This is a genomic window from Aeromonas sp. R5-3 (genome assembly GCF_040908225.1).
In the GTDB taxonomy this organism is placed as follows: domain Bacteria; phylum Pseudomonadota; class Gammaproteobacteria; order Enterobacterales; family Aeromonadaceae; genus Aeromonas; species Aeromonas dhakensis.
Genome location: NZ_JBFODH010000021.1, coordinates 1 through 113603 on the forward strand (window position 1 = coordinate 1; position 113603 = coordinate 113603).

Consider the following 113603-nt stretch of genomic DNA (forward strand, 5'->3'; position numbering starts at 1 on the left):
GCCTGGACTTACAACGTCGACAACAGCAAGGTGCAGTACCTGGGCGAGGGCGAGACCAAGGTCGAGACCTTCACCGTGGCCTCGGTCGATGGCACTACCCATACCGTCACCATCACCATCACCGGTGTCAACGATGCCGCGGTGATCACCGGCACTGACACCGGTGGTGTGACCGAAGATGAAAGCAACCCGACCCTGACCGAGACCGGTACCCTGAGCGTGTCCGACGTGGACGGGGCGGACGAAGCCAAGTTCCTGGCCGGCAATGGCACCCCGAGCGCCGGTGCACTGGGTAGCCTCTCCATCACCGAAGGCGGTGCCTGGACCTACAACGTCGACAACAGCAAGGTGCAGTACCTGGGCGAGGGCGAGACCAAGGTCGAGACCTTCACCGTGGCCTCGGTGGACGGCACTACCCACACCGTCACCATCACCATCACCGGCGTCAACGACAGCGCTGTGGTTGCGGGGGATGACCTGGGTGCGGTGACCGAAGATCTGAACGTGGTCGGCGGCAAGCTGAGCGACAGCGGCGTGCTGACCATCAGCGATGCGGACCAGGGCCAGGCCAAGTTCGTGGCCGGCAACGGCGTGGCCAGCACTGGTGCGCTGGGCAGCCTGACCATCACCGAAGGCGGTACCTGGAGCTACAACGTTGACAACAGCAAGGTGCAGTATCTGGGCCAAGGTGAGACCCGTATTGAAACCTTCACCGTCAAGAGTGTGGATGGCACCAGCCACACCGTCTCGGTCACCATCACCGGCACCAACGATGCACCGACCCTGAGTATCGACAAGGGGGCTGTGATCTCCGAAGAGGGGCTGGCCGGCGGCATTGCCGACACGGCAGGCAGCAGCGATACCACCGACAGCGTGGCCGCCAGCGGCAAGATCACGGTTGGCGACGTCGATAGTCAGGATACCCTCACCATCAGTCTGAACGGGCCGGCTGGCCTGACGGCTGGCGGTGCCGCGGTGCTGTGGAGCTGGAATGCCGCCACCAAGGTGTTGACCGGTTATACCGGCACTCCGGGCGGCGCCGATTACAAGGCGGTCATGGATGTGAAACTGACCGCGCCTGCCGGCAACGGCAAGGGCGACTGGAGCTATGACGTGACGCTCAAGGCCCCGCTGGATCATCCGGTCAAGGGCAGTGAAGACGTACTCAACTTCCAGATCGGTGTGACCGTATCGGATGGCAAGACCACCACCACCGGCAGCCTGCCCATTTCGGTCGAGGACGACTCACCGGTGGCTGGCGACATGGCGGCCGTCTCTGTCATCAAGACCAACATCCCGGATACTCTGACCGGCCTGTTTGATCTGACCAAGTACAGTGGCAGCAACCAGATGACCCTGAACGTGAGCGGTTTCAGCATCACGGCGCTGGGCTTTACCTCGTCGACCAACTCGGCCCTGACGACGGCCAATGTCAACGGTTCCAGCGCCGGCCTGGGTGTTTCCAGCGTTGGTTCACCGAACCACAACCTCGCCAACGAGGTGGACTTCCGCCACTTTGCAGATGGCACTTCGGCATCCGAGCAGCTGATCATCAAGCTGGATGCGGGCAAGGTGGCCTATGGCGCCAACATCAAGTTCAGCCAGATGTTCGGTGGCGAGCTGGAGAGCGGGGTGGTCGAGTTCTACCGCGGCGGCGTGCTGATCGGTACCCAGACCTTCAGCTCCAACGCGGCGGGTGGCGACTATGCCGGCAACTTCCAGGTGCAGCAGGGTGGCTTCGATACCATGGTCATCAAGGCCACCAACAATGGTAACGGCCTCTACGCAGACAACAGCGACTTCACCGTGAAGAGCATCGAGTTCCTCGGGGCGACCACGGCACCGGCCATCGCCTACGGTTCCGGTACGGTTACCCCGCAGTGGGGCGCCGACGGCAAGGGCTACATGCAGCTGGTCGGTTCTACCGAGACCGGGCTGACCACGGCGACCGGCAAACTGATCACCACCTCGATGGAATCGGCCAATACCCTGATCGGCACGGCCAGCGATGGCACCCTGGTGTTCCGTCTGGAATTTACCCCGGCCACCGGCAAGTGGGAGTTCTTCCAGTATCAGAACATGTCCAAGCCGCTGGGCGATGGCGACATCGACTTCCAGGTCAAGGTGGTGGATGGCGACGGCGACTACAGCCTGGGCTCTTTCGCAACCAAACCGCTGTTTACGCCCATCGTGCAGTCGGTCTCCAGCGAGAGCGCGACCGAGGGTGGCAACCTGCTGCACACGGTAACGCTGTCGGATGCGACCCAGGAAGCAACCCAGTATGACTTCAACATCAAGGGAAGCGGCGCCAATCCGGCCTCCAGCCTTGATTGGGGCACCGCCCAGTTCAGCAACGGGGTGACCTACAACAGCACTACCGGCAAGATCACGGTGCCGGCCGGGGTGTCGGGCTTTACCGTGACCATCCCGACAGTGGACGATCGTCTGGTCGAGGCGAATGAAACCCTGACCGTGACCGTTGGCGGCCAGAACGGCACCGGTACCATCATCGACAACGATCGTGCGCCGGTGACCACGGGTGGCTACAGTGCCGGCAAGGAAGATACGCCGCTGGTGCTGAAGTGGGCCCAGTTTGGTGCCAGCGATGATCAGGCCGCCTCCGACCTGAGCGTGCAGATCAATACCCTGCCGCTGAACGGCAAGCTGGAGTACCTGAACGCAGCTGGCCAGTGGATTGCGGTGAAGGTGGGGGATCTTGTCTCCTACGCCGATATCGACAGCGGTCACCTGCGCTTCGTGCCGGGCCTCAACGAGTCGAGCACCAATGCCAGCAACGGCAATGGCGTCGTGACCGGCAACCTGCAGGGCGACTACGCCAGCTTTGGTTACCAGATCAGCGACGGCGCCAACCTGAGCAACAGCGGCAAGCTGGTGATCGATATCGCGGCGGTGGCGGACAAGCCGGTGGTCGACGTCAGTCTGACCGGCAACGGTGTACCGCTCTATAGCCAGTACCCGTCGTCCGGCATCTCCACCGGGGCGTTCCAGAGCGGCAACTTCAACAAGGGCAGCTTTGGCATCACCAGCAGCTTTACCGACAGCACCACCACTCAAGACAGCGTGGTGGGTACCAGCGGCAACGACTACATCGTCAGCGTCAAGGGCGGCGGAGATTACTTCGTCGGCGGTGCAGGCAATGATGTGCTGGTTGGTGGCAACTCCACCTCAGGTGACACCCTCGACGGCGGTACCGGCAACGACATTCTGGTAGCCGGGCTGGGTGGCGACACCCTGTATGGTGGCGCCGGTACCGACCTGGCCGTGCTGATGGGCTCGCGTGCCAACTATGTCATCGAGCGCAGAAGTGACGGCGGTTTCAACTTCCTGGTCAAGGAGAACGGCGTCACCATCAGCAAGTCGCTCTACGACATCGAGCTGGTGCAGTTTGATGACGGCATCTACCAGTTCAACCAGACCGACGGCACTCTGACGGCGGTACCGCCCAGCTTGGTGGATTATCCGCTCGAGATCAGCGCCTCCCTGACCGACCGGGATGGCAGCGAGCAGTTCGACAGCCTGGTGCTGACAGGCATGCCGACGGGGTCGACGCTGTATCAGGGCTCCACCGTGCTTGGCACAGTCGGGGCCGATGGCAAGCTGACGCTGACCGGTCTGTGGAACCAGAGCGCGCTGGACGTCAAACTGACCGGTCTGACCCTGCGGGTGCCGGGCAGCAGTGCCGGCCAGTTCGACCTCAAGGTCGAAGCCATCGCCAAGGAAGTGGCGACCGATCAGACCAGCAGCGCATCGGATCAGGATTCGATTCGCATGAGCTACTTCCTCTCTACCGAAGGGGAGCCAGGCGATCAGAACCGTACCTACGGCAGCGAACACAATATCGTGGTCGGGGATCTGGATGGCAGTGTGGTGCTGCCGGGCCAGAACTACAACATCGCCTTCATGGTCGACAGCTCGGGCAGTATCGGCACCAGTGCCATGAACACCATCAAGAGCCAGCTGGCGCAGGTGTTTGCAACCCTCAAGACCAGTGCCGGTACTGAGGGGGCGGGCAAGGTCAACATCTTCCTGGTGGACTTCGACAGTCAGGCCAACAAGTCCATCAGCGTGGACTTGAAGGATCCCAATGTCCTGACCAAGTTGCAGGCCGTGCTCGACAGCATGGACGGCAGTTACTGGAATGGTGGGGCGACCAACTACGAGGATGCGCTCAAGACCACCTCCAACTGGTTCAACAGCGACACCGCCAAGAACAACGCCAATGCGAAGAACCTGGCGTACTTCATTACCGATGGGGCACCAAACACCTATTACGACTATGAAGATACCAACCCGATCGTGAATACGAAGACCAACGAGCGTCTCGATTCGTTTGTCAACGTCAACAACTATGTGCCGGGTGAAGCCTTCTACGCCAACATAGGCGGCACCAACCGGGTGTTGATCGACGCGAACGGCAATGTTCAGAAGTGGTCGCAGGGCAATAACAACAAGTGGAGCTCGACCACCATCGGGACCTTGAAGGCACAGGGGGATGGTACCTTCGAGATCTCCACCTCCTATGACAGCAACTACTGGGCATTGCAAAACGCGCTGGCTGTGCTGCCGCTTCTGCTGGCCAATAACGTGACGCTGGAAGCAATCGGCATCGGCAGCAACGTCTCCATCGATACCCTGAAGCTGTTCGACAGTGATCAGATTGTGCAGTCCAACGTGTCAGCCAACGATCTGGCCAACGCCATCCTGGGCACCTCGGTGAACAACCTGCCGGGCAGCGACCGGATCGACGGCGGTGCCGGTGACGACATCCTGTTCGGTGATGCCATCCACTTTGCCGGCATCAACGGTGAAGGCTACGCGGCCATCAAGCAGTATGTGGCCGGCAAGCTGAGCGCAGGCTCGGTGACCGATGCCCAGGTCCATGACTACATCACGGATCATGCCAGCGAGTTTGATCAGTCCTCCAGCAACGACAAGGCGGACGTGCTGATCGGCGGCGATGGTAACGACATCCTGTTTGGTCAGGGTGGCGATGACTTCCTGTTCGGCGGGGCTGGCAATGACATCTTGTTCGGTGGTGCCGGCAACGACACCCTGTATGGAGAGAGCGGCAACGATACCCTGTACGGTGGCAGCGGCAACGATACCCTGTTTGGCGGCATCGGCGACGATACCCTGAGCGGTGGTCTGGGCAATGACATTCTGGTCGGCGGGCTTGGCAATGACATCCTCAAGGGGGATGGCGGCGCCGATACCTTCACCTGGTTGCAGGGCGATACAGCTGCGGGCAGCGTGGCCAAGGATTACGTGGTCGACTTCTCCAAGGCGGAAGGTGACAAGCTGGATCTGAGCGACCTGCTGGATCACGACGGTTCTCGCAACCAGAACGATCTGAAGAGCCTGCTCTCGGTCTTCCAGGACAGTGAAGGGGTGCATCTGCAGGTCAAGGAGAGCAGCGCCGCCCCCGTGACCCAGGAGATAGTGCTGATGAACCACACGTTCGACAGCCTCACCGGCAGTGCAGCGGCCACCTCGTCTCAGGTGATCGACTACATGCTCAACAACAACATGCTGGATATCGACAAGTAATCCGGTCGACCCCAGGCAAAAAGCGGCAGAGCAATCTGCCGCTTTTTTTATGGATGGCGCTACCGGGCTGGTTCGATGCTTCCCCCCAAAGGGGGGTGAATGTGCGCCAGGAGCTGGAATTTAGGTGAATGACTACTGACAGGCTTGAAGAGAGCATGGGCGCGAGCGGGGTCTCGCTTTTTTTAATCAAGTTCAGCCATCATCTGGCCGACATAGGATAAGAATACGGGTCGTGTTGGGATTCTGACCCTTCTATACTATGGCGAGACTCGGGCAACGGACGTAAGGGCTTTATATGGCGAGCATATTGGATTCGGTGGATCAGCGTACCCAGTTGGTAGGGGAGAACCGCCTGGAGCTGTTGATGTTCCGTTTGGGATCCCAGCAGCTGTTTGCGATCAACGTGTTCAAAGTACGGGAAGTAGTCAAGCTGCCTCACCTCAACAAGATGCCCGGTGCACACCACAACATCAGCGGGGTGGCCAACATCCGTGGCACCTCCATTCCGGTGATCAACCTGCGCAGCGCCATCGGCATGCGCCCCATGCCCATCGATGCCGAGTCCAACCTCATCATCACCGAGTACAACCGCACCATTCAGGGCTTTCTGGTCGGCCAGGTGGCCAACATCGTCAACATGACCTGGAAGGACATATTGCCGCCACCGCGCTCGGCCGGGCGGGCGAACTACCTGACCGCCATCACCCGCATCCCGGAGGACGGTGTCGACCAGATCGTCGAGATCATCGACGTGGAGAAGGTGCTGGCCGAGATCATCACCTACGACATCCGCATCTCGGAAGAGGTGCTGGATCGGGATATCCTGCCGGAAATGCATGGCCGCAAGGTGCTCATCGTCGACGACTCCAGCACGGCCCGCAACCTGGTGCGCGAGACCCTGGGCCAGCTGGGGCTGGAGGTGATCGAATGCCAGGATGGTTTGCAGGCGCTCAACCTGCTCAAGGGGTGGTGCGATGCGGGCAAGAAGGTGACCGACGAGATCCTGCTGATGATCACCGATGCCGAGATGCCGGAGATGGACGGCTACCGGCTGACCCACGAAATTCGCAGCGATGCTCGCATGTCCGATCTCTTCATCACCCTCAATACCTCTTTGAGCGGCAACTTCAACGAGGCCATGGTCAAGAAGGTGGGCTGCGATCGCTTCATCTCCAAGTTCCAGCCAGACTTGCTGGTTGGCGTGGCTCAGGAGCGGCTGCGCCAGATCCTGGAGCGCTGATTCAGGAGCAATAAAAAATCCCGCCAAGGCGGGATTTTTTATTGGGCCGTTAGACCCGGATGGTGGACGAGGCGCCATGGCAGACTCATTGGGTCAGCAGCGGCTCGATGAAGCTGGCCACCCGGTCGCGGATCTGCGGCTGAGCGGCGGCGGTGGGGTGGATGCCATCGTTCATCATGAGTTCAGGGCGCAGCGCAATATCATCCATGAAGAAGGGCATCAGCGGCAGCTGATTGGCGCTGGCCAGTTCCGGGAAGATCTGCTCGAACTGGCGCAGGTAGCGGGCGCCGTAGTTGCGGGGCAGCTGGATCTGGGTCAACACGGTTTTTACCTGTTGCGCCTTGGTCAGCTCCACCATTTTGGTGAGATTGTCCCGGGTGATGGCCGGTGCGAACCCGCGTAGCCCATCGTTGCCACCCAGTTCGATCAGCACCCAGTCCGGTTGATGTTCCTTGAGCAGGGCGGGTAATCTGGCCAGCGCCCCTTGCGTAGTTTCACCACTGATGCTGGCATTGATAAGCTGATGTTTACCCCCCTGCTGCTGCCATTTCTGATTGAGCAGGGCAGGCCAGCTCTGCTCCGCCGGCATCTGATAACCCGCACTCAGGCTGTCGCCCAGCACCAGCAGGGTCTGGGCCTGCACCGATGACACCAGGCAGCACAAGGCAAACAGGAAACGCGTCATGAATTCAACTCCCATTATCAACGTCAAGGGCCTGGGCAAGACTGTGCGCCTGGGCCAGGAAAGCCTCACCATCCTTGAAGGGATCGACCTGCAAGTCAATAGCGGCGAAACGGTGGCGCTGGTCGGTGCCTCCGGCTCCGGCAAGTCTACCCTGCTGGGGCTGCTGGCCGGGCTCGATCTGCCGAGCCAGGGGGATATCGAGATCCTCGGCCAGTCGCTGCTGCAGCTGGACGAGGAGGGGCGTGCCCGGCTGCGGGCCGAGCAGGTGGGGTTCATCTTCCAGTCTTTCCTGCTGCTGCCCACCCTGAGCGCGCTGGAGAACGTCATGCTGCCCGCCGAGCTGCGCGGCGAGACCCGCTGCGAGCCGCGGGCCCGCGAGTTGCTGGCGGCGGTCGGCCTCAGTGAACGGCTGCACCATCTGCCACCGCGTCTCTCCGGCGGCGAGCAGCAGCGGGTGGCCATCGCCCGTGCCTTCATGACGAGGCCCAGCCTGCTGCTGGCCGATGAACCCACAGGCAACCTCGACAGCAAGACCGGGGAGCGGGTGATCGAACTGCTGTTCGAGCTCAACCGCGAACACGGCACCACGCTCGTGGTGGTGACCCATGATCACGACCTGGCCAGGCGCTGCCAGCGGCAGCTGGTGATGGCGGCAGGGCGACTGGAGGCGGCTGCGCCAGCATCCGAAGACGCCTCTGCAGCAAGAGTCGGGGAGCTGTGATGAGTCAGTGGCGACTGGGATTGCGCCTGTTGCGGCGCGAAGGATTCAACGGCGAACTGCGCTGGTTCGTGCTGGCGCTGGCGCTGAGCGTAGCTTGCGTACTGAGCGTGGCCCTGGTGGCGGATCGGCTGGATGCCGGGCTCAAAGCCTCGGGGCGAGACTTTATCGGTGCCGACCGGGCGCTGCGCTCGGCCACGCCGGCGCCGGCCGGCTGGCTCGAACAGGCGGTCAAAACGGGTCTGGCGGTGCAGACCACGGTCAGCTTCAACAGCATGCTGTTTCATGGGGATGCCCTGCAGCTGGCCTCCATCCGCGCCGTGCCTGAGGATTTCCCCTTCTACGGCAAGCTGGAGCTGAGCCCGCAACGGGCACCGGCGCCTGGCGAGATCTGGCTCTCCGCCCGGGTGATGCAGCTGCTGGCGGCCAAGCCGGGGGATGAGCTGGAAGTAGGCAATACGGTGCTCAAGGTGGCGGGAGTGCTGGGTCAGGAGCCGGATCAGGGCTTCAGCCCCTTCCTGCTGGCGCCGAGGGCGTTGATCCACAGCGCCGATGTGGAGGCGACCGGCGCCCTGCTGCCGGGCAGCCGCCAGCAGTGGCGCTACCTGTTCAAGGGCACTCGCGAGCAGGTGGCCGACTATGAACGCTGGCTCAAGCCCAGGCTCAAGGCGGGACAGAAGCTGATCAAGCCGGATGACCAGGGCTCCCAGGTGGGCCGCTCGCTGGCCAATGCCGAGCGCTTCTTCCGGCTCGCCTCCCTGGCAGGGGTGCTGCTGGGGGCGCTGGCCATGGGCATCGCGGTCCGTCACTTCGCCGAGCGCCAGACCAACATGGTGGCGCTGCTCAAGACGCTCGGCGCGTCGCGGCGCACGCTTTGGCAACTGATGGGCATCCTGCTGCTGTCGCTGACCTTGGCGGGTGCCCTGCTCGGTCTGGTGGCGGGCAGCGCCATGCAGTGGCTGACCTTGCATCTGCTGGGCAACCTGCTGCCGGCCGATCTGCCGCCGCCGTCGTGGCGCCCCTTTGCGCTGGGGCTGGCGGTGGCCTTCTTCATCACCCTGCTGCTGGCCTTCGTGCCCTTCCTGCGCCTGCTCAAGGTGCCGCCGCTGCGGGTGCTGCGCCGCGAGCTGGAGGCGGGGATCCCGCCCTGGCTGGCGTTGCCGGTGGCGCTGCTCGGCCTGTTTGGGCTGGTGTGGGGCTTCACCGCCGATGCGACCCTGGCGTTGGGGCTGATTGGCGGCATGGGTCTGCTGATGGGGCTGCTGGCAGTGATCGCCTCCCTGCTGCTGCGACTGGGGCGGCGGGTACAGGGCCCCCATGCGCTGCGGCTGGCCATCAGCCACCTCTCCCGCGAGCGGGGCAGTGGTCTGTTCCAGCTGGCGGGCTTTGCGCTGGCACTCATGCTGTTCGGTCTGCTGTGGGCGGCGCGGGTCGACCTGCTCGGCGAGTTTTCGGCCCGGCTGCCGGCGGATGCCCCCAACCGCTTCCTGGTCAACGTGGCAGACGGAGAGCGGGAGGGGATCCTGGCCGATCTGCGCCAGGCGGGGGCCGTGACTTCGGACTTCTACCCCATGGTCCGTGGCCGGCTGGTCAGCATCGCCAGCGAGGCGGTGCGCGACACGGATGAAGATGGCCGCGATGGGGTCAATCGCGAGCTCAACTTCACTACCACCGCCACCCTGCCACCGGACAATACCCTGACCGCAGGGCGTTGGCTGGACGGCCCCGGCCAGGTATCGGTAGACAAGGATCTGGCCAAGCGACTCGACATCGCGCTCGGCGACACCCTGGGCTTTACCATCGAGGGGCGCAGCTTCAAGGCGAAGGTGACCAGCCTGCGGGCCATCAAGTGGGACAACATGCGCCCCAACTTCTACATGATCTTCTCGCCGGACGTGCTGGCCCCCTTCTCCCAGACCTGGCTCGGCAGCTATCGTCTGCCGGAGCAGGGCCGGGTGGCCGAAGTGGAGCTGATCCGCCGGCACCCCACGGTGAGCCTGATCGATGTGGACGATTTGATCGTGCGGCTGACGGCGGTGTCGGATCAGGTGAGCCGGGCGCTGGGGCTGATGCTGGGGCTGGTGACGGTGGCGGCGCTGCTGGTGCTGCTGACCCAGACCCAGGCCAGCATGGCCCACCGGCGCCGGGAGCTGCTGCTGATGCGCACCCTGGGGGCCGGCAGCGAGCTGCTCAGGAAGATGCTGCGCTGGGAGCTGGTTGCCAGCGGCCTGCTGGCGGGGCTGTGCGCCGCCATGGTGGTCGAGCTCTGCTCCCTCGGCCTGCAGTGGTGGTGGTTCGAGGGGCAGTGGCAGTTCCACTGGGCCATCTGGGCCGGTCTGCCGCTGCTGGGGGCCGTGCTGGTGACGCTGGCGGGGCAGGGCATGCAGCGCCAGCTGCTGGCGGGCACCCTGAGCGATCGGCTGCGGGGGCTGGGGCAGGGCCTGCTCTGAGCACCAGATCCTGCGCGGATGCCGCGAGGCACAACAACAATCAGCCCGGCCAATGGCCGGGCTGATTGTTATCCGGTTGGCTGAAGAGCCCGGTCAGCGGGGAGTGCTCAGCAGATTGGCAAGGGCCTGGGGCAGCTCCGGGTAGGTGAAGTGGAAGCCGGCCTGCTGCAGACGGGTCGGCAGCACCCTCTGGCCGGTGAGCAGCAGATCGGCCGCCTCGCCCATCAGCAGCTGCAACAGTGGGGCCGGCACGAAGAAGAGGTGCGGCCGGTGCAGGGTGCCGGCCAGAGTCTGGCTGAACTCGCGGTTGCTGACCGGCTGCGGTGCCGTGCCGTTGAAGAGGCCGTCGCACTCCTCGTGATCCAGCAGGAACAGGATGGCGCGCACCAGATCCTGAATGTGGATCCAGCTCATGATCTGGTTTCCCGTGCCCATGGGGCCGCCGAGGCCGAGGCGATAGGGAGGCAGCATCCTGGGCAGGGCGCCGCCGTCGGTGCCGAGCACCAGCCCGATGCGCACGATGCAGACCCGGGTATGCTTGCTGCGGGCCTCGCGGGCCAGGGTTTCCCACTGCTGACAGAGCTGATGGGTGAATTCATCGTGAGGGGTCTGGCACTGCTCGTCCAGCGGCGCATCGCCCTGGCGGCCATACCAGCCGATGGCGGAGGCGTTGATCAGCACCCTGGGCGGGGTGTCGGAGAGCTTGATGAGATCGACCAGCTGCTCGGTCAGCAGCCAGCGGCTGTCGCAGAGTTGCTGCTTGCGCCGCTCGCTCCAGCGGCCGGCGGCGATGGGTTCTCCCGCCAGGTTGATGACCGCATCCACGTCGTTGAGGTTGTCGAGCCGGTCCAGGGTATCGATCAGCTTGACGTCGTGGCCGAGCAGATCGTAGGCGCGGCTGCCCTGGCGGGTCAGCACCAGCACCTCGTGCGCTACCTTGAGGTGGGCCACCAGGCGGCGACCGATAAAGCCCGTCCCGCCCGTGATCAATATTTTCATATCCAGACTCCCTGACGCTGTTGGCTCTACTCTAGTGGGCCTGCGCAAGATGAACAAGCAACTGTTTTTGCAAAGATTATAATCGTCACTGCAGACGTGGGCGGCACTCACCCAGGGTGTGAGCCGTCATGCCGCCTGCCCTGACGGGGCGCCTTGCCCTGTTGTCCAATGCATCAGAAGATGCTTGTCAGGAAAGGGGATAGGAGTAGACTCGTCCGCCTTTTCACCGTTGCAGCGAGGGGGAGTATGCCGTTTCGTCGTTTGAGGTTGCGCCAGTTTTATACCCGGCTGGGGGCGGCACTGCTGGCCGGCCTGCTGCCCCTGCTGCTCGGCGTGCTGATCGTCTCCTGGCAGACCTTTGCCGGCATGAAACAGGATGCCGAAGAGCGCCTGCTCCATGCTCGCAACATGCTGGAGCGCACCCTGGATCACGCTCACCAGGCGGCCGCCATGGTAGAGGGCAGCGTCGGGCGCCCCTGCGCGGAGGTGGTGCAGGGGCTGCGGGATCAGGTGGCCACCATACCGGACGTGCGCACCGTCAACCTGGCCAGGGGGGAAGTGGTCTACTGCACCTCGCTCTATGGCTCCTATCATGGTCCCTTCAAGCTGGCCGACTACGCCAACGGCCAGCTGGATCTGATGCGGGGCAACCCGGTGACCCCGGATCGGCCTCTGGTGGTCTATCGCCAGCCGGTGGGGGAGTACAGCGTGCTGGTCGGGGTCGACGGTTACTATCTGCACAACATCCTCGACATGCTCAGCCGCAACTCGCCGCTGACCCTGGTGATCGGGGCGCAGAGCATGCTGGCCAACGGCCAGATCCATGACGAAGTGCCGCCCGTGGTGCTGGGCTCGCTGGAGCAGGTCTCCGGCAAGTACCCGTTTCGGGTCGTCACCGAGCTCTCCTATGACGAGTACGGCAGTCACATCTGGACCTACTCCCGCGCCAGCCTCATCATCTATCCCCTGCTGGGGTTGGTGGTGGGCTGTCTGGTCTACTGGCTGACCGGCCGCTCGACTTCTCCCTCCCAGGAGCTGCGACGAGCGCTGGATCAGCGGGAGTTCATCCCCTACCTGCAGCCGGTAGTGACCGGTGACGACGCTCACTGGAGCGGCTGCGAGGTGCTGATGCGTTGGCAGCATCCGCGCCAGGGCCTCATCTCGCCGGATCGCTTCATCCCGCTGGCCGAAGACAGCGGCCTCATCGTGCCCATGACCCGCCTGCTGATGGAGCAGGTGCGCGAACAGTTCGCAGGCCAAGTGCACAGCCTGCCCAGAGGGTTCCACTTCGGCTTCAACATCAGCGCCAGTCACTGCAAGGATCTGAGCCTGGTGGAGGATTGTCGCCAGTTCATCAACGCGTTTCGGGAGAACCCCGTCAAGCTGGTGCTGGAGCTGACCGAGCGGGAGCTGATCGTGGCGGACGAGACGACCGACCGGCTGTTTGCCGAGCTGCATCAGCTGGGCGTCTTTATCGCCATCGACGACTTCGGCACCGGCCACTCCAGCCTCACCTACCTGCAGCAGTTCCAGGTGGACTTTCTCAAGATCGATCAGAGCTTCGTCGGCATGATCGGTTCGGACGCGCTCTCCAGCCACATCGTCGAGAACGTCATCGATCTGGCGACCCGGCTCGGCCTGCAACTGGTGGCCGAAGGGGTGGAGAACGAGGTACAGGCCGCCTATCTGCGGGCGCGTCAGGTGACCTTCCTGCAGGGTTATCTCTTTGGCCGGCCGATGCCGATGAAGGAGTTTGCCGCCCTGCTGGCGAAGGCCTGAGCCAGCCCGCCACCCATAAAAAAACCAGCGACCTTGGTCGCTGGTTTTTTTTCATCCCAAGGCCTGTCAGAGCATGCGGGCGAGGGCGCGGCACAGGCGCTTGACCCCCTCCTCTATGGTGGCTTCATCCACGCAGGAGAAGCTCAGGCGCAGGGTGTTCTGGATCTCGGGGCGCACGTAGAAAGGGGCGCCCGGTACAAAGGCCACCTTCTCCTTGATCGCCTCGTCAAACAGCGCCATGGCGCTGACGCTGGCGGGCAGGGTCAGCCAGAGGAACATGCCCCCTTCCGGCCGGGTATAGCTGACGCCGGGCGGGCAGTGACGGGCCAGTGCGGCCTCCATGGCGGCGCGCTGGCGGCCATAGACCTCCTTGATCTTCTCGAGGTGGGCGTCCAGCGAGTTGTCGATCAGGAAGCGGTGCAGCACTTGCTGGCTGAAGGCGTTGCTGTGCAGGTCGGTGGCCTGCTTGGCGATGGTAACCTTCTTGCGCAGCCAGTCCGGCACCAGCATCCAGCCGAGGCGGAAGGCCGGGACGACGGTCTTGGAGAAGGAGCCGAGCAGCACGGTATTGTTCGGCGCCAGCTTGGCGATGGGGGGCAGGTGCTCGCCCTCGAAACGCAGCTCGCCGTAGGGGTCGTCTTCCACCATCAGCAGCTCGTGGCGTACCAGCCGCTCGGCCAGCGCCTCGCGGTTGGCGCGGCTGTAGGAGACGCCGCTCGGGTTCTGGAAGTTGGGCACGCCGTAGAGCAGCTTGGCGTTGGAGCCGCTCGCCAGCAGCGCATCCAGCGCCGCCAGATCCAGCCCCTCTTCACCCAGGGTGATGGGCTTGAAGGCAGGTTGATAGACGGAGAAGGCCTGGATGGCGCCAAGATAGCCCGGCTCCTCAATGATGAGGTCTTGCCCCTCGTCGATCAGCACCTTGCCCAGCAGATCCAGCGCCTGCTGGGAGCCGCTGGTGATGAGGATGTTGTCCGGATTGACCTGCATGCCGTGGCGGGCCAGATAGCGGTCGGCGATGTACTGGCGCAGCGGGGCGAAGCCCTCGGTGGCCGCATACTGCAGGGCCGCGGCGCCCTGCTCGCGCAGCACGTCCTGGCAGGCCTGCTCGATGGCCTTGACCGGGAACAGGTGCGGATTGGGCAGGCCGCCGGCGAAGGAGATGATCTCCGGATTGGCGGCAACTTTGAGGATCTCGCGGATGAAGGAAGGCTCTACCTTCTCGAAGCGCTGGGCAAAAAACGGCTGCATAGGATTCTCTCTGGCGTGGTGAGCGGTCGCTCCATTCGACCGCCAAGTTATCCGTTTGTATCAGATTTAAAAAATGAGGCAATGGCTGTAACAAAAATCGATAAAAAAGGGCAGGTTTGGCACCTGCCCGAATTTTATCGGCCGGGGAAGGCCGCGAGGCGTAAAAGCCCCGGTTCAGCGGCGAGATGGCAGGGTTACAGACCAGGCTCCCTGAGGAAGCGGAGCATCAGCTCGGTGTTGGCACCGAGTTGCTGCTGCACCCGGCCCGGGAACAGCTCGGCCATCTTGTCGAGGCGGTCATACTGGGTATGCCAGATCTTGCCCCACTGGGTTTCGCTGCCCCGATCGCAGGCGCTCTTGGTGGCCTCGTCGTAGCAGTCCCACAGCGCCGGATTGGTGGTCTGGGAGTAGCCGTCATAGCCATCTTCCCCGTTGATGGTGAAGTTGGTGGCCTCCACGTAGGCGACGGGCACTCCCAGGCAGGCGAACGGCGCATGATCGGACCAGCCGCCGGTCTCCCCCTCAGGGTAGCCATCATAGCTGGGATGAATGGCAAACGGGGTGGCGGTCTGTTTGGAGATGGTCAGCAGGCGATCCCGCACCTTGGGATCGAAGCTGTAGCGGCTCGGGTCGGCACACTTGTACTTGGCCACGTTGGAGTGGGCCGAATGAACGTAGACGAGGTCGCCCCCGGCGATGGTGTCGTAGTTCACCATGGCCAGCAGCTTGGCAACGGCGGCGCTGTCGAGGCTGGCGGCATAGGCCTTGGAGCCGTTGAGGCCGTTCTCCTCGGCGCCAAAGAAGGCGAAGCGTACCGTGTAGGGCAGGGTCTGCCCCTTGAGTGCTTCGGCGACCGCCAAGAGGGCTGCGACCCCGGCACCGTTGTCGGTGGCTCCCTCGGAGCCCTGCTTGTCGCCTGTGCTGTCATAGTGGGCACCGATCAGGATCACCTTGTCGTTCTTGCCCTTGAGCTCGGCGACGAGGTTCTGGGAGGCCTTGCTGGTTCCGCTCTGGGTGTAGGTGAAGGGCTGGCGTTGCACCTCGTAGCCCCAGCCGGCCAGATGGTCCTGGATCCAGGCGGCGGCACGGGTCTCGGCCTCGCTGCCGGTGGGTCTGGCGCCGATCCCCTCGGCGGTGGAGCTCAGCTGCACCAGGTATTCATAGGCCTGCTCGGCGGCGGAGGGGGCCTGTGAATCGTTGCTGGAGGTGTTGCACCCGGCCAGCAGGGCTGTGATGGCAAACGCCAATGCTGTGTGTTTCATACTGCAATCCTTTGTTGTGTATGGTTTTATTTGCGCAGGTCAGGATGCGCCCGAGCCCCGGCAGATTCTGTGAACGGGGTGGCATTTGTCAATCGCGGTGGCGGAATTGGTCTGTGTCGGGGGATTTGTTGCGTGAAACACTTGCGCCTTGTGCCTATCTTGGGATAATTCGCTACCCTGTTTCGCCAAGCGATGAAATGACGAACAATTTCGCGTTCATCGGCGAGGTGGAGCGATGAAACAACGAGCAATTCATCTCGGTCGTCTGTGACCAGCACGACGAGATAGCTAGCAATCCATTTATGTCGTCTGTGACCCAGACCGATGCAATAAACGAGCAATTTGATTATGCCTGTGACCCAAGATGTATTTAACGAAGACGGCAAGTTCATGCGCAAGATCCGCAGCTTTGTCCGTCGCGAAGGCCGCCTGACCAAAGGGCAGGAGAAGGCTCTGGAGGAGCTGTGGCCGGTCATGGGCATCGATTTCGCACCGGAGCCGCTCGATCTGGTTGCCCTGTTTGGCCGCGAGGCCCCGGTGGTGCTGGAGATCGGCTTTGGCATGGGCGCCTCCCTGGTGGAGATGGCCAAGAATGCCCCCGAGAAGAACTTCATCGGTATCGAGGTGCACTCACCGGGTGTCGGTGCTTGCCTGGGCACAGCCCAGGAAGCGGGGGTCACCAATCTGCGTGTCATCTGCCACGACGCGGTCGAGGTGCTGGAGCACATGATCCCGAACGGCTCGCTCGCCTGCCTGCAGCTGTTCTTCCCGGACCCCTGGCACAAGAGCCGCCACCACAAGCGCCGCATCGTCCAGCCAGCTTTTGCCCAGGACATTCGCCAGAAACTGGCCATCGGTGGCGTGTTCCACATGGCCACCGACTGGGAAAACTACGCTGAGCACATGCTGGAAGTGATGAGCGCCGCCGAGGGGTACGAAAACACCTCCGCCACCGGCAACTGGGTGGCGCGTCCGGACTGGCGTCCGCTGACCAAATTCGAACAACGTGGCCACCGTCTCGGTCACGGGGTGTGGGATCTGATTTTCAAACGTGTCAACTAACTGAAGGAGCTATCATGGCCAATCGTAGCCGCCGCCTGCGCAAGAAACTGCGCGTCGATGAATTCCAGGAAATGGGCTTCGACATCAGTTTCAACTTCCCGGTCGGCACTGCCGAAGAGACCATCGATGCCGTAGTCGATGCGATGATCGATGAAGTGATCGAACCCCGCAAACTGGCCTTCGCCGGCTCTGGTCACCTGGCCTGGGAAGGGATGATCTGCACCCAGCAGCTGGGCAAATGCAGCGAAGAAGACCGCGCCGCCGTCAAAACCTGGCTGGAAGGCAAGGGGATGGAAGCCGTGGTGGTTTCCGAGCTGTTCGACCTCTGGTACGGCGAACCCGCCTGATATCAGGCCGGCTGTGGCAGGCGCCCCGGTTCGACAGCCTGCGACAGCAGATAGACAAGTCCCGCCGCTGGCGGGATTTTTGTCGGTGGTGATGGGATCTCCACGTTAGTTATGGAATCGCTTATGGTGTTGTCATCCGAATTACTGGCCAGCATCCTGGATGAGGTGCGCCCGCTGCTCGGACAGGGCAAGGTGGCCGACTATATTCCCGCACTGGCCCAGGTGCCGGCCGATCGGCTCGGGATCGCCGTCTGTACCGTCGAAGGGGAGCTGTTCACCGCAGGTGACGCCTTCGAGCCCTTCTCCATCCAGAGTATCTCCAAGGCCTTGAGCCTGACCCTGGCGCTCACCCTCTATCAGGAGGAGGAGATCTGGGCCCGGGTTGGCAAGGAACCCTCTGGCCAGCCCTTCAACTCCCTGGTGCAGCTTGAGTTCGAGCAGGGCATTCCCCGCAACCCCTTTATCAACGCCGGTGCCCTGGTGGTGAGCGATCTGCTGGAGACCCGCCTCACCGCCCCGCGTCAGCGCACCCTGGAGCTGGTCCGCCGCCTCTCGGGCAACCCGGCCATCATGGCGGATCAGGTAGTGGCGCGCTCCGAATATCAGCACTCTGCCCGCAACGCTGCCATCGCCTATCTGATGAAGGCCTATGGCAACTTCGAGAACGAAGTGGACAAGGTGCTGCAGAGCTACTTCAATGCCTGTGCCATCCGCATGAGTTGCGTCGATCTGGCGCGGGCCTTCATCTATCTGGCCAACCGCGGCGTGCCGCTTGGAGAAAGCTCCCCGCTGCTGCCGGCCCGCACCACCAAGCAGGTCAATGCCCTGCTCGCCACTTGCGGCCTCTATGACGAGGCGGGGGATTTCGCCTATCGGGTCGGCATGCCGGGCAAGTCGGGGGTCGGTGGCGGCATCATCGCCCTCATCCCGGGGGAGTTGTGCGTCTGTGTCTGGTCGCCCGAGCTCAACAAGGCGGGCAACTCGCTGGCGGGCACGGCCGCGCTGGAACTGCTGGCCGAGCGTCTGGGCCGCTCCATTTTTTAACCTTGTCACTCTGAATCGAGAGATCACCATGAAACGAATAATGAGCTTGTTACGGGCCACCCTGGCGACCTTGTTGCTCTGGCATGCCCTGCCGACCCTGGCAGCCGAGCTGCCACCGCTCTCGCTGGCTGACGCCAAGGCCAAGGCGGCGGTCATTCTGGATACCCGCGCCAGCTACTTCTACCAGGGCTGGCCCATGGAGGGCGAGCAGCAGGGCGGCCACGTGGCCGGTGCCGAGAACCTCTCCGCCGACTGGAAGTACAGCGATGCCGAGTGGCCGGCCGCGCTGGCGACCAAGGGGCTGCAGGCCGATCGGCCGGTGGCGCTCTACGGTGCGCCGCGCGAGGTGGCCGAAGTGGCCCGCCTGCTGCGCCAGCAGGGCATCAAGCAGCTGTTCGAGCTACAGGGCTGGAAAAGTGCGCCGCGCGAGCATCTGGCCCGCTGGCAGCAGCTGGTCCATCCGCGCTGGCTGGCGGACCTGCAGGAGGGCAAGCCGGTGGTGGCTGCGCCCAAGGGCGACTGGAAGCTGTTCGAGGTGGCGTGGGGTTCACCCAAGGCCTATCTGCTGAGTCACATACCGGGGGCCGGCTACATCGACACCAACCGGCTGGAAGAGGAGCCGCTGTGGAACAAGGTCTCTGACGAGGCGCTCAAGAAGCTGCTGCTGGAGAACGGCATCCGCCACGACACCACCGTCATCCTCTACGGTCGCAACACCATGGCGGCGGCCCGCGCGGCCCACCTGATGATGTATGCGGGCGTCGAGGACGTGCGGCTGCTGGACGGCGGCCTGGATGCCTGGTTCGTGCAGCATCTGCGCACCGAGACCGGGCTGGCCAACACCTTCAAGCCAGCCAAGGAGTTTGGCGTCGCCATCCCGGCTCATCCCGAGTACTACACCACCCTGAGTCAGGCCAAGGAGCTGCTCAAGCAGCCCGACGGCGCCCTGGTCAGCGTGCGCACCTGGGACGAGTTCGTCGGCAACACCTCCGGCTACAGCTACATCAAGCCGAAGGGCGACATTCCGGGCGCCAAGTGGGGTCGTGGTGGGGTGGATGCCAACAGCATGAGCGACTTCCACAACCCGGACGGCACCATGAAGCCGGCTCGCGAGATCCTCGCCATGTGGGATGAGTGGAACATAGAGCCGACCCAGCAGGCCGCCTTCTACTGCGGTACCGGCTGGCGCGCCTCCGAGGCGTTCTTCTACGCCTGGCTGATGGACTGGAAACGGATCAGCGTCTATGACGGCGGCTGGTACGAGTGGAGTGCCGATCCCAAGAACCCCACGGTTACCGGCGAGCGCAAGCCAGCCAAGTAATTGATAATCCAGAGCAGGCCGGACTCATGTCCGGCCTTTTTGTTGCCGCATTCGTAGCACGGGCGAGGGGACACTACACTTTTTGCGAAGGGATATCAGATCGACGTGAGGAGTGACTGATGAAACGGATATGGATAGGCCTGCTGGTCGCGGGCGTGCTGGGACAGGGGGCGATGGCCGCCGAGCGGGCGCGTTATCTGGTGCAGCTCAAGCCGGGGGCGGAGGCGGCCGTACTGGCCCAGAGCCAGGGGATGGGTGGCGAGCTGGCCCTGGTGCTGAAGGAGCAAAATGCCCTGGCGCTCTGGTTGCCGTCGGCGGCAGCCACGGCGCTGGCGCACAATCCCAACGTGCTCTGGGTTGAGCCGGATGCCAAGCGCTATGTCAGCGCCGAGACCCTGCCCTACGGCATTCCCATGGTGCAGGCGCCGCAACTGAGCGATGCCGCTGCCGGCGAAGTGCTGGTGTGCATCATCGACTCGGGCTACAGCGGCGGCCACCCGGACTTGCCCCACGGACCCCAGGTGCAGGGCTATGACGATGCCGGTACCGGCAACTGGGACAGCGACGAGAACAGCCATGGCACCCATGTGGCGGGCACCATAGCCGCCGTGGGGGGTAACGATCAGGGAGTGCTCGGGGTGTTGCCAAACCAGAGCGTGCCGCTGCAGATCGTCAAGGTGTTCGGGGCCAACGGCTGGGCCTACTCCTCCAACCTGGTGGGGGCGCTCAATGCCTGCAAGCAGGGGATGAGCAGCCGCGGCTTCACCCGCATGGTCATCAACATGAGCCTGGGGGGCAGCGTGCCCAGCAAGACCGAAGAGAGAGCCTTCAACCAGGCCTACAGCCAGAACGTGTTGAGCGTGGCGGCGGCGGGCAATGCGGGCAACACCAGCAAGTCCTATCCGGCCTCCTACAGCAGCGTGGTGAGCGTGGCCGCCATCGATGCCAACAAGCAGCTGGCCTATTTCTCCCAGCGCAACGATCAGGTGGAGCTGGCCGCCCCCGGTGTCTCTGTGCTCTCCACAGTGCCGACCGGGTACGCCTACTACAGCGGCACCTCGATGGCGACGCCGCACGTGGTCGGGGTCGCCGCCCTGGTCTGGTCGCAGCGACTGGAGTGCAGCAACGATCAGCTGCGCCAGACCCTGCGCAGCAGCGCCCAGGATCTGGGTGCCCTGGGGCGCGACAATAGCTTCGGCTACGGTCTGGTGCAGGCGAAGGCGGCCGCTGACAAGCTGGCACTTGGCTGCGGGTCCGGTACCGGAGGCGGTGGCAGTAGCAAACCGGGTGGGCGCAAGTAGCTGATTCTTGATGTTGATCCCGTTGCGGCAAGGGTGGCAAACGGGCTCATCTGGTTGAGCTAGGCTTCAGTCACCACCCTCGTGGTGAGGGTGAAGCGGGAGGCGAAACAGGCGATGAAGCAACTGATGATGATCCTGGTGTGTGCCCTGGCGTTGGCGGGGTGCAGCTCGCAATACATCATGAGCACCAAGGATGGCAAGATGATCACCACCGACAGCAAACCCAAGCTGGATGAGAGTACCGGCATGTACCGTTACTACGACACCGAGGGGCGGGAGGTGATGATCAAGAAGGATGACGTCACCCAGATCATGGAGCGTTGAGGCTCTCCTCAAGCAACAAGGGCTGCCTGCGGGCAGCCCTTGTCATTTTTGGTGCTCACGCCGTCTGGGGCACCTGGCGGTTCACCTGACCCACGAACAGCTGGTGGAAACGGGAGTGGGAGTTGGCCAGCAGACTCACCGGCGAGCCCTGCTCCACTACTGTGCCGGCCTCCATCACCACCACCTTGTCCACCGACAGCAGCGGCTCCAGATGGTGAGCGATCACCAGGTAGCTGGCCTCCGGCCGGTAGCGATAGAGCAGCTCCGCCATCTTGCGCATGCCGCCGTGGTCGAGATCCGAGGTGGCCTCGTCCAGCACGATGAGCGGGCGGCGCGACAGCAGGATGCGGGCGATCACCAGCAGCTGGGTCTCGCCGGCGGAGAGCTGCAGTTTGTCGAGCTCCTCGTCCAGCCGGCCGGCGCAGCGCTCGGCCAGCCCCACCCGGGCCAGTGCCTGCTCCAGTGCCGCGTCGTCATGCTCGGTCAGGGGCGCCAGGTTGGCCCGCAGGGTTCCGAAGAAGGTGAGCGGGATCTGGGAGACGGTGTCGTAGAGATCGCGCACCGCTTCCGGTGCCAGCCGGGACAGCGGCTGCTCGCCGTAGTAGATCTCCCCCTGGGTGGCGGGATACATGGCCTGCAGCACCCCCAGCAGCGAGCTCTTGCCGGCGCCGGTACGGCCGCACACGCCCACCTTCTCGCCGGGGGCCAGCTCGAAGTTGACCTTGTGCAGCGCCCACTGGCTGGCCTGGGGGTAGCGCAGCCCCAGGTTGTCGAAGCGCACCTTGGGGTGAGCGGTGGCGAGGGCCTCCCCCTCCTGGCGCTCGCTCTCTATTTCGCTGTATTCACGCACCCGTTCCACCGCGTTCATCACCTGCTCCACCTCGGCGAAGGTGCGGATGAGGGAGTTGAGCATGGCGGAAGCGGTAAAGGCATAGGTGATGGCCACGGCCCCCAGCAGCGAGCTGTTGCCAAAGGCCACCATCAGCGCCACGGCGCCCACCAGGGCGGCGGAGAGCAGGGTCTGGTGCATGCCGAGCCAGCGGTTGATGGAGGTGGTGGTGTACCAGCTGCGCAGGTTGTTGTCATAGTGCAGCAGCACCTGATCCAGCGCGAAGCGCTCGGCCCCGGCCAGGCGCAGGGCGGGGGCGCCACGGATGGTCTCGCTGATGCTGATGTAGAGCGGCGAACGCAGCACCGACGCCTGCCGCCGCAGCTTGAGCTGCACCGCCCGGTAGCGGCGCTGCAGCACGTAGAGGGCCCAGCCCACCAGGGGGGCGATGAGCAGCAACAGCGGCATGTTGACGCCGATCACCACCACCTGCAGCGCCACCGACACCAGCATGCCGAACAACCCCATCAGCATCGACAGCAGGATCTCCTGAGCTTCCCCCAGATCTCGATCGAAGCGGTTGAGGATACGCCCCTGCGGCACCTTGTCGAAGAAGGCCATGGGGGCGCGGCTGATGCGCCCCAGCATGCCGTCAAACAGGGTCCAGGCCAGCTTGAGGCCGAGTTTATAGTTGATGACCCGCACCACCATGATGCAGGTGAGGGAGCCCGCTCCCAGCAGCACATAGATGCCGAGCAGCTCGCTCACCTCGGTCACCCCGGCTTTGCCGCCGAGCCAGAGATCCGAGGCGATGCGCAGCCCCTCCTGACCCAGGGTGAGCAGCAGGGCGAGCAGGATGGCGCCGGGGGCGGCCAAGCGCTGCCACATGAAACCGAACAGCCCCCAGTCCACCTTGCCTTCCACCACCTTCTCTTCATTGAACTGCTCCGCCTCCTGGGGCGGCACCGGCGGGACGGGCTGGGGATGCTGGATGAGATCCGCCAGCTGGTGGGCATCGAGCTCCACCAGTTCGCCCTGCTCGATGCGGATCACCCGATCGCAGTGGGCCAGCACGTCCGGGTCGTGGCTGACCAGGAGCCGGGTCGGCCCCGGCTTGAAGGCGAGCCCCCGCTCCAGCACCTGGGCCGAGACGATGGGGTCGAGCGCCGAGAGGGGGTTGTCCAGCAGCAGGATGTCGGCCCGGGCGTAGAGGGCGCGGGCCAGGGCGACCCGCTGCTGCTGGCCGCCGGAGAGGCGGGTGCCGAGCTCGCCCACCAGGGTCTGATCGCCGTGGCTGAGCAGATCGAGGTCGGCGCCCAGCGCACTGGCTCCCAGCACCCATCGATAGCGCTCGGCGTGCCAGGGCTGGCCGAACAGGATGTTGTTGCGGATGGTGTCGTTCATCAGCCAGGGTTTGTGGCCCAGATGGGCGACCCGGCCGTGGCGGCGGATGCTGCCCTCGAAGCTGTCGTCAAAGCCGGCGACCAGGTGCAGCAGGCAGCTCTTGCCCGCCCCGGTGGCGCCGGTGATCCCCACCAGTTCCCCCGGCTGGATAAACAGGTTGGCTCCCTGCAGCACGGTTTTTTGCTGGTGCAAGGCGGTGACGTTGTCGAGCCGCAGGCCGCCCACCGGCAAGCTTGAGTCGGTGAGATCCCGATGCTGCTCGGGGCTGTTGAGGAACTCGCACAGCCGGTTGAAGCCGGTGTTGAAGTTGATCAAGGTGCGGATGAGATAGGGCAGCCGCATCATGGGGATGCGCAGCACGGTGAACAGGGCGATGGTGGTGAACACTTGGGGCAGGGTGAGCTCCCTGCCCGACACCAGATAGGTGGTGAAGGTGGCCAGGGTCACCAGCAGCGGGGTGCTCAGCATCAGGCTCTCGTTGATGGCATCGAGCTTGAGCACTCGGCCGAGCACCCCCAGCTCCTGCTGGCGCTTGTGGCCGGCCGCCCGGGTGAAGAAGGCGCCGAGCCCGTTCTGGCGCACCAGCCGCAGCTTCTTGATGTACTCCGCCAGGATGCCGTTGCGCTCGTCCTGCTGGCGCTTGAGTTGCTGCTCCTGCTGGTTCATGCGGCGCACCACCCGGGTGGAGATGAGCAACAGCAGGGTGAGCACGGCGAAGCCGACCAGGCCGGCGCTGCCCACCTGCCACACCAGCAGGGCTATGGTGCCGAGCAGTTGTAACAGCATGGTGAGCGGCATGGCGGGGTCCGCAAGAATCCAGGTAATGTCCCACACGTCCCGGTTGATCAGGTTCTGCACTCGGCCACCGGCCCGGTCGTCGAAGCTCTTGCCACCCAGCTTCATCACCTTGGCGAGCAGGGACTCGGCCAGCAGGCGGCGGATGGGCACGTGCATCTTGAGCGCCAGCTGCAGCGAGTGCTCCGCCAGCATGCCGGAGGCGAGCACCGAGGCAAACAGGGCGAACGCCAGCAGCAATTTCTGCTCGGTGGGGGCGCCGGCACCGAGTTGGGTCATGCTGTGGTTGAGCAGCCAGGGGCTGGCCAGGGTGGCCAGCATGCCGAGCAGCTGCAGCAGGGTAAGCAGGCCGATGCGGCCGCGATACTGGCGCCAGATAAAGGCGGTGATGGGCCAGGGGCGCACCGGCTGGGCGGCGGTGAGCGCGAGGAAGGCGTCGGCGCGGCCATCGCGCCTGTCTTCCGGCAACAGGGGATAGAGATCGTCGAGGTTGACCTGGGGCTCGGTCAGCCCCTTGCGCTGCAACGGGCCGGTCCAGTGATAGAAGAGGCGGCTCAGCCAGCCGGCCGATATTTCTGGATGATCCAATGGGTGTCCTTATTATTTTGTGCTGCTTCCAGGGGGCGGGGCGGCTCATGGGCCGCCCTCGATATTGTCGTCTTGCTGCGGGCGCGAGCCCGGCGGGATCAGCGATCCCGATTCATGCGGATGAGCCGGTCCAGGATCTGCTCGCCATCGACCCGCAGGCCGTTGTGCTCGTACTCGTTGGTGATCCAGGCGCGGCTGTTGCCAAGCCCCTTGAGGGTGTCGCGGCTGTAGTCGAACTCCACGTACATGTCCTCGGCATAGACGGCGCAGGCCACCGGCACTCGGTTGCGGGCCAGCTGCGCCGGGTCGTAGAGGGGGCCCCAGTCCGCCTTCTGGGCCAGCAGGTGAGCGGCCTCCTTCAGCGGGATGAGCTCGCGGAACTGCTCGAACATCCAGGGGAAGATCATCTCGCCGGTGAAGGCGAAATCCTTGCCCGGCGTCCAGGCCAGGGCCGGGAACTCGCCCCTGACCCGCTCGGCCGCCCAGTTGCTGGCGCTCCCTTCGCAATAGATGGACTCGTGCAGGATGGCGAACACCGGGTTGGTGTTGAACGGCTGCATCGCCTGCAGCTGATAGAGGAAGGCGGGGTTGAGCCGCTCGCCGATGAAGGCGTCCTCCAGCAGGTAGTAGAGCTCCTCGAAGGCGCCGCTGGCACCCAGATCCAGCCCCTGCTGCTGCAACTGCTCCACCGTCAGGCGCTGGCCGTTGGGCAGGCGCACCTCGTGACTGTGCAGGTGGTTGGCCAGCCGGTTGGCGATGGCCTGGGCATGGGGGAAGCGGGCGAAGAAGGCGCGGTTCTTGTCTGCCACCCGCTGGTAGGTGGCGCGGTAGACCTCGTCTGCGCTGCGACCGATGGGGGCCACCCCGCCGGTGAGGTAGACCTCGTGCAGGCTGTCGGGGAACAGGGAGAGGTAGGTGAGGCTGCAAAAGCCGCCGAAGCTCTGGCCGAGCAGGCTCCAGGGGCGACCCGGGCTCAGCACTTCGCGAACGTACTCGGCGTCGCGCACTATGCTGTCGGCGCGAAAATGGCCGAGATACTCCGCCTGTTGCCGGCCAGTGAGCTGGGCCAGCGCCTTGGCGCTGATGGGGCTGGAGTGACCGGTGCCGCGCTGATCGAGCAGCAGCACCCGAAACTCCTGCAGGGCCCGCTTTATCCAGCCGCTGGCGGCGGTCGGGCGCGGGGCACCAAAGCCGGGTCCACCCTGCAGGAACAGCAGCCAGGGCAGATCGTCGTGCAGCTTGTCTTTGCGGCAGAGGGTGCGGCCGAACAGGGTGAGGGTCTCCTCCTCATCCGGTCGCTGGTGGTCGAGGGGCACGGTGAAGAAGCGGGGCTCGCAATGGATGCCGTCCAGCACGTAACGCAACGGGCTGCTCATCTGGGGTCTCCCTGAGGGTAGGAAAATCGTCGGCCTCATCATAGCCCTGGCGCAGGAGCGGGTCACGCCGGTTTTCCAAATTGTTAACATTGTTGCCAAGTGAAAACGGGGGGCCGCAGGGTGATGAATTTATTGTCGGCAAGGGAGTTGACGGTGGCGTGCCGGCTGCACAAAGATGGCTCGCCTGCCGACGGGGCAGGGGTCGTAACAGGATGAGGTGGGCGCGATGAAGCCTGGGTGGAGACGATTGCGCAAAAAAGAGAAACGGGTGAACCCGGAGGGTGTGCTGCAGACCGGCTTGTTGCTGTTCAGTGCCACCTGCGGCGCGACCCTGCTGCTGGCAACCTGCAACGGCAGCTGACCGGAATGAAAAAAGCCCGCTCGATGAGCGGGCTTTTCAAATTTGGCTCCTCCTACTGGACTTGAACCAGTGACATACGGATTAACAGTCCGCCGTTCTACCGACTGAACTAAGGAGGAATTGTGGTGCCCAGAGACGGAATCGAACCGCCGACACGGGGATTTTCAATCCCCTGCTCTACCGACTGAGCTATCTGGGCAACGGCGCGCATTAAACCCTTTCTGAACGGATGTGTCAACCGCAGGGTGCAGATAGTCGTATCGTTCGCTCGACAAGTGAGCAATCAGGGTGTTTGTTGTGCGGTTTGGCCTGTTCTCATCCTGGGCGGCAGGTCGGCAGATGAAAAAAGGGGCCCTGGGGCCCCTTGTCATGGCTGTCGTGCTCAGTGGCGGCTGACGATGATCCGTCCGGTACTCATGTCACGGGCCTGACCGGTGACGCTGATCTTGAGCCCGTACTCGGGCAGCAGGCGACCGGCATCCGGGATCTCCTTGCTCTGGTAGCTGCGGGAATCCTTGAACACCCGGTTCGGGGTGATCCAGAAGTCGCGCAGCAGGGAGCCGCTCGGGTGCTTGAGGTTGAGCGGCTGCTGGAAGCCCAGGCTGAAGGTGGCGTCGTGGATCTGGTAGCGGGTACCGGCCACGGCGCCGTCGCTCCACTTGAGGGTGCGCTGATCCGCATCCACCACCCCGAGGAAGCCCTCACCCGGGTGGACTCCCACCCAGTTGTTGACCTGGCTGTTGTCCACGTACCAGAGCAGCATGCCCGGCTCGTAGCGCATCAGCTGGTCGGCCACGTTGATGTGGGCCAGTCCCTTGTCCACTCCCGCATGGTTGCGCCACTCGGCCAGGTAGTAGTGATCCTTGGCCTCGTTGCCGTCGCTCTTCACGAAGCCGGCGAGGGTGAAGGGGGAGTTGCCCTCGGCACCGTCGCTCAGCAGGGTGTCGCCATCGGCGAGGATCTGCAGCTCGTCCACGAACAGCCCGTTCTCGGCCACGCCGCCGTCGCTCAGGTATTGCAGGGTCAGAGTGACCTGCTGACCGGCCCAGGGGGTGAGGTCGAACTCGGCATCGGTCCAGCCATTGGAGTTGCCGGTGATGCCAACCCCGAAGCCGACCCCGTTGGGATCGTCACTGGTGGTCAGGTTGCCCGCGATGGGCTGGCCGTTGACCAGCACCCTGGCGTAGTCGTACCCCTCTTCAATTTGATACCAGGCCTTGAAGTTGAGGCTGGCGCTCTGTTTGCCGCTCAGATCCAGCTTGAGGCTCATGCGGTTGTCGAGGTTGTTGCCCTTGCCGCCGTGATACTCGTACTGGCCGGCGTAGGGCGGGTTGAGCGGGATCTGCTTGGCCGGCAGGTTGATGCGCACCACGTCGTCGTTGCGCCCCTTGTCGTTGGCCTGATCCAGCATGTAGACGTTGCCGCGCGGGCTGAGATCGGCGAGCTGCACATTGCTGCCGTGCAGCCAGTTGCCGCCGAGGGAGGCCTGCAGGAACTCCTTGGCCCAGGCGGAGAACCCGGTCGGCTCGGTGCCGCCGATGACCCCGGCCCAGGAGCCTGAGGACATGATGGACCAGGTCGCCACCGGTTCGCCCTTGCCGGTGTACTTGGTGTCGTACTCGTCCGGCAGCCCCAGATCGTGGCCATATTCGTGGGCACAGACCCCGGCCGCCGCATCGATGGGCTGGATGGTGTAGTCGTAGGCGGCAAACTTGCCACCGAAGTTCTGGCTCGGGCTGCTGGTGCCCGGGATGGGGTAGGGGGCACCCAGGTTCCAGCGGTGCGCCCAGATGGCGTCTTCGCCGAGATCGCCGCCACCGGCCTCCTCGCCGACGCTGGAGTGGAAGATCATCAGGTGGTCGATGAGGCCGTCCGGCTCGTCCCGGTTGCCGTTGCCGTTGAGATCGTAGCGATCCTCCTGGTCAAACTCGGACAGATCGATGGAGGGGTCGCCCGCCACCTGGATCAGCGCCTCCTTCACCAGCTCCCGGATGGTGTTAGGGGTAGCGTTGGCGCCGTAGTAGGCGGCGTTCTTGCTGGCGGTATACCAGCCCGCCACCTGGCCGCGCACGCTGTAGCTCTTGCCTGACTGCTGCTCGTAGAACTGGCGCATGGAGATGAACTGCTCGCCGTTCGGGCCGGCATAGCCCTTGGACGAGAACAGCAGGTCGTTGTAGTGCTCCGGGGTGTAATCCGGGTAGTACATCTTGGTGAGCTCGGGGCGGATGCTGTTCTTCGGGTAGTCGGGGAAGTCCACCAGGATGGCGAGGATCTTGTCCTTGCGCATCTTGCCCTGGTAGTGCTCCCGCTCGATGGACTTGAGCAGCAGAGTGGGCACCCGATCGCCAGGACGGGCGGTGCCGTTGAGGCGGATCTTCTTGAGGATGGTCTCGCGCACCTTGCCCTCTTTCACCGCCAGGGTACCGCTGTTGCCCTGATAGGCCCGCGACTTCTCGCGATAGTAGCTGGTGAGGGCCGCCTGCTCCTGCTCGGGGGAGGCCAGGGTCGGGATGCGGCCGCTCTTCTTGAGCATCTCCAGCACCTTCACCTCATCGGCCAGGGGGGCATCGAACGGACCGTGGACCGGGGCGGCCATGGCGTGGTTTCCAATCATAAGGGTTGAGCCGACAAGCAGGCTCATTATTGTTTTTTTAGGCATTATCTATGTGCTCCTTCACATGATAAAAAGGGAGCCTCACTGGCTCCTCTTTCCGTACGGGCGATGGATTGCCCGCGTCCCTTGATACACTCCGTGGATGGCCTTGTCACCGTCGCGCTGCTGGTGGATCCTGCTGATTTCAAACGGCTTGCTGGCGCTGTCGCGTGGTTTTTACACATTCGAGCAAAGCTCCATATGGAGCAATCCTGTTTTGGCGGCAGATTACCCTTTATTAACCTTTTGTGATGGCACCCCATTTGGGGTGGCTGCCGACGACGGCTTATCTTGGTCTGCCGCATTGAGCCGGATGGGCTGTGCGAGTATGCTTTGCCGCAACCGGGCCTGCGGGGCGGCAGATGGCCGAGATGGCACCGTCCGCGCTGGCATTTGATAACAACACAGTCGCATCTGGGGTTAATATGAGTCTTGATATGCAAGAGTGGCGCGAAGAGACCACCGCCATCGTCAACGAGTTGCTGGCCGATGGCAGCAACCCGGATCTGGAGTACGAGATTGAGCACCACTTTGCCTGCCAGGATTTCGATCTGCTGGAGAAGGCGGCGGTCGACCTGTTCAAGGCCGGTTTCGAAGTGACCGATGCCGAAGAGATGGAGCTGGATGATGGCGCCACCATCTTCTGCTTCGACGCCACCGTCGAGTGCAAGCTGGACATCGAGACCATAGTGGCGGACATCGCCACCATGCTGCCCATCCTCGAAAAATACGGCGTGGACTACGACGGCTGGGGCACCTACTTCCAGGAGTAAGTGCGACAGGTCAAGTGTGCCGGTGCGCACCGTCTGCAGAAACAACAAGCCACCCTCGGGTGGCCTTGTTGTTGTGAGCATCACTCCTGCGGCAGCTGGTAGCAACGGGCAAACTCGGCGGGGGGCAGCGGGCGGCTGAACAGGTAGCCCTGCAACCGGTCGCAGCCGGCCTGCACCAGCCACGCCTGCTGCTCTTGCGTCTCCACCCCTTCGGCGGTGATCTTGATGCCGAGCTCGTGGCCCAGCCCGATGACGGAGCGCACGATGGCGGTGGTGGCCTGGTTGGTGACCAGCTCCTGCGTGAAGCTCTTGTCTAGCTTGAGGGTCGCTACCTGCAGCCGTGGCAGATAGGCCAGACTGCAGTAGCCGGTGCCGAAGTCGTCGATGGCGAGCTGAAAGCCCGCCTCGATCAGGCAGGCCAGGTTGCTCTCTATCTCGTCGGCGTTCTCCATCAGCACCCCTTCGGTGATCTCCAGCTCCAGCTGCCAGGGGGCGAGGCCGTGACGTTCGATGCAGGCGAAGATCTGCGGGCAGAGCTCGGGATCGCGAAATTGCAGCGGCGACAGGTTGATGGAGAGCACCAGCTCCGGCGCATCGGCCTGCCAGCGGGCCAGCTGGGCGCAGCCCTGCTCCAGCATGTGGCAGCCGAGCAGGCCGATGAGTCCCAGCTCCTCCGCCAGCGGGATGAACTCGTCCGGCGAGATCATGCCGAGCTCGGGATGGGGCCAGCGGCAGAGCAGCTCGGCCCCGTGCAGCTGACTGGTGCGGGTGCTGATGATGGGCTGGTAGACGGCGGTCAGCTGGCCGGACTTGATGGCGAGCGGCAACTGGGCCGCGATGAGCTGACGACGCTTGAGCTTGGCATCGAGTTCGGGGTCGAACAGGGTGCAGTGCTGCTGCTGGCGTTTGCCCTGGGCCAGGGCGGCCTCGGCGTGGCTCAGCAGCCGTTCGGCGTCGTTGGCCTTGCCGTGGGCGATGCCGAGGAACACCGGTATCTGGATCCTGTGCTCTTCAACCTGGTAGGGGACCATCAGCGCTCCCTGCAGACGAGCGCTCCAGTTGGCCAGCGGCTCGTTCAGTTCAGGCAGCAACATGGCGAAATCGTCGGCGGCCACCCGGCACACCAGCGACTGGGGCGGGGCCAGCTGCTGCAGGCGACGGGCCACCTGGCTGAGCAGGCGGTCGGCGACCCGGATGCCGAAGCGGTCGTTGATCTCGCGAAAGTGTTGCAGGTCGACCAGCACCAGGCTCGCCTTGCGAGCGCCGAGGTGACGGCTGGTCTGCAGAAAGTGGGAGAGCTTGAGCAGGCCGGTCAGGCTGTCGTAGTGCTGCTCCTGCTGCAACTGGGCCTGGGTGGTGCGCAGCCCGGTGATGTCGCGGCTCAGGGTGAGGATGCCGAGGGAGTTGCCCTCGTCGTCCGGTACCTCGACCCGGGTCACCTCCAGATGGCGGCCCTGGCCGTTGGCATCCACCAGGCAGTATTCACCCCGTCCCATCGGCAGCTCGGTGGAGAGGCGGTGAGCCACCCGCTGGCCGAGCGCCTCGCTGGCCGCCATCCCCATGAAGTCGAGAAAGGCCTGGTTGCAGTCGATCAGCAGCCCCTGATGGTCTTCCAGCCGGATCGGATCCGGGATGGCGTCCAGCAGGCGGCGTTGCAGCAGCTGCTGCTGGCGAAAGGTCTGCTCCAGCTCCTTGCGCTGATCTATCTCGTTGACCATGCCAAACAGGGCCACCGGCTTGCCCTGCTCGTCGTAGAGCGGGATCTTGTGGATCTCCATCCAGCTGGTGGCGTCGCCGTTGTTGCAGTGCAACTGCTGATAGAGCAGGGGTTTACCCTCCGCCAGCAGGCGCAGATCCTCTTCCCGAAAGATGTCGCCCCAGGGCATGTCGGCATCCGTCTTGCCGACGAGATCCGCCGGCAGCGGCAGACCCGCCTGCTCCGTGAAGGCACGGTTGGCAAACAGGTAGCGCCCATCCGTATCCCGGCAGAAGATATTCATGGGTAGCTGGTCGATGATCTGCTGCAGCAGGGGCAGGGTGAGCAAGGAGTTCACACAGACACTCACGGGGGAAATTTCGAGCAAATCTATGATAGCAGGCTGGTTTTGTAAAGCTTGGGTTAAGGCTGACTCATTTCTGCCGATCCCTGCTGACAGTCTGTGTCGCTGCCGCCATAATAGCCGCCGGTCGGCCTAGGGCCGGATTATATGGATGAGAGAAGCAGCATGAAAAAGATAGTGGGAGTAGCACTGGCCCTGTTGATGGCCGGTTGTGCCAGCGACAACAATGGCGGCGAGCAGTACCGCTATACCCCGCCGGTAGCCAAGGCGACCAACAACACCCAGGAGATGCAGATCCCGGTGGATCTGGTGTGGGCCCGCGCCGAGAAGTGGTTTGGCGATCACGGCCTTAACATCGAAAACAGCCAGCGTGGCTCCGGCCTGATGACCGCCAACGTCGAGAATTCGGCCGACGGTCTGGAGTGGCTGGATTGCGGTACCATGGGCTCCAAGGTCGCACTGGGCAACCCCAACCTGCAGATCAACCTGATCATCACCCAGAGCGGCAACAACAGCGTGGCCACCGTCAACGTCAAGGGCAACACCCAGCTCTACTTCGTCGAGTCCTCCGGCGAGCGGGTACCGGCCCCCTCCATCACCCCGGTGTGCGTCTCTCGCGGCAGCCTGGAACAGAGCCTGTTCTCCACCCTCGCCAACTAAGGTTGCGCCGAGTGCCAGCAAAAACCCCGTTGCCTGCAACGGGGTTTTTTGTTTCCGGCCTGGTGGAAGGGGACATGTGGGCCGCTGTTGATAGCCGCAAAAAACAACCCCCGGCAGGGCCGGGGGCTGGATAGAGTCGGGTGACTCAGCGGGCGACGTCGCCGTGAAACAGCGTCTGCTCGCCGGCTTTGAGCACATACCCCTTCCACGGGAAGAGGGTGTAGCCGCTGCCTTGCCACGACCAGTTGCCCTCTGCGCCTTGGCGGGTGAGCAGGTGTTGCTCGCCGCTCGGCAGGGTCAGCTCGGCCTGGCTCTGATCGGCGTTGAACAGCACGAAGGCGCTGCTGGTCTGGCCGGCATCGGTCGGATTGAGCCGGATGCCCTGCTCGAACAGCCGTACGCACTGCCTGGTCAGGGCTGACCACTGATAACCGGCGCTGGCACGGCAGCCGTGGACATCCTGATCATTGCCGACCAGGTGTTGTTCCGGGGTACTGCAGGCCGCCAGCAGCAGGGAGGCGGCCATCAGGGTCAAGGTACGCATGGTTACTCCTTGGCATCCCGCTCGATGACGATGTTGGAGAAGCCCAGCTCCTTGAAGTAGTTCTCCCGGTAATCCTTCACGCTCTTCTTGTCGCGCCGGCATACCTGGGCCAGCTGCTCCTCCATGGCGTGGAAGCTGGTCAGGTTGATCCCTTCGGCAGCGGCAATGGCATCGTAGATGCTGTTGAACTTGTCGTTGGCGTAGCCGATCTCTTTGGTTTTCTTGCCGTAGGTGTAGGTAATCTTGAACGCCATGGCGTTATTCCTTTGCTTTGGCCTGCTTGCGCTGGACGTACAGATAGAGGCTCTCGACCTTTTCCCGTGCCCAGGGAGTTTTTCGCAAGAATTTCAGGCTGGATTTGATGCTGGGATCCTGGGTAAAGCAGCGGATATTGATCTCCTGCCCCAGTTTTTCCCAGCCGTAGTGTTCGACCAGGGCGGTGACGATGGCCTCCAGCGTCAGCCCGTGCAGCGGGTTGTTCTTCTGGGAAGCGGGTTGATCGCTCATGCCTGCTCCGCCAGCTTGGCAAAGGGCTGGCCCATGCGGGTGGTAACCCCGTTGGCCAGATGGGGTTCGAAACCGGCCAGCATGCCCGGACCAAACAGGCAGACCACGGTACTGCCCAGCTTGAACAGCCCCATCTCGGCGCCTTTTTGCAGGGTGATGGCCTCATCGCCTGTGTAGTCCCAGCGCACCACCTTCTTCTCTTTGGTCGGCGCTATGTTGCCGGCCCAGATGGTCTCGATGCTGGCCACGATAGTGGCACCGACCAGCACCAGCGCCATGGGGCCGTGCGGGGTGCGGAAGGTGGCCACCACCCGCTCGTTGCGGGCAAACAGGTTGGGCACGTTCTCGGCGGTGAGCGGGTTGACGGAGAAGAGATCCCCCGGCACGAACACCATGCTCTCCAGCACGCCGTCCAGCGGCATGTGAATGCGGTGATAATCCTTGGGCGCCAAGTAGATGGTGGCAAAGTCGCCATCCTTGAACGGCGCCACCAGATCCTCATAACCGCCCAGCAGCTCGCGGGCGCTGTAGTCGTGGCCCTTGGCCTGAATGATGCGACCCTGCCGGATCGGACCGAGCTGGCTGACGGTGCCATCCACCGGCAGGGCCAGGGTCATGGCGTCTTCCACCAGGGGGCGAATACCGGGCTTGAGCTCGCGGGTGAAGAACTCGTTGAAGCTCTTGTAGTGGGCCGGGCTTTCGTGCAGCGCCTCGCTCATGTCGACCTGGTACTGCTTGATAAAGGCCTCGATCACCTTGGTGGTGAGGTTGCCCGCTTCGGCGGCGGCAAGCTTGCCCACCAGGCGGGAGAGGGCGTGTTTGGGCAGACAGTATTGACCGGCAATTTTCAGGTTGTCAGTAATGCTCATGTTCATCATCAACGTAGGTTAAACAGGGTCACAGGCGTGCCTGTTGGCGACCGTGACGGGCTTCCTGCATGGTTTCCAGGATGCGGTGATAGTTGTGGAAGCGATCGGCGCTGATGGCGCCTGCTTCGACCGCGGCGCGCAGGGCGCAGCCGGGATCGTCCTTGTGGGTACAGTCGCGGAACTTGCAACCGCCCAGATAATCGCGGAACTCGACGAAGCACCAGGTGATGCGGTCGGCCTCCAGATGCCAGAGGGCGAACTCGCGGATCCCGGGGGAGTCGATGAGATCGCCGCCGCTCGGGAAGTGGTAGAGCCGCGCCGTGGTGGTGGTGTGCTGGCCGAGCCCCGAGTTCTCGGAGATCTCGCCGGTGAGCACATCCAGCCCCGGCATCAGGGCATTGGTGAGGGACGACTTGCCGACCCCGGACTGGCCGACGAAGATGCTGATCTTGTCGGTCAGGGCGGCTTTCAGCTCATCGAGCCCTTCGCCGCTCTCGCAGCTCACCAGCAGTACCTCGTAATTGAGCTTGCGGTAGGTTTCGAGCTGGCGCTCGATGCGGGCGCGGGCGGCATCATCGAGCATGTCGACCTTGTTCAGCACGATGAGGGGGCGGATCTCCACATCCTCGGCGGCCACCAGATAGCGGTCGACGATGTTGGTGGAGAACTCGGGCATCACCGCCGAGACGATGATGATCTGGTCGATGTTGGCGGCGATGGGTTTGACCCCGTCGTAGAAGTCCGGCCGGGTCAGCACCGAGTGACGCGGGTGCACCGCCTCGATGACGCCGGCGGTCGCGGCATTGAGGCCGGGACGCCACACCACCTTGTCGCCGCACACCAGGCTGCTGATGCTGCTGCGCCGCAGGTTGCTGCGGTGGATGGTGCCATCGCTCGCCTCGACGTCTGCATGCTGACCAAAACGGCTGATCACCACCCCTTCGATGGCCGGCCCGAACAGGGTGTCATCCACCTCTGTGGTGTGCTCTTTTTGCAGCCGACGCTCGCGGTTGGCCTGGACGCGCCTTTGTTGACCCAGATTGAGTTTTGCTTTCTTTGCCACTCGATTCGCCAGTTTATGAACAGATCCAAAGCCAGTATGATACATGCAAATTGGCAAAATTCCGCCATTCCTCCCAATAGAGAGAGCAATCATGACAGTCAGCGCGCAGAACCTGGTATGGATCGACATGGAGATGACGGGCCTTGACCCTGAAGAAAACGTGGTACTGGAGATTGCCACCATCGTCACCGACAAGGACCTGAACGTGCTGGCCGAAGGGCCGGTCATCGCCATTCACCAGAGCGACGAAGAGCTGGCCAAGATGGACGACTGGAACGTCAACACCCACACCAAGAGCGGTCTGGTGGCCCGGGTCAAGGCGAGCCAGCACGACGAGGCGAAAGCCGTCGCCGAGACCCTCGACTTCATTCGCCAGTGGGTGCCGGAGCGCACCAGCCCGCTGTGCGGCAACAGCATCGGCCAGGATCGCCGCTTCATGGTCAAGCACATGAGCGATCTGGAAGCCTTCTTCCACTATCGCAACGTCGATGTCAGTACCATCAAGGAGCTGGTACGCCGCTGGCAGCCGGAGCTGCTGGATCAGTTCAAGAAGAGCGGTACCCACCAGGCGCTGGACGACATCCGCGAATCCATTGCCGAGCTGCAGTTTTACCGCAGCCACGTCTTCAAGATCTGACGCCCAGGCAAGGGATTGCCCCGCTCTGGTTGCTAAAATCGACAGTTCGACCAGCTTTTGAGCGAACGCGCGCAACCAGACAAAAAAGCCCTTGCAATTGGAATGACTGCTCTTATAATTCGGCTCCCGTACAGTAGCGCAAGCAACCAAATGCTGTACGGCCTGTTTTAAGGCAGTTGCGGGAATAGCTCAGTTGGTAGAGCACGACCTTGCCAAGGTCGGGGTCGCGAGTTCGAGTCTCGTTTCCCGCTCCAAAATCTGATGATGACACTGGTGCAAACCAGCCCGATGCGGGAATAGCTCAGTTGGTAGAGCACGACCTTGCCAAGGTCGGGGTCGCGAGTTCGAGTCTCGTTTCCCGCTCCAATCATCAGCCAGCCTCAAGACAACCTAATGTTGCGGGAATAGCTCAGTTGGTAGAGCACGACCTTGCCAAGGTCGGGGTCGCGAGTTCGAGTCTCGTTTCCCGCTCCAAAAATTTGTAAGTGATATTCCGATGCGGGAATAGCTCAGTTGGTAGAGCACGACCTTGCCAAGGTCGGGGTCGCGAGTTCGAGTCTCGTTTCCCGCTCCAATCACTTGCAGATGACATCCTGTTGCGGGAATAGCTCAGTTGGTAGAGCACGACCTTGCCAAGGTCGGGGTCGCGAGTTCGAGTCTCGTTTCCCGCTCCAAACAGTTTCTAGTAGATATGTGTAAGTGACATTCCGTTGCGGGAATAGCTCAGTTGGTAGAGCACGACCTTGCCAAGGTCGGGGTCGCGAGTTCGAGTCTCGTTTCCCGCTCCAATCACTTGCAAATGACATCCTGTTGCGGGAATAGCTCAGTTGGTAGAGCACGACCTTGCCAAGGTCGGGGTCGCGAGTTCGAGTCTCGTTTCCCGCTCCAATCTCTCTTTAAATTCAATCTCTCTTTAAATTCAATCTCTTTCCCCCTAAGCTCACAAATCCAGTTTCTCAACACAATAGCTGCCACATCCTGTTGGTGGTAGAGCATGATCCACGCTTGCCAAGGCTGGGGTTGCGAGTTCGAGTCTTGTTTCCCGCTCCAATCTCTCTTCAAATTCAATCTCTCTTCAAATTCAATCTCTCTCCCCCAAGTTCACGAATCCAGTTGCTCAACACAATCTCTGCCACATTCAGTTGGTAGAGCATGATCCGCGCTTGCCGAGGCTGAGGTCGCGAGTTCGAGTCTCGTTTCCCGCTCCAATCTCTCTTAGAAGTCCTCACCATCCATTTGAATTGTCCATTACATCGCGCTGCGATGATTTGTCGTATCCGGCGTTCAGCCAGATCAAAGCCATATTTGCTGTACTCGTGTCGTACGCAAGGGCGGGAAGGGCTGTTGCTGCTGCGGGCAGGTTGATGATCGTGGCGGGGAAGGGGAAATGGCAGGCAAAAAAATAGGAGGGGCGATGGCTCCTCCTACCGGCTCACTGGCGCTGGCTTAGATAACGGTAACGTTCTCAGCCTGAGGACCTTTTTTGCCCTGGGTCACAGTGAACTGTACTTTTTGACCTTCAGCCAGGGTCTTGAAACCGGCGCTCTGGATGGAGGAGAAGTGAACGAAAACGTCCGGTCCCTGGGATTGCTCGATAAAGCCAAAACCCTTGGTCTCATTGAACCATTTTACTTGGCCGGTGCGAATGTCAGACATGTGGTAAGTCCTATCTATAACAAAATGAAACTAAGCCTGGTTGGGCCGCATTTGCCTAGAAAGCAGGGGTTGAAGCATGACTGACCACGTCAATTTGTCCCAGTAGCATGTAGCACAATCCCTGTCTAAAGCACAAACGATTGTACGTGAGCACGATCCCTTGTCAATTTGGCACTTTTCATTTTTTGAGCAAGCTAAAAATATTGTGAAGTCAGTAGCTTGTTTCACGGGAACCGGTCAAAAAAACGGGAGGCGCCAGGCCTCCCGTTTCATCACTCCTTGAGGGCGAACCCTTCGCCCTGTCGGTCATAGCGATAGATGGCCTGACCGTAGGAGCGGATCTCGACCCGCTGGATGCGGCGGGTGTCGTCCACCAGGATAAAGATGGCTCGACCAGACTGCAGGCGGGTCAGCGGGCGATCAGGCCCTTCAATGGCAATGAGGCGGCTCAACTCGGCGCCCGGCAGCTCGAACTTGCGGAAGATGGAGTAGAGGGTCTCGCCGGCCTGCACATCGTGTTGCAGCCAGGTGCCGTTGACCTTCTCTTCCACCGGTTTGGCCGCGGCAGGGGCATTGCCGCTGGCGCCGTTGCCCACGGTGAGGGCCTGGGCCGGTACGGCGATGGGCACCGTCAGCGAACCGGACGGCGCCGCCTTGGGTTCGGTCGGGGCGGGTTCCCAGGCCAGTACCAGCAGCCAGAGCGGGATCAGGATCAGCAGCCCTATGGTGTGCTTGCGGGGCAGCGGGCTGGCCAGTTTGAACTTGCCAGTCCTGGGTTCCTGGCCGCGCTGGCCAAGTCCGCTCATGCCCTGACCGATGCGTTGGCGCAGGGGCAGGGTAGCGGCATTGATACGATGGAGCAGGGATCCTTGTGATTCGTCTTGGCGACGCTGCTGGGCTCGTCTGTTGTGGCCACGGGGGCGACGGTCCGGGGTGGGCACGGCATTTACCTCTCACTACATTGCCTGCCATCAGGCAAATTCGTGCCTATGGTAAACGGACTCGCCCCCGAGGGGGAGAGTCATGACCGTGAAAATTATCAGCTGAGACGAAATTGTCCCAACAATTGCTGTAAACGCTCGGCCGCCTGACGCAATGCCTGGCTGGCTTTGGCCGTCTCGGTGGCATCCTGGGCGATGTCGTTGGCCAGTGCGTTGGTTTTTGACAGATTGCCGGAGACGGTCTCGGAGACCGAGCTCTGCTCCTCGGCGGCGGAGGCGATCTGGTAGGTCATGTCGTTGATGGTGGAGATGGCCTGATAGATGCTGCCGAGCGCCTCTTCCGCCAGATCCGCTTCCCCCACCGCCTGGTGGGTCAGCTGCTGGCTCTGGTTGATGGCGTTGACCGCGTTGGCCGAGCTGTGGCGGATCTTCTCGATCAGCTCCTGGGTATTCTGTACCGCCTGCTGGGTGTTGCCCGCCAGCTTGCGCACCTCGTCGGCCACCACCGCAAAGCCGCGCCCCTGCTCGCCGGCCCGGGCCGCCTCGATGGCCGCGTTGAGCGCCAGCAGGTTGGTCTGATCGGCGATCCCCTGAATGACGGTGAGGATGCTGGTGATCTGCTCGCTGTCGTGAGCCAGCCCTTCCACCACTTCGGCGCCCTTGCCGGCTTCGGCGGCCACCTTGTGCATCGACTGGATCACCTGCTGGAAGCGTACCTTGCCCTGATCCGCCGCACCCTGAGCCTGTTTGGCGGAGTCGGCGGTGTTGTTGGCGTGGGTCGCCACCTCCTGGCTGACGTAGGACATCTCCTGCACCGCGGTCAGCATCTGTTCCATCTCCGCCTGGTGGTGCTGCAGGTTGTTGTCGGTCTGGCCGGCGATGCGGTCGGTGTCGCCGGCGTGACGGTTCACCTCGCTGGCGGTCTTGAGCACATCCCCCAGCAGCACCTGCAGCTTGTCGATGAAGCGGTTGATGCCCTTGGCCAAATCCCCCAATTCATCCTGGGACTGGGTATTGAGCCGCTTGGTGAGATCCCCCTCGCCATCGGCGATGTCATCCACCAGGCTCACCATCTGGCGGATGGGGCCTGTGATGCTGCGGGCAATGACCAGCATGGTGGCCAGCGCCAGCACCAGCACGACGACGGCGCCCACCAGTTGCTGGGTCATGGCGGCCCGGTTCATGTCGCCCAGCTGGGCTTCCAGCTGGTCGGCTCCGGCCAACACCACCTTGTAGGGCAGGGTGACGATGATGGCCCAGTTGCGGCTCATGCCCGGCACCGCGATGGGCACCGAGATCCGGAACGCATCGTCGAGCTCCTGGCGCTGTACCTCGGGTTTGAGGTACTGCTGCCAGCCGTTGCCGAGCAGCTTGTCGGCGCGGCTGCCGAGCAGGCTGGCATCGCCGCTGGTGCCGGTGATGACGCCGGCGGCGCTGACGATCAGGGTCTCGCCCTTGCCGTCATAGATGTTGCTGTTGAGGGACTGGGCCTGACGGCTGATGGAGTCCACCGCCAGATCGAGCGCGGCGATCCCCTTGAACTGGCCGCCCACCATGATGGGGGTAGTGATGGTGCTCACCAGCACCTGCTGGCCGTTGATGTCCACCTTGAAGGGGTCGATGAGGCAGGAGCGCCCCTCCCGTTTCGGGCAGGCGTAGTAGTCGTTGGCCGGATTGCCGAATTCATCCGGATCGCTCTTCTCGATGGAGAGCAGCAAATCGGTGCCGACCTGGTCTTTGTCACGATAGAAGTAGGGGACGAAGCGCCCCTTGCTGTCGCTGCCCAGCGCCGTCTGGCCGGCAAAGCTGGTGTCCTGGCCGTCGAAGCCGTTGGGCTCGAAGCCGGCGAAGGCGCCGTAGAGCTGGGGTTCGAGGGCGAGCTGGGCCTTGAGCAGGTCGGTGGCCTGCTGTCGATCCAGCGGCAGCTTGCCCTCCTGCTGCAGGGCGAGGGCGCTGGCCATCTGCTGGGTATAGGAGAGCCCCTTTTGCAGCAGTTGGGTGATGGTGGCGGCCTCGGCACGGGCGTTGGCGCTGACCTTCTGCCAGGCCTCCTGCTGCAGGGCGGCGCGGCTGGAGCTGATGGTCAGCTTCTGGGTCTGTTGACCCGAGTACTGGTTGAGCAGGATCAAGATGACCAGGGCGGTGGTCATGGCGATCCCGGCCATCACCAGAATGCGATTCTGGATAGAACGGAACTGCATCGTCTCTTCCTTGTTGGTGAGCGTTATTTGAATATCGGCCGGAGGAGGCAGCTCTCCAACACTTTGCATAGCAAATAGGAAACGGGGATTTTGTTTTGCGATCCCCTTCAAACATCAGGTGGCAAGGGGGCGGACCGGTGCTTTGTTCCCCCTACTTTGGCTCGTGGCAGCGCCATGGTTTTCCCATCCGTCACTGTCGGTGCTAAAATGCGACGGTTTTTTTAACGAATTGGCCCAAGGCCCTCTACACAAGGCTTAAAGATGAAAGTCAAAACCCGTTTTGCTCCCAGCCCGACCGGCTTTTTGCATGTCGGCGGTGCCCGTACCGCACTCTATTCCTGGTTGTTTGCAAAGAACCAGGGCGGTGAGTTCGTGCTGCGTATCGAGGATACCGACCTGGAACGTTCCACTCAGGAGGCCATCGACGCCATCATTGAGGGCATGGAATGGCTGGAGCTGAACTGGGATGAGGGCCCCTACTACCAGACCAAGCGTTTCGATCGCTACAACGGTCTGATCGACGAGATGCTGGCAGACGGCCGCGCCTACAAGTGCTACTGCTCCAAGGAGCGGCTGGAAGCGTTGCGCGAAGGCCAGATGGCCAACGGCGAGAAGCCCCGCTATGACGGCAAGTGCCGTGATCACGCCCACGATCATCCGGCCGATGCGCCCCACGTCATCCGTTTCCGCAACCCCACCGAAGGTTCCGTGGTGTTCGATGACCACGTCCGTGGCCGCATCGAGTTCGCCAACACCGAGCTGGACGATCTGATCATCCGCCGTACCGACGGCGCGCCGACCTACAACTTCTGCGTGGTGGTCGATGACTGGGATATGGAGATCACCCACGTGGTGCGTGGCGAAGACCACATCAACAACACCCCGCGCCAGATCAACATCTACAAGGCGCTGAACGCGCCGGTGCCGGAGTTTGCCCACGTCTCCATGATCCTGGGTGACGACGGCGCCAAGCTCTCCAAGCGCCACGGTGCTGTCTCCGTGATGCAGTACCGCGACGACGGCTACCTGCCGGAAGCGCTGCTGAACTATCTGGTGCGTCTGGGCTGGTCCCACGGCGATCAGGAGATCTTCAGCCTGGAGGAGATGATCAAGCTGTTCAGCCTGGACGCCATCTCCAAGTCTGCCTCCGCCTTCAACACCGACAAGCTGCTGTGGCTGAACAACCACTACATGCGCAGCCTGGATCCGGCCTATGTGGCCAAGCATCTGGCCTGGCACATGGAAAACCAGAAGATTGACACCAGCAAGGGCCCATCACTGCCAGAAGTTGTCACTCTGCTGGCCGAGCGCTGCAATACCCTGGTGGAGATGGCCGCCCAGAGCCGCTATCTGTTTGAAGAGTACGAAGCGATCGACGAAGCGGCTGCCAAGAAGCACCTGCGCGGCGTCGCCGCCGAGCCGCTGACCCTGGCCAAGGCCAAGCTGGCTGCCCTGGAAACCTGGACCACCGAAGCGCTGCACGAGCTGATTGAAGCCACTGCTGCCGAGCTGGGTCAGGGCATGGGCAAGGTCGGCATGCCGCTGCGCGTAGCCGTCACCGGGCTGGGTCAGTCCCCTGGCATTGACGCCGTGATGGCGCTGGTGGGCAAGGAGCGAGTGCTGGCCCGTATCGACCGCGCTTTGGCGTATATCGAAGCGCGCATGGCCGCCGAATAAGCGCCAATCATTGCTTGAAAAAGGGCTCCCGTGCGGGGGCCCTTTGTTTTTGGTCAAGGGCAGGTTTTGTGACATAAAACAGCGAGATAGCTGTGCCATTGCCGGTTAAATCGGCTAACTGCTTGAATTTTGACTAAACGCGCGAATCGCCGTTATTTTTGGGTTGACAGCAAAGCGGCCGGTGCCTATCATGCGCCTCCGTTGCCAGAGATAACTTTGGTAGCGCCGAGGTGAGTTGGGGTTATAGCTCAGCTGGGAGAGCGCTTGCATGGCATGCAAGAGGTCCGCGGTTCGATCCCGCGTAGCTCCACCAAATTCTCCTCGAACAATCTGGAATCCAAGGGGTTATAGCTCAGCTGGGAGAGCGCTTGCATGGCATGCAAGAGGTCCGCGGTTCGATCCCGCGTAGCTCCACCAGGTTCCTGATTGAAATGAAGTGCCCAGGGCAGTGCGGTGTGTATCACCCAAGCCGACCTTTGTGGGGTTATAGCTCAGCTGGGAGAGCGCTTGCATGGCATGCAAGAGGTCCGCGGTTCGATCCCGCGTAGCTCCACCATTATTTAGGATGATTGGCCGCCAGAACCATTCATTCAGTACCGAATTTGGGGTTATAGCTCAGCTGGGAGAGCGCTTGCATGGCATGCAAGAGGTCCGCGGTTCGATCCCGCGTAGCTCCACCAAATTCAGAGTGACTCAACGTCACTCACACACATCGGGGTTATAGCTCAGCTGGGAGAGCGCTTGCATGGCATGCAAGAGGTCCGCGGTTCGATCCCGCGTAGCTCCACCATCTTTCGTAACGAAAGTAGAAAAGGCCACCGCACTGCGGTGGCCTTTTTGTTTTGCGCTCCGTTCACCGGTCGTGCCGACGATCCATAAAAAAGCCCGCATCGCTGCGGGCTTTTGGCGTGATGGCAAGGGTCATCAGCCGTGGCGGCGACGCCAGGCCAGCGGCAGCAGGGCCAGCAGCAGGGCGCCCATGGCACCGCCACCGCCGTTGCTCTCCTCTTTCAGCTTGAGGTCGACGATGATGGGGTCGTGGTCGGAGGCGCTGAACGGATTGTCCGACTTGATCATGTCGCCGGTGAAGTCCCGGCCGTACTCGAACAGGTTGCTCTCGAACGAGTTGATGTGCCAGTCGGCCACGGCGATCACCTTGCCGGCCAGCGCCGGGTTGGCGAGGGCATAGTCCAGGGTGCCGAGCTCGGCCTCGTAGCTGTAGGAGATGGCCTTCTCCTTGTTGAACTTGACGTTCATGTCCACTAGGCCGTAACTCTTGGCCACTTCGCTGCCGGTCTGCTCAAAGACCTGGTCGCCAAGGAAGGTCTGGGAGGCTGAGACTATCTTGCGCTGGCCGTCGGTCGGCACATAGTCGGTCAGCACCCGGATCGCATCTTCCCGGGCGTAGGAGTTGAAGTCGCCCACCAGCAGCACCTGGCCGGGCAGCTTGCTCACCGCCTCGCCCAGCACCTTGGCGGCACTGACCCGGAACTCGGTGCACTTGCCCTGCAGATCTGCCGGCTCCTTGCCATCCAGGTTCTCCAGGCAGCCTGAGCCCTTGGATTTCAGGTGGTTGACCACCAGGGTCAGCGGATCCTTGCTGCCCTCGACGGTGAAGGTCTGCACCAGGGAGTCACGCTGGGAGGCCTGTTTCTCGACCCCTTTGGCATCCAGGTATTTCTGTACCGGCAGGATGATGACGTTGGCGTCCCCTTGCGGTACCAGCTTGGCCGGCCGGTAGATCATGGCCACCATGATGGCGTCGCCACCGAAGTAGTGTTCGCCCTGCAGCAGCGCCTTGGGCAGGGTGACGAAGGCGTACTGCTTGCCCGCCTCTTTCTGCTGGGCGTTGAGGGCCTGTACCAGGTCGCTGATAGCGGAGTGGCTGTCAAAGCCGTTGTTCTCCATCTCCATCAGGCCGAGCAGGTCGGCATCCATCTCGGTGATGGCGTTGACTATCTTGGCGCGCTGCTTCTGGAAGTCCTCCAGGTTCTTGGCGCCGCGGTTGCAGCCCTTGGCGCTGTCCGCATCCGCCTGATCCTTGCACAGTACGTTGAGGGCACCGCCCACGCTGGAGTGGCTGGTGAAGTAGTTGAGCACGTTGAAGCTGCCGACGCGCAGATCGGTGCCGTCGGCACGGGCCGGAGCGCTCTGGCGGTCGTTGTCGCTGGTGCGCAGCAGATCGCCGGCAGTGATCACCTGATCCTGCGGCACGATCAGCCGGTACTCGTTGTAGCTGTAGCCCACCATGGCGTCCAGATTGACCGGGGCATCGCCGATGCGCAGGTAACCCTGCTCCGGCTCCCAGGCCGGCAGCCAGGGCAGTTTGCCGTCGGCGGCCTTGAAGTCCGATTCGAGGAATACCCGGTTGCCGGCGTTGGCCTTGGCCAGCGCCTTGGCGGCCTTGCTGTCGGCGTCGTGCAGCTGGGTCGGCTTCATCAGCGGCGCCTGGTGGGAGAGCACCAGGTTGTTGCGTCGGGCGGCGTAGTCATAGCTGAAGTTGCGGCTGATTTTGAGCGCGCTGTCGGCATCGAGCCGTACCCGCATCCCTTCGTGGCGCTCCAGCGCCCGGGCCAGGGTCTCGTTTTCCAGAACCCGCAGCGGGATGGCGGCCGGGGCTGTGCCTTGGGCGATCACCTGCAGGCGCGCGGTGCCGTTGTCAGTCATTGGCTTGAGCTGGGTGTGGCCGTAATACTCCTCGACCTTGGCCTCCAGGCAGACTTCGGCGCCCGGCTTGATGTCCGGGTACTTGCTGGCGAAGTTTTTGTCGTTGAGATAGACGAAGATGCCGTCCGAGGTCTGGGGGTTGCCATCGCCCTGCACATCCAGCAGGTAGAACCCCTTGTTGAGGCTTTCGCCAAGGCCAGAGACCACCGCCTTGACCATGACGCTCTGGGGGCTTTCGAACTTGTCGGCGGGAATAAGCGGGCTCTTGTCACCGCTGCCCTGAATGACTGGGATCGGGGTGAGGTCGCTGTCGGCCGGGCAGCTGAAGCCGGCGGCATAGACGGACGGGGAGGCGAGCGCAATCCCCACGGCCAGCGACAGCAGGGTACGTGTTCCTTTCATATCTGTTCCTTTTTTATTTTTTGCCAGTGTTTCCATAGCCTTGGCGCATCGGCCAAGGGCGCGCATTGTCACATTTCTGGCATGTCGTACCAGTGAGCCAACGCACATTACGGGGATACAAATGAGGGCAATGCCGGTTTTTTTGACTTGGCTAACAGCATGAAACTAATGACAAATTTGTTATTTCATCCGGTTGGCGAAAATGTGATCCCGCTGGCATCCACATATTTTTCCTCGAGAATGAAGATTGAGACTCGGCTGGTTGATTCCTATACTCGGCTTGTTCCTCACGGAACCCAGGTAAAGGGCAAACCGGCCGAGGCGCCGGGACGCAATGCCTCCGGTCTTCAGATCGAGCGATCCAGATAGCGGGGCTTCCCAGGGTGAGGGTGACGTTTGTGGCAGGTCCATTGCCAGTTGTCTGCGCCCATCACGCAGGTTGCGCTTGTGCTTTGCCTTGGAGACCAATGCCAAGACAAAACAAGGAAGATAACAATATGCAACAGACCCTAAGGCCCAGCAGGCTTGCCATGCTGGTGGCTTTGGCTGCCATGCCCGCCTGGGCACAGGCCGCTTATCCCGCCTATCAGGCCGGTACCGCCTACAAGGCCGGCGACATCGTCAGCAACGTCGGCAATCTCTATGAGTGCAAAGAATTTCCCTACTCCGGCTGGTGCGGGGCCTCGCCCTATCACTATGAGCCAGGTGTCGGGGTCGTCTGGGCGGATGCCTGGAAACTCTATGGCGGGGAGGTACCGCCTCCGGCGCTCGGCGTAGCCGTCAGCTCGCCGGCTGCCGGCGCCAGTGTCAACGAGGGGGCCAGCGTCGCGCTGGCGGTGACCCTGAGCGGCCCGGTGACGGCGCTGGTCAAGGTCGAGTACCTTATCGACGGCACCCTGGTCGCCACGGCAAGTGCCTCGCCCTGGAACGGCAGCTGGCGTGCCGCCGGTGTCGGCGCTCACGCCCTCAAGGCGCGGGCGCTGGATAAAGACGGCAAGGTGCTGAGCGAAGCGGATTCCAGCTTCAAGGTCGCCGCCGTGGTGGCGCCAGAGGCGCCCAAGGTGAGCATCGCGAGCCCGGCCGCTGGCGCCAAGGTGACCCTGGGTCGCAGCGTGGCGGTGAGCGGCAATGTCACAGATGCCAACGACGATGTCGCCAAGGTCGAGCTGTTCGTCGATGGCAAGAAGGTGGGGGAGGACACCAGTGCCCCCTGGCAGGTGAACTGGACGCCCCAGAGCAAGGGGCTGGCCGGCCTCAAGCTGGTGGCAACCGACAAGGAGAACCTGAGCGGCGAGTCGAGCCAGGTCGACGTGCAGGTGGAAGAGTCCGCCCTGCCGCCCTCCGGTGGCAACCTCTCCTGCGACATTCGTCAGATCTACCGCCCGGACGGTTACGAGTGCATGGGGGATGATCACGCCCGCCGGGTCATCGGTTACTTCACCTCCTGGCGTACCGGCAAGAACGGCTTGCCCTCCTATCTGGTGAGCGACATTCCCTGGGACAAGATCACCCACATCAACTACGCCTTCGCGGCGGTGGACGAGCAGAGCCACACCATCAAGGTGGACGACTCGGCCACCAAGATGACCTGGGACGGCGTGCCGGGTGCCGAGATGGATCCGGAGTTCGCCTATCAGGGCCACTTCAACCTGCTGTCGAAGTACAAGAAGCAGTATCCGGACGTGAAGACCCTGATCTCGGTGGGGGGCTGGGCCGATACCCGCGGCTTCTATACCGCCACCACCAAGGGTGACTGCTCGGTCAACACCGACGGCATCAACGCCTTTGCCAACTCGGCGGTGAGCTTCATCCGTCAGTACGGCTTTGACGGGGTCGACGTCGACTACGAGTATCCCACCTCCATGAAGGATGCGGGCAACCCCAACGACTTCCCGCTCTCCAACCAGTGTCGCGGCAAGCTGTTTGCCAACTACAAGGTGTTGATGCAGACCCTGCGCAGCAAGCTCGACAGCGCCGGCAGCGAGGATGGTCGCAAGTACATGCTGACCATCGCCTCGCCGGCCTCGGCCTACCTGCTGCGCGGCATGGAGAACTTCCAGGTCACCCAGTACCTCGACTACGTCAACCTGATGACCTACGACTTCCACGGCGCCTGGAACAACTTCGTCGGTCACAACGCCGCCCTGTTCGACAACAAGGCGGATGCCGAACTCGCTCACTGGGGCGTCTATACCCAGAGCCAGTTTGGCGGCATCGGCTACCTCAACGCGGCCTGGTCTGCCCACTACTTCCGTGGCGCCCTGGCGGCCGGCAAGATCAACGTGGGCGTGCCTTACTACACCCGCGGCTGGCAGGGGGTCAGCGGTGGCACCCACGGTCTGGGTGGCAAGGCAGCCCTGCCGAGCCAGAGCGATTGTCAGCCGGGCACCGGTGGCAGCACCATTCCGTGCGGCAACGGGGCGGTCGGCATCGACAACATCTGGCACGATCTCGACAAGAACGGCAAGGAGATCGGCGGTGGTGCCGTGCCCATGTGGCATGCCAAGAACCTGGAGAACGCCGCGAGCCTGGGTATCACCACCATGCCGAGCTACGGTCAGGCCTGGGGTCTGGATCCCAACAACCCGGCTCACGTGATGCAGGGCAAGTACGTGCGTTACTACGATGACAAGGCGCAGGCGCCTTGGCTGTGGAACGAAGAGAAGAAGGTGTTCCTCTCCACCGAAGATGAAGAGTCCATGGGCCACAAGCTCGACTACATCATCAAGCGGGGCCTGGGCGGGGTCATGTTCTGGGAGATGGCGGGTGACTACGCCTTCGATCCGGCCAAGAACGAGTACGGCATGGGGGATACCCTGACCACGCTCGCCTACGACAAGTTTGCCAAGGCGACCAAGTACGACACCAGGCAGAACGATCTGGCGGCGCCAACTGCCCAGCTCGACATCGCGGTGGGCCTCTCCGGCTTCAAGGAGGGGGATTCCAACTACCCGATCAACCCGACCCTGAAACTCACCAACAACTCGACCCAGACCATTCCGGGCGGTACCCGCATCGAGTTTCTGGTGCCCACCTCCACCTCCGACACCATCACCGACCAAAGCGGGATGGGGCTGAAAGTGGTAGAGAGCGGCGGCAACCAGAACTCCGACGGCATCGCCAACGAGAAGGACTTCCACAAGGCGGCCTTCACGTTGCCGACCTGGAAGGCGTGGGCGCCGGGCAGCGACGTGGAAGTGGCGATGACCTACTATCTGCCGGCCGCCGGTGTGCCGAGCGGTATCCGCATCATCAGCGGTACCCAGACTGCGGGTCTCAAGGCCGAGTTCCCGACCCTGCCGGAGGCCGTGCTGGGCAGCAGTGGTGGCGGTGAGAACCCGGGCGGAACCACCTGCAGCAGCCAGAACGTCAACCCGGCCGCCTACAAGGCCTATCCGACCTGGCCGCAGGGGGATCACGCCAACGGCGGTGATCGTATGACCAACAACAAGGCGGTCTGGCAGGCCAACTGGTGGACCAGCAGCGAGCCCAAGGCGGGCGACGGCAGCTGGAAACTGGTATGCAGCTACTGAGTTGTCCAAGCTGCCGCACCAGCAGCGAGCTCAGAGCGGGCGATAGCAGCTGGAAACTGGTATGCAGCTACTGAGTTGTCCAGGCTGCTGTACCAGCAGCGAGCTCAGAGCGGGCGACGGCAGCTGGAAGCTGGTGTGCAGTTACTGATGACCGTTTGAGGGACAGGCCGGCACTCAGCCTGGCCTGTTCTCTCGCAAGGCAATGACCCAATCCGGAGCCCAGGCTCCGGATTTTTTTATGGCGGGGTAATAAAGGCAGGGGCATAAAAAAGACCGCTCCGGGGAGCGGCCAATTGCCACCAAGGCAATCTGCGGGGTAATCCCCTTGTTGTTGATCGGCAGGGCGGGAGCCCGTCCTGCCGGGTGTTGTTGCGTGCCTTGTCGAGGAATGGCCCCGGCCGGCACGCGGTTTGGTTACTGGGTGACGGCGCCGCCCTGCTGCTCTTTCAAGAAGCTGATCCAGGGCGAGGCGCGACCGCTGACGTTGCCGTTCTGGGCAGCCTGGGTGAAGGCGGAGAGTGCCTCCTTCGGCTTTTGCTGCTCAAAATAGGCAACCCCGGTCAGGAACTTCAGATCCGCCCGCTGCTCGCCGCTGGCGTTGGCGGCGGGCTTGGCGGCGAAGGCCACCAGATCCTGGTAGCGCTTGCTCTGGATCATCATGCGCGCCATCTTCAACTGCAGATCGGCACTGGGGGCCAGCTTGTAGGACTTGGCCAGGGTGTCGATGGCCGGGTCCAGCTCCTTGGCCTGGTGCCAGTAGTTGGCGAGCGTCTTGTAGTTGGCCGCGTTGCTCTCGATGGTCCCTTCCTTCATTGCCTTCTCCATCACGCGCGCGGCGCGGTGGGGAATGCCGGCGAAGGCCAGGTAGTTGGCGAGGCGCTGCAGCTCGCTGGCTTCGGTCAGCATGCCGAGGTTGTAGGCGCCTTCCAGCGCCGCCAGGGCCTTGGCATCGTTGCCCGCCTGCATGTGCATGGCCGACAGCTGGGTCCAGTACTTCTTCTTCTCCGGGTAGCGGTCGACCAGTGCGGTCAGCACCTCGGTAGCTGGCTTGTACTGTTTCAGCTCGTAGTGGGCCGCCATCTTCAGCAGGTACCAGGACTCCGGCGCCTTGCCTGCGGAGAGCTTGATCGCGTTGTCCACCGCCGGAATGGCTTCCCGATACTGCTTGAGCTGCACATGGGCGTTGGCCAGCGTGATGTAGGCGTGCGGGGTCGGTTTCTCGTCCTTGCCGAGGTTCGCGAACCACTGGTTCATGGTGCTGATGGAGGCCTTGAAGTTCCCCTCCGCCATGTAGAGCTGGGCCAGGTTGTAGCGCACCTGCTGGGCTACCGGCTGGGGTAGCCCGCCGGTGGCGATGGCATCGGCGAAGTACTTGGTCGCCTGACCGTACTTCTCCTGTTGCGCGGCCACGAAGCCCAGGGTCTGCAGAATAACCCCCTTGTCGTAGACCCGCTCGCCGGCGCCGGACAGCGCCTCCTGCAGCTTGGCATTGGCCTCGCCGTATTTCTTCTCGGTGATCAGTGCCTGCGCCTTGTTGACCGCGCGGTAGGCGCGGTCAGAGAGGGCGGGCTGCTCGGCGGCCCAACCGGCGGTGCTGAGCAGCACCGCCATGGCGACCGGGGCGAGGATCAGGGTGTGTAACTTTTTCATCGCCACCTTCCTTAGTTAGTCGCAAACTCGATCTCTTGCTGCATGCGACTGGCCTGCGGCTTGCCATCCACCATGGCCGGTTTGAACGTCCATTTTGCGATGGTCTGGCGCGCTGCCTTGCCGAGGTCGTAGCTGCGTGGCTCTTCCTTGACGATCCGCACGTTGCTGACGGTGCCGCGCTCGGTGACGGTGAATTCCACCAGCACCTTGCCGGAGGCGAGGCCGGCCAGTGCCGCCTTGCGGGGCATCATGGGCTCGAAGGTCGCCAGCGGAATGGCGCCATTGTTGCCACCCATGCCGCCGCCACCGCCGCCGGTGCTGTAGGCACCCAGGGCGTTGCCGCCGCCGATGTTGACCGGGATGTCGAGTTTGGGCATGTCCATTGGCGAGCTCTCCATCTGCGGCCGATCCGTGCTCGCCACTTCCATCTCGGGAGGGGGGGGCGGGCGTTTCGGGGGCGGCGGTTTGGGCAGCTCACGTTGTCTCTCTTGCAGGGTCTCCTGAGGCTTGAGGCGAATGAAGTCGGTCATGGTGACGTCCTCCTTCTCCGTCAGCTCCCGGTGATCCGGCGTGATGAGCTTGTTCATTCCCAGGAACAGGAAGAACACCACCACGCAGGAGACCGCTAACGATATCAGGTATCTCATGGCATTCGCTCCGGCATCAGCTGCTCTTGTCGGCGGCGATGGAGATGTTCTGGACACCGGCCATGCGGATCTGATCCATGACCTGGACCACCAGACCGGAACGGGATTCGCTGTCGGCCTGGATCACCACGGCGCTCTCCGGGTTCTCTGCCCGCAGCCGCTCGATGTTGGCACGCACGGCACCCACTTCGACGATGCGCTTGTCGACCCAGACCTGGCCGTTCTCGCGGACCGCGACCATGATGTTCCCCTTCTTCACCGTTTCGGCCGTGCTGGCGCTCGGGCGGTTGATCTCCACGCCGGACTCCTTGACGAACGAGGTGGTGACGATGAAGAAGATCAGCATGATGAACACTATGTCCAGCATGGGGGTCAAATCGATGGCCGCCTCATCAGCACTGCTGTCGCTGTGACGTTTTCTCATGGCAAAAACTCCTTGCTTGTTCTGTGCCCCCGCCAGAACCGGGCCCGGCGGGGGAGTGCATCCTGCATCAGCCGTGTTTCAGGTTGTCTTCCAGCTTCTGCACGGCCAGCTTGGCCTTGTGATCGAGCCGGCTGACAAAAAACAGACCGGAAAGGGCGGCAATCATGCCCGCCATGGTCGGTACCGTCGCCTTGGAGATCCCCGAGGCCATTGCCCGCGGTGAGCCGGTGCCGGTGATGGCCAGGGTGTCGAACACCTGCACCATGCCGACCACAGTCCCGAGCAGTCCCATCAGCGGGCAGAGGGCGATCAGCACCTTGATGACCGGCATCCCCTTGTCCACCGCCATGGCCACCCGGGAGACCAGCTCGCGGCGGATCTGCCTGGCAGACCAGGAGAGGTGATCGCTGCGGGCCAGCCAGGCGGCCTTGGTCTGCTTCACCTGTTGGGGGTAGACCGCCATGAAGTAGAACCAGCGCTCCAGCAGCAGGGCCCACATCATCAGGGTCAGGAAGAACAGGGCGACCAGCACGTCGCCCCCCAATCCCAGAAACCGGCGGACCGACTCGACTTCTTCAATCAACCAGAACCACATGGGTGACTCCTTACGCTGCGGCTTTGGAGGCGTGCAGACGTTCCTGATAACGGGCGACGAAGCCGGCGCTCTGCTCTTCCAGCACCTGGATCAGACGGCGGCTCTGGGTTTGCACGATGGTGTAGAGGAACAGCATGGGCACCGCGACCACCAGACCCTGCATGGTGGTGACCAGGGCTTCGGAGATACCGCCCGCCATCAGCTTGGGATCGCCGGTACCGAACAGGGTGATGGCCTGGAAGGTGGCGATCATGCCGACCACGGTACCCAGCAGACCCAGCAGAGGTGCCACCGAGGCGATCAGCTTGATGATGCTGATGCCCTTCTCGAACTTGGGCACGTTGCGCAGGATGATCTCGTCGAGCTTGGACTCCAGATCCTCGATGTTGTCGCCACGGTGCGCCTGGTAGGCGCCCAGCATCTCGCCGATGGGGTTGCCCTTGATGATCTGATCGGATTTGAGCTGCTTGCGCATGGATCCGCCGATGAGGGAGAGGCGGGCACCGCAGAACAGCGCCAGCAGGGTGCCGATGACCCCCAGTGCCAGGATCACGTAACCCACGGAGCCGCCCTGATCGATGCGCTCTTTGAGGGTTGGCGACTGCACCAGCAGGGAGAGGATCACGCCGCGGGACGGGTCGATGAAAATGGGTTCGACGCTGCCACCGCCCTGTTCAAACTTGGCGACCGGTTCCAGCACATTGCTTTCAGGCTGACGGGAGAGCTGTTCGAACTTGCCGGTCTCCGGCACGAAGGTCAGGTACTTGCCTTCGGAGACGGTGTTGAACTCGCCGATCTGGGTGACGGTCTTCTCGGCCTGGTTGCCTTCGCCATAGACCACGGTGGCCGGGATCTGGCTCACCTTGCCACCGTCGACCATGCGGCTGAGGGTGGTGGTCCAGAAGGCGGTCAGGTCATCGCTGGAGGGGAGCTCCTTGCTCTCGGCCAGGCGGGTCAGCAGGGCGGTCTGCTCCGGATGCTCGACCCGACGGGCGGAGGCGTTGAAGATCCCCTTGAACTCGCCGGCGAACTGGCGCAGTACGCCGAACATCTCGCCCATGTTGCCGGAACGCTGGCGCAGGGTCTCGGTCAGCTCGGTCAGCTGCTTGTCATTGGCATCAAAAGTGGCCTTGAGCTGCTCGCCTCTGGCGGTCTCGGCAGCCAGGTCGGCCTTGGCCTTGGCCAGCAGGGCGGTCTGCTCGTTCTTGTCGGCCAGGAAGCGGGCTTCCCGCTCCTTGTTGAGCTGGGATTCAGTGGTGCTGGCAGCCTTGACCTGATTGAGCAGGGCGTTCAGATCCACCGGTTTCTCGGCGGCGGTCACCGGCAGGGTGACCAGGGTAGCGCCCGCGATCAGCGAGGCGATGGCAAGTTTGATTCCTTTCATGATGCTTTCTCCGCAGTTTGAACCGGCAGCTTGATGAGGGCGGGAGGCGCCTGCTTCTTGGCGATGCGAAGGCCCTGTTCCACTGCACTGCGATACTCCTGGGGCAACTCTTCCCACTGGCGGGTCTGCTTGTTCCACATGCCGGTTTCCTGGCCGTCAGGGGACTGGTAGAGCAGGGCAATGCGGCCGACGCGCAGGAACTCGTAAGTCTTCTCGCTGCCATCCTTGTCCAGGCTGGCCTTGTAGGACTCGATGGTGCGGCTGAAGCCCTCCTCGATCTGATAGGCCTCCAGGATCTTGCGGTACTTCTCGGAGATGGTGACATCGGCCCGGTTCATCAGGTCGGTCAGGGCCGCCACGCGGTCCTCCCGCTCAACCTTCTGGAACGGCAGATCCAGCGAGACGAACTGATCGAGGGAGTCGATCATCTTGAGCATCAAGGGCACCACTTCGGTGCTGGTCTGATCGATCTGGGCGATCTGGCGCTGCATGGAGGCCAGTTCGCTGCTCTGGGATTCGACCATCTTGCCCACCTGCTCGTTGTAGGTGCGCAGGCTGTCGACCTGGCGCAGAGCGGCCTTGTACTGGGCGAGGGCGGATTCGGCAGAGTCGGCGTAGTTGTCGATCTTCTGCTGGGAAACTTTGGATGCATTGTCGGTGGCGGCTTGAGCGTCCACTGCCTGGCTGGCAGAGGCGGCACTCAGATTGAAGCTGGTCAGCAAGGCAGCAGAAACCAGGCTGCCGAGGAGCGCTTTCTTCATTGTAATTGTCCTTGTTTTCATAGGATTACCCTATCTCCGTAACTTCCTTGGACGTTGGGCAAAGCCGGCCCGACCGGGCCGGCTTAGGTTGGTATATCAACGGCAGTTGATTAGAACTTCTGGGTGTAGTCGAGGTAGACGATGCGTCCGTCGATGCTGTAGAGATCTTCGTCGTAGGTGAAGCCGTCGCTGGAGAGCGAGGGGCCTACGTTGAACATGTTCTTCACACCGGCTTGCAGCTTGCCGTTCCAGGGGGTGTTAACACCGACGTTCAGGTTCCAGGTGGTCTGGGAGGCGATATGGCCCTCGGTCCGACCGTCAACATAGTCTTGGCTCTGGGAGTCGATGTAGTTGGCACTCAGGTAGGCATCCATGTTCCACCACTGCGGCACATTGACCCCGACACCGGAGTTGAAGCGCAGTTCAGGCTTGGCGTTCCAGCCCTTCTTGTCGACCATGGGACCACCGGCGAACAGACCCTCTTCGTATTTCAGAATGTAGGTGCTGCCGAAGTCGTAGCGCACGGTCGCGACGTTGAAGTCGTACTTGTAGTCAGCCTTGAAGTCCAGACCGCTGGTCTTGAGCTGGCCCAGGTTGACCATGCCGGCATAAACCTGCTCCACATCGCCGTTGGCATCGCGGATGACGTTCGGGTTGCTGCCAGTGTTCAGCTCCTGATAGAACTGGGTCTGGGTAGTGGCCAGCTGGATCACGTCATCAATCTTGATGTAGTAGTAGTCCAGCGAGAGGTTGAGGTCGTCGATCGGGCTGTAGGCGGCACCGATGCCGAAGGTGTCAGCCGTCTCTTCCTTCAGGTTCTTGTTGGATTGGCGAACCGTGGTGTACTGCTCTTCCGGGCAGTTGGCCACACCGTTCTTCTGGCAGGAGACATAGTCCTTGGCGAAGTCGGCGGAGTCGGCATCGGCCGCGTACAGGTCATCCAGACCCGGGGCGCGGAAGGACTGCGACCAGGAGGTGCGGAACAACAGGTTGTCCAGCGGCTGATAGCGCAGGCTCGCCTTGGGCGAGAAGGCGCTGCCAAAGTCGCTGTACTTGTCGAAACGACCGGCCAGGTTCAGCTCGATCTGCTCGGTGATGGGGATCAGGCTCTCGATATAGGCAGCGAAGACGTCGCGTACACCACCGCCCGAATTGCCGGAAGAGCCGATGACGTTGCCGGCCGCAGACTGGCTGTCATAGGTGTCGGAGTAAACCCAGTCGTTGTACTCGGCCCCCAGGTACCAGCCGATGGGGCCGGCCGGCAGTTCGCCCATGCTCCAGCCCAGGCCACCGTACCACTGGAAGAAGTCCATCTTGGAGGTGCGGCTGGTGTCGTAGGAGAGGCTGTTGGTGGCGGCACTGGAGAACTCGCCGTTCTTGAAGTTGCCGCTGTCGACCTCCTGCTGGACCGCCGGATTCAGCACGTAGCCGGTGCCGCGGTTCTTGTTGTCGGTCTTGGAGTACATGTAGCCCGCATTCCACTCCACATCGCCCACCGCTTCGGTCGGCAGTGTGCCTTCGAAGCCCAGGTTCATGCTGCCGGTCAGGTCGGTGACGTCGTTGTCACGGGGGCCGACGTTGCTGAAGCGATAGTAGACGGTAGCCTTGTCGCCGATGAAGCCGTTGTCGGCCAGCAGCTCGGCGCCGCCCGGAGTGGTCCCGTCGATGCTGAAGGGACCGGCGGCCGGGGCGAAGCGGCCGAAGCTGGTGACCCGCGAGCCGATCAGCTGGGGTACGAAGTCGACGTTGTCATTGATGTGATAGCGGCCGTTGACATAGACGGTGTCCCGGGTACGGGAAGCGGTCTTGGCGGCGACCTGGGCAAAGTCGAAGCGGCAGGCGGTACCGACCGGCACGAAGCCGGGGCCGGTATTGGCGCAGTCGATGCCGTCCAGGGTACGGGTGACCGTCTTGCCGGTGGCGGCATCGATCCCCTTGATGTTGCGGCCATACAGGCTGGGAGCAGAAGAGCCCTGCAACGCCAGGTAGTCGCGATCCTTGTAGTAGATCTCCTCCTTGACGTCGTGCTCGTACACCATCATCAGGGCGCCCTTCTCCCCGGTGATGCCGCTGACGATGGAGCCGCTCTTCTCGTCACCACCCTCTTCGGTGGGAGAGCCGATACGGCCCTGGAATTCCAGCCCTTCATAGTCCTGTTTCAGGATGACGTTGATGACACCGCCGATGGCATCGGAACCGTACAGGGCCGAGCCGCCGTCCAGGTTCACTTCCACCCGCTCCACCGCCGCCATGGGGATGGAGTTGAGGTTGATGGCGCTGCCACCCATGGAAGGAGAACCGGCGACCCGCTTGCCGTTGAGCAGCACCAGGGTGCGCTCTGAGCCAAGCCCGCGCAGGCTGACGGTGGCCTGGGATTGGGCTGAGCTGCCGGAGGAGGGGGAGATACTACCGAAGGAGTTGTAGGAAGCCTGCTTCAGGTAGTCGGCCACGGTCTGCTGACCGGATTGTTCGATCTTGGCCTTGCTGATGGCGACGACCGGGGTGGCGCCTTCCACGTCGACACGGGAGATGCGCGAACCGGTAACCTTGATCTTCTGGAGTTTTTCGACGTTTTGGCCTTCTTCGGCCAAGACAGGGGTGGCCACTACTGCCGCGCTCGCCAAGGCAAACGCAACGGCAGCAGAGAGTCTGCTTTTCCTAAGCATCGCTTATATCCTTCCTGGTTGTTTTTTTGTTTGCTTCCATACCGCCCTCGTTGGGGCGATGCGTAAGGCTTATCAAGGTTTGGCGGTTGACGTCAATTGAGGCGGTACGGATGGGGGCGTGGCGGGTAATAAGATGACTATGTTTTATTTGTTCGCATTTGGCAGAGATTTATTCTGATTTGGTAACGTTTTCCCATGTAAAGGTTTTGTTAAAGCAAATTGATTCCAGTTTATCGATTAATTTTGAACTTATCGATAAGGGTGGTGTCTTTCTGGTTTTTATATTGTTGAGTTAGGTATTTTTAGCATTATTGTCTGTTTTGGTAGTGTGTTCGGCTGAGGTTCAGGCTGGGCGCCGGCCACCTATTTATGTGCAGCCATATAGAGAAGGTGTTCTTTTGTGGGGGGGTGTTTTAAGTGGCTGTTTTTAATGGTTTATTTAATTTATCTTCTGGTTTTTATCTGTTTTGTTGAATTACTAAACGTTATTTAAGTTGTTCATCTTGTAGTTTTTTATCTTGAAGTTGCGAATTTCAGAAAAAACTCACGATAAATTCCACTGCACAAGCCGGGACCAGAATGCACCCCTAGTTCTACTTGATTTTTGTTGCAGAGCTTTTACAGTGACCGAGCGGATAGTCTGTCAATCATCGGCTATTCAGTGAGTAATGCCAGGAAGGACGGGCCCGTCACCGGATGTGACTGGCCATAAAAGAACAACAAGGACGAGGTTCCACCATGCTGTCGTATTTCCTACGTCGGATGCTTTTGATCATCCCGACGTTTCTCGGTATCACCCTGCTCGTCTTCACCATCACCCGTTTCGTGCCGGGCGGTCCGGTCGAACGCATGTTGCTGCAGGCCCAGGTTTCCCAGAATGAGTCCGGTCGCTCCAGCGGCAGCAAGGGGGCGCAGGCGCTCTCCGACGAGCAGATCGAGGAGCTCAAGGCGTTCTATGGCCTCGACAAGCCCATGCTGGTCGCCTATTGGGAGTGGCTGCAGAAGCTGGCGGTGCTGGATCTCGGCGAGTCGACCCGCTATTACGAGCCGGTGTGGGATCTTATCAAGGACAGGTTGCCGGTGACCGCCTTCTTCGGGCTGGCCACCTTTCTGTTGAGCTACGCCGTTTCCATCCCGCTCGGGGTGGCCAAGGCGCTCAGACACAACACCCGCTTCGATTCAGTCAGCTCCATGCTCATCTACATGGCCTATGCGTTGCCCGCCTATGTGGTGGGCATCTTCCTCATCACAGTGTTCGCGTTTCATCTGGAGTGGCTGCCCATGGGGGGCTTCCCGGGGGACGAGTTTGACGGGATGGAGAACAGCTGGGATCAGATCCGTACCCTCTTCGCCCACGCGCTGCTGCCGCTCATCGCTTATGCCATCGGGGATTTCGCCATCCTCACCATGACCATGAAAAACAGCCTGATGGAGAACCTGTCGGCGGATTACGTGCGCACCGCCGTGGCCAAGGGACTGCCGTTTCGCAAGGCGGTGACCGATCACGCCATGCGTAACAGCCTGATCCCCATCGCCAGTCACTTAGGGTCGGTCCTCACCGTCTTCTTCGGCGGATCCTTCCTCATCGAAACCATCTTCAACATCGACGGCATCGGCCTGCTTGGCTACGAGGCCATCGTGGAACGGGACTACCCCACCGTAATGGGCATTTTGGCCATCACCTCCATGCTGATGCTGGTGGGCAACATTGTCTCCGACATCTGCGTCGCCCTTGTCGATCCACGCGTGCGGTTTGGAGAGTGAACATGAACCTGAATCCGGTTACCTTGAAAAAACTCAAGCGTTTCAAATCGATAAAACGCGGCTACTACTCCTTTATCATCTTCACCACCCTGGTGCTGCTCTCCCTGCTGGCGGAGCTCCTGGTCAACAGCCGGGCACTGATGGTGAGCTATCAGGGGGAGCTCTATTTTCCCACCTATGGCGACGTGATCCCGGGTCAGCAGTTCGGGCTCGATTACGAGTACGAGACCAATTACCGCCAGCTCCAAGACAAATTCACCGCAGAGGGCAAGGGGGACTGGGTGCTGCTGCCACCTGTGCCCTGGAACCCCTATGAGCAGGACTTCAAGCAGGACGCCTACCCACCCTATGCACCGAGCCTGGCCGAGCGCCACCTGCTCGGCACCGACACCAGCGGCCGCGACGTGCTGGCACGGCTGGTCTACGGCTTTCGCATCGCCATCGGCTTTGCCTTCATCGCGCTGGTGGCCAGCTACGCCATCGGCGTCACCATCGGCTGCATGATGGGCTTTCTCGGCGGACGCTTTGACCTGGTGCTGCAGCGCTTTATCGAGATCTGGTCCCAGGTGCCGTTTCTCTACGTCATCATGATCCTGGTGTCGCTGGCCAAGCCCAATTTCGGCCTGTTCGTGGCCATCAACGTATTGTTCGGCTGGATGGGCATCACCTGGTACATGCGCACCCTCACCTACAAGGAGCGGGCGCGGGACTACGTGATGGCGGCGCGGGCCCAGGGGGCCGGTACCGGGCGGATCATCTTCAACCACATTCTGCCCAACACCCTGATGATGATCGTCACCCTGGCGCCGTTTGCCGTGGTGGGCAACATCTCCACCCTGACGGCGCTGGACTACCTGGGCTTTGGTCTGGCCCCGCCCACCCCGAGCTGGGGGGAGCTGCTCTCCCAAGGCATCAACAACCTGGATGCCATCTGGATCGTGAGCTCGGTGGTGGCGGCGGTGAGTCTGGTGCTGATCATGGTCTCCTTCATCGGCGAGGCGATCCGAGAGGCGTTCGACCCGCGCAAATTTACCCGTTATCAGTGACCTGTGGCGCACTCAAGGCGCCGGGTTGCTCACCCTTAAATTGCTAAACCCCCAGTGCAGGGGTATGACCAGGAAGTCAAACATGAACAATAAAATCAAATGGATAGGTGCTCTATTCTTGTTGGTGAACGGGACCTGGGTGTGGGCGGCCAGCCTGCCTGCGGATCTCAAGTGGGAAACCAACGACACCGACCCCGTGTTCGCCTCGCCCAAGGCGCTGCCCGGCGGCAGCATCACCATGTTTGTAGACAGCTTTCCGCTGACGTTTCGCACCGTGGGGCCGGATTCCAACGGCGCGTTCCGCTCCTTTATCCAGGACAACCAGCTGAGGCTCATCAGCTTCCATCCCAACACCGGCAACCCCATTCCGTCGCTGGCGACCCACTGGGCCATCGCGCCGGACAACCAGACCGTCTACTTCAAGCTGGATCCGCAGGCCAAGTGGTCCGACGGCAAGCCGGTAGTCGCCGATGACTACACCTTTGGCTACGAGATGATGCGCTCCAAGGATATCCGCGCCCCTTGGTACAACAACTACTACACCACCGAGGTGGTGGCGGTGGAGAAGATTGACGACCACACCATCCTGGTCAAGGCGGGTACTCGCAAGGCCAAGCTGGATCTGCTCAACACCACCGAGCTGTACCCCCAGCCCAAGCACTACTACAAGCTGACCCCCAACTGGGTGAAGCAGTACAACTGGGCCGTGGTGCCTACCACTGGCCCTTACGTGATGACCGACGTGAAGAAGGGCAAGTCCATCACCTTCAGCAAGCAGAAGGGGTGGTGGGCCCAGAACTATCGCTACAACCAGCACAGGTTCAACCTCGACACCATCAAGGTGCAGGTGATCCGCGATCACAACATCGCCTTCCGTCACTTCCTGAAAGGGGAGCTCGATACCTTCGAGATGATCCTGCCCAACTGGTGGCATGAAAAAGCGGTCACTCCCGAGTACAAGCAGGGATACGTGCAGAAGGTGATGGCCATGACCGACACCAAGCAGGGCGGGCAAGGGCTGCATCTCAATATCGCCACTCCCAAGCTGGCGGACATCAACGTGCGGCTCGGCATTCAGCATGCCCTCAACATCGACAAGATGATCAAGACGGTGCTGCGTGGCGACTACGACAGAGCCACCACCTTCGGCTCGGGTTTTGGCGAGTTCACCGACATGCAGCTGCCGGAGCGAGCTTATGACATCAGCAAGGCGCGCGACTACTTTGCCAAGGCGGGTTACAGCAAACCGGGGCCGGATGGCATCCTGCAGAACGACAAGGGAGAGCGGCTGACCCTGGCGCTCACCTACACCAGCCAAGAGCACTCCAAGCGACTGACCGTGCTCAAGGAAGAGGCCAAGAAGGCGGGGCTGGATCTGGAGCTCAACCTTGTGGACGGCGCCACCGGCTTCAAGGCAATGCTGGAGAAGAAACACGAGGCGGCCTGGATGGGCTGGGCCGGCGGCGGTCTCTATCCGCAGTATTGGGAGTCGTTCCACTCCGCCAACGCCAACAAGCCGCAGACCAACAATCTGTTCAACGTGGCTGACAAGGAGCTCGACGCGCTGATCGACGCCTACAACGTCGAGTTCGACATGGCCAAGCGGGCCGAGCTCTCTCGCCAGATCCAGCAGCGCATCTATGACTTGGCCATCTTCGTGCCCGGAGTCCAGCTCAACTACGTGCGGGCCAGCAGCTGGCGTTACGTGATGCTGCCCGAGGTGCCCGCCACCAAGAACACGCCGGATCTGCTCTACTGGCCCATGGACGGCTATCCCCACAGCAGTGGCGGCCTGCTCTGGCTCGATCCCAAGGTGAAGGAAGAGACCCTGAAAGCCAAGGAGGCAGGGGAGGCGCTGGCGCCCATCAACCTGCTCGACAAGACCTATGCACGTCACTGATATGGCGCAGAAGGGAGCAGCAGTCATGCCCAACACACAGGCTCCCCACCCGGGTGCCAGGGATCATGGGAGGCAGCTCGGCGTGGATGATGGCCAGAGCAAGGCCCCGATTCTTGAGGTACGCGATCTCGAGGTGGAATTTGCCGTCGACGACGGCAAGATCAAGGTACTCGACGGGGTCAGCTTCCAGGTTGCCCCCGGCCAGACCCTGGGGGTGGTCGGCGAGTCCGGCTGCGGCAAGAGCGTCACCTCGCTCGCCATCATGGGGCTGCTGCCCAAGCCCCATGGTCAGGTGGTGGCGGGTTCCATCCGGTTTCAGGGGGAGGATCTGCTCGCGCTGTCACCGGATCAGATGTACAAGGTGCGTGGCAACCGCATCTCGATGATCTTTCAGGAGCCGATGACGGCACTCAACCCGGTGCAGACGGTCGGCGATCAGCTGATGGAGGTGTTCCGCCTCCACCGTCCCGACTACAACAAGGCCCAGCGCAGGGAGGCGGCCATCGCCATGCTGCAGAAGGTGGGGATCCCCGAGCCCGCCCAGCGCTTTGCCGTCTATCCCCATAACCTCTCCGGCGGCATGCGCCAGCGGGTGATGATCGCCATGGCGCTCGCCTGCGAGCCGGCGCTGCTTATCTGCGACGAGCCGACCACGGCGCTGGATGTGACCATCCAGGCCCAGATCCTGGAACTGATGAAGGAGCTGCAGGCCCAGACCGGCATGGCCATCATCTTCATCACCCACGATCTCGGGGTGGTGGCGGAGCTGTGCGACGAGGTGGTGGTGATGTATGCCGGCCGGGCGGTGGAGCAGGCCGACGTGTTCGAGCTGTTTGACCACCCGCGCCATCCCTATACTCATGGTCTGATGAGCTCGATCCCGCGGCTCGAGGATGAGCCCAAGAGCCTGCTCAAGACCATCAAGGGCCAGGTGCCCGCCCTGCACGAGATGCCCGCCGGGTGCCGTTTCTCCAACCGTTGTCCCCATGCCACCGAGATCTGCGTGAGGGCCATTCCGGCCACCGAGCAGCTCGCCGAGCGGCACGGGGTGGCCTGCCACCACTGGAGGGAGCTAGCCGTATGAAGACGCTTTTATCGGTGCGCGACGTGAAGCAGCACTTCCAGCTGGGCGGCGGCTTGTTGCGCAAGAAGTACCACGTCTACGCGGTGGACGGCATCAGCTTCGATCTTAAGCAGGGGGAGACGCTGGGGCTGGTGGGCGAGTCCGGCTGCGGCAAGTCGACCCTGGGGCGCACCCTGCTCAAGCTGTTCGAACCGACCGCCGGCACCATCACCTTCGAGGGGCGCGACATCACCCACCTCTCGCCCAAGGAGATGCGCTCCCTGCGCCAGGAGATGCAGATCGTGTTTCAGGATCCTGCAGAATCCCTCAACAGCCGCCACACGGTGGGGCAGATCCTGGAGGAGCCCTTCGTCATCCACGGCAAGGGCAACGCCGAACAGCGGCGGGTCTGGGTACAGGAGCTGCTGGAGAAGGTGGGGCTGCCCAGCAGCGCGGTGGATCGCTATCCCCACGAGTTTTCGGGCGGCCAGCGCCAGCGCATCGGCATCGCCCGGGCCATAGCCCTCAAGCCCAAGCTGCTGGTCTGTGACGAGGCGGTGTCGGCGCTGGATGTGTCGGTGCAGTCCCAGATCGTCAACCTGCTGCTCACCCTGCAGCGGGAGATGAACCTCGCCATCATCTTCATCGCCCACGACCTGTCGGTGGTCAAGCACATCTCGGATCGGATTGCGGTGATGTATTTGGGCAGGATCGTCGAACTGGCTGAGGCCCAGTCGCTCTATCTGGCGCCGCGTCACCCCTATACCCAGGCGCTCATCTCGGCCATTCCGGTGCCGGATCCGCGTCGGCGCAGCCAGCGCATCCTGCTGACCGGTGATGTGCCATCCCCCATCTCGCCGCCGAGCGGCTGCCACTTTCACCAGCGCTGCCCCTATGCCGGCGAGCTGTGCCGCACCCAGTCGCCGAGTCTGCAGTCGTGCGACGGGGCCGGTCACCAGGTGGCCTGCCACACGCCGTTGCCGCTGGCCGAGGCGATCCCCCTGGGAAAGGCGGTATGATGCCGGTGCCCGCATCGCAGCAAGATGGCACGGGAAACAACGAATAAAAAATGGGGCCTGTGGGCCCCATCTTCATGGTTGGAGTTCAGGTTTGGCCGTGGAACATCTGGCCAGGGCAGGACAGCGCCCCCGAGAGGGGATGGCTGCTGTGTGGATTGCTGTTGTTTGTAATTTTACTACTTAAATGCCCGGTAACTCTTTCACGAAATTGGCCGCCAGCGGTATCAGGCTCCATAGCGGAAGTAGTAGTTGCGGGTTGACGGTGCATAGGTATCTTTCTCTGCCACGCCTTTCTTGCTGGTTACACCCTTCAGGTGGAACAGTACTGCCAGATTCTCAAACATATTTTCACCTCATCGCTCTGTCGTTGACTTGTTATCTGTGACCTGGGTCACGCTTTGATCCTATGGCCTTATGTGAGCTGGATCAACTTTTTGTGTTGTAAATTTACATAAATCATGGAAAGGGTTTTCAAATCCAGCGCTGCTTATGGAGACGGTTTCAGCAGGCACTCAGGTTGCGGTACTGATGGCCAGGCTGACAGGCCTGGGTGAGTGGGAGATGGGGCATGTCAGAGCAGCAGAGCAGTCTGGCTGTTTCGAGGGGAAGCACGCCAAGGGCTGGCGGGAGCAGGCAAAAAAATACCCCGCACCTGGCGGGGTATGTGGTGTGGCCGGTCGGCCTTGACCTGCGGGCTTATTTGGCCGGGATCTGTTCCAGCACGTGAACCAGCAGCTGCCAGAAGCGCTCGACCGCCGGGATGTGCACCTTCTCGCCCGGCGCATGGGCGCCGCGGATGGTCGGGCCGAAGGAGACCATGTCCCACTCCGGGTAGGCGCTCTTGAACAGACCACACTCGAGGCCGGCGTGGATCACCATGACGTTCGGCATCTCGCCGAACAGGGTCTGGTAGCTGCTCCGTACCAAGGCCATCACCGGGGAGTCCACGTTCGGTGCCCAGCCCGGGTAGGCGCCGGTAAACTCGCAGCTGGCGCCAGCCAGATTGAACAGGGAGCGGGTCATCTGCTCGACGCTCTCGCGACCGGAGTCGATCAGAGAGCGGATCAGGCACTGTACGTACACTTCGCCATCCTGGGTCTTGATGACGCCCAGGTTGGTGGAGGTCTCGGTCACGCCCGGGATGGCATCGCTCATGCGGATCACCCCGTTCGGGCAGGCCATCAGGGAGTCCAGCAGGCGGGCCTGCAGGGACTCGCTCATCAGCTGGGCCGGTTTCTCCTGGGCGGTGAGCAGCACGGTCAGGTTGGCTTCGGTAGCAGCCAGCTCGCTCTGGTAGATGCCGGTGTAACGGTCGACCAGGGCCTTGAATTCGTTGACGCTGGCGGCGGGTACCAGCAGCTTGGCACGGGCCTCGCGCGGGATGGCGTTGCGCAGGGTGCCGCCGTGGATCTCGGCCAGACGCAGGCCCAGCGGCTCGGCGGCCTTGAGCAGACGCACCAGCAGCTTGTTGGCGTTGCCGCGGCCGCGATGGATGTCGACCCCGGAGTGACCGCCACGCAGGCCCTTGACCTGAAGCTCGAAACCTTCACCTTCAGTGGCGGCAACCTGCTCCAGCGGGAAGCGAATATTGGCATCCACCCCGCCGGCGCAGCCCATGTAGACCTCGCCATCCTCTTCGGAGTCGGTGTTGAGCAGGATCTCGCCCTCCAGCCAGCCCGCTTCCAGACCGAAGGCGCCGGTCATGCCGGTCTCTTCGTCGGTGGTCAGCAGCACTTCCAGCGGGCCGTGCTTGATGCTCTTGTCGGCCAGCACTGCCAGGCAGCCAGCCATGCCCATGCCGTTGTCGGCACCCAGGGTGGTGCCGCGGGCGGTGACCCATTCACCGTCGATGTAGGCATCGATGGGATCCTTGGTGAAGTCGTGCTGGGTGTCGGCGTTGGCCTGGGGCACCATGTCGATGTGGGCCTGCAGCACTACCGCCTTGCGGTTTTCCATCCCCGGCGTGGCCGGTTTCTTGATGATGATGTTGCCGACGGCATCTTGCTTGACCGCCAGCCCTTCCCCTTCGGCCCACTGCATGATCCAGGCGCTCAGCTGGGCTTCGTGCTTGGAGGGGTGGGGGATGGAGCAGATCTGTTCGAAGAAGTGCCAAATCAGTTTGGGAGAGAGAGAGCTAAGCTGTGCCACGTCGGGACTCCTTACCAGCACGGAAAATGACAGAGCCCCGGCAGCGGGGCGAGGAAGAGGATAACGATAATACAGTCAATCACACAAAAATGTGAGCGATCAGCGCAAATTGCGGGCAGCTTGTGCTGGCAAGCGGGGGATTGGCAGCGAACTGCTCCGGTGGGGGCAAAATGAGCCAGCACAAAAGATTTTTGTGATTCACATCACAAAAATATTGAGTTTATGGCGCCGACTGTTAAATTAACGACCGTGGTTCGCCACCCGTCAGGATGACGATGAATGCCTCCAGGGAACCGAAGCAAAGCAAGTGCGCCTCCATGGAACCGAGTGTCCGTTCAAGGATCTGAACCCGCATAAAGGTACGTAACTTGTTAAGCAATCAGGAGTTTATTATGTCAGGCAGCAATTCAACCTATTGGTTCGCCCAGTCTCTTTATACCCAGGGCTTCAGCTACCCGAACCCCTACGCCAACCGCCGTTGATGCGGGCCGTCAGCCAGGCTGACGACAGGCGTATCGAAAAAAGCAGGTGAGTGAGGAATCCATCCTCCCCCTGCTATTTTTTTATCTGCCGAGCGGCAAACCCCGTCGGGGAGAGGAAAAAGAGGGAGTCAGCCGGACTTGATTCGATTTTTTTCCTGCATTTCGCATACGTTTGCCAGTCAATTTATCCGCAAACGATGGTATCATGCCCGCCCAACAGCCTGTCTGCGGTCCTGCCCCCTCTGTGACATGACCGCCAGCTCTGCCCATCCTGCTTCCATTGCATCTGTTTTCGCTGCCGAGGGTCTTCTCCCGAGGCGGCCGCGGTGCAAGCTGAATTTGGTAGACAGGCGGCCGACATTATCTGCTGCCGATTCACTACGGAGTCGGCATGTGATTTTAAGTAATTGTTTTGTATAACCATTTGAGATCGATAGCATGCCAAAAAAATTCTACGTGTCGTGGGACAACCTGCAACGTGAAGCGCGCCGTCTGGCCCGTCGTCAACTGCCTGTCAGCCAGTGGAAAGGGATCATCGCGGTCAGCCGTGGTGGCCTGGTTCCGGCGGCGCTGATGGCCCGTGAACTTGGCATCCGCAACGTCGAAACCCTCTGCATCTCCAGCTACGACCACAACAACCAGCGCGATCTGGTGGTGGTGAAAGCCGCCAGCACCGCGGGTGACGGCGAAGGCTGGCTGGTGGTGGAAGATCTGGTGGACACGGGCACCACTGCCAAGGTGATCCGCGAGCTCTACCCCAAGGCCAAATTCATCGCCATCTTCGCCAAGCCCATGGGCGAGCCGCTGCTGGATGATTTCGAAGTGGCCATCCCGCAGGACACCTGGATCGAACAGCCGTGGGACATGGCGCTGGAGTTCGCCACCCCCATCTGCGACGAAGAGTAAGCTGCAACGCTGCTGCAAAGGGCCCCTGTATGGGGCCCTGTTTTTTTGTGGTGCAACTGGCTGCCCGGCGGCAAAAGTGGTTAAGATGGAGCCATTGCATGACAGAAATGAGTAACAGCTTTGGACTTGAACGACGACCTCAACCTGACCGAGCAGCTCTTTACCCGGGTCAAGAAGGTGCTGGAGACCTCCGAAGTCTCCAACTCCAGCCCGGTAGAGGAGCAGGATCACAATGTGGACGAGAGCTTCATCGACGGTTCCATGTCAACGCGCTGGTATCGTCTGCTGCGCCGGCCGACCTGGGCCTGGCAGGGGGCGGATCCGGTCGAGGTGGAGCAGACTCTGGCCCGCATCGCCATGGGCGAGGGCGAGCGTACCCACGAGCGCTTCCTCGACACCATCAAGGGTTATGTGCCCGGCAACTGGGTCTATGAGTGGAGCCAGCTGGCCGGGCGCTACTTCAACCGGGGTCGCGAGCTGGTGGCGCAGGGCGAGCGGGGCGCAGCCCTGAAAAGCTTGCTCAAGGCGGTGCGTTACTACTCCATTGCCAGTTATCCCCACCTGAAGAATGACGAGCTGGCGGATCAGGCCCAGTTGCTCGGCAACATGGCCTACCGCGAGGCGGGCCGCCTGTTCAAGGTGCCGCTCAAGGAGCTCCAGGTGCCGTTTCGCGGCAAGCACATTCAGGGCTACCTGCACCTGCCGACCACCGACAAGCCGGTGCCCTTGGTCATCGTCAGCGGCGGCATCGACTCGCTGCAGGTCGACTTCCTCAATCTCTATCTCAGGTGTCTGGAGCCCAACGGCATCGGCATGCTGTCGCTGGACATGCCGGGCATCGGTTATGCCGAGCACTGGCCGCTGGTGCAGGACACCAGCCGGCTCCATCAGGCGGTCTTGAACCATCTCTCCGAGGTGGCCTGGGTCGATCACCAGCGCATCGCCATGGTGGGATTCCGTCTGGCGGGCAATGTGGCGGCGCGCCTCGCCTTCATCGAGCCGTTCAAGCTGCGGACCGTGGTCTGCATCGGCGCCGGCGTCAACCAGGTGTTTACCAATCATGAGATGTTCGCCCGCTGCCCGCGCATGATGCGGGACGGGCTGGCCAACCGCCTCGGCGCCGATGCGGCCGAGTGGGAGTCGCTGCGCACCAAGTGCCAGGTATTTTCACTCAAGACGCAAGGATTGCTGGGGACTCGCACATCTGTGCCGATATTGAGTATTGGACACAAGCGAGATTTCATTTGTCCCGAGCAGGATGTACGGGCATTGGCCTCCGCCAGCCGCAACGGCAAGGCGGTGGTGTTCGACAAACAACCCTTGCTGGAGGTGTACGACGAGGCGTTGAAAGAGATGGTCGACTGGCTCAAGAAGCACTTATGTACATGATATAGCGCTAAAATTTATCGTCATCCCAGGGTGACGTGGCTTGTTCAACAGGGAGGTTAACATGTCAGAAAGAGTGACCTACAAGCGACTGCTGAGGCAGTTTGCCGCGATTGGCCCCTATTTACGTGAGGACCTGTGTGAAGAGGGGCGTTACCGTTTCGACTGCCTTTCCGTCTGTGTCAGTGCCAAGCCGGCACCGGACAAACGGGAGTTCTGGGGCTGGTGGCTGGTGCTGGAGCAAGACGATCACAGCTTCAGCTACCACTATCAGGTCGGCTTCTACAATGCGGACGGGGAGTGGCTCGACAAGCCGTTGCCCAAGAAGCATCAGGTGGAAGTCGAACGTACCCTCAACCACTTCTACAAGCTCATCAGCGACAAGCTGCACCAGCTTGGTTGCCAGCTCGCTCCCGCCGAGCAGGTCACCAACGAGCTGACCGTCACCGCCGCCTGATGACCCGCCGCCCCGCCAGCCACCCATCGGCTGGCGGGGCATTTCTTTGCCGCGCTGCCGGTCCCGCCTGCCGGGCGGCGTTAATTGCCTTGCAGGGCAACAGGGCCGTGGGTATAAAGGGATTCCTTACATTTCAGCCTTTTTGCTCCCATGGAAAACAGAACCATAGTCGTCAAACTGGGCACCAGCGTGCTCACCGGGGGATCTTCCCAGCTCAATCGTGCCCACATGGTCGAGCTGGTCAGACAGTGTGCAGCCTTGCACCGTCACGGCCACAGGGTCGTGATGGTCACTTCGGGGGCCATCGCCGCCGGCCGTGAGCATCTGGGCCACCCTCCGTTGGCGCCAACCCTGCCCAACAAACAGATGCTGGCGGCGGTGGGCCAGACCCAGCTGATCCGGGTCTGGCAGGATCTGTTCAACCTCTATGGGCTGCACATCGGCCAGATGCTGCTGACCCGTGCCGATCTGGAGGACAGGGAGCGCTACCTCAATGCCCGCGACACCCTGCGCACCCTGCTGGATCACCGCATCATCCCGGTCATCAACGAAAACGACGCTGTGGCCACCGCCGAGATCAAGGTGGGGGACAACGACAACCTCTCCGCTCGCGCCGCCATCCTGGCCGATGCGGACCTGCTGATCCTGCTCACCGACCAGAAGGGGCTCTTCACCGCCGATCCGCGTACCAATCCGGATGCCCAGCTCATCGAAGAGGTACAGACCATAGACGACACCCTGCGCAAGCTGGCGGGTGACAGCGTCAGCGGGCTCGGTACCGGCGGCATGGCCACCAAGCTGCAGGCGGCCGACGTGGCGCGCCGCGCCGGGGTCAACGTGGTGATCGCTACCGGTCAGATGCCGGAGGTGGTGGGGCGTCTCGCCAGGGGCGAGCGTATCGGCACCCTGTTCCCGGCGCTGGCCTCTCCGCTGGAAGGGCGCAAGAGCTGGATCCTGGCAGGGCCCCCCCCTCACGGCGAGGTGCAGGTGGACCAGGGGGCTGTCGCCGCCATGCAGGAGAAGGGCTCCAGCCTGCTGCCCAAGGGCATAGTGGCGGTGAAGGGGGATTTCGTGCGCGGCGACGTGGTGCGCATTCTCGATCCCAAGGGGGCCGAGCTGGCGCGCGGCATCTGCCGTTACAATCATCTGGAGCTGGATAAACTGCGCGGCGTCCATTCGGACAACATCGAACAGGTGCTGGGCTACGGCTACGGCGCCGTTGCGATCCACCGCGACGACATGGTGCTGCTGTGAGGCGTTAGCCGCGGCAGAGCATGGGCAGCGGCACACCAGGATAAGAGAGGCGCCGCCATCAGGCGGCCCCGCAAGAACCAAAGGGAAGAGAGATGAGTCTGGAGAAAATGGGGCAGGCAGCCCGCGAAGCCGCCTATCAGCTGGCCACCGTCAGCACGGCGCAGAAGAACCGGGCGCTGGCCGCCATCGCCGACGAGCTGGAGGCACGCAGCCACCAGATCCTGGCCGCCAACGAGAAAGACATCGCCGCCGGGCGCGAGGCGGGCCTCTCCGAGGCCATGCTGGATCGGCTGCTGCTCAATCCGGCCCGACTGGCCGGTATCGTGGCGGACGTGCGCAAGGTGATCACTCTGGATGATCCGGTCGGCGCCGAAATGGATAGCCGGGTGCTGGAGAACGGCCTGCGTCTCTCCCGCCGCCGGGTGCCCATCGGGGTCATCGGCGTCATCTACGAGGCGCGCCCCAACGTTACCATCGACATCGCCAGCCTCTGCCTCAAGACCGGCAACGCCAGCATACTGCGCGGCGGCCGCGAGACCTTCCACTCCAACCTGGAGCTGGTGCGGGTGATCCAGCGCGCGCTGGCGGCCTCCGGCCTGCCCGAGGCGGCGGTGCAGTACATCGACAACCCGGACCGGGCCCTGGTGGGCGAGCTGCTGCGCCTCGACCGCTACGTGGACATGATCATCCCCCGCGGTGGCGCGGGTCTTCACAAGATGTGCAAGGAGAACAGTTCCATTCCCGTCATCATCGGCGGATTCGGCATCAGCCACATCTTCGTCGACGAGAGCGCCGATCTGGCCCGGGCCTTGCCCCTTATCGACAATGCCAAGGTGCAGCGCCCCTCCGCCTGCAACGCCCTCGACACCCTGCTGGTGCACGAGAAGGTGGCGCCGACCCTGTTGTCGCAACTGGTTGGCTTAATGAACGAGCGCAAGGTGGCCCTGGTGGCCACGCCGGAGGCCATGCCGCTGCTGGCGGGCGCCGACCGCCTGCGTGCAGCCGGCCCGGAAGACTTCGATACCGAGTGGCTCTCGCTGACCCTGGGGATCAAGCTGGTGGCGGACGTGAACGAGGCGCTGGCCCATATGCGCGAGCACAATGCCGGTCACTCCGATGCCATCCTCACCAACGATCTGGCCAATGCCGAGCGTTTCGTCAACGGCGCCGGTTCGGCGGCGGTTTACGTCAACGCCTCCACCCGTTTCACCGATGGCGGCCAGTTTGGTCTCGGCGCCGAGGTGGCGGTATCGACCCAGATGCTACACGCTCGTGGCCCCATGGGGCTGACCGAGCTCACCAGCTACAAATGGGTGGGATTGGCGGATTATCTGAGCCGCGCCTGAGCCCCCGTTTTGCCCTGTGTGAAGATGCCGACCCTGGTCGGCATTTTTTTGCTTTTTTCTTGCGGGCTATCAGGGGCTTGCATATAACTATCCAGCAGGGTGTGGCGATATTTTGCACACTTTGCTAGCAACAAAAACGGGAGCAGATTCAAGGATGAAGCAGACAGATTGGATAAAGCGCTGGGGAGCGCTGTGGCTGAGCGTACCACTGTTGCTGGGGGCGCTCTGTTTCAGCAGCAGCAGCCACGCCAGCTGGGATCAGGATCTCTATCGCCAGCTGGGGCTGGCCGGCAAGCTCGACAAACAGGTGTTTCGCAAGGCCCTCAACAGTTACCAGAGCGTGCGCCACAAGCGCAAACCCATTCTCACCATCATCGACTACAGCAAACCCTCAACCCAGCGCCGTTTGTTCGTCATCGACGTGAAACGCCACAAGCTGCTCTATCACACCTGGGTCAGCCATGGCCGCAATTCGGGTGAGCGGGACGCTCGCCAGTTTTCCAACCAGTTCAACTCCATGAAGAGTTCGCTCGGGGTCTATCGCACCGCCGAAACCTATCAGGGCAAGCACGGCTATTCGCTGCGCCTCGACGGCCTGAGCCCGGGCCAGAACAGCAATGCCCGCAAGCGGGCCATCGTCGTGCACGGCGCCGACTATGCGAGCCCCCGTCATCTGCTCAAATATGACAAGCTGGGGCGTAGCTGGGGTTGCCCGGCGCTGCCCAAGGAGCAGTCCAGGGCCATCATCGACATCATCAAGGGGGGCAGTGTCATCTACGCCCACGGCTGAGGTCTGCCTTAGAGCCAAAAAAGAAGGCCAGCATATGCTGGCCTTTTTGTTTCGGGTGATGGATTACTTGCGCACCACCAGCACGGGGCAGGGGGCGTGACGGACCACGGATTCGGCGACGCTGCCCACCAGCAGGTGGCTGATGCCGGAGCGGCCGTGGCTGCCCATCACCACCAGATCGGCCTTCTCTTCCTTGGCCTGCACGACGATCTCGTCGGCGGCGCGGCCGAAGCGTACCTCGAAGGTGGCCGGAATGGGCAGACTGGCGATCAGCTCCTTCATCTGGCTCTTGGCCTGACGCTCCATCTCGTGGGTGATCTCGATGGCGGTCATGTGCAGGATCTTGTAGCTGTCGAAGCCGTGCAGCTGGTCCACCACGTGAACCAGTTTGAGTTCGGCCTGATGGCTCTGGGCCATGAATACGGCATAGTCGAGCACGGCTTGCGACATCTGGGAAAAATCGACCGGGCAGAGCAGGGTTTTGATGGATGGCATATGAAGGCTCCCCTATGGTTGGGTTACTAATGAATCTCATTGTCAATAATACCCATTCGGTCGGCAATAACCCTCGACTCGCTCGCAAAACCGGTAAAAAGTGGTGCTTTGCCGACGGATCTTCATATCATGGGATATGGCCTGTGCACCCTTGCCAGATAGGCCGGCTCGATGGGTGACAGCGTTCGCCTCCGGAGAAATAGTCAAGACATGGTTCGTTTGCTGCTTTCATGGGTATTGCTGCTGCTCTGCTGGCCCGGTCGGGCCGATCCCCTCAATGTCTATTGCGATGACTGGCCGGGTTTTTGCCAGCGGGATGGGCGTGGCATCTATCTGGACATAGTGCGCGCCATCTACCAGCCCAATGGCTACGAGGTCATCCCCCGCATCGTGCCCTACAAGCGGGCGCTGGCGGTGATCGCCCAGCAGGGGGGCGACATGGCGATGGGAGTCTACCGGGATGAGGTGAGTGGCGTGCTGCAGCCCCGTTATCCCGCCTCGGCCGATGACCTGACGGTGCTGATGCTCAAGAAGTGGCAGCCCCAGTGGCTGGGCGAGTCGAGCCTCAAGGGGCAGGGGGTGGTGTGGCTGCGGGGCTGGGCCTTTGACAAGTACATCCCGGTCTCCATGCGCTGGCACGAGATAGACAGCCACGACATGGCGCTGCAACTGCTGGCCAAGGAGCGCTACCGTTACTATCTGACTGCCGGGGTGCTCTACTCGGAGGACTCCATTCCTGCCAACATGCATCGTACCTTCCTGCGCTGGATCCCGACCTACCCCATCTTTGCCGACACCGAGAAGGGTCGCACCCTGCAGCAGCTATGGGATCAGGGCATGGTCAACCTGGTCCGGCACGGCACCCTGGCCGAAATCTACCGACGCTATCGGTTGCACGACTACTACCGCGGTTTTATCGAAGAGCAGGAGCAGCGGCTAAAGCCTGGCGACTAAAACGCCCTGCGTCGGGGGGGCTGGTTACCTGTTCAGGCTCTCGTCGGTCAGCTTGCCGCGCAGCTGCTTGGCCAGTCGATCGTAGAGGATCACATTGACCGAGGCGGCCAGATTGATGCAGCCCTTGGATATGGCCACGCAGATCACCTCCTGTTGCTCGTCTTTATCATCAGCGCCTCAACTGCTTGGCCAGCCGGTCGTAGAGGATCACGTTGACCGAGGCCGCCAGATTCATGCATCCCCGGGTCGGTACGTAGATCACCTCTTTCACCGCCTTGAAGCGGGCCGGCTCCAGGGTGCCGTCTTCGGGGCCGAAGATGTAGAAGGCGCGCTCGGGGTGTACATAGTCCGGCAGCGAGGTGGCCCCCTCGATCAGATCCACCAGCACAGGCGTGCAGCCGTCCGGCACCATGGCCATCAGATCGTCGACCCCGAGCAGGGGGATCTTTTCCACCATCTGCTTGGTGTCGGTGGCGAAGCGGCGTGCCAGCTCGAAGCGGTTGCCGGTGTAGTAGACCTCGTCCGCCCCGTAGCAGCCGGCGGCCCGCATCACGGCCCCCACGTTCTCCGGTGACTTGGGGTTGACCAGCCCGATGCAGCAGTACGCCGTCTCATCGCTTCGTTTTACCTGCACTTCGTGGTGGTGGTCTGACTCTTTCATCCTGCTCTCCTCTGGTGGCGGCGCATTATAAGCCGCACTCGCCGTCAGGCGCAGGAAAAGTGACGCACGATGGCCGAGCGTCGCTTGCAGCCATCCGCCGAATTTTTGTGCGCAAACCGACAATTTTCATACGCCGCGATAGCAGGAAAACGTTTCCCGACAATAATGGACAAACGTTTATAACTGGATGTTTGTCTATGACGGAACGTGAGCAAGAGATCCTCGCCCTGCTGCGCCAGGATCCCATGATTGCCCAGCAGGAGCTGGCGGACAGGCTCGGCATCAGCCGTTCGGCGCTGGCGAGTCACATCTCCAGCCTGATGCGCCAGGGCTATGTGCAGGGGCGCGGCTACGTGCTGCGGGAGGGCCCCTACACCGTGGTGATCGGCGGTGCCAACATGGATATCTGCGGCTGCAGCCACGACAATCTGCGCATCGGGGATTCCAACCCGGGCCGGGTGCGCACCTCCGCCGGCGGGGTGGGGCGCAACATTGCCGAAAACCTGGCGCGCCTTGGCACCGACACCCGGCTGCTGACCGCGGTGGGCAACGATCAGTACGGCCACCACCTGCTGGAGGTGAGCCAGCGCGCTGGCGTCGACGTGCGTCAGGTGCTGGTGCTGGACGGCCAGGCCACCTCCTGTTACCTCAGCCTGCACGATGGCAGCGGCGAAATGAGCTGCGCCGTCAACGACATGGGGATCATCGACCAGCTCACACCGGCCCGGCTCGCTTCCTTGAGCGGATTTCTCGGGGCGGCCCGACTCTGGCTGCTCGACACCAACCTTGCCACCCACACCCTCGACTGGTTGTTCGAGCGTCAGGGGGAGCACACCATCTTCGTCGACACCGTCTCGGTGGCCAAGGTGGAGAAGATCCGCCCCTGGCTGCACCGCATCCACACCCTCAAACCGAACCGCAGCGAGGCGGAGCAGCTGTGCGGCTTGCGCATCGCCGGGCCAGACACCTGGCCCATGGCGGCGGCCTGGTTCCACCGCGCCGGGGTGCAGCGGCTGTTCCTGAGCCTCGGCGATCAGGGGATTTTTTATAGCGACGGGGAGTGCCAGGGCCATCTGCCCGTGCTCGGCAGCCCGGTCGTCAACGTGACCGGTGGCGGCGATGCCTTCATGGCAGGGCTGGCCCACGCCTGGTTGCAGGAGCAGGACATCGTCGAGACCACCCGTTTCGCCCTCGGCTGCGCCGCCCTCACCGTCAATTGTCCCGATACCGTCTTTTCCGGCCTATCCAAGGCCGCCGTTGAACGCATGCTGGAGGAGTACCCATGTTGAACGCTTACCTCGATATCCAACCGGTCGTCGCCGAGGCCCTTGCTGCCGGCAAGCCGGTGGTGGCTCTGGAGTCCACCATCATCTCCCACGGCATGCCCTATCCGCAGAACGTGGAGACGGCGCGCCAGGTGGAGCAGGTGGTGCGCGACAACGGCGCCGTGCCGGCCACCATCGCCATCATCGATGGCCGCCTCAAGGTGGGTCTGGATGAGGGGGCGCTGGAGGCGCTGGGCCGGGCCGGTCATGCCGCCACCAAGTGCAGCCGCCGCGACATTCCCTTCGTGCTGGCCAACAAGGGGCTGGGGGCGACCACGGTGGCTTCTACCATGATCATCGCCGCCATGGCCGGGATCCGGGTGTTCGCCACCGGCGGTATTGGCGGCGTGCACCGCGGCGCCCAGGAGACCTTCGACATCTCCGCCGACCTGCAGGAATTTGCCCAGACCCCGGTGGCCGTGGTCTGCGCCGGCGCCAAGTCGATCCTCGACATCGGCCTGACCCTGGAGTACCTGGAGACTCAGGGGGTGCCGGTGATCGGCTACCAGACCGAGGAGCTGCCCGCCTTCTACACCCGCGAGAGCGGCTTCAAGGTGGATTACCGCCTCGAGAGCCCGGCGGCCATCGCCGAGGCGTTGCGCCTCAAGTGGGAGCTGGGGCTGGCCGGCGGCGCCGTGGTGGCCAACCCCATCCCGGCCCAGTTTGCCATGCCCAAGGCCGACATCGATGCCGCTATCGCCCAGGCACTGCGAGAGGCGGACGAGCAGGGAGTGAAGGGCAAGGCGTCCACCCCCTTCCTGCTGGCCCGGGTGTGCGAGCTGACCGGCGGCAACTCGCTGGCCGCCAACATCCAGCTGGTGCTGAACAACGCCGCGCTGGGGGCGCGCATCGCCGCCAGTCTGTAATCAGTTGCTGCAAACGAAAAAGAGGGCCTCTTGGCCCTCTTTTTTCATTTTGGCTCTGTGAGTTGCCGGGGGCGTTATTGCAGTACTAGCCGACCGTGCAGCGGCTGCACGGGTCTGTTGTTGGGGTGGTGCATCACCGTCTTGAAGGCATCGATCTGGGCCTGACTTATCTGCACCGGCTGTTTCATCACCAGCCAGCGCACCCCTTCCGAGCAGGGCGGGGTGGTCAGCGAGCCGCTGAAGCGGTAGTAGTCCCGTTTGGCGGGCAGCAACTGCTCCGCCGAGACCGCCTCCTTGAGCTGGTGCTGCTCACCTGCCTTGGCCGGCAACGACGTCCAGGCCCGGCCGAGGGCCGAATTCGCGCTGCCCGGCTCGAACATCACCGCGACAACCGCCAGCTCCCCCTGGTCATTGGCATGGACCAGGTGCCCCTCCAGGGGGTAGGATTTGCCCTCGATGAGGTTTTCGCTGGGAGCGTGGAAGTGGAACTGCTTGAGCTCGAAGTGCATGCCGTCGAGCTCCAGCGTGCTGCCCGGGGCATAGTCGACCTGCACCGTGTGGCCGTTGTTGGTGACGCTGCGGCCCCCCGCCAGGTAGTGAAACTGCAGCGGGGCCAGCTCGGCCTTGACCAGACCCGAGAGATTGACCGGCGACTGGTTGCTGCCCGCGCACTGGCCATATTCCGGGGTCAGGCTGGCCCATTTTGCCGGGCCGGCCTCGCCGCTGTATTCCCAGTGCACTGTAGCGGCAAAGGCGGCGGGGCAGAGCAACAGGGTGGCGGCCAACAGGGACTCTTTCATCATGCATCCTTATCTTGATTGAAAAGCACGGCGATCCGTTTCCTGCATTGACGAGGAAATAACGGAAGGCATCATCTGAATTGCGGGATACAGAAGGTCAGACGCTATTTTTATTATTGGCTGGGTGAACGCCGGCGATATTTATGATGCATTCAAGATGAATCTAAATAACGGGGCGGTCACGCCTGCATATTGAATAATCGCTTTATTCAATGACAGCAATCTAATTAATTGGCTGTCATTGTGGATGAATTTGCTCATAATTTATTCATCAGAATTCAGCTCTTTTTTGCCGCGCAAGTCCCCGCCATTATTCCGTCAGTAATAAACTAATTCATTGTTTTAAATGTGGTTTTTGTTGGTCTCATTTGATCTTGAGCAAATAATACACAGGCTTTCCCGGGCAGGCTGAGGCTGCTGTTATGCACAGCCACAAGGGAGAGAGAAACAATGAATAAATATTGTCTGTTGCTGGCGCTGGGCCTGCCAGGGATGGGGTGGGCGAACGAGCCTATCCAGGCAGTGGAAGCAGCCAAGGTGAGTGCACCGGAAAAAGTCGAGTTGGGCAAGATGCTGTTTTTCGAGCCGCGGCTCTCGAAATCCAACGCCATCTCCTGCAACTCCTGCCACAACCTGGCGACCGGCGGAGTGGACAACCAGGTCAGTTCCCTCGGCCACAAGTGGAAGGAGGGGCCGATCAACTCGCCCACCGTGCTCAACTCCAGCCTCAACTTCGTGCAGTTCTGGGATGGGCGCGCCAAGGATCTGCAGGCGCAGGCAGCGGGCCCCATCGAGAACCCGCTGGAGATGGCCTTCAGCCACAAGCTGGCGGTGGAGACCCTGCACACCCTGCCCGAGTACCGGGCCCGCTTCAGCGCCGTGTACGGCAAGGGGGACTTCGGCATCGACGAGGTGACCGATGCCATCGCCGCCTTCGAGGAGACCCTGGTCACCCCCAACGCGCCGTTCGATCGCTGGCTGAAGGGGGATGCCAAGGCGCTGACTGCTCAGCAGCTGAAGGGCTATCAGCTGTTCAAGGAGAAGGGCTGCACCGCCTGCCACAACGGGGTGGCCATCGGCGGCAACTCCTACCAGAAGATGGGGCTGGTCAAGCCGTTCAAGACCGACAACCCGGCCCAGGGACGCGGTGGAGTGACCGGCGAGAAGCAGTTCATCGGCTGGTTCAAGGTGCCGACCCTGCGCAACATCGAGCTGACCTACCCCTACTTCCACGACGGCTCCGTGTGGGATCTGAAGGAGGCGGTGCAGATCATGGCGGACATCCAGCTCGGCCAGACCCTGAGCGAGCAGGAGGCGGACGACATGACCGCCTACCTCAAGAGCCTGACCGGCGAGCAGCCGCAGATCGTGCTGCCGATCCTGCCGCCCTCCCAGCCCGATACCCCCAGGCCTCAGGTCAAGAGCTGAGCGGGCGTGATGATTGCAGCGGAGCCGCCGGCTCCGCTTTTTTGTTCCTATCTATCTGATAAGCCTCTCGAAGTTACTGCACTACACAATGACAAAGGGATGACAATCCCCCAGCTGGCGACGGCGATTTTATCGATTTGCAGCCCTCTTCACATTTCCGACACGCTCACAATTCGTTCGATTGCCTTACTCATCCGACCTGGTGTCAAATCACTCCGCCTAACACAAGGAGTGGCATAATAATGAATAATATCAATAAATTAGTTCTGGCTATCGGATTCACTCTCACCACCTTCCCGAGCCTGGCGGCGGGCTTCCAATGCAAGGATCACGTCAAGCTCGGGGTACCCAGTCAATCCAGTCAACTGCTGTGCCGGGACGGCTATGCCGCCGGTTACAACTACGACACCAAGGTCTCTGACTGGGTCTCCTATCGGATGACGGCCGCCAGCGCCCAGGGTCAGGTGCCGCGCAAGGATGCCTTTGCCGAGGACAAGGAGGTGCCGGTGCAGTTCCGCGCTACCCTGGCCGACTACAAGGGCTCCGGCTATGACCGCGGTCACCAGGCGCCCGCGGCGGACATGCGCTCCACCGCCACCACCATGAAGCAGAGCTTCCTGCTGACCAACATGACCCCGCAGCTGCCGGCGCTCAACCAGGGGGCCTGGCGCATCCTGGAGGAGAAGACCCGGCAGTGGGCCATCGCCTATCAGGATGTCTATGTGATCACCGGCCCCATCTTCACCAACTCCGATGCTTCCATCGGCAACGGTGTGACCGTGCCCCACGCCTACTACCGGGTGGTGATGGATGTGGCCAACCAGGAGGCGATCGCCTTCATCCTGCCGCAGGAGAACGTGTCGGCCAGCCGGCTGGCGGATTACATAGTGACGGTGGATGAGGTGGAGCAGCAGACCGGGCTCGATTTCTTCGCCGAGCTGCCGGATGAGCAGGAAGAGGCCATGGAGTCCCAGCTGATGGCCATGTGGAGCAACTGAGTTCACCCATGACGCTGATGAAAACAGGGGCCTGTCGGCCCCTGTTTCTATTTGCTCAGCTCATCACCGACCTTCTTGACGGTGTCCCGGGTGCCGTGACCTATCTCGCGGGTCACGTCCCGGGTGGTGTGGCCAATCTCGCGGGTCACATTGCGGGTGGTGTGCCCCACGGTTCTGCCCGCCTCCTTGATGTCGGCGCAGCCGCCGAGCAGGTTGCCCAGAACCAGGCCGAGGGCCATCAGGGCCATGCAGTCACGCCTCATGCCGTGCTCCTTCTCGTTTCATCATCGTTATGCCGATGGCGGCATTATGGCCTCGTGTGCAAGGGGCGGGCAACCAGCAGGGTGTGGCCCGGGCCCGGGATCTCGTGCTCGGCTTCCACGTGGAAGTGGGCCTCGCGCAGGCACTGGTACAGCTCCTTGGAGTGGTAGAAGCGGCTGTTGCCGTTGGCCAGACAGGTGAAGTAGAGGGAGGTGGCGTTGAGACTGAAACTGGCGGCTTCGAAGGATTGGCGGTCCCAGAACAGCTCCAGGATGCAGACCCGGGCGTCCGGCTTCATGGCCAGCCGGATCCGGTTCAGGATGGCGACGATCTGCTCGTGACTGAAGCAGTCGAGGAACTGGCTCATCCACCAGATGTCCGCTTCGCCGGGCAGGGTGCCCGCTTGCAGCAGATCCACCGGGTGACCCTGTACCCGCTCCGTCAGCCCCGCCTCCTCGATGTTGCGGCGAGCCAGTGCCAGCTGCTCGGGCAAATCCAGGATGGTGACTCGCAGGGCCGGATCCCGTTTGGCGCAGGCGATGGCCCATTTGCCGGTGTTGCCACCCAGGTCGTAGAGATGGCGCGGCTCGTAGCCGAACACCTTGTCCTGGGCCTGCTGGAAGGCCCAGTCGGAGTAGAAGTGATCGAACGCGAACCAGCTGCGGCGGGCCGGCTCGGGCAGCTCGCTCAGGTGCGGATAGAGGGTCTGCCAGGGGCCGAACTCCTGCAGGCCGGCCGGCGTGCCGTTGCGGATGGCGTCGAGCAGGTGGGCGAGGGGCTGGTAGCAGACGTGCTGGGTGAAGTCGAGATTGACCCGGCTCATGGTGTCGTTCAGCAGGTACTTGCCGACCCGCCCCAGCACATAATGCTCCTCGGCCAGGTAGCAGAGCCCGCCGCCGAGCCCCATGTCCAGCAGCACGCCGGCGCCGTATTCACTCAGCTCGCACGCCTGGGCGATGTCGGCCAGTGGTGCCCCCCGCTGGCCACGGGTCTCGAGATAGGCCAGCACCCCGGTTTCGCGCAGGCACCAGCTGGCCTGAAACAGCATGGGCCCGAAGGCTATTTTCTGGGCCTCGCTGATGGCTTCCAGCGCGTTGTAGGGGTCTGTCTGATAGTGATTCACGGGGGGCTCCTGCCGGATCAGTGGCTCTGCGCGCGGGCGAGTTCCAGCTGAATGGCCTGGTTCAGACCCAGTACCCAGCGGTTATAACTGCGGTGGATGCTGCCCTTGCCCTTGTCGTCCAGATTGACGCTGCTCACATAATTGATGGAATAATCGCGAGCGCTGTAGGGAATATTGATCACCGCCTGATGCTGACGCACATTGACCTGGCCCCGAATTAGTCCCGGCTGCTCCTGGCGCATTACCCAGCTCTTGCTGATACCGGCCGTAATAATGGCGTTGGCGACCTGCTCCTCGGTGAGGTTAGATGGCACCGGATTGGCCGCCATATTGCGGATGGGCTGGCTGGTGGAGCAGGCGGCCAGCAGGGCACAGGCCAGCAGCAGGGATATTTTATTAATGAGTTTCATAATATTTTCCTTGAGAAGGATATTCATCAATTGAGCGTGGCAATGAGACAACACAAATTGTTTATTTTCAATCACCAAGGCGGTGGATAATCCGGGCTGGCTATTATTTTTGATGAATAATGGTATTATCCGCCCGGTATTCACCTGATGACGTCATTCAATACCATGGCGCAGGCACTGCCCGTCGGGTGAGTGCCATTTATGCTCTTCGCTCCCACCACGGTTTTAAGGACAGGTCGCCTGCAACATGCTCTCTTTCTCGCTGCTGGATAGTCAGGCGCTGTCACCCGGTCTGGCCGATGAGGCCGCCTGGCAGGCGTGGGCGCAGCAGGGGCGCTGGCCCGTCGACCCGCCGTTTCCCGCCACTCCCTTGCTGCCCATGATGATGGCGCGCCGCCTGAGCCAGGGCTCACGGCTGGCGGTGCAGGTGGGGCTGAGCCTGCTGGCCCGCCACCAGGTAGACAGTGCCATCTTCGTCAGCCGCCACGGCGAGCTGGCCCGCTCCATGACGCTGCTGCAGGCGCTGGCGGACGGGCAGGCGCTCTCCCCCACCGATTTCTCCATGTCGGTCCACAACACTGCCGCCGGGCTCTGCTCCATCCAGGGCAAGGCCGCCATCCCCATGAGCTCGCTGGCCGCGGGTGAGAACAGCTTGATGGCAGGTCTCATCGAAGCGGTCGGCGCCCTGCAGGCCGGCGCTCGCCGGGTGCTGCTGGTGGCCTTCGAGGGGCCTGTGCCCGAATTTCATCGCCCCTGGCTGGCGGAGGAGGCGCCGCCCCACGCGCTGGGACTGGTGCTGGAGGCCGGTGAGCAGTGGCACTGCGAGGGAGTTAGCCCCGCAGTTGACGCTGCCCGTTCGCTGCCCCAGAGCCTCGCCTTGTGGCGCGCCCTGCTGCGAGGCGAGCCGACCCTGATCCTCGGCGATGACCGTCAGGTGTGGAGATGGCAGCGTTGCTGAACCGGGCCTGGCGGTTGATCGGCACGGCGCTTGGCTTCACCCTGTTCGGGGTGGGCGGCCTGCTGCTCTCTCTCTTCTGGTTCCCCTTGCTGGCGCTCTGCCTGCGCGGTGAGCGGCGGCGCACCTTGGCCCAGCTCACCATCCGCCACAGTTTCCGGCTGTTTCTCGCCATGCTGCGCGGCTGGGGGGTGCTCGACTATCGCGTCAGCGGCATGCCCGCCGATTTGCGTGGCGCCCTGGTGGTGGCCAATCACCCCAGCCTGCTCGACTATGTCATGCTGGCGGCCGAGATGCCGGTGTGCGACTGCATCGTCAAACAGTCACTCTGGCGCAACCCCTTCATCGGCGGCGTGGTGCGGGCGGCCGACTACCTGCCCAACGTGGCGGGGGAGGATCTGCTGGCCCTGTGCATGGCGCGGATCCGGGCCGGCGGCCTGCTGCTGATCTTCCCGGAAGGGACCCGCACCACGCCGGGCGAACCCATCAAGCTGCAGCGCGGCGCAGCCCAGTTGGCGGTGCGCAGCCAGGTGCCGCTGCAGCTGGTGCGGATCCACTGCAGCACCCGATTTCTCACCAAGCAGGACAAATGGTTCAAGATCCCGGAAAATAAGCCGACTTTCACCATAGAATTCCTGCAGCAAGTGGCGGCGGACGAGGTGGTCGCCACCGGCCAGAGCAGTGCGCTGGCCGCTCGCCAGTTGACCCGGTTTCTCACCCGGGCCCTGCAACCCGGGCCCCAATGACAGCATATGGAACAGTTATGCAAGACCTGCATCTAGAGATAAAACAACTCATCATCGACAGCCTCAACCTCGAGGGGCTCACCCCTGACGACATCGACAGCCAGGCGCCGCTGTTTGGGGACGGCCTGGGGCTGGACTCCATCGATGCGCTGGAGCTGGGCCTTGCCATCAAGGGTCGCTACGGCATCGTCCTCTCCGCCGAGGATGAGAACACCCGTCGCCACTTTGCCTCCGTTGCGGCCCTGGTGGCCCTGGTGCAGGCCCAGTCGAAAGGGGAGGCCTGAGCCATGACCCGCGACGACATCTTTGCCCAGATCAAGGCCGCCCTCGTCGAGCTGTTCGAAGTCGACGAAGAGGCCGTCACCCCCGAGGCCCGCCTCTATCAGGATCTCGAGCTCGACAGCATAGACGCCATCGATCTGGTGGTGCATCTGCAGAAGCTGACCGGCAAGAAGATCAAGCCGGAGGAGTTCAAGTCGGTGCGCAGCGTCAACGACGTGGTGGATGCGGTCGAGCGTCTGCTGGCCGACGCCTGATGCCGGTGTCTGCCCTGCCATGATGCGCTGGCTCTCCTGGCTGGCCGGTGGTGCCCTGCTGCTCTACCCGCTGGCGGTTTACTGGGGGCTGACCCATGCCGGTCAGACCCCGCTGTTGCTCGGCTTGCTGCTCATCTTCTCGCTGCGACTCTTGCCCGGTCTGCTCAAGGGGCGAGTCCGGTTCGGCCCGCTGCCGGAGTGGCTCTGGCTGGGGCGCCTGCTGGCCTGCATCGGGCTGGGGCTGACCCTGCTCTGCGCTCTGTTCAGCGCCCGGCACTGGCTGCTCTACTACCCGCTGGCGGTGAGCCTCTGCCTGCTGTGCCTGTTTGGCTGGAGCCTGACCCGCCCCATGAGCCTGGTGGAGCGGCTGGCCCGCTTGCAGGATCCCGCTTTGCCGGCGGCGGCCATCGGCTACACCCGGCGGGTGACCCAGGTCTGGTGCGGCTTCTTCGTCATCAACGGCGCCCTGGCGGCCTTCACCATCTGGCACGGGGATCTGGCGCTCTGGAGCCTCTACAACGGCCTCGTCAGCTACCTCCTGATGGGCGGCCTGATGGGGGCTGAGTATCTGGTGCGTCGCCGCCTGCTCAAGAGGCTGACCCCATGAGCCTGCTGCAAACCCTCTGGCAGCGCGATGGTGCCCAGCCGGTGGCCTTCGGCCCGCAGGGGGAGGTGACCCTGGCCGAGCTGCGCCGCGCCAGCCTGCAACTGGCCAGGGCCATGGCCCGTCATGACGGCGCCGGCCGGCCAGGCGCGCGCTGGGCGCTCTGCTTCGACGACAGCCTGCTGTTCACGCAAGCGTTGCTTGCCTGCGCCCTCGGCGGCTATCAGGCTATTCTGCCGGGTCATCAGCGGCTGGCCGGCCTGCAGGAACTGCAGAGCCAGTTTGACGGCCTGCTCACCGACGCCGAGCTGCCGGGTGCAGCACTTGCCGTGCCTCAGCTCAGGCTGCCGCTGGCCGATGCCCACGAGGGGCTGGATGCCGCACACGGTGATCTTGCGCCTGTGCGCCTGGATATCACCCTGTTCAGCTCCGGCTCCACCGGCGAGCCCAAGGCGATCCCCAAGGCCTGGCCCCAGCTGGAGGCCGAGCTGCGGGTGCAGATGGCACTGTGGGGCGAGCGGCTGGCCGATGCCCGGGTGCTGGCCAGCGTCAGCCACCAGCACATCTACGGCCTGCTGTTTCGCATCCTGCTGCCGCTGGCCCTCGGTCGCCCGTTCGATCGCCGCACCATCGACTACCCGGAGCAGCTGGCGGCGCAAGGCGCCCCCTGGTGTTTGATCGCGTCGCCGGCGTTTCTGAGTCGGCTCGATCCGGCCATGCCGGCCACCGGCTGCCGGTTGATCGTCTCCTCCGGCGGCCCCCTGCAGCTGGAAGATGCCCAGCAAACCCGGGCGCTCTTCGGTCAGTTGCCGGTGGAGATCTTCGGCAGCAGCGAGACCGGCGGCATTGGCTGGCGTCAGCGCCACCGGGAGCAGACCCCTTGGACGGCGCTGCCCGGGGTCGAGGTGCGGGTCGGCCCGGAGCAGGGGCTGCTGCTGCGCTCCCCCTTCCTGGCAGAGGACGACTGGCTGGCCTGCGCCGATCGCATCGCCCTGCACGAGGAGGGTTTCGAGCTGCTGGGACGCCAGGACAGGATCGTCAAGCTGGAGGAGAAGCGCATCTCCCTCGACGAGGTGGAGGCGCGCCTGCAGGCCCTGGCGGAGGTGGAGGCAGCCGCCGTGCTGCCCCTGCAGCAGGGTCAGCGCCAGATCCTCGGTGCCGTGCTGGTGCTAAGCGAATTGGGGGCCGCCCGCTGGGACGAACTCGGTCAGGGGCGTTTCCTGCTGGCCCTGCGCCAGCAGCTGCGCCCATGGCTCGAGCCGGTCGCCCTGCCGCGCAGCGTGCGCCGGGTCGTGCTGATGCCCGTCAACGCCCAGGGCAAGCGCCCCTGGTCACAACTCAAGGAGCTGTTCGATGAGCCTGTCCGCTGACACGCTGCCAACCGAGCTGGGTTGCGAGGTGCTGGCCGATGGCGTGCGCCTGCGACTGCGACTCGATCCCGCACTGCCCTGGTTTGCGGGGCACTTTCCCGGCGCGCCCCTGCTGCCCGGGGTGACCCAGATCCACTGGGTGATGCACTACGCCGCCAGCAGGCTCAAGCTGACACTGCCGTTTCACGGGGTGGATCAGCTCAAGTTCCAGCGCCCGCTGCGCCCCGGGGCCGAGTGCAGCCTGCACCTGCAGTGGCAGGTGGACAAGGGTCAGCTCCTCTTCAGCTACCAGCTCGGGGATGAGCCGGCGAGCAGCGGACGGGTGCGGTTGACCCTATGAACCCTTGCCTTCTTATTCCCTGTTACAACCACGCCGGGCCGCTGGCCGCCGTACTGGCGCGGCTGGCCGAATTCAAGCTGCCCTGCCTGCTGGTCGACGATGGCAGCGAGCCCGTCGCCGCCGCCGCGCTCGATGCGCTGGCCGCCCAGCACCCCTGGGTTACCCTGCTGCGTCACTCCCACAACCAAGGCAAGGGAGGCGCCGTGATGACGGGGCTGCGCCGCGCCCATGAGCTGGGGTTCAGCCACGCCCTGCAGGTGGATGCCGACGGCCAGCACGATATGACGGATCTGCCGGCCCTGCTGGCGGAGGCGCGCCAACACCCGGCGGCGCTCGTCTCCGGCCGCCCGCTCTACGACGACTCCGTGCCCAAGGGACGCCTCTACGGCCGCTACATCACCCATGTCTGGGTCTGGATCGAGACGCTGTCGTTCGCCATCAAGGACAGCATGTGCGGCTTTCGGGTCTATCCGCTGGCGCCCACCTGCGCCCTGCTGGAGCGGGTGGCCCTCGGCCGGCGGATGGATTTTGACACCGAGGTGATGGTGCGCCTGCACTGGGCCGGGGTGCCGATGCGCTTCGTGCCGACCCGGGTCATCTATCCCGTCGACGGTCGCTCCCACTTCCGGCTTTTTCGCGACAACCTCGACATCTCCTGGATGCACACCCGGCTGGTGTGCCGCCTGCTGTGGGATCTGCTGCTGCGCCTCTGCCGCTGGCCGGCCCGTCTCGGTGCCCGGTTGACCCGGCTGTGGCGCGAGCGGCGTACCCACTGGTCGCGCACCCCGGAGCGGGGTTCATTGCTCGGGATGCAGATCATGCTGGCCAGCTACCGCCTGCTGGGGCGGCGCGGGTTTTCCCTGCTGCTCTATCCGGTCATCGGCTACTTCTGGCTGACTGGCCGCGCTCAGCGGGAGGCATCCCAAGCCTATCTGGCCCGGCTCGAGGCCTTCGCCAGCGCGCAAGGCGTTGCGCTGCCCGCCGAGCCGAGATCGAGCTTTCGCCACTTCCTGCGTTTTGGCGAGGCGGCCCTCGACAAGCTGGCGGGCTGGCGCGGAGATATCACCGAGCAGCAGGTTGAACTGGTGGGGGCTGAGCACTACCAGGCCGCCATCAACAGCGGCAAGGGAGTGTTGCTGCTGGGCTCCCACCTGGGCGATCTCGAGCTGTGCCGGGCCCTTGGCAGTCGCAAGCAGGGGCTGCGCATCAATGCGCTGGTGTTCACCCGCCACGCGGCCCGCTTCAACGCCCTGCTCAAGCAGATAAACCCTGATTCGCACCTCAACCTCATCCAGGTGCAGGAGCTGGGGGCCGATACCGCCATCCTGCTCAAGGAGAAGCTGGAGCAGGGAGAGTGGGTGGTGATCGTCGGCGATCGCACCTCGGTGACCCGGGAGAAGCGGGTGATCTGGGCCGATTTCCTCGGCGCGCCTGCGCCGTTTCCCCTCGGCCCTTTCGTGCTCAGCAGCGTGCTGGGCTGCCCCGTCTACCTGATGTTCGGCCTCAAGGAGCAGGGGCGCTTTCGGGTGCATTTCGAGCCCTTTGCCGATGGCCAGCCACTGCCGCGGCAGGGGCGCCAACAGATTCTCGCGTCCCGGGTACAGGCCTATGCCGATCGCCTGCAGCACCACTGCCTGCGCGCCCCGCTGGACTGGTTCAACTTTTTTGATTTCTGGCAGCTGACCGATGAACAAGAGTGAGATGAGCAGGGTTGTCTTCGGCGCGAAGCCGCTGACCATCGAAGACGTGGTGGCCCTGGCCGAACGCCGTGCCACCCCCGCATTGAACCCGGATCCCGCCTTCATGGCCCGCATCCAGCGGGGCGCCGACTTCCTCGACCGGCTGTTGGCCGAAGAGGGGGTCATCTACGGGGTGACCACAGGCTACGGCGATTCGGTGACCCGGCCGGTGCCAACCGAGCTGGTGCCCGAGCTGCCGCTGCACCTGACCCGCTTTCACGGCTGCGGGCTGGGGGCGGATCTCGAGCTCGATGCCGCGCGCGCCGTGCTCGCCACCCGGCTCTGCTCGCTGGCACAGGGGGTCTCCGGGGTCAGCCCGGCCCTGCTCGAGCGCCTCTGCTGGCTGCTGGAGCAGGATCTGGTGCCGCGCATTCCCGAAGAGGGATCGGTGGGCGCCAGCGGCGATCTCACCCCGCTCTCCTACGTCGCCGCTGTGCTGGTGGGGGAGCGCGAGCTTCATCATGATGGTGTGCTGCGCCCCGCCGCCGAGGTCTATCGGGAGCTGGGGGTGACCCCCCTGACCCTGCGGCCGAAAGAGGGGCTGGCGCTGATGAACGGCACCTCGGTGATGACGGCGCTGGCCTGCCTCGCCTACGCCCGCACCGAGTACCTGATGCGGCTGGCGACCCGGATCACCGCCCTGGTGAGCGTCGCCATGGGGGGCAACGCCTTCCACTTCGACGAGCGGCTGTTTGCCGCCAAGCCGCACCCCGGCATGCAGGGGGTAGCGGCCTGGTTGAGAGAGGATCTGGTGGCCGGCGAGCTGCCGCGCCACAGCGATAGGCTGCAGGACAGATACTCGTTGCGCTGCGCCCCCCACGTCATCGGGGTGGTGGCCGACAGCCTGCCCTGGTGGCGCCAGCTCATCGAAAACGAGCTCAACAGCGCCAACGACAACCCGCTGATCGATGGCGAAGAGGAGCACGTGATGCACGGCGGCCACTTCTACGGCGGTCACATCGCCATGGCCATGGACAGCATGAAGGCGGCCGTCGCCAACCTGGCCGACCTGCTGGATCGCCAGCTGGCCCAGCTGGTGGACAGCAAGTTCAACGGCGGCCTGCCGAGCAACCTCTCCGGCGCGCCGGATGGGCGGCAGATGATCAACCACGGTTTCAAGGCGGTGCAGATCGGCGTCTCGGCCTGGACCGCGGAGGCGCTCAAGCAGACCATGCCAGCCAGCGTCTTCTCCCGCTCCACCGAGTGTCACAACCAGGACAAGGTGAGCATGGGCACTATAGCGGCGCGGGATACGCTGCGGGTGCTGACCCTGACCGAGCAGGTGGCGGCCGCCTGCCTGCTGGCGGCGGTGCAGGGGGTGGAGCTGCGCCTCGCCCGGCCCACCCCCTTCACCCGCCCGCTTGGCTCGGCGCTGGCCGCCATGGTCGCGGAGGTGCGGGCCGAGTTTGCCCCGCTGCTGGAAGACCGGGGGCTCGAGCCCGAGCTGAGGGCGCTGATCGCTCGCATTCGCCAGCGCCACTATCCCCTCTATCAGGACTCTTCACTATGAGCCGTATCCAGACTACGCCTGAACCCTGGCAGATCAGTACCGAGATAGAAGTGACCATCCCGTTCCACGACGTGGACTGGGTGGCTGTGTCGCTCTGGTGGGGGCACTACTTGTGAGAACAACCATGCAGCAAGAACCCTGGCAGATCAGCGCCGAAGTCGAGGTGACCATCCCGTTCCACGATGTGGATATGATGGCGGTCGCCTGGCATGGTCACTACTTTCGCTACATCGAGCTGGCCCGCTGTGCCCTGCTCGATCTCATCGATTACAACTATCCGCAGATGGAGGCCTCCGGCTACCTCTGGCCCATCATCGACACCCGGATGAAGTACCTGGCACCGCTGCGCTTCGGCCAGCGGGTGCGGGTGCGTGCCACCCTGACCGAGTACCAGAACCGCTTGAAGATCGACTACCTGCTGAGCGACGCCGTGAGCGGCACCCGCACCAGCAAGGGTTACAGCATCCAGGTGGCGGTGAGCAAGACGAGCGGCGAGATGTGCCTGGCCTCGCCCCAGGTGTTGCTGGACAAGCTGGGGGTGAGCCAGTGAGCCGGCTGATGGGGCCGCTGCTGGCCGGTCTGATCCTGTTGCTGACATGGCCGCTGCAGGCGGCGCCCCTGAGCCGGGCCGAGGTGCAGCAGCTGCTCGCCCTGAGCCAGGCCAAGGAGGCCCGCTTCGAGCAGGAGAAGCAGGTGGCGGGGCTGAGCCAGCCGCTCAAGGCCTCCGGCGAGCTGCTGCTGGTGCGCGATCTGGGGCTCTGGTGGCAGCAGCAGAAGCCCTTCCCGCTGACCCTTGTCCTGACGCCGACGCGCATGGTGCAGCAGATGGCGGGACAGCCCGCCACCGTCATCGACAATCCCCAGCTGCTGGAGTTCAGCCAGATGCTGCTGGCGCTGTTCGGCTCGGACGAGGCGACCCTGGGCCGCTACTTCAGCATCGACTTTCACAGCACAGAGGCGGGCTGGCAGCTGGTGCTGGTGCCGACCCTGGCGCCGCTCGACAAGGTGTTTGCCAGCCTCACCCTGAGCGGGGAGGGGCAGCTGGATCAGCTGCTCATCGCCGACAAGCAGGGTGACAGCACCCGCATCCGCTTCAGCGACTGGCGCGAGCGCCCCCTGCCATTGACCCCTGAGGAGCAGGCCCGCTTTGCTGTCCACTAGTATCCCGCTGCGCCAGCGAACCGCTCCCGCCGGGACGAGGAGAGCCCACCTTGCTGCACGCTGAAACCACCTGGCGCCGGCTCGGGACCCTCTGGATCGGGCTCTGTCTGCTGCTGGCGGCTGTGCTTGCCTGGCAGCTGCCCCACAGCCGCATCAACACCAGCCTGATGGATCTGCTGCCCCACGAGTCCCGCAGCGATCTGGACCCTGCCCTGCAGCAGGGTCTGTTGCAGCAGCTCGATCGCCAGCTGGTCTGGCTGCTGAGCCTGCCCGCCGGCCAGGACGGGCGCGCGGCCGCCACCTTCTGGGCGCAGCAGCTCGGCGAGCTGCCTGCCCTGTCCCGCATCAAGGGGTATCAGCCCGAGCTGGCCCCCGCCTGGCAGCGCTATCTGCACGAGCTGGCCTGGCAGCGGCTGGATCCGGCAAGCAGGGCCCGGCTTGCCGGGGGGGCCGAGGGGTGGAGCCAGTGGGTGCTCGGCCAGATCTACTCCCCCTTCGGCGGTGTCTCCCACGCCGAGTGGCAGAGCGACCCTCTGTTGCTGACCAGGGCCGGGGTGCTGGCCGAGGCCCGCGGCCCCATGCAGCTCAAGGAGGGCTGGCTGGTGAGCCGGGACAAAGCGGGGCGCGACTGGTACATGGTGCGCGCCGAGCTGGATCTCTCCGCCTTCGACATCCAGCGCAACCAGGCGCTGCTGAGCGAACTGGCCGGGGCCGAGCAGCGCCTCGCCGAGGCCTATCCAGGCGCCGAGTTGCTGCGCCGCGGCACCCTCTTCTACAGCCAGCACGCCAGCCAGCTGGCCCAGCAGGACATCTCCACCATAGGGCTGGGCTCCATGGTCGGGGTCATCCTGCTCATCTGGGGCGTGTTTCGCTCCACCCGGGCGCTGCTGCTCTCCCTGCTGCCCATCGGCGTAGGGCTGATGTGGGGGCTCGGCACAGTGCTCATCCTGTTCGGCGAGATCCACGTCTTCACCCTGGTGATCAGCAGCAGCCTCATCGGTATCGCCATCGACTACGCCATCCACTTCTTGTGCGAGCGGCGGCTGCACGGCGACGACGAGACGCCGCACCAGACCCGACTCAAGTTGCTGCCGAGCCTGTCGCTGGCGGTGCTGACCACCCTGATCGGCTATGGCCTGCTCTGGTTCGCCCCCTTCCCCGGGCTGCAGCAGCTGGCGGTGTGCGCGCTGGCTGGGTTGTTCAGTGCCTTCATCACCGTGCTTTGCCTATTTCCGCGCTGGGCCGGCCCGCTGCCGACAAGGCCGCTTTGGGGCCAGCGCTGGTTGCAGGGCTGGCTGCTGGCCTGGCAGCAGCGCCCGCTGCTGCGCATCGGTCTGCCGCTCTGCTGCCTGCTGCTGGCGGCCCTCGGCATCAGCCGGTTGCAGGTGGATGACGACATCCGCCGGCTGCAGCCTTTGCCAGTGGCACTGCAGGAGCAGGAGCAGCGGATCCAGGCCCTCACCGGTCAGCAGGGGGGCATGCAGGGCTTGCTGGTGACGGGGGCGGACGGCGAGCAGGCACTGCAACGGCTGGAGCGGCTCGATGGCCGGCTGGCCGCGTTGAAGGCGCGCGGTGTGCTGCAGGAGTTTGTCTCGCTTGCCCGCTGGCTACCTTCGCTGGCACGCCAGCAGGAGGATGCCGCCGCCATCCGGGCCCTGTTGCCCGAGGTGGTGAGCCGGCTCAAGGCGGCCGGCCTGCCGCTGCAGCCGCCCGTGCGCGAGCCCCACTGGCTGACCCCGGCCGCCTGGCTGGCCAGCCCGGTCAGCGAGGGGAGTCGCCTGTTGTGGCACGCCCTGGCGGATGGCCGTGTCGCCATCTGGGTGCCGCTGGTGGGGGTGGAAGACGAGAGTGCCCTGACGGCGCTGGCGGCGGCCGAGCCTGGGGTCTACTGGCAGGATCAGCGCAGCCAGTGGAGCCAGCTGTTCGCCCACTACCGCATCAAGCTGGCGGAGCTGCTGTCGGTGGCCATCGCGCTGGTGGCCCTGCTGCTATGGCGGCGGATGGGGGCAGCGCGAGCTGCCCGGGTGCTGCTGGTCAACCTGATTGCGCTGGCCATGGGGCTGGCGCTGCTCGCCGCCTGCGGCCAGCCGCTCACCCTGTTCGGGGTGCTGGCGCTCAGCCTCATCTTCGGCATCGGCATCGACTACGGCCTCTTCTTCGCCCATAGCGGGAGCGGGGTGGCGCGCCAGAGTTCCACCCTGCTCGCCATCCTGCTGGCCAACCTCACCACCCAGCTGGCCTTCGGTCTGCTGGCGCTGAGTCACACCCCCGCCATCGCGGGCTTTGGTCTGGTGCTGAGCGGCGGTATCTTTACCGCCTTCCTGCTCTCGCCCCTGGTACTGGACCGGGTGCGACCGCAGTTGCCGGGGCCACATGGCCGGGAGCCAACCTCATCATGAAAGCCTTGTTCGTGTTCGTCGTCCTGCTGCTGACCGGTTGCAGCAGCCAGCCGACCCCCACCGCCTATCTCGACAAGGGGACCGTCATGACGCTGCCGGCCCCCGTGCTGGCCGCCCCCTTCTATCGCCAGCAACTGCTGACCGCCAGCGTGGGGGAGAGCAACCACCAGCTGATGACGGTGCTGGAGGCCGACGGCCACCAGCTGACCCTGGTGGGGCTGACCCCGAGCGGGGTACGGCTGTTCCTGGTGCGCTATGACCAGCAGGGGATCTCCACCCGCCAGCTCAGCCCGCTGCTCACCAGCGGCATGCCACCGGTGAGCCAGGTGCTGGCGGATGTGATGCTCTGCTACTGGCCGCTGGCCAGCTGGCAATCGCAACTGCCGCCAGGCTGGACGCTGCGTGACGAGGGGCTGCTGCGCCGGCTGCGCGCCCCCGATGGTACCCTGGTCACCGAGATCCGCTATCGCAACGCCGACGGCGTGCGCGAGCCGGTCGGCCTGCAGCAACACGTGTTCAACTACCGCCTGCAACTGGAGACCCTGAGCCAATGAGCTGTTATATCGCCGCCTATGGCCTCGTCTCGGCGCTGGGGACGGGGCGTGATGCCAGCGCCGAGGCGCTGCTGGCCTGGCAGAGAGAGGGCATCAGCCCGCTGGATCGCCACCGGGCGCCGCTGCTGGATGGCCGCCTGACTCCGGTGGGGCGGGTGGAAGGGGAGTTGCCAACCATCCCGGCGGCGCTGGCCCCCTATGCCTCGCGCAACAACCAGTTGCTGCTGGCGGCGCTGGCCCAGATCCGGCCCGCCCTCGACCTGGCGCTGGCGACCTTTGGCTGCGACCGTGTCGGCCTGGTGCTAGGCACCAGTACCGCCGGGATCGGCGAGGCCGAGCTGGCGGTGGCCGCCGCCCGGCGCGGGGAGGCCGTGCCCCCCGAGTTTGACTATCGTCAGCAGGAGCTGGGCTCACCGTCGGAATTTCTGGCCCGCCACCTTGGCCTGACCGGGCCGGCCTGGACGATTTCCACCGCCTGCTCCTCCAGCGCGCGCGCCTTCATCAGCGGCCAGCGGCTGCTGGCGGCCGGACTGGCAGACGCCGTGCTGGTGGGCGGTGCCGACAGCCTGTGCGGGCTCACCCTCAACGGCTTTGACAGCCTGGAGTCCCTCAGCTGTGCTCGCTGCCAGCCGTTCGATGAGGCGCGCCAGGGGATCAACATCGGCGAGGGGGCGGCGCTGTTTCTGTTGAGCCGCACGCCTGCGCCGCTGGCCCTGCTGGGAGCGGGGGAGTCCTCCGATGCCTGGCATATCTCGGCGCCTCATCCCGACGGGGTGGGCGCCGAGGCGGCCATGCGCATGGCGCTGGCCCAGGCGGGCCTGACGCCGGCGCAGGTGGGCTACGTCAACCTGCACGGCACCGCTACCCGCCTCAACGACGCCATGGAGAGCCAGGCGGTGCACCGGCTGTTTGGTGCCGAGGTGCCCTGCAGCTCCACCAAGCCGCTCACCGGCCACACCCTGGGGGCGGCGGGAGCCATCGAGGCCGCGCTCGCCTGCCTGTTGCTGGAGCGCGCTCTGCCACTGCCGCCCCAGCGGGTGACCACGGCGGATCCGGTCTTGGCCCCCATCCGGCTGGTGAGCGGCGAGGTGCCGCTCGCGGCGCCCCGGGTGCTCTCCAACTCCTTTGCCTTCGGTGGCAACAATGTCAGCCTGCTGTTTGGGAGCGTTCACCATGAATGAGCCAGGTTCACTGCCCGCCATCGCGACCCTGCTGCCCCACCAGGCCCCCATGCTGCTGCTGGACCGGCTCTGCGCGGCGGATGCCCAGCAGGCGCGCTGCGAGACCCGTATCGGCGCCCGCCATGCCCTGCTGCTGGATGGCGAGGGCAACCTGCCGGGTTGGGTTGGCATCGAGCTGATGGCCCAGACCATCGCCGCCTGGGCCGGCATGCAGGGGCGGCTGCGCGGCGAGCCGGTGCGCATCGGCATGCTGCTCGGCAGTCGCAAGTATCGCTGCCTGCGCCCCGCCTTCGCGGCCGGCAGCCTGCTCACCATAGAGGCGTGCTGCCTGTTGCAAGACGGCGGCATGGCCAGTTTTGATTGCCGGATCCTGCTGGAGGGGGAGGAGTGCGCCCAGGCGCGACTCTCCACCTATCAGCCGAGCCCCGGCGAATTGTCCGATTTGTTAGCCTGAGGAAGCTTCATGATCTCTAGCGTATTGGTCACGGGCGCCAGCAAGGGGATAGGCCGCGCCATCGCCCTCAAGCTGGCGGCCGACGGTTTTTCCATCGTGGTGCACTACCACAGCGATCGGGCCGGCGCCGAAGCCACCCTGGCCAGCCTGCAGGCGGCCGGCGGGCTGGGGCGTCTGCTCCAGTTCGACATCGCCGATCGCGAGGGGTGCCGCGCGCGACTGGAGGCCGACATGGCCGAGCATGGCGCCTATTACGGCGTGGTCTGCAACGCCGGCATCATCCGTGACGGCGCCTTTCCCGCCCTCACCGACGAGGAGTGGGACGGGGTGCTGCACACCAACCTGGACGGCTTCTACAACCTGCTCAAGCCCTGCATCATGCCGATGATCGGCCTGCGCCGGGGCGGGCGCATCGTGACCATCTCCTCGGTGTCCGGGCTGATGGGCAACCGGGGCCAGGTCAACTACAGCGCCGCCAAGGCGGGCATCATGGGGGCCACCAAGGCACTGGCCCTCGAGCTTGCCAAGCGCAAGATCACCGTCAACTGCGTGGCCCCCGGCCTCATCGACACTGGCATGGTGGACGAGGAGGTGAAGGCGGAGGCGATGAAGATCATTCCGCTCAAGCGGATGGGGCAGGCTGACGAGGTGGCCGGTCTGGTCTCCTATCTGATGTCCGACATCGCCGGCTATGTCACGCGCCAGGTCATCTCCATCAACGGAGGCATGGTATGAAGCGAGTCGTAGTCACCGGCATGGCCGGGGTGACCGCCTTCGGGCAGGATTGGCCGAGCGTGCGGGCCCGCCTGCAGGCGGGGCGCAATGCGGTGGTGAACATGCCGGAGTGGGCCATCTACGACGGTCTCAACACCCGGCTGGCGGCCCCCATTCCGGACTTCACGCTGCCGGCCCACTATCCGCGCAAGAAGACCCGCGCCATGGGACGGGTCTCGGCACTGGCCACCGTCGCCACCGAGCTGGCGCTGGCGCAGGCGGGATTGCTGGACAACCCGGTGCTCACCGACGGGCGCACCGGCATCGCCTACGGCTCCTCCACCGGCAGCACGGATCCCATCCGCGCCTTCGGGGTCATGCTCAACGACAAGAGCACCGCCAGCATCACGGCCACCACCTATGTGCAGATGATGCCGCACACGGCGGCGGTCAACACAGGGCTGTTCTTCGGCCTGCGCGGGCGGGTCATTCCCACCTCCAGTGCCTGTACCTCCGGCAGCCAGGGGATCGGCTACGCCTTTGAGGCGATCAAGCACGGCTACCAGACCCTGATGGTGGCTGGCGGGGCGGAGGAGCTCTGCCCGTCGGAGGCCGTGGTATTCGATACCCTGTTTGCCACCAGCCAGATGAACGACAACCCGGAGCTGGCGCCGCGTCCGTTTGACCGACAGCGGGACGGACTGGTGATAGGCGAGGGGGCCGGCACCCTGGTGCTGGAGGAGCTGGAGCATGCGCAGGCGCGCGGTGCCACCATCCTCGCCGAGCTGGTGGGCTTTGCCACCAACTGCGATGCCGCCCACGTGACCCAGCCCCAGCAGGAGACCATGCAGCTCTGCATGGAGATGGCGCTGGCCCAGGCCGGGCTCCAGCCTGAGGATATCGGCTATATCAGCGCCCACGGCACCGCCACCGAGCGCGGCGACATCGCCGAGAGTCACGCCACCGCCGCCATCTTCGGCGACCGCACCCCCATCTCGTCCCTCAAGAGCTACTTCGGCCATACCCTGGGGGCTTGCGGTGCCATCGAGGCCTGGCTGGCGCTGGAGATGATGCAGGAGGGGTGGTTTGCCCCCACCATCAACCTGACCGAGCCGGACCCAGCCTGCGCTCCGCTCGATCACGTGGTGGGCAGCGGTCGCACGCTGGCGGTGGAGTACCTGATGTCCAACAACTTTGCCTTTGGCGGCATCAACACCTCCCTCATCTTCAAACGCTGGTCCTGAGTGTCGGTGCCCTGCCTGGCAGGGCACCGGTACAGGCTGGGTTTAGCCTTGATGAATTAATATGCCCCCCGTTTTTTTCGGGAGGCATCATGTCTGTGTTATCTGCTTTTTCTTTTTCCGCCAAGCGTCTGCGCGTCATTCAGGGCGTTCTGTTATCCACCTTGTTGTGGGCGCTGGCCGCCCCGGCCATGGCCGATGATGAATTTCGGCTGGGCAAGACCATTCTGCTCGGGGTCGGCGATCATCCCGCCATCATTCCCATGCTCGCCTGCCGGCCGACCAAATCCATCATGGTCAAGGCTGGGCGGGAATTAACTCTGGAGCGGGTCAAGGTGTTTTATGGCAATGATCGCAGCAAGACCCTCTATTTCGGCAAGGATCTGAGAGAGGATCAGGAGTCGGGGTGGAAATCCCTCGGCAGCCGGCTCTGCATCAAGCGGATCGAGGTATACGGCAATTCGGAAGGGAGTCGGGCCGGGGTCAAGGTGTACGGCCGCAAATAAACGCTGGACGGGGGTTCAAATCCCCCGTCCAGTCAGCCCTTATTTCTTCGGACGGAACGGCTTGATGACGGTCTCGTCGCACTCGAGATAGGGGCCTTCCATCAGATCGATGCAGTAGGGGATGGCGGGGAAGACCGCATCCAGACATTCGCGGATGGACTTGGGCTTGCCCGGCAGGTTGACGATGAGCGAGCTGCCGCGCAGACCGGCGGTCTGGCGCGACAGGATGGCGGTCGGCACGAACTTGAGGGATTCGGCCCGCATCAGCTCGCCAAAGCCCGGCATCATGCGATCGCACACCGCCTCGGTCGCCTCCGGGGTGACGTCCCGTTTGGCCGGCCCGGTGCCACCCGTGGTGACGATGAGGCTGCACTGCTCCTGGTCCGCCAGCCGGATCAGGGTTGCCTCGATCTGCTCCTGCTCGTCGGGGATCACCTCATAAAGGGGTTCCCATTCCGAGGTCAGATAGGCGTTCAGGGTGTCGATGATGGCCTTGCCGGAGAGATCTTCGTAGATGCCCGCACTGGCGCGATCGCTGACGGTGACGATACCGATTCTTGCCTTGCTCATGGTCTGCTCTTGGTTGCCGCTATAAGTGGCAAATAAAATAACATAATCAGCAAGATATGTTAAACCAGCCAGATCGCGGCGCGAAGGCGAGCGTCAAATGGCAAACTATATTGGCCGCTTCCTTTCAATAAGACATAACATCGGCATATTGCCGTGCCAAAAATGTATAAACGAACCCGCCGCCGATATTCAGGAATAATCGCTTGATCCATAACGAATAACCGGGTCGTGGTTTTCCTGCGCCGTCATCTTTTGGCGCAGCGGGAGGGGAAAGCCGGCCTCATGGATTGAACCGCGGCGGGGTTCGGCTTATATAACACCTGAAGCGATTGGTGAAAATATGAACCGATTGTTGTTGTTTGAGCATCACCATGCAGCGGCTGGCCGCGGGAGGGCATATGGAGTTGCCTGATTTTGATACCTTGAAACGGCTGGCGGTGGCGGAGCCCGAGCGGCTCGACGAGTTGCTTCAGCAAGAGATAGAAGGGCTGATAGACAGGGTCAGTCCGCAGCAGCAAATGCGCCTGCGCGGCCTGCAATTTCGCATCGACTGTCAGCGCCAGCTGGCCAAGAACAACATGGACAGCTGCATCCGGATTGCCGCCATGATGCACGACTCCTTTTATTCCATGCGCTGTGAAATGGTTCAGCTCAATAATCCTGATTATGTTGAACCGCTACCGGAATATAAAGAGAACAACATCCTCTATTTCAGTGATTATTATCGCAAGAAAAAATAATATTATTTCGGGTGAGTCATTTTAATATATTCCCATTATTGTTGGTGGTTTCCGGGTGAGGCTATCTGACTGGCGTTGAACAGTTTGGGGTGATTTGTAATCTATTTGATGTATTTTTGTGTCGCTTTTTATTTTATTTGAGTTTGTTTATTGGCGTGATATGTGTAGATGAACGGCGCCGATAGTTAGGCTAACATGGCGACACTTTTTTAATTTGCTACGACTCGAAGGGATTATGAGAAGTATCACACCAAGGCGGGTGCTGTCGCGGGAACAGCAGACGGAGATCACCCGGATCATCGTCAAGGTGGGCCAGATGCTGGCCCAGTTCGGCGCCGAGAGTCGCATCATAGAGCAGACCACGGTCCGGCTCGGCATGGCGCTCGGGCTGGAGAGCGTCGAGATGGCCATCTCCTCTAGCGCCATCGTACTCACCAGCCTCTATCAGGGCAGTTGCGTCACCACCACCCGGCGGGTGCGCGAGCACGGCATCAACATGCAGGTGGTGTGCGAGATCCAGCGCATCTGCATCATGGCGGAGAAGGATCTGATCGGCGCGCGGGAAGTGCGTCAGCGCCTGGAGGCCATAGTACCGTTTCACTATCACCCCTGGCTGGTGGTGCCCATGGTGGGGCTCTCCTGCGGTGCCTTCAGCCTGCTGTTTGGCGGTGACTGGCCCATCTTCCTGGTGACCTGCTTCTCGGCCTCGGTCGCCATGCGGGCACGCCAGCTGATGGCGCGTCATCACCACAGCCCCCTCATCAATTTTGCCACCACCGGCTTTATCGCCACCCTGCTCGCCTCCAGCGCTACCTTCTTCAACTGGGGGGCCCAACCCTATCTCGCCATGGCGGCCAGCGTACTGCTGCTGGTGCCGGGCTTTCCGCTCATCAATGCTGTCTCCGACATGGTGAAGGGCTACTTCAACATGGGGCTGGCCCGCTGGGGCACGGCGACCCTGCTCACCATCAGCGCGGCGATAGGCATCATCCTCGCCATGTCGGTGACCGGTATCTGGGGGTGGAAGGTATGAAGAGCTTTGACGCTGTATCGACCCTGCTGCTCGGGGCAAACCGGCTATCCATCAGCGCACGGAACCATATCGGCATCATCCTTGCCATCTCGGTGACAGGAAGCTGGGGGAGGGAGCGATGATGGATCTACTCTGGCTGCTGGCCAAGGACGCCTTCTGGTCGGCCATTCCGGCGGTGGGCTTTGCCATGCTGTTCAACGTGCCGCCACGGATGTTGAAGTACTGCGCCATGGGCGGCGCCCTGGCTCACAGCCTGCGCACCCTGCTCATTCACCATGGCATGCCCATCGAGTGGGCCACTCTGGCGGCGGCGACCACGGTCGGTTTTGTCTGCGTCTACTGGTCGCGCCGGCTGCTGGCGCCGCGCCCTGTGTTCAGTGTCGCCTCCATCATCCCCATGATCCCGGGCAGCTACGCCTTCAAGGCGATGATCGCCGTGGTGGAGCTCAATATCTCCGGGGTGACCATGGAGCTTATCCAGAGCGCGGTGGAAAACGGCCTCAAGGCGTTGTTTATCGTGGGGGCCCTGAGTTTCGGTTTGGCGATCCCCTCTCTGGTCGTGTACCGTAATCGCCCCATTATCTGACAGACGGTGCGAGAGGTTGACCCCATGATGATTTCCATGATTGCCGCCATGGCCCACGATCGGGTGATCGGCCTGGACAACCAGATGCCCTGGCACCTGCCGGCGGATCTGGCCCACTTCAAGCGGGTGACCCTGGGCAAGCCGGTGCTGATGGGGCGCAAGACCTTTGAATCCATCGGGCGGCCGCTGCCTGGCCGCCGCAATCTGGTGATCAGCCGCAACCCCGACTACCGGGCTGACGGCGTGGAGGTCATCGACTCGGTGGACGCGGCGCTGGCGCTGCTGGCCGGCAGCGATGTTACCGAGCTGATGGTGATCGGGGGCGGTCATCTCTACGGCCAGCTGCTGCCACGGGCCGACAGACTCTATCTGACCCGCATCGATCTGGCGGTGGAGGGGGATACCCGTTTCCCGGCCTTCGACGAGGGCGACTGGTCGTGCATCGAGCGCGAGTCACATCAGCCCGACGAGAAGAACCCCCACCCCTACCATTTCGAGACCTGGCAGCGGCGCTGACGGCTGGCGGATTTCCCCGGTTGATGAAAGGCCCCTTGTGTTGCACAAGGGGCCTTTTTGCTGTCCGGGACAGGGATTGAATACCCAGGTATTGCGATGTGCCATAGCGTGGACACGCCACACCTCAGGCCTCTATTTCACAGTGGAAGTGTGGCAGCGAATGACAACATTATAGTTAGTGTTGTAACTAAATGTGTTGGCCCTCTAATGAGAGACATGTTCCCTCCTTTTCCCTCCCATTATTGCTCTGTTTTTCTCGCGTTACATGCCTATCTGTCGTTGATTTTGATGGGGTTGTATTGATTTATTCGGTTGGGATGACAGGGTTTCATTACACCTGAGTGCATTTTTATGCCTAAAAATAGTCTTTAAAAATCAATAAATTAAAAATTAATCCTTTTACTGAGACTCTTATGGTTCTTTTGTTTTTGTTGTTAATTGCTTAGGGTTAAAAGTAATTGGCTCACGTTCGACGGTTTGCCAGGCAGCCCGTCGGCCAAGAAAAAAGGACAATATGACAGTCAAACTCGAGGTCAAATCACTCTACAAAATCTTCGGCGATCAGCCGGAAAAAGCGTTCAAATTGCTGGCCAAAGGCCATGACCGCGCCAGCATACTGCAAAAAACCGGGCAGACCCTGGGGGTCCAGGATGTCAATCTGGCCATCGACGAAGGGGAGATCTTCGTGGTGATGGGCCTCTCCGGCTCGGGCAAATCCACCCTGGTGCGTCTCTTCAACCGGCTGATCGAGCCGACCCGCGGCCAGGTACTGATCGATGGCGAGGACATCGCCGCCATCTCCGACAGTGAACTGCGTCAGGTGCGCCGCAAGAAGATCAGCATGGTATTCCAGTCTTTCGCCCTGATGCCGCACCTGAGCGTGCTGGAAAACACCGCCTTCGGGCTGGAGCTGGCCGGTGTGCCGCTGGCGGAGCGCCAGCAGAGCGCCCGTCAGGCGCTGCAGCAGGTGGGGTTGGAGCAGTGGATCGATGCCTTCCCCGATGCCCTCTCCGGCGGCATGAAGCAGCGGGTCGGGCTGGCCCGGGCCCTTGCCAACGACCCCGACATCCTGCTGATGGACGAGGCTTTTTCGGCGCTGGATCCACTGATCCGCACCGAGATGCAGGATGAGCTGCTCAAGCTGCAGGCCAGCCAGCAGCGCACCATCGTCTTCATCTCTCACGATCTGGACGAGGCGATGCGCATCGGCGATCGCATCGCCATCATGCAGGACGGCCAGCTGGTGCAGGTCGGCACCCCGGACGAGATCCTCAACCAGCCCGCCAACGACTATGTGCGCGCCTTCTTTCGCGGGGTGGATCTGGCCCATGTATTCAGCGCCCGCGATGTGGCCAGCCGCAAGCAAATGCCGCTTATCAAGAAGCACACCACCGATGGACCCGGTAACGCCCTGCGCCAGCTCAAGGAGCAGGAGCGGGAGTTCGGTTACGTGGTGGATCGCCGGCGCCGCTTCATCGGGGTCGTCTCGGTGGAGTCGCTCGGTCAGGCGGTCAGGGCCAAAGGCAGCCTGGAGCAGGCGCTGCTGGCGGACATCCAGCCCATCCTGGCGGACACCGCCCTCAACGAACTGATCAGCCAGGTGGCGACCGCCCCCTGTCAGGTGCCCGTGGTCGAGGAGGATGGCACTTATCTCGGCCTCATCTCCAAGGCCAACCTGCTGAACACCCTGGACAGGAGTACCCCGGCATGAAGCGGATGAATCCCCATTTTTTACTGAGCGGGCTGTTGGCCCTGGTGCTGCTAGCGAGTCCCTCCCTGCGGGCCGATGAGGTGGCGGCAGACCCCTGGGGCGCCACGGCTTCCAGTGCCACCAAGGTGGCCGATCCCTGGAGCGATACCGCCACCGCCGCCACCGACTGGCAGAACCAGATCGAAGCGGTGGATACCACAGCCGCAGTCGACTGGCTGGATCCCTTCCAGCAGGCGTTGGTGCCACTGGACAGCTGGGTCGAGGGGGGCATCGGCTGGCTGGTGGAGAACCTGCGACCGCTGTTCCAGCTGATCCGCGCGCCGGTGGAGCTGACCCTGAACGGCATGACCCATCTGCTGCAGACGGTGCCCTCCACCCTGATGATCGGCCTGCTGACCCTGATCGCCTGGCAGCTGGTGAACGGCCGCATGGCGCTGGGGACCCTGGTCTCGCTGGTGATGGTGGGGCTTATCGGCGCCTGGTCCGATGCCATGGTGACCCTGTCGCTGGTGCTGACCTCGCTCTTTTTCTGCGTCTTGCTCGGGTTGCCGGCCGGTATCCTGCTGGCGCGGAGCGAGCGACTGTCGCGCTGGACCCGGCCGTTGCTGGATGCCATGCAGACCACCCCGGCGTTCGTCTACCTCATCCCCATCGTGATGCTGTTCGGCATTGGTAACGTGCCCGGGGTGGTGGTGACCGTCATCTTTGCGCTGCCGCCGATGATCCGGCTCACCATGCTGGGCATTCGCCAGGTGCCCGCCGATCTGGTGGAGGCGGCCCACTCGTTCGGTGCCAGCCCCTCCCAACTGCTGTTCAAGGTGCAGTTGCCGCTTGCCATGCCCACCATCATGGCCGGGGTCAACCAGACCCTGATGCTGGCGCTCTCCATGGTGGTGATCGCCTCCATGATCGCGGTAGGGGGCCTCGGCCAGATGGTGCTGCGAGGTATCGGCCGGCTTGACATGGGGCTCGCCTCCATCGGCGGCCTCGGCATAGTGCTGCTGGCCATCGTGCTTGACCGCCTGACCCAGGCGATGGGACAGCCGGATCGCAGCCGTACCGGACGCTGGTATCAGCGCGGCCCCGCCGCCCTGCTGCTGCGCCTGCTTGGCCGCAACAAGTCAATCGATTACAAAGGAGTAAACGCATGAGACTGATCACCAAGACGCTGACCCTGGGCTCCCTGCTGTTGAGTGCCCAGCTGTTCGGTCCGCTCGCCATGGCCAGTACCGAGCTGCCGGGGGAGGGGGTGCGCGTTCAGCCCTTGCAGAGCTCCTTGCCGGAGGAGAGCTTTCAGACCCTGCTGGTCAGCAAGCTGATGGCGCGCCTCGGCTATGACGTCCAGCCGGCCCAGGAGGTGGACTACAACGTGGCCTACGCCTCGGTGGCGCAGGGGGATGGCACTTTTCTGGCCTTCAACTGGATACCGCTGCAGAACAACAAATATGAGCAGGCGGGGGGTGACAAGGTGTTCTTCCGTGAGGGGACCTATGTGGCCGGGGCCGCCCAGGGTTATCTCATCGACAAGCAGACCGCGACCCGCTATGGCATCACCAACCTGGGACAGCTCAAGGATCCCAAGCTGGCGGCGCTGTTTGACAGCGATGGCGACGGCAAGGCCGATCTCATCGGTTGCAACCCGGGCTGGGGCTGCGAAGAGGCGATCAACCGCCATCTGGCCGAGTTCGGGCTGACCCCCACCGTCACCCACAAGCAGGGCAACTATGCGGCGCTGATCGCCGATACCCAGGCCCGCTTCAAGAGCGGCAAGCCGGTGCTCTACTACACCTGGACCCCCTACTGGCTCAGCAGCGAGCTGGTGCCCGGCCGGGATGTGATGTGGCTGCAGGTGCCCGCCGATGGCCCTGATGCGGCCAAGACCCGGCTGCCGAACGGCAAGAACTACGGCTTCCCGGTCAACACCATGCACATCGTCGCCAACAAGCGGTTCGCCGAGGCCAACCCGGCGGCCGCCAAGCTCTTTTCCATCGTCAAGCTGCCACTCAATGACATCAACGTGCAGAACGGTCTGATGAACAAGGGGCAGAACAAGCCGGCGGATGTGGAGCGTCACGCCGATGCCTGGCTCAAGGGCCACGAGGCGCTGGTGAACGACTGGCTGACCCAGGCGCGTGCCGCCGCCAGGTAATGAGGGGCGGTAGCTCGCTTTTTTGCGCAAAGAAAAACGCCCGGCAGTTGCCGGGCGTTTTTTATGGGAGCCGTGCGGGTGGAACGTCTGGCTCAGATGCCGGAGCCGTCGCTCTCGCCACCTTCCTCATGCAGGCCGCACTCGCGCTTGAGGCCGAAGAAGCGGGTCTGCTCCTCGCTCATGCCGGGCTCCCACTTGGCGGTGGTGTGCACGTCGCCGACCGAGAGGTAACCCTGCTCCCACAAGGGGTGGTAGGGGAGGTCGAACTCCTTGAAGTAGTAGAAGACGTCCTTGTTGCTCCAGTCGATCACCGGCAGGAACTTGAAGCGACCGCGCTGGATGGCCAGCACAGGCAGCTTGCCCCGGCTGCCGGATTGCTCCCGGCGCAGACCCGAGAACCAGGTGCGGGCGCCGAGCTCGTTCAGGGCGCGGTCCATCGGCTCCACCTTGTTGAGCTGGTTATAGCGGGTGATCCCCTCCACCCCCTGTTCCCACAGGAGGCCGAAGCGGGCCTCCTGCCAGGCTGGGGTGAGCGCGGCCCGGTAGATCTTGAGGTTGAGGGCGAGCCGCTCGGTCAGCTCGTCGATGAAACGGTAGGTTTCGGGGAAGAGATAACCGGTATCGGTCAGCACCACGGGCACGTCGGCCCGCTCGCGGCTCACCAGGTGCAGCATGAGCGCCGCCTGGATGCCGAAGCTCGACGACAGCACATGCTCTCCCGGCAGGTTGGCTAGGGCCCAGCGCACCCGCTCGGGGGCGCTCATGGCGTCCAGCTCTCGGTTGAGGGGGGCCAGCGCCTCGACCTGCTCCTCCCGGCCCAGGGCCAGCAGGGCGTCAAGGTCGAGCCGGCCGTCGGCGGTGCGCGCCAGCCGCTCTGTATCTGTCTGTTCAGACTGCATAGAAGTCCCTCGCGGAGTCGATGACCGGGGCTATGATGCCGGCGCGAATGACGAAATCGCCGAAGCACTCGCCCGGGTTGCGATCCTTGGCCCAGCGGCCGATTAGGCTATCTAGCTCGGCCAGGATCTGCGGCTCGGTGATGTTCTCCAGGTGCAGGCGCGGGATGCGGGTCCCCTCCAGGTTGCCACCCAGGTGCAGGTTGTAGCGACCCGGCGCCTTGCCCACCAGTCCCACCTCCGCCAGCATGGCGCGGCCGCAGCCGTTGGGGCAGCCGGTGACCCGGAAGATGATGGCGTCATCCGCCAGACCGTGTTTGGCCAGCAAGCCTTCGATGTCGGTGACAAACGCCGGCAGCATACGCTCGGCCTCGGCCATCGCCAGCGGGCAGGTGGGCAGGGCCACGCAGGCCATGGACTGCTTGCGCTGCTCGCTCACGCCGTCATCCAGCAGGCCGTACTGGCGCGCCAGCGCCTCGATGCGGGCCTTCTCGCCGGCCGGGACGCCGGCGATGATGAGGTTCTGGTTGGCGGTCAGGCGAAAATCCCCCTGATGCACCTTGGCGATCTCCAGCATGCCGCTCTTGAGGGGCTTGCCCGGGAAGTCCAGCAGGCGGCCGTTCTCGATGAACAGGGTCAGGTGATGCTTGCCGTCGATCCCCTCGACCCAACCGAAGCGATCGCCACGGCTGGTGAACTCATAGGGACGTACCGGCCCGAACTGGATACCGGCACGGCTCTCCACCTCGGCTTTGAAGGCCTCGACGCCGACGCGCTCGAGGGTGTACTTGGTCTTGGCGTTTTTGCGGTTGACCCGGTTGCCCCAGTCGCGCTGGGTGCTGACCACGGCGGCCGCCACCTCCAGCACGTGGGAGAGGGGCACGAAACCGAAGTCGCTCGCCTTGCGCGGGTAGGTGCTGGTATCGCCGTGGGTCATGGCCAGACCCCCGCCCACCAGCACGTTGAAGCCCACCAGCTTGCCGTGATCACTGATGGCCACGAAGTTGAGATCGTTGGCGTGGATGTCCACGTCGTTGTGGGGCGGGATCACCACGGTCGTCTTGAATTTGCGCGGCAGGTAGTTGGACCCCAGGATAGGCTCCTCGTCCTCCCCCAGCTTCTCACCGTCCAGCCAGATCTCCACGTAGGCGCGGGTCTTGGGCAGCAAGTGTTCGGAGATCTTCTTGGCCCACTCGTAGGCCTCCTGGTGCAGCTCGGACTCCACCGGGTTGCTGGTGCAGAGCACGTTGCGGTTCACGTCCCCCGCGGTGGCGATGGAATCGATGCCGGTGCTGTTGAGGGTCTGGTGCATCAGCTTGATGTCGCGCTTGAGCACCCCGTGGAACTGGAAGGTCTGGCGGGTGGTCAGGCGGATGCTGCCGTACAGGCTGTGTTCCTCGGCAAACTGGTCGATCACCAGCCACTGGGCAGGGGTGATGATGCCGCCCGGCAGGCGGGCGCGCAGCATGACGTTGTGCAGGGGTTCCAGCTTCTGGGCGGCGCGTTCCGGGCGAATGTCGCGGTCATCCTGCTGATACATGCCGTGAAAGCGGATCAGCTGGAAGTTGTCGCCGTTGAAGCCGCCGGTGAGCGGGTCCTTGATATCCTGCTCTATGGTGCCGCGCAGAAAGTTGCTCTCGCGTTTCAGACGTTCGTTGTCGGCCAGCGGTCCTTCCACTGGTCCTGCTTTTTGGTGAGAGAGAGGTTGTTTGCTCATCAATAGACATCCCTTTGATAACGTTTGGCACGACGCAATTCGCTCAGATACTCTTCTGCTTCCTCACGGCTCTTCTGGCCATGTTCGGCAATCACATCCAGCAGGGCTTCCTGCACATCTTTGGCCATATGATTGGCGTCGCCGCACACATAGAAGTGAGCGCCTGCTTCCAGCCACTGGTAGAGCTCGAGCCCCGCCTCGCGCAGGCGATCCTGCACATAAATCTTGTTGGCCTGATCCCGGCTGAAGGCCAGGGAGATCTTCGACAGCAGGCCCGACTTCACATAACGCTGCCACTCCACCTGATAGAGGAAATCCTGGGTAAAGTGGGGGTTGCCGAAGAAGAGCCAGTTCTTGCCGTCGGCCCCTTGAGCTTCCCGCTCCTGCAAGAAGGCTCGGAAGGGGGCGATGCCGGTGCCAGGGCCCACCATGATGACGGGGGTATCGGGGTTATCAGGCAGGCGGAAGTTGTCGTTGTGCTCCACGAATACCCGCACCTCGGCATCTTCCGGCAGACGGTCCGCCAGATAGGAGGAGGCGGCGCCGCTGCGCACAGTGCCATCTTCCTGCGGGTAGCGCACCACGCCGACGGTCAGGTGCACCTCCTCTTCCACCTCGCTCTGGCTGGAGGCGATGGAGTAGAGGCGTGGAGTGAGCGGGCGCAGCAGGCCGATCAGTTGTTCGGCGGTGAGCGCGGTCGGGAAGCGTTTGAGCACATCCACTACCTGGGCGCTGGCCACCAGGGTGTTGACCTGGGCCTTGTCACCGGCCAGATCTTTGAGTGCCGCGTTGTCCGAGATCTCTGCCAAGCCGGTGATAAAGCCGCCGTGCAAGCGAGTCAGCTCCAGCTCGCGGCTGAGCACCTCGCGCAGGCTGCCGCGGGCGGTGGCCTCGTCGCCGGAAAGATGAGCCAGCGCCAAGACCTCACCGACCAGATCGGCATCGTTGTCAAACCAGATGCCCAGCGCATCCCCCGGCTGGTAGCGGATGCCGGACTCTTCGAGGCTGATCTCGATGTGGCGGATATCCTTGGTCGAGTCGCGACCGGTGATCTTCTGGTTGACCGAAAGCCTGGCCGGGAAGGGGTTCTCCTTGCTGTACTGGCTGTGGCCGACAGCCTGCTGTACCGCGCTGGCCACGCTGCTGCCGGCAGGGCCGGCAGAGAGAGTGGCGGCGATGGCGTTGAGCGCCTGTTCGCCCCATGCCTTGGCGGCATCCTGATAATCCACGTCCAGGCTGGCGAGTTCATGCACCCGGTCGGCGCCGGCCTTGGTCAGCAGGCTGTCAAAGTCCTTGCCGGTCTGGCAGAAAAATTCATAGGAGCTGTCACCCAGCCCCAGTACGGCGAACTTGAGCCCTTCCAGCTTGCCGACCTTGCCCTTCTTGAGCTGCTCGTACAGATCGACCGCGCTCTCCGGCGGTTCACCCTCCCCGTAAGTGCTCACTACCACCAGCAGGTGGGTCTCTTTCTTGAGCTGCTTGGGTTTGTAGTCCGCCATGGAGGTGAGGGTCACCGGCAGGCCACGGGCTTCGGCCTGCGCCTTGATGGCGCTGGCCACGCCCTTGGCGTTGCCGGTCTGGGAGCCGTAGAGAATGGTCAGATTGCCGCTAGGGGCAGTGGCGGCTGCGCCGGTCACGGCCGGCTGGCTGCCCGCCTGGGAGAGACCGTAGAGATAACCGCTCACCCAGGCAAGTTGCTGGGTGTTGAGGGTCGATAGCGCCTGGCTCAGCAGTCGTTGCTGCTCGTCAGAGAGGGGAGTCAGGTTGGTCAGGGAGTCCTTCAATTGCATCACACATGTCTTCCATGGTCTGATTTTTGGTCAGGTTAAGGGGTGTGATGGATAACAACAAAGAATAAAAATGTCTTTTTTATTCTATTACTGCATTAAAAAGGCGATGGAGAGGGTCGCAAGGCGACTCAGGTCGACAGGGTTCTCATGGTATAAAGGGCGATGAATGAGCCCGTATTACCCACACAGGAAGCGTGAATGTCGACCATCAGCTTGTTTCATGTCAATGCCTTCAGCCAGCACCCCTTTAGCGGCAACCCGGCAGTGGTAGCGCTGGGGCCGAGCCAGCCGGATGCCACCCTGCTGGCCATGGCGGCCGAGTTCAACCAGTCAGAGACCGCCTTTCTGGTGCCTTTGGGCCGGGCCCGCTACCAGCTGCGCTGGTTCACTCCCGAACTGGAAGTGGATCTCTGCGGTCACGGCACCCTGGCTGCGGCCCACGTGTTGTGGCAGACGGGAGCGGTGGCTGGGGATGAGGTCATTTACTTCGAGACCCGCAGCGGCGAGCTGCTGGCCCGGCGCGAAGGGGAGTGGATCTGGCTCGATTTCCCGCGCATTGCCCCGGTGCCGCTCGTTCTGGATCCCGCCTATACGGCGGCGGTCGGTTGCCAGCCGCTGCACACCCTGGCGGCTGGCGCCAAGTTCTTGCTGGAGCTCGCCAGCGAGGAGGAAGTCCGCGCGCTCAGCCCAGATTTTCAGGCCTTGCGCGCGCTGCCCGGTCGAGGCCTGATGGTGACGGCGCCCTCGCGCGGCTCGGACCATGACTTTGTCTCTCGCTACTTCGCCCCCTGGGTCGGGGTGGATGAGGATCCGGTGACTGGCTCCAACCACTGCGCCCTGGTGCCCTTCTGGGCCGAGCGGCTCGGCAAACGGCAGCTGCGGGCCCGCCAGATCTCGGCCCGGGGTGGTGAGCTGCGGCTAGAACTGCAGGAGAATCGGGTGCTGATGGCCGGTCAGGCCGTCACCCTGTGGCAGGGGGAGTGGCTGCTGCCACCGGCCTCATAAGCGGCAAGCTGGCGGCATTGAAGGTTCGTCAGCGGTTTGTGTCCGCCATAAAAAACGCCCCGCAGTTGCGGGGCGTTTTGATTGTCATGGACGGCAGCTGCGCTGCTGCGGCCCTGTTTCTTCGGCTCTTACTTTTGTGGACGCAGAGCCGGGAACAGGATGACGTCACGGATGGTGTGGCTGTTGGTGAACAGCATCACCAGACGGTCGATACCGATACCCTGACCGGCAGTCGGCGGCAGACCGTGTTCCAGCGCGGTGACGAAGTCGGCGTCGTAGAACATGGCTTCGTCGTCACCTGCGGCTTTCTGGTCAACCTGAGCCTGGAAGCGCTCGGCCTGATCTTCCGCATCGTTCAGCTCGGAGAAGCCGTTGGCCAGCTCACGGCCACCGATGAAGAATTCGAAGCGGTCGGTGACGTCCGGGTTCTGGTCGTTGCGACGGGCCAGCGGAGAGACGGCGGCCGGGTACTCGGTGATGAAGGTCGGTTGCAGCAGCATGTGCTCCACGGTCTCTTCGAAGATCGCGGTGATCACGTGGCCCAGCTCCCAGCTCTTCATCAGCTCGATGTGCAGGCGCTTGGCGACGGCGGTGGCCTTCTCCAGGGTCGCCAGATCGTCACGGGTCACATCCGGGTTGTACTTCAGGATGGAGTCCACCATGGAGAGGCGCTGGAACGGCTGACCGAAATCGATGGTCAGGCCCTCTTCGCCCTCTTTGGCGTAACGGATCTTGGTGTCGCCCAGGATGTCTTGCGCCAGGGTGCGCAGCATCTCTTCGGTGAGGTCCATCAGATCGATGTAGTCGGCGTAGGCCATATAGAACTCGAGCATGGTGAACTCGGGGTTATGGCGAACGGAGATACCTTCGTTACGGAAGTTGCGGTTGATCTCGTAGACACGCTCGAAGCCACCGACCACCAGACGCTTCAGATAGAGTTCCGGAGCGATACGCAGGTACATGTCGATGTCCAGCGCATTGTGGTGGGTGATGAACGGACGGGCAGAGGCGCCACCCGGGATGACCTGCATCATGGGGGTTTCCACTTCCATGAAGCGCTTGTCGTTCAGGAACTTGCGGATACCGGCCACGACCTTGGTACGGGTCACGAAGGTCTTGCGGGACTCTTCGTTGGCGATCAGGTCCAGGTAACGCTGACGGCAGCGGGCTTCCTGGTCGGTCAGACCTTTGTGCTTCTCGGGCAGCGGGCGCAGGGCCTTGGTCAGCAGGCGAATGTCGGAGACGTGAACGGAGAGTTCGCCTGTGTTGGTGCGGAACAGGGTACCTTCGACACCCACGATGTCGCCCAGATCCCACTTCTTGAACTGCTCGTTGTAGAAGCCTTCCGGCAGGTCGTCACGGGTGACGTAGACCTGGATCTTGCCTGCCATGTCCTGCAGGGTGGCGAAAGACGCCTTGCCCATGATCCGGCGGGTCATGATGCGACCGGCAATCTTCACCCGTTTACCCAGTGCGGCCAGCTCGTCGGCGCTCTTGTCGCCAAACTCGGCGTGCAGATCGCCGGAGAGGTGGTCACGACGGAAGTCGTTGGGGAAGGGGTTGCCCTGGGCGCGCAAGGCGGCCAGCTTGGAACGACGCTCCTGCATCTCGTTGTTCAGTTCGAGAGTTTGGTCGACTTCCGGAGTGGTGGTTTGTTCAGACATGGTGATTCCTGCTGTTCTGTTTTTTTACAGGCCTGACTTCAGGCTAGCTTCGATAAACTTGTCCAGATCGCCGTCGAGTACCGCCTGGGTATTGCGGGTTTCGACGCCGGTACGTAGATCCTTGATGCGCGCATCATCCAGCACATAGGAACGGATCTGGCTGCCCCAGCCGATGTCGGACTTGGTCTCTTCGAGGGCTTGCTTCTCGGCATTCTGCTTCTGAATTTCCAGCTCGTAGAGCTTGGCTTTCAGCTGCTTCATACACTGATCTTTGTTTTTGTGCTGGGAACGATCGTTCTGGCACTGTACCACGACCCCAGTGGGAATGTGGGTAATACGTACCGCGGATTCGGTCCGGTTGACGTGCTGACCACCGGCGCCGGAGGCTCGGTAGACGTCGATGCGCAGGTCGGCCGGGTTGATCTCGATGTCGATGTCATCGTCGATCTCTGGGTAGACGAACACGGAGCAGAACGAGGTGTGGCGACGACCGCCGGAATCGAACGGCGATTTGCGCACCAGGCGGTGCACGCCGGTCTCGGTGCGCAGCCAGCCGAAGGCGTACTCACCGGTGAACTTGATGGTGGCGGACTTGATGCCGGCCACGTCGCCTTCGGAGCATTCAATCAGCTCGGGCTTGTAGCCGTGGGCATCGCCCCAGCG

The 113603-nt window shown here is 62.9% G+C and carries 95 protein-coding genes, 14 tRNA genes, 2 pseudogenes and 1 riboswitch (1 of these 112 running past the window's edge); of the genes and pseudogenes, 71 read left to right on the forward strand and 40 right to left on the reverse strand.

Translation table 11 applies throughout. From position 1 onward, the window contains the following. Together AB5Y95_RS11860 and AB5Y95_RS11865 are read left to right on the forward strand one after the other, a co-directional pair. The coding region (locus AB5Y95_RS11860; RefSeq protein ID WP_368161158.1) for a VCBS domain-containing protein at positions 1-5568 on the forward strand (5568 nt) is incomplete at its 5' end. 295 nt (positions 5569-5863) lie between these two features. Further along, complete coding sequence (locus AB5Y95_RS11865) at positions 5864-6808, forward strand: chemotaxis protein CheV (RefSeq protein WP_005297781.1); 945 nt, start codon at positions 5864-5866, stop codon at positions 6806-6808. 85 nt (positions 6809-6893) lie between these two features. Here the strand turns inward: AB5Y95_RS11865 and AB5Y95_RS11870 are convergent, their stop codons facing one another. Next, positions 6894-7493: an arylesterase gene (locus AB5Y95_RS11870; RefSeq protein ID WP_094697761.1), complete on the reverse strand. Its 600-nt coding sequence runs from the start codon at positions 7491-7493 to the stop codon at positions 6894-6896. Between AB5Y95_RS11870 and AB5Y95_RS11875 the strand changes: the two genes are divergently transcribed. Beyond that, a complete protein-coding gene (locus tag AB5Y95_RS11875; RefSeq protein ID WP_139399189.1) occupies positions 7492-8214 on the forward strand; it encodes an ABC transporter ATP-binding protein in 723 nt (240 codons plus the stop codon). The two genes, AB5Y95_RS11870 and AB5Y95_RS11875, sit on opposite strands and share 2 nt — an antisense overlap. Beyond that, positions 8214-10661: an ABC transporter permease gene (locus AB5Y95_RS11880; protein ID WP_368161160.1), complete on the forward strand. Its 2448-nt coding sequence runs from the start codon at positions 8214-8216 to the stop codon at positions 10659-10661. The genes AB5Y95_RS11875 and AB5Y95_RS11880 overlap by 1 nt, the downstream gene beginning before the upstream one ends. Before the next feature lie 93 nt (positions 10662-10754). Here AB5Y95_RS11880 and AB5Y95_RS11885 read toward each other — a convergent pair whose 3' ends face one another. Beyond that, positions 10755-11660, reverse strand: a complete 906-nt coding sequence (locus AB5Y95_RS11885) for a TIGR01777 family oxidoreductase (protein ID WP_005297785.1) — start codon at positions 11658-11660, stop codon at positions 10755-10757. Between the two features lie 246 nt (positions 11661-11906). Between AB5Y95_RS11885 and AB5Y95_RS11890 the strand changes: the two genes are divergently transcribed. Further along, positions 11907-13439 (forward strand): EAL domain-containing protein, encoded by a 1533-nt coding sequence (locus AB5Y95_RS11890; protein WP_368161163.1) that lies wholly within the window; start codon positions 11907-11909, stop codon positions 13437-13439. A 66-nt stretch (positions 13440-13505) separates the two neighbouring features. Here AB5Y95_RS11890 and AB5Y95_RS11895 read toward each other — a convergent pair whose 3' ends face one another. Both AB5Y95_RS11895 and AB5Y95_RS11900 read right to left on the reverse strand, forming a co-directional pair. Next, the gene (locus AB5Y95_RS11895) at positions 13506-14687 is read right to left on the reverse strand and encodes a PLP-dependent aminotransferase family protein (protein ID WP_005297787.1); all 1182 of its coding nucleotides are present in this window, start codon (positions 14685-14687) and stop codon (positions 13506-13508) included. Between the two features lie 194 nt (positions 14688-14881). Next, on the reverse strand, positions 14882-15949 hold the full coding sequence (locus AB5Y95_RS11900; RefSeq protein WP_206221199.1) for a M28 family metallopeptidase: 1068 nt from the start codon (positions 15947-15949) through the stop codon (positions 14882-14884). A 348-nt stretch (positions 15950-16297) separates the two neighbouring features. On the opposite strand from AB5Y95_RS11900, the gene trmB reads away from it, so the two are divergent. The 6 genes from trmB to AB5Y95_RS11930 all read left to right on the forward strand — a co-directional run bounded on the left by trmB (position 16298) and on the right by AB5Y95_RS11930 (position 21348). Further along, positions 16298-17011: a tRNA (guanosine(46)-N7)-methyltransferase TrmB gene (gene trmB, locus AB5Y95_RS11905; protein ID WP_010632994.1), complete on the forward strand. Its 714-nt coding sequence runs from the start codon at positions 16298-16300 to the stop codon at positions 17009-17011. 14 nt (positions 17012-17025) lie between these two features. Next, positions 17026-17358 carry a YggL family protein gene (locus AB5Y95_RS11910; RefSeq protein WP_005297793.1) on the forward strand — a complete coding sequence of 111 codons (333 nt, stop codon included), beginning with the start codon at positions 17026-17028 and terminating at the stop codon, positions 17356-17358. 123 nt (positions 17359-17481) lie between these two features. After that, positions 17482-18402, forward strand: coding sequence for a glutaminase B (glsB, locus tag AB5Y95_RS11915; protein WP_026142053.1), 921 nt, complete (start codon positions 17482-17484; stop codon positions 18400-18402). A gap of 28 nt (positions 18403-18430) precedes the next feature. Next, positions 18431-19723: a sulfurtransferase gene (locus AB5Y95_RS11920; RefSeq protein WP_124250913.1), complete on the forward strand. Its 1293-nt coding sequence runs from the start codon at positions 18431-18433 to the stop codon at positions 19721-19723. Positions 19724-19842: 119 nt separating this feature from the next. Further along, positions 19843-21024 (forward strand): S8 family peptidase, encoded by a 1182-nt coding sequence (locus tag AB5Y95_RS11925; protein ID WP_368161166.1) that lies wholly within the window; start codon positions 19843-19845, stop codon positions 21022-21024. A gap of 114 nt (positions 21025-21138) precedes the next feature. After that, on the forward strand, positions 21139-21348 hold the full coding sequence (locus AB5Y95_RS11930) for a YgdI/YgdR family lipoprotein (RefSeq protein ID WP_010632998.1): 210 nt from the start codon (positions 21139-21141) through the stop codon (positions 21346-21348). 55 nt (positions 21349-21403) lie between these two features. On the opposite strand, the gene AB5Y95_RS11935 is transcribed toward AB5Y95_RS11930, so the two are convergent. From AB5Y95_RS11935 to AB5Y95_RS11955, 5 genes are all read right to left on the reverse strand, one after another. Then, positions 21404-24964 (reverse strand): ATP-binding cassette domain-containing protein, encoded by a 3561-nt coding sequence (locus AB5Y95_RS11935; protein ID WP_368161168.1) that lies wholly within the window; start codon positions 24962-24964, stop codon positions 21404-21406. A 98-nt stretch (positions 24965-25062) separates the two neighbouring features. Further along, positions 25063-26340: an alpha/beta hydrolase gene (locus AB5Y95_RS11940; protein WP_368161170.1), complete on the reverse strand. Its 1278-nt coding sequence runs from the start codon at positions 26338-26340 to the stop codon at positions 25063-25065. A 404-nt stretch (positions 26341-26744) separates the two neighbouring features. Beyond that, positions 26745-26820: transfer RNA gene (locus AB5Y95_RS11945), tRNA-Asn, on the reverse strand. A 4-nt stretch (positions 26821-26824) separates the two neighbouring features. Further along, positions 26825-26900 (reverse strand) — tRNA-Phe (locus tag AB5Y95_RS11950). Positions 26901-27083: 183 nt separating this feature from the next. Beyond that, complete coding sequence (locus AB5Y95_RS11955) at positions 27084-29360, reverse strand: immune inhibitor A domain-containing protein (protein WP_216973341.1); 2277 nt, start codon at positions 29358-29360, stop codon at positions 27084-27086. Between the two features lie 419 nt (positions 29361-29779). On the opposite strand from AB5Y95_RS11955, the gene rraB reads away from it, so the two are divergent. Next, a complete protein-coding gene (gene rraB / locus AB5Y95_RS11960; protein ID WP_080628938.1) occupies positions 29780-30127 on the forward strand; it encodes a ribonuclease E inhibitor RraB in 348 nt (115 codons plus the stop codon). Between the two features lie 80 nt (positions 30128-30207). Here the strand turns inward: rraB and AB5Y95_RS11965 are convergent, their stop codons facing one another. Next, complete coding sequence (locus AB5Y95_RS11965; protein ID WP_124249685.1) at positions 30208-32181, reverse strand: bifunctional diguanylate cyclase/phosphodiesterase; 1974 nt, start codon at positions 32179-32181, stop codon at positions 30208-30210. Between the two features lie 171 nt (positions 32182-32352). On the opposite strand from AB5Y95_RS11965, the gene AB5Y95_RS11970 reads away from it, so the two are divergent. Beyond that, positions 32353-32847: a hypothetical protein gene (locus AB5Y95_RS11970; RefSeq protein WP_010633004.1), complete on the forward strand. Its 495-nt coding sequence runs from the start codon at positions 32353-32355 to the stop codon at positions 32845-32847. A gap of 145 nt (positions 32848-32992) precedes the next feature. Here the strand turns inward: AB5Y95_RS11970 and AB5Y95_RS11975 are convergent, their stop codons facing one another. The 5 genes from AB5Y95_RS11975 to rsgA are packed head-to-tail and all read right to left on the reverse strand — an operon-like array spanning position 32993 to position 35830. Beyond that, positions 32993-33391: a hypothetical protein gene (locus AB5Y95_RS11975; RefSeq protein ID WP_017788341.1), complete on the reverse strand. Its 399-nt coding sequence runs from the start codon at positions 33389-33391 to the stop codon at positions 32993-32995. 2 nt (positions 33392-33393) lie between these two features. Beyond that, positions 33394-33645: a DUF2960 domain-containing protein gene (locus tag AB5Y95_RS11980; protein WP_005297812.1), complete on the reverse strand. Its 252-nt coding sequence runs from the start codon at positions 33643-33645 to the stop codon at positions 33394-33396. A gap of 4 nt (positions 33646-33649) precedes the next feature. After that, the gene (locus tag AB5Y95_RS11985) at positions 33650-33898 is read right to left on the reverse strand and encodes a VF530 family DNA-binding protein (protein WP_019839449.1); all 249 of its coding nucleotides are present in this window, start codon (positions 33896-33898) and stop codon (positions 33650-33652) included. Continuing rightward, entirely contained in the window at positions 33895-34767 is an 873-nt protein-coding gene (asd, locus tag AB5Y95_RS11990) for an archaetidylserine decarboxylase (RefSeq protein WP_219325204.1), read from the reverse strand. Before asd ends, AB5Y95_RS11985 begins: the two co-directional genes overlap by 4 nt. 28 nt (positions 34768-34795) lie before the next feature. Beyond that, positions 34796-35830, reverse strand: a complete 1035-nt coding sequence (gene rsgA / locus AB5Y95_RS11995) for a small ribosomal subunit biogenesis GTPase RsgA (protein ID WP_041202860.1) — start codon at positions 35828-35830, stop codon at positions 34796-34798. A 91-nt stretch (positions 35831-35921) separates the two neighbouring features. Between rsgA and orn the strand changes: the two genes are divergently transcribed. From orn to AB5Y95_RS12035, 8 genes are all read left to right on the forward strand, one after another. Then, the gene (gene orn / locus AB5Y95_RS12000; RefSeq protein ID WP_010633010.1) at positions 35922-36467 is read left to right on the forward strand and encodes an oligoribonuclease; all 546 of its coding nucleotides are present in this window, start codon (positions 35922-35924) and stop codon (positions 36465-36467) included. A 178-nt stretch (positions 36468-36645) separates the two neighbouring features. Next, a tRNA-Gly gene (locus AB5Y95_RS12005) sits at positions 36646-36721 on the forward strand. Between the two features lie 36 nt (positions 36722-36757). Continuing rightward, a tRNA-Gly gene (locus tag AB5Y95_RS12010) sits at positions 36758-36833 on the forward strand. Positions 36834-36865: 32 nt separating this feature from the next. Beyond that, positions 36866-36941: transfer RNA gene (locus AB5Y95_RS12015), tRNA-Gly, on the forward strand. A gap of 24 nt (positions 36942-36965) precedes the next feature. Beyond that, positions 36966-37041 (forward strand) — tRNA-Gly (locus AB5Y95_RS12020). Positions 37042-37065: 24 nt separating this feature from the next. Beyond that, positions 37066-37141 (forward strand) — tRNA-Gly (locus AB5Y95_RS12025). Between the two features lie 38 nt (positions 37142-37179). Beyond that, a tRNA-Gly gene (locus tag AB5Y95_RS12030) sits at positions 37180-37255 on the forward strand. 24 nt (positions 37256-37279) lie between these two features. Further along, positions 37280-37355: transfer RNA gene (locus AB5Y95_RS12035), tRNA-Gly, on the forward strand. 558 nt (positions 37356-37913) lie between these two features. On the opposite strand, the gene AB5Y95_RS12040 is transcribed toward AB5Y95_RS12035, so the two are convergent. The 3 genes from AB5Y95_RS12040 to AB5Y95_RS12050 form a co-directional block, all read right to left on the reverse strand. Next, a complete protein-coding gene (locus AB5Y95_RS12040; protein WP_005297820.1) occupies positions 37914-38123 on the reverse strand; it encodes a cold-shock protein in 210 nt (69 codons plus the stop codon). 272 nt (positions 38124-38395) lie between these two features. After that, complete coding sequence (locus tag AB5Y95_RS12045; RefSeq protein WP_005297821.1) at positions 38396-39064, reverse strand: LysM-like peptidoglycan-binding domain-containing protein; 669 nt, start codon at positions 39062-39064, stop codon at positions 38396-38398. Between the two features lie 98 nt (positions 39065-39162). Next, positions 39163-41265, reverse strand: coding sequence for a methyl-accepting chemotaxis protein (locus AB5Y95_RS12050; protein ID WP_368161174.1), 2103 nt, complete (start codon positions 41263-41265; stop codon positions 39163-39165). Positions 41266-41526: 261 nt separating this feature from the next. Here AB5Y95_RS12050 and gltX point away from each other — a divergent pair, with 261 nt between their 5' ends. The 6 genes from gltX to AB5Y95_RS12080 all read left to right on the forward strand — a co-directional run bounded on the left by gltX (position 41527) and on the right by AB5Y95_RS12080 (position 43732). After that, positions 41527-42942 carry a glutamate--tRNA ligase gene (gene gltX / locus AB5Y95_RS12055; RefSeq protein ID WP_042051024.1) on the forward strand — a complete coding sequence of 472 codons (1416 nt, stop codon included), beginning with the start codon at positions 41527-41529 and terminating at the stop codon, positions 42940-42942. Between the two features lie 237 nt (positions 42943-43179). Then, positions 43180-43255, forward strand: a tRNA-Ala gene (locus AB5Y95_RS12060). 28 nt (positions 43256-43283) lie between these two features. Then, positions 43284-43359: transfer RNA gene (locus tag AB5Y95_RS12065), tRNA-Ala, on the forward strand. A 63-nt stretch (positions 43360-43422) separates the two neighbouring features. Then, positions 43423-43498 (forward strand) — tRNA-Ala (locus tag AB5Y95_RS12070). Positions 43499-43546: 48 nt separating this feature from the next. Then, positions 43547-43622: transfer RNA gene (locus AB5Y95_RS12075), tRNA-Ala, on the forward strand. A 34-nt stretch (positions 43623-43656) separates the two neighbouring features. Beyond that, a tRNA-Ala gene (locus AB5Y95_RS12080) sits at positions 43657-43732 on the forward strand. Between the two features lie 134 nt (positions 43733-43866). Here AB5Y95_RS12080 and AB5Y95_RS12085 read toward each other — a convergent pair. Continuing rightward, a complete protein-coding gene (locus tag AB5Y95_RS12085; protein ID WP_017766349.1) occupies positions 43867-46011 on the reverse strand; it encodes an ExeM/NucH family extracellular endonuclease in 2145 nt (714 codons plus the stop codon). Between the two features lie 296 nt (positions 46012-46307). After that, positions 46308-46393: riboswitch (cyclic di-GMP riboswitch) on the forward strand. Positions 46394-46541: 148 nt separating this feature from the next. Between AB5Y95_RS12085 and AB5Y95_RS12090 the strand changes: the two genes are divergently transcribed. Next, entirely contained in the window at positions 46542-49544 is a 3003-nt protein-coding gene (locus tag AB5Y95_RS12090) for a glycosyl hydrolase family 18 protein (protein WP_368161448.1), read from the forward strand. Positions 49545-49958: 414 nt separating this feature from the next. Here AB5Y95_RS12090 and AB5Y95_RS12095 read toward each other — a convergent pair whose 3' ends face one another. The 7 genes from AB5Y95_RS12095 to AB5Y95_RS12125 all read right to left on the reverse strand — a co-directional run bounded on the left by AB5Y95_RS12095 (position 49959) and on the right by AB5Y95_RS12125 (position 57671). Further along, entirely contained in the window at positions 49959-51194 is a 1236-nt protein-coding gene (locus AB5Y95_RS12095; RefSeq protein WP_010633016.1) for a lipopolysaccharide assembly protein LapB, read from the reverse strand. Positions 51195-51205: 11 nt separating this feature from the next. Further along, complete coding sequence (locus AB5Y95_RS12100) at positions 51206-51841, reverse strand: energy transducer TonB (RefSeq protein ID WP_005297832.1); 636 nt, start codon at positions 51839-51841, stop codon at positions 51206-51208. A gap of 16 nt (positions 51842-51857) precedes the next feature. Next, positions 51858-52265, reverse strand: coding sequence for a biopolymer transporter ExbD (locus AB5Y95_RS12105; protein WP_005297833.1), 408 nt, complete (start codon positions 52263-52265; stop codon positions 51858-51860). Between the two features lie 67 nt (positions 52266-52332). Continuing rightward, on the reverse strand, positions 52333-52860 hold the full coding sequence (locus AB5Y95_RS12110) for a MotA/TolQ/ExbB proton channel family protein (RefSeq protein ID WP_005297834.1): 528 nt from the start codon (positions 52858-52860) through the stop codon (positions 52333-52335). Positions 52861-52870: 10 nt separating this feature from the next. After that, complete coding sequence (locus AB5Y95_RS12115) at positions 52871-54244, reverse strand: MotA/TolQ/ExbB proton channel family protein (protein WP_005297840.1); 1374 nt, start codon at positions 54242-54244, stop codon at positions 52871-52873. Further along, positions 54241-55005 carry a DUF3450 domain-containing protein gene (locus tag AB5Y95_RS12120; protein WP_005297842.1) on the reverse strand — a complete coding sequence of 255 codons (765 nt, stop codon included), beginning with the start codon at positions 55003-55005 and terminating at the stop codon, positions 54241-54243. The genes AB5Y95_RS12115 and AB5Y95_RS12120 overlap by 4 nt, the downstream gene beginning before the upstream one ends. A 110-nt stretch (positions 55006-55115) precedes the next feature. Next, the gene (locus AB5Y95_RS12125) at positions 55116-57671 is read right to left on the reverse strand and encodes a TonB-dependent receptor (protein WP_043170343.1); all 2556 of its coding nucleotides are present in this window, start codon (positions 57669-57671) and stop codon (positions 55116-55118) included. A gap of 738 nt (positions 57672-58409) precedes the next feature. On the opposite strand from AB5Y95_RS12125, the gene AB5Y95_RS12130 reads away from it, so the two are divergent. From AB5Y95_RS12130 to AB5Y95_RS12150, 5 genes are all read left to right on the forward strand, one after another. Next, the gene (locus AB5Y95_RS12130) at positions 58410-59435 is read left to right on the forward strand and encodes an ABC transporter permease subunit (protein ID WP_010633023.1); all 1026 of its coding nucleotides are present in this window, start codon (positions 58410-58412) and stop codon (positions 59433-59435) included. 2 nt (positions 59436-59437) lie between these two features. After that, positions 59438-60481 carry an ABC transporter permease gene (locus AB5Y95_RS12135; protein WP_042051029.1) on the forward strand — a complete coding sequence of 348 codons (1044 nt, stop codon included), beginning with the start codon at positions 59438-59440 and terminating at the stop codon, positions 60479-60481. 82 nt (positions 60482-60563) lie between these two features. After that, positions 60564-62381, forward strand: coding sequence for an extracellular solute-binding protein (locus AB5Y95_RS12140; protein WP_368161179.1), 1818 nt, complete (start codon positions 60564-60566; stop codon positions 62379-62381). A 25-nt stretch (positions 62382-62406) separates the two neighbouring features. Continuing rightward, positions 62407-63465 (forward strand): ABC transporter ATP-binding protein, encoded by a 1059-nt coding sequence (locus AB5Y95_RS12145; protein ID WP_042007445.1) that lies wholly within the window; start codon positions 62407-62409, stop codon positions 63463-63465. Continuing rightward, entirely contained in the window at positions 63462-64463 is a 1002-nt protein-coding gene (locus AB5Y95_RS12150; RefSeq protein WP_005297879.1) for an ABC transporter ATP-binding protein, read from the forward strand. Before AB5Y95_RS12145 ends, AB5Y95_RS12150 begins: the two co-directional genes overlap by 4 nt. A 696-nt stretch (positions 64464-65159) precedes the next feature. Here the strand turns inward: AB5Y95_RS12150 and AB5Y95_RS12155 are convergent. Then, the gene (locus AB5Y95_RS12155; protein WP_024941440.1) at positions 65160-66611 is read right to left on the reverse strand and encodes an aminoacyl-histidine dipeptidase; all 1452 of its coding nucleotides are present in this window, start codon (positions 66609-66611) and stop codon (positions 65160-65162) included. A 920-nt stretch (positions 66612-67531) separates the two neighbouring features. Here AB5Y95_RS12155 and gpt point away from each other — a divergent pair. The 6 genes and pseudogenes from gpt (at position 67532) to AB5Y95_RS12185 (ending at position 73232) form a co-directional block, all read left to right on the forward strand. After that, positions 67532-67999 carry a xanthine phosphoribosyltransferase gene (gene gpt, locus AB5Y95_RS12160; RefSeq protein WP_005297888.1) on the forward strand — a complete coding sequence of 156 codons (468 nt, stop codon included), beginning with the start codon at positions 67532-67534 and terminating at the stop codon, positions 67997-67999. Between the two features lie 120 nt (positions 68000-68119). Continuing rightward, positions 68120-69388, forward strand: a complete 1269-nt coding sequence (gene frsA, locus AB5Y95_RS12165; protein ID WP_274438010.1) for an esterase FrsA — start codon at positions 68120-68122, stop codon at positions 69386-69388. A gap of 61 nt (positions 69389-69449) precedes the next feature. Further along, a complete protein-coding gene (gene crl, locus AB5Y95_RS12170) occupies positions 69450-69842 on the forward strand; it encodes a sigma factor-binding protein Crl (protein WP_005297893.1) in 393 nt (130 codons plus the stop codon). A 150-nt stretch (positions 69843-69992) separates the two neighbouring features. Further along, complete coding sequence (gene proB, locus AB5Y95_RS12175; protein ID WP_005297894.1) at positions 69993-71096, forward strand: glutamate 5-kinase; 1104 nt, start codon at positions 69993-69995, stop codon at positions 71094-71096. 89 nt (positions 71097-71185) lie between these two features. Beyond that, positions 71186-72442: pseudogene (locus AB5Y95_RS12180) on the forward strand (glutamate-5-semialdehyde dehydrogenase); the annotation flags it as partial. Between the two features lie 154 nt (positions 72443-72596). After that, positions 72597-73232, forward strand: coding sequence for a murein L,D-transpeptidase catalytic domain family protein (locus tag AB5Y95_RS12185; RefSeq protein ID WP_005297899.1), 636 nt, complete (start codon positions 72597-72599; stop codon positions 73230-73232). Between the two features lie 63 nt (positions 73233-73295). On the opposite strand, the gene AB5Y95_RS12190 is transcribed toward AB5Y95_RS12185, so the two are convergent. Then, complete coding sequence (locus AB5Y95_RS12190) at positions 73296-73727, reverse strand: universal stress protein (RefSeq protein WP_005297901.1); 432 nt, start codon at positions 73725-73727, stop codon at positions 73296-73298. A 210-nt stretch (positions 73728-73937) separates the two neighbouring features. Here AB5Y95_RS12190 and AB5Y95_RS12195 point away from each other — a divergent pair, with 210 nt between their 5' ends. Next, positions 73938-74681: a hypothetical protein gene (locus tag AB5Y95_RS12195; protein WP_368161182.1), complete on the forward strand. Its 744-nt coding sequence runs from the start codon at positions 73938-73940 to the stop codon at positions 74679-74681. Between the two features lie 24 nt (positions 74682-74705). Here the strand turns inward: AB5Y95_RS12195 and AB5Y95_RS12200 are convergent, their stop codons facing one another. Beyond that, positions 74706-74828 carry an RNA methyltransferase gene (locus AB5Y95_RS12200; protein WP_226008959.1) on the reverse strand — a complete coding sequence of 41 codons (123 nt, stop codon included), beginning with the start codon at positions 74826-74828 and terminating at the stop codon, positions 74706-74708. A gap of 22 nt (positions 74829-74850) precedes the next feature. After that, positions 74851-75342: an RNA methyltransferase gene (locus tag AB5Y95_RS12205; protein ID WP_226008958.1), complete on the reverse strand. Its 492-nt coding sequence runs from the start codon at positions 75340-75342 to the stop codon at positions 74851-74853. 197 nt (positions 75343-75539) lie between these two features. Between AB5Y95_RS12205 and AB5Y95_RS12210 the strand changes: the two genes are divergently transcribed. Together AB5Y95_RS12210 and AB5Y95_RS12215 are read left to right on the forward strand one after the other, a co-directional pair. Continuing rightward, entirely contained in the window at positions 75540-76631 is a 1092-nt protein-coding gene (locus tag AB5Y95_RS12210; RefSeq protein ID WP_139723912.1) for a PfkB family carbohydrate kinase, read from the forward strand. Beyond that, on the forward strand, positions 76625-77533 hold the full coding sequence (locus AB5Y95_RS12215) for a pseudouridine-5'-phosphate glycosidase (protein ID WP_005297912.1): 909 nt from the start codon (positions 76625-76627) through the stop codon (positions 77531-77533). The genes AB5Y95_RS12210 and AB5Y95_RS12215 overlap by 7 nt, the downstream gene beginning before the upstream one ends. Before the next feature lie 74 nt (positions 77534-77607). On the opposite strand, the gene AB5Y95_RS12220 is transcribed toward AB5Y95_RS12215, so the two are convergent. After that, positions 77608-78333: a carbonic anhydrase gene (locus AB5Y95_RS12220; RefSeq protein WP_368161185.1), complete on the reverse strand. Its 726-nt coding sequence runs from the start codon at positions 78331-78333 to the stop codon at positions 77608-77610. 450 nt (positions 78334-78783) lie between these two features. Between AB5Y95_RS12220 and AB5Y95_RS12225 the strand changes: the two genes are divergently transcribed. Together AB5Y95_RS12225 and AB5Y95_RS12230 are read left to right on the forward strand one after the other, a co-directional pair. Beyond that, entirely contained in the window at positions 78784-79761 is a 978-nt protein-coding gene (locus AB5Y95_RS12225) for a cytochrome-c peroxidase (protein WP_017784149.1), read from the forward strand. Between the two features lie 242 nt (positions 79762-80003). Next, a complete protein-coding gene (locus AB5Y95_RS12230) occupies positions 80004-80759 on the forward strand; it encodes a DNA/RNA non-specific endonuclease (RefSeq protein ID WP_005297919.1) in 756 nt (251 codons plus the stop codon). A gap of 47 nt (positions 80760-80806) precedes the next feature. Here the strand turns inward: AB5Y95_RS12230 and AB5Y95_RS12235 are convergent, their stop codons facing one another. Genes AB5Y95_RS12235 through AB5Y95_RS12245 form a run of 3 tightly spaced genes read right to left on the reverse strand, consistent with a single transcriptional unit; the run spans position 80807 to position 82553 of the window. Next, positions 80807-81022 carry a hypothetical protein gene (locus AB5Y95_RS12235; RefSeq protein ID WP_017766370.1) on the reverse strand — a complete coding sequence of 72 codons (216 nt, stop codon included), beginning with the start codon at positions 81020-81022 and terminating at the stop codon, positions 80807-80809. Positions 81023-81066: 44 nt separating this feature from the next. Next, on the reverse strand, positions 81067-82143 hold the full coding sequence (locus tag AB5Y95_RS12240; protein WP_042051043.1) for a methyltransferase: 1077 nt from the start codon (positions 82141-82143) through the stop codon (positions 81067-81069). A 17-nt stretch (positions 82144-82160) separates the two neighbouring features. Beyond that, the gene (locus tag AB5Y95_RS12245) at positions 82161-82553 is read right to left on the reverse strand and encodes a hypothetical protein (protein ID WP_368161187.1); all 393 of its coding nucleotides are present in this window, start codon (positions 82551-82553) and stop codon (positions 82161-82163) included. A gap of 247 nt (positions 82554-82800) precedes the next feature. On the opposite strand from AB5Y95_RS12245, the gene AB5Y95_RS12250 reads away from it, so the two are divergent. The 19 genes and pseudogenes from AB5Y95_RS12250 to AB5Y95_RS12340 all read left to right on the forward strand — a co-directional run bounded on the left by AB5Y95_RS12250 (position 82801) and on the right by AB5Y95_RS12340 (position 98563). Further along, complete coding sequence (locus AB5Y95_RS12250) at positions 82801-83511, forward strand: beta-ketoacyl synthase chain length factor (RefSeq protein ID WP_368161189.1); 711 nt, start codon at positions 82801-82803, stop codon at positions 83509-83511. Then, entirely contained in the window at positions 83496-84254 is a 759-nt protein-coding gene (locus AB5Y95_RS12255) for a lysophospholipid acyltransferase family protein (protein WP_099358803.1), read from the forward strand. The genes AB5Y95_RS12250 and AB5Y95_RS12255 overlap by 16 nt, the downstream gene beginning before the upstream one ends. Before the next feature lie 17 nt (positions 84255-84271). Continuing rightward, a complete protein-coding gene (locus AB5Y95_RS12260) occupies positions 84272-84538 on the forward strand; it encodes a phosphopantetheine-binding protein (RefSeq protein ID WP_005297932.1) in 267 nt (88 codons plus the stop codon). A gap of 3 nt (positions 84539-84541) precedes the next feature. Next, on the forward strand, positions 84542-84790 hold the full coding sequence (locus AB5Y95_RS12265; protein WP_005297934.1) for an acyl carrier protein: 249 nt from the start codon (positions 84542-84544) through the stop codon (positions 84788-84790). 19 nt (positions 84791-84809) lie between these two features. Beyond that, complete coding sequence (locus AB5Y95_RS12270; RefSeq protein ID WP_368161191.1) at positions 84810-85397, forward strand: hypothetical protein; 588 nt, start codon at positions 84810-84812, stop codon at positions 85395-85397. Beyond that, entirely contained in the window at positions 85394-86764 is a 1371-nt protein-coding gene (locus AB5Y95_RS12275) for an AMP-binding protein (protein WP_368161193.1), read from the forward strand. Before AB5Y95_RS12270 ends, AB5Y95_RS12275 begins: the two co-directional genes overlap by 4 nt. Beyond that, the gene (locus AB5Y95_RS12280) at positions 86748-87104 is read left to right on the forward strand and encodes a hydroxymyristoyl-ACP dehydratase (protein WP_368161195.1); all 357 of its coding nucleotides are present in this window, start codon (positions 86748-86750) and stop codon (positions 87102-87104) included. Before AB5Y95_RS12275 ends, AB5Y95_RS12280 begins: the two co-directional genes overlap by 17 nt. Further along, positions 87101-88804: a glycosyltransferase gene (locus AB5Y95_RS12285; protein WP_368161197.1), complete on the forward strand. Its 1704-nt coding sequence runs from the start codon at positions 87101-87103 to the stop codon at positions 88802-88804. Before AB5Y95_RS12280 ends, AB5Y95_RS12285 begins: the two co-directional genes overlap by 4 nt. Then, positions 88791-90353, forward strand: coding sequence for a histidine ammonia-lyase (gene hutH / locus AB5Y95_RS12290; RefSeq protein ID WP_368161199.1), 1563 nt, complete (start codon positions 88791-88793; stop codon positions 90351-90353). The genes AB5Y95_RS12285 and hutH overlap by 14 nt, the downstream gene beginning before the upstream one ends. Continuing rightward, a pseudogene (locus AB5Y95_RS12295) lies at positions 90350-90463 on the forward strand (acyl-CoA thioesterase); the annotation flags it as partial. The gene hutH and the pseudogene AB5Y95_RS12295, both read left to right, overlap by 4 nt. A gap of 14 nt (positions 90464-90477) precedes the next feature. After that, on the forward strand, positions 90478-90903 hold the full coding sequence (locus tag AB5Y95_RS12300; protein WP_216988667.1) for a thioesterase family protein: 426 nt from the start codon (positions 90478-90480) through the stop codon (positions 90901-90903). Beyond that, positions 90900-91514: an outer membrane lipoprotein carrier protein LolA gene (locus tag AB5Y95_RS12305; protein ID WP_368161201.1), complete on the forward strand. Its 615-nt coding sequence runs from the start codon at positions 90900-90902 to the stop codon at positions 91512-91514. The genes AB5Y95_RS12300 and AB5Y95_RS12305 overlap by 4 nt, the downstream gene beginning before the upstream one ends. Before the next feature lie 50 nt (positions 91515-91564). After that, entirely contained in the window at positions 91565-93913 is a 2349-nt protein-coding gene (locus tag AB5Y95_RS12310) for an MMPL family transporter (RefSeq protein WP_368161203.1), read from the forward strand. After that, entirely contained in the window at positions 93910-94467 is a 558-nt protein-coding gene (locus tag AB5Y95_RS12315; protein ID WP_368161205.1) for a DUF3261 domain-containing protein, read from the forward strand. The genes AB5Y95_RS12310 and AB5Y95_RS12315 overlap by 4 nt, the downstream gene beginning before the upstream one ends. Continuing rightward, positions 94464-95648 (forward strand): beta-ketoacyl-[acyl-carrier-protein] synthase family protein, encoded by a 1185-nt coding sequence (locus tag AB5Y95_RS12320; RefSeq protein WP_368161207.1) that lies wholly within the window; start codon positions 94464-94466, stop codon positions 95646-95648. The genes AB5Y95_RS12315 and AB5Y95_RS12320 overlap by 4 nt, the downstream gene beginning before the upstream one ends. Then, a complete protein-coding gene (locus AB5Y95_RS12325) occupies positions 95641-96102 on the forward strand; it encodes a hotdog family protein (protein WP_201988271.1) in 462 nt (153 codons plus the stop codon). Before AB5Y95_RS12320 ends, AB5Y95_RS12325 begins: the two co-directional genes overlap by 8 nt. A 9-nt stretch (positions 96103-96111) precedes the next feature. Beyond that, a complete protein-coding gene (locus AB5Y95_RS12330; RefSeq protein WP_054545446.1) occupies positions 96112-96837 on the forward strand; it encodes a 3-ketoacyl-ACP reductase FabG2 in 726 nt (241 codons plus the stop codon). Beyond that, positions 96834-98060: a beta-ketoacyl-ACP synthase gene (locus tag AB5Y95_RS12335; RefSeq protein WP_005297952.1), complete on the forward strand. Its 1227-nt coding sequence runs from the start codon at positions 96834-96836 to the stop codon at positions 98058-98060. Before AB5Y95_RS12330 ends, AB5Y95_RS12335 begins: the two co-directional genes overlap by 4 nt. A gap of 164 nt (positions 98061-98224) precedes the next feature. Continuing rightward, positions 98225-98563: a DUF2541 family protein gene (locus AB5Y95_RS12340; RefSeq protein ID WP_017781484.1), complete on the forward strand. Its 339-nt coding sequence runs from the start codon at positions 98225-98227 to the stop codon at positions 98561-98563. A gap of 39 nt (positions 98564-98602) precedes the next feature. On the opposite strand, the gene mog is transcribed toward AB5Y95_RS12340, so the two are convergent. After that, on the reverse strand, positions 98603-99133 hold the full coding sequence (gene mog / locus AB5Y95_RS12345) for a molybdopterin adenylyltransferase (protein WP_017781485.1): 531 nt from the start codon (positions 99131-99133) through the stop codon (positions 98603-98605). 398 nt (positions 99134-99531) lie between these two features. Here mog and AB5Y95_RS12350 point away from each other — a divergent pair, with 398 nt between their 5' ends. From AB5Y95_RS12350 to proX, 7 genes are all read left to right on the forward strand, one after another. Next, positions 99532-99873 carry a DUF3135 domain-containing protein gene (locus tag AB5Y95_RS12350; RefSeq protein WP_005297955.1) on the forward strand — a complete coding sequence of 114 codons (342 nt, stop codon included), beginning with the start codon at positions 99532-99534 and terminating at the stop codon, positions 99871-99873. A 235-nt stretch (positions 99874-100108) separates the two neighbouring features. After that, a complete protein-coding gene (locus tag AB5Y95_RS12355; protein ID WP_005297956.1) occupies positions 100109-100906 on the forward strand; it encodes a threonine/serine exporter family protein in 798 nt (265 codons plus the stop codon). A 118-nt stretch (positions 100907-101024) separates the two neighbouring features. After that, the gene (locus AB5Y95_RS12360; RefSeq protein ID WP_005297957.1) at positions 101025-101492 is read left to right on the forward strand and encodes a threonine/serine exporter family protein; all 468 of its coding nucleotides are present in this window, start codon (positions 101025-101027) and stop codon (positions 101490-101492) included. A 24-nt stretch (positions 101493-101516) separates the two neighbouring features. Continuing rightward, a complete protein-coding gene (folA, locus tag AB5Y95_RS12365) occupies positions 101517-102008 on the forward strand; it encodes a type 3 dihydrofolate reductase (protein ID WP_017781487.1) in 492 nt (163 codons plus the stop codon). A gap of 514 nt (positions 102009-102522) precedes the next feature. After that, the gene (gene proV, locus AB5Y95_RS12370) at positions 102523-103719 is read left to right on the forward strand and encodes a glycine betaine/L-proline ABC transporter ATP-binding protein ProV (protein WP_368161211.1); all 1197 of its coding nucleotides are present in this window, start codon (positions 102523-102525) and stop codon (positions 103717-103719) included. Continuing rightward, positions 103716-104870 (forward strand): glycine betaine/L-proline ABC transporter permease ProW, encoded by a 1155-nt coding sequence (gene proW, locus AB5Y95_RS12375; RefSeq protein WP_368161213.1) that lies wholly within the window; start codon positions 103716-103718, stop codon positions 104868-104870. The genes proV and proW overlap by 4 nt, the downstream gene beginning before the upstream one ends. After that, positions 104867-105868, forward strand: coding sequence for a glycine betaine/L-proline ABC transporter substrate-binding protein ProX (proX, locus tag AB5Y95_RS12380; RefSeq protein WP_368161215.1), 1002 nt, complete (start codon positions 104867-104869; stop codon positions 105866-105868). Before proW ends, proX begins: the two co-directional genes overlap by 4 nt. Before the next feature lie 92 nt (positions 105869-105960). On the opposite strand, the gene AB5Y95_RS12385 is transcribed toward proX, so the two are convergent. From AB5Y95_RS12385 to AB5Y95_RS12395, 3 genes are read right to left on the reverse strand one after another with little or no spacing between them, the layout of a single operon-like run. After that, entirely contained in the window at positions 105961-106767 is an 807-nt protein-coding gene (locus AB5Y95_RS12385; RefSeq protein WP_368161217.1) for a phosphoadenylyl-sulfate reductase, read from the reverse strand. Further along, positions 106757-108481, reverse strand: a complete 1725-nt coding sequence (gene cysI, locus AB5Y95_RS12390) for an assimilatory sulfite reductase (NADPH) hemoprotein subunit (protein ID WP_368161219.1) — start codon at positions 108479-108481, stop codon at positions 106757-106759. The genes AB5Y95_RS12385 and cysI overlap by 11 nt, the downstream gene beginning before the upstream one ends. Further along, on the reverse strand, positions 108481-110271 hold the full coding sequence (locus tag AB5Y95_RS12395) for an assimilatory sulfite reductase (NADPH) flavoprotein subunit (protein WP_368161449.1): 1791 nt from the start codon (positions 110269-110271) through the stop codon (positions 108481-108483). The genes cysI and AB5Y95_RS12395 overlap by 1 nt, the downstream gene beginning before the upstream one ends. 198 nt (positions 110272-110469) lie before the next feature. Between AB5Y95_RS12395 and AB5Y95_RS12400 the strand changes: the two genes are divergently transcribed. Further along, entirely contained in the window at positions 110470-111276 is an 807-nt protein-coding gene (locus tag AB5Y95_RS12400) for a PhzF family phenazine biosynthesis protein (protein ID WP_368161221.1), read from the forward strand. Between the two features lie 128 nt (positions 111277-111404). On the opposite strand, the gene lysS is transcribed toward AB5Y95_RS12400, so the two are convergent. After that, positions 111405-112940 carry a lysine--tRNA ligase gene (gene lysS / locus AB5Y95_RS12405; RefSeq protein WP_005297982.1) on the reverse strand — a complete coding sequence of 512 codons (1536 nt, stop codon included), beginning with the start codon at positions 112938-112940 and terminating at the stop codon, positions 111405-111407. Positions 112941-112964: 24 nt separating this feature from the next. Further along, positions 112965-113603 (reverse strand): peptide chain release factor 2 gene (gene prfB / locus AB5Y95_RS12410; RefSeq protein ID WP_099358782.1) (it continues 460 nt past the right edge of the window). Within the gene, positions 112965-113603 belong to an annotated coding region that runs on past the window's edge; the region does not span the whole gene.

Excerpts from the sequence above, each read along its gene's own strand:
- AB5Y95_RS11865 (WP_005297781.1), top strand. The coding sequence starts at position 5,864 with ATGGCGAGCATATTGGATTCGGTGGATCAGCGTACCCAGTTGGTAGGG.
- AB5Y95_RS11875 (WP_139399189.1), top strand. The coding sequence starts at position 7,492 with ATGAATTCAACTCCCATTATCAACGTCAAGGGCCTGGGCAAGACTGTG.
- AB5Y95_RS11870 (WP_094697761.1), bottom strand. The coding sequence starts at position 7,493 with ATGACGCGTTTCCTGTTTGCCTTGTGCTGCCTGGTGTCATCGGTGCAG.
- AB5Y95_RS11880 (WP_368161160.1), top strand. The coding sequence starts at position 8,214 with ATGAGTCAGTGGCGACTGGGATTGCGCCTGTTGCGGCGCGAAGGATTC.
- AB5Y95_RS11885 (WP_005297785.1), bottom strand. The coding sequence starts at position 11,660 with ATGAAAATATTGATCACGGGCGGGACGGGCTTTATCGGTCGCCGCCTG.
- AB5Y95_RS11890 (WP_368161163.1), top strand. The coding sequence starts at position 11,907 with ATGCCGTTTCGTCGTTTGAGGTTGCGCCAGTTTTATACCCGGCTGGGG.
- AB5Y95_RS11895 (WP_005297787.1), bottom strand. The coding sequence starts at position 14,687 with ATGCAGCCGTTTTTTGCCCAGCGCTTCGAGAAGGTAGAGCCTTCCTTC.
- AB5Y95_RS11900 (WP_206221199.1), bottom strand. The coding sequence starts at position 15,949 with ATGAAACACACAGCATTGGCGTTTGCCATCACAGCCCTGCTGGCCGGG.
- trmB (WP_010632994.1), top strand. The coding sequence starts at position 16,298 with ATGCCTGTGACCCAAGATGTATTTAACGAAGACGGCAAGTTCATGCGC.
- AB5Y95_RS11910 (WP_005297793.1), top strand. The coding sequence starts at position 17,026 with ATGGCCAATCGTAGCCGCCGCCTGCGCAAGAAACTGCGCGTCGATGAA.
- glsB (WP_026142053.1), top strand. The coding sequence starts at position 17,482 with ATGGTGTTGTCATCCGAATTACTGGCCAGCATCCTGGATGAGGTGCGC.
- AB5Y95_RS11920 (WP_124250913.1), top strand. The coding sequence starts at position 18,431 with ATGAAACGAATAATGAGCTTGTTACGGGCCACCCTGGCGACCTTGTTG.
- AB5Y95_RS11925 (WP_368161166.1), top strand. The coding sequence starts at position 19,843 with ATGAAACGGATATGGATAGGCCTGCTGGTCGCGGGCGTGCTGGGACAG.
- AB5Y95_RS11930 (WP_010632998.1), top strand. The coding sequence starts at position 21,139 with ATGAAGCAACTGATGATGATCCTGGTGTGTGCCCTGGCGTTGGCGGGG.
- AB5Y95_RS11940 (WP_368161170.1), bottom strand. The coding sequence starts at position 26,340 with ATGAGCAGCCCGTTGCGTTACGTGCTGGACGGCATCCATTGCGAGCCC.
- AB5Y95_RS11955 (WP_216973341.1), bottom strand. The coding sequence starts at position 29,360 with ATGCCTAAAAAAACAATAATGAGCCTGCTTGTCGGCTCAACCCTTATG.
- rraB (WP_080628938.1), top strand. The coding sequence starts at position 29,780 with ATGAGTCTTGATATGCAAGAGTGGCGCGAAGAGACCACCGCCATCGTC.
- AB5Y95_RS11970 (WP_010633004.1), top strand. The coding sequence starts at position 32,353 with ATGAAAAAGATAGTGGGAGTAGCACTGGCCCTGTTGATGGCCGGTTGT.
- AB5Y95_RS11975 (WP_017788341.1), bottom strand. The coding sequence starts at position 33,391 with ATGCGTACCTTGACCCTGATGGCCGCCTCCCTGCTGCTGGCGGCCTGC.
- AB5Y95_RS11980 (WP_005297812.1), bottom strand. The coding sequence starts at position 33,645 with ATGGCGTTCAAGATTACCTACACCTACGGCAAGAAAACCAAAGAGATC.
- AB5Y95_RS11985 (WP_019839449.1), bottom strand. The coding sequence starts at position 33,898 with ATGAGCGATCAACCCGCTTCCCAGAAGAACAACCCGCTGCACGGGCTG.
- asd (WP_219325204.1), bottom strand. The coding sequence starts at position 34,767 with ATGAGCATTACTGACAACCTGAAAATTGCCGGTCAATACTGTCTGCCC.
- orn (WP_010633010.1), top strand. The coding sequence starts at position 35,922 with ATGACAGTCAGCGCGCAGAACCTGGTATGGATCGACATGGAGATGACG.
- AB5Y95_RS12040 (WP_005297820.1), bottom strand. The coding sequence starts at position 38,123 with ATGTCTGACATTCGCACCGGCCAAGTAAAATGGTTCAATGAGACCAAG.
- AB5Y95_RS12050 (WP_368161174.1), bottom strand. The coding sequence starts at position 41,265 with ATGCAGTTCCGTTCTATCCAGAATCGCATTCTGGTGATGGCCGGGATC.
- gltX (WP_042051024.1), top strand. The coding sequence starts at position 41,527 with ATGAAAGTCAAAACCCGTTTTGCTCCCAGCCCGACCGGCTTTTTGCAT.
- AB5Y95_RS12085 (WP_017766349.1), bottom strand. The coding sequence starts at position 46,011 with ATGAAAGGAACACGTACCCTGCTGTCGCTGGCCGTGGGGATTGCGCTC.
- AB5Y95_RS12090 (WP_368161448.1), top strand. The coding sequence starts at position 46,542 with ATGCTGGTGGCTTTGGCTGCCATGCCCGCCTGGGCACAGGCCGCTTAT.
- AB5Y95_RS12095 (WP_010633016.1), bottom strand. The coding sequence starts at position 51,194 with ATGAAAAAGTTACACACCCTGATCCTCGCCCCGGTCGCCATGGCGGTG.
- AB5Y95_RS12100 (WP_005297832.1), bottom strand. The coding sequence starts at position 51,841 with ATGAGATACCTGATATCGTTAGCGGTCTCCTGCGTGGTGGTGTTCTTC.
- AB5Y95_RS12105 (WP_005297833.1), bottom strand. The coding sequence starts at position 52,265 with ATGAGAAAACGTCACAGCGACAGCAGTGCTGATGAGGCGGCCATCGAT.
- AB5Y95_RS12110 (WP_005297834.1), bottom strand. The coding sequence starts at position 52,860 with ATGTGGTTCTGGTTGATTGAAGAAGTCGAGTCGGTCCGCCGGTTTCTG.
- AB5Y95_RS12115 (WP_005297840.1), bottom strand. The coding sequence starts at position 54,244 with ATGAAAGGAATCAAACTTGCCATCGCCTCGCTGATCGCGGGCGCTACC.
- AB5Y95_RS12120 (WP_005297842.1), bottom strand. The coding sequence starts at position 55,005 with ATGAAGAAAGCGCTCCTCGGCAGCCTGGTTTCTGCTGCCTTGCTGACC.
- AB5Y95_RS12125 (WP_043170343.1), bottom strand. The coding sequence starts at position 57,671 with ATGCTTAGGAAAAGCAGACTCTCTGCTGCCGTTGCGTTTGCCTTGGCG.
- AB5Y95_RS12130 (WP_010633023.1), top strand. The coding sequence starts at position 58,410 with ATGCTGTCGTATTTCCTACGTCGGATGCTTTTGATCATCCCGACGTTT.
- AB5Y95_RS12135 (WP_042051029.1), top strand. The coding sequence starts at position 59,438 with ATGAACCTGAATCCGGTTACCTTGAAAAAACTCAAGCGTTTCAAATCG.
- AB5Y95_RS12140 (WP_368161179.1), top strand. The coding sequence starts at position 60,564 with ATGAACAATAAAATCAAATGGATAGGTGCTCTATTCTTGTTGGTGAAC.
- AB5Y95_RS12145 (WP_042007445.1), top strand. The coding sequence starts at position 62,407 with ATGCCCAACACACAGGCTCCCCACCCGGGTGCCAGGGATCATGGGAGG.
- AB5Y95_RS12150 (WP_005297879.1), top strand. The coding sequence starts at position 63,462 with ATGAAGACGCTTTTATCGGTGCGCGACGTGAAGCAGCACTTCCAGCTG.
- gpt (WP_005297888.1), top strand. The coding sequence starts at position 67,532 with ATGCCAAAAAAATTCTACGTGTCGTGGGACAACCTGCAACGTGAAGCG.
- crl (WP_005297893.1), top strand. The coding sequence starts at position 69,450 with ATGTCAGAAAGAGTGACCTACAAGCGACTGCTGAGGCAGTTTGCCGCG.
- proB (WP_005297894.1), top strand. The coding sequence starts at position 69,993 with ATGGAAAACAGAACCATAGTCGTCAAACTGGGCACCAGCGTGCTCACC.
- AB5Y95_RS12185 (WP_005297899.1), top strand. The coding sequence starts at position 72,597 with ATGAAGCAGACAGATTGGATAAAGCGCTGGGGAGCGCTGTGGCTGAGC.
- AB5Y95_RS12190 (WP_005297901.1), bottom strand. The coding sequence starts at position 73,727 with ATGCCATCCATCAAAACCCTGCTCTGCCCGGTCGATTTTTCCCAGATG.
- AB5Y95_RS12195 (WP_368161182.1), top strand. The coding sequence starts at position 73,938 with ATGGTTCGTTTGCTGCTTTCATGGGTATTGCTGCTGCTCTGCTGGCCC.
- AB5Y95_RS12205 (WP_226008958.1), bottom strand. The coding sequence starts at position 75,342 with ATGAAAGAGTCAGACCACCACCACGAAGTGCAGGTAAAACGAAGCGAT.
- AB5Y95_RS12210 (WP_139723912.1), top strand. The coding sequence starts at position 75,540 with ATGACGGAACGTGAGCAAGAGATCCTCGCCCTGCTGCGCCAGGATCCC.
- AB5Y95_RS12215 (WP_005297912.1), top strand. The coding sequence starts at position 76,625 with ATGTTGAACGCTTACCTCGATATCCAACCGGTCGTCGCCGAGGCCCTT.
- AB5Y95_RS12220 (WP_368161185.1), bottom strand. The coding sequence starts at position 78,333 with ATGAAAGAGTCCCTGTTGGCCGCCACCCTGTTGCTCTGCCCCGCCGCC.
- AB5Y95_RS12225 (WP_017784149.1), top strand. The coding sequence starts at position 78,784 with ATGAATAAATATTGTCTGTTGCTGGCGCTGGGCCTGCCAGGGATGGGG.
- AB5Y95_RS12230 (WP_005297919.1), top strand. The coding sequence starts at position 80,004 with ATGAATAATATCAATAAATTAGTTCTGGCTATCGGATTCACTCTCACC.
- AB5Y95_RS12235 (WP_017766370.1), bottom strand. The coding sequence starts at position 81,022 with ATGAGGCGTGACTGCATGGCCCTGATGGCCCTCGGCCTGGTTCTGGGC.
- AB5Y95_RS12245 (WP_368161187.1), bottom strand. The coding sequence starts at position 82,553 with ATGAAACTCATTAATAAAATATCCCTGCTGCTGGCCTGTGCCCTGCTG.
- AB5Y95_RS12250 (WP_368161189.1), top strand. The coding sequence starts at position 82,801 with ATGCTCTCTTTCTCGCTGCTGGATAGTCAGGCGCTGTCACCCGGTCTG.
- AB5Y95_RS12255 (WP_099358803.1), top strand. The coding sequence starts at position 83,496 with ATGGCAGCGTTGCTGAACCGGGCCTGGCGGTTGATCGGCACGGCGCTT.
- AB5Y95_RS12260 (WP_005297932.1), top strand. The coding sequence starts at position 84,272 with ATGCAAGACCTGCATCTAGAGATAAAACAACTCATCATCGACAGCCTC.
- AB5Y95_RS12265 (WP_005297934.1), top strand. The coding sequence starts at position 84,542 with ATGACCCGCGACGACATCTTTGCCCAGATCAAGGCCGCCCTCGTCGAG.
- AB5Y95_RS12270 (WP_368161191.1), top strand. The coding sequence starts at position 84,810 with ATGATGCGCTGGCTCTCCTGGCTGGCCGGTGGTGCCCTGCTGCTCTAC.
- AB5Y95_RS12275 (WP_368161193.1), top strand. The coding sequence starts at position 85,394 with ATGAGCCTGCTGCAAACCCTCTGGCAGCGCGATGGTGCCCAGCCGGTG.
- AB5Y95_RS12280 (WP_368161195.1), top strand. The coding sequence starts at position 86,748 with ATGAGCCTGTCCGCTGACACGCTGCCAACCGAGCTGGGTTGCGAGGTG.
- AB5Y95_RS12285 (WP_368161197.1), top strand. The coding sequence starts at position 87,101 with ATGAACCCTTGCCTTCTTATTCCCTGTTACAACCACGCCGGGCCGCTG.
- hutH (WP_368161199.1), top strand. The coding sequence starts at position 88,791 with ATGAACAAGAGTGAGATGAGCAGGGTTGTCTTCGGCGCGAAGCCGCTG.
- AB5Y95_RS12300 (WP_216988667.1), top strand. The coding sequence starts at position 90,478 with ATGCAGCAAGAACCCTGGCAGATCAGCGCCGAAGTCGAGGTGACCATC.
- AB5Y95_RS12315 (WP_368161205.1), top strand. The coding sequence starts at position 93,910 with ATGAAAGCCTTGTTCGTGTTCGTCGTCCTGCTGCTGACCGGTTGCAGC.
- AB5Y95_RS12320 (WP_368161207.1), top strand. The coding sequence starts at position 94,464 with ATGAGCTGTTATATCGCCGCCTATGGCCTCGTCTCGGCGCTGGGGACG.
- AB5Y95_RS12325 (WP_201988271.1), top strand. The coding sequence starts at position 95,641 with ATGAATGAGCCAGGTTCACTGCCCGCCATCGCGACCCTGCTGCCCCAC.
- AB5Y95_RS12330 (WP_054545446.1), top strand. The coding sequence starts at position 96,112 with ATGATCTCTAGCGTATTGGTCACGGGCGCCAGCAAGGGGATAGGCCGC.
- AB5Y95_RS12335 (WP_005297952.1), top strand. The coding sequence starts at position 96,834 with ATGAAGCGAGTCGTAGTCACCGGCATGGCCGGGGTGACCGCCTTCGGG.
- mog (WP_017781485.1), bottom strand. The coding sequence starts at position 99,133 with ATGAGCAAGGCAAGAATCGGTATCGTCACCGTCAGCGATCGCGCCAGT.
- AB5Y95_RS12350 (WP_005297955.1), top strand. The coding sequence starts at position 99,532 with ATGGAGTTGCCTGATTTTGATACCTTGAAACGGCTGGCGGTGGCGGAG.
- AB5Y95_RS12355 (WP_005297956.1), top strand. The coding sequence starts at position 100,109 with ATGAGAAGTATCACACCAAGGCGGGTGCTGTCGCGGGAACAGCAGACG.
- AB5Y95_RS12360 (WP_005297957.1), top strand. The coding sequence starts at position 101,025 with ATGATGGATCTACTCTGGCTGCTGGCCAAGGACGCCTTCTGGTCGGCC.
- folA (WP_017781487.1), top strand. The coding sequence starts at position 101,517 with ATGATGATTTCCATGATTGCCGCCATGGCCCACGATCGGGTGATCGGC.
- proV (WP_368161211.1), top strand. The coding sequence starts at position 102,523 with ATGACAGTCAAACTCGAGGTCAAATCACTCTACAAAATCTTCGGCGAT.
- proW (WP_368161213.1), top strand. The coding sequence starts at position 103,716 with ATGAAGCGGATGAATCCCCATTTTTTACTGAGCGGGCTGTTGGCCCTG.
- proX (WP_368161215.1), top strand. The coding sequence starts at position 104,867 with ATGAGACTGATCACCAAGACGCTGACCCTGGGCTCCCTGCTGTTGAGT.
- AB5Y95_RS12385 (WP_368161217.1), bottom strand. The coding sequence starts at position 106,767 with ATGCAGTCTGAACAGACAGATACAGAGCGGCTGGCGCGCACCGCCGAC.
- cysI (WP_368161219.1), bottom strand. The coding sequence starts at position 108,481 with ATGAGCAAACAACCTCTCTCTCACCAAAAAGCAGGACCAGTGGAAGGA.
- AB5Y95_RS12395 (WP_368161449.1), bottom strand. The coding sequence starts at position 110,271 with ATGCAATTGAAGGACTCCCTGACCAACCTGACTCCCCTCTCTGACGAG.
- AB5Y95_RS12400 (WP_368161221.1), top strand. The coding sequence starts at position 110,470 with ATGTCGACCATCAGCTTGTTTCATGTCAATGCCTTCAGCCAGCACCCC.
- lysS (WP_005297982.1), bottom strand. The coding sequence starts at position 112,940 with ATGTCTGAACAAACCACCACTCCGGAAGTCGACCAAACTCTCGAACTG.